Source organism: Halorientalis sp., from assembly GCF_028275115.1.
Taxonomy (GTDB): domain Archaea; phylum Halobacteriota; class Halobacteria; order Halobacteriales; family Haloarculaceae; genus Halorientalis.
In genome coordinates this window covers 1-97627 of record NZ_JAQCNH010000039.1, presented here as the reverse complement: position 1 = coordinate 97627, position 97627 = coordinate 1, and the positions used below count along the sequence as shown (strand labels likewise).

Genomic DNA, 97627 nt, shown 5'->3' with positions numbered 1-97627 from the left:
GCCTGATAAACCTGCCGCGGGTGTGCCTCGCCGATAGCTGTCGCTGACCGGTGTGAAGAAAGTCAAAAGTGCGTGGTCGGTTATGCGTCGGGGCCGGTCTGCTCGGAGAGGGTGGCGGAGGTGTCGCCTTCCTCAGGTTCCCAGACGAGGGAAATATCATAATCGCTTGATGCAGTGATTGATTCCGTATTGCCTCCCACAACTGCTGAGGTGTCTCCGATCGAGCCGGATGCGTTCTGAGCGGTCCAGGTCTCCCCAGCAGATTCAACGCCTCCTGTTCCATATCCGGACGGCGCCCCACCGAGGAATCCGCTTCCGCGGAACTTTAGCTCAGAAACTTTGATCGAATCGCCTCCGTCGTGAGAGACGGTTGCAATTCCTTCTGTGTCGTCGTCTCCGACATCCTCGTAATCCCACGAGAACGATGCCTGCGGTGTCTGCTGCTGGCTGCCGCCGAGCCCCAGTACGAACGAGGCGATGACGGCGGCCAGAATGACTGTAATCGCGACCATCAGGATGACCCCGATGACCGGACTGACGGCGTCGTCGTCTTCTAGCAGTTGGCGTACCTGCATATCAAAGCCGTTACTTGCTATGCGCATTATACGTTCGGGTCGGCTCAACGGCCGAGTGAGGCGTTCCAGCTACAGAATGATGAAAATAATCTCTGCGAGTAAACGAGTCGTTAATCGACCGGTGAACCGAAAAAATGGAGTAATGGGTCGTTACGCGTCGGGGCCGGTCTGCTCGGCGAGGGTGGCGGAGGTGTCGCCCTCTTCAGGTTCCCAGACGAGCGAGAACTCGTAATCGTTCGTCGCCCCGATTCTCACCCTGTCACCGCCGACGACGGCGGAGGTGTCGCCCAGCGATCCGCTGGCTGCGACTCCGGGCCAGTTCTCTCCGGCGTCACCGCTGCTGATGTTCCTGTCGGTGCCTGCAGCCTCTCGGAACCCGCTCCCTCGAAACACCAACTCGGTGTGTTTGATCGTGTCGCCGCCGTCGTGGGTTATCTCCGCGAGACCTTCCGGTTCCGGAGCAGTAGCAGAATCGTTGTACTGTGTGAACTCCCAGGAGAACGACGCCTGCGGTGTCTCTTGCTGACTGCCACCGAGTCCCAGCACGAACGAGGCGATGACCGCAGCCAGAATAACTGTAATCGCGACCATCAGGATGACCCCGATAACGGGGCTGACTGCGTCGTCGTCTTCCAGCAGTTGGCGTACCTGCATGCGACATCTGTTGTTATGACCGTTACTTATCTATTTTGACTCGACATACGCAGTAATTAACCGATGAACTCGGGAAGAGAAATAATAAAGACTGCAAGACAGCGAAGTATACTCGCTGATCGAACGGGAAACTGACGCGTCGGTTACGCGTCTGGGCCCTCGAACGTCGCGATGGTGGCCGAACTGTCGCCCTGCTGTTGCTCGAAGATGAGTCGCATCTGTCCGTCGGTCCCGATACCGATTTCGAGGAAGTCTCCACCGGTCACCGCGCTCGTACTGCCGATTGACGCGCTCGCGGTGCCGTCGGTAGTCGCACCGTATCCACTCGGATTACTGATCATCTCGGTCCACGTCACGTCGTATCCGAAGGTGCTCTGTGCATTAGACCCGTTCTGCCCGCGGAGGAACAGTTCGTTGGCCTTGATCGAGTCACCGCCGTCGTGGGTCATCGTCAGTCGTCCGTCGACGTTGTCCTGGGTCTCCTCGAACTCGAAGTTGAAACTCGCCTGCGGAGCGGTGGAACTCACCTGCTCACCGAGTCCGAGGACGAACGTTGCGATCACTGCGGCCAGAATAACCGTAATCGCGACCATCAGGATGACCCCGATGACCGGGCTCACGGCATCGTCGTCTGAGAGTAACTGTTTCAGTTGCATAGGTGGGTGGGTGGGGGCACGCGCGCCGTTCGGGCCGTCCCAGCCGGGGGAATCCCACCGGACGGACGTCGGTCCCGTAAAGAACGAGCGTGCTTACAGTATGACAAGGCCGTGACTTCACATAAATGCTCGTACTGTTTTAACGGCTGTTTACACCCGCCTCACGGCATCATAACTGCTGATTTGTATTCCTCTCGTCCCTGGGTTTTGCCCCTGACACCGTCAATCGATGCGTGCCGCCCCGTCACTCCCGATGAATGGTACAAATTATGATATATCGGCCGGTCGGAAGCCGGTTTTGGGGTCGATTCGGACCCGATTCACCGGCGAACCGCCCATACAAAAACACAATGGCTTTGATTCGGACGCAATATAGTTATCACGACAACAGTGACTGCTGTTCACAACTCAGCGGCCGAGTCAGGCCGGTCGGCGGTCCGGTTGCCCACGACTGCGGGGTGGCTACCGTGACGGGTGAGCGACTGCTCGTCCCCGTCAGCGAGTCACCCACTCTCCGGAATACGGTGGCGTACGCCGTCCGAAACGCAGTCGAGGCCGAGGACCGCTACGACGCGGTTCACTTCGTCTGTCCTGCCTCGCGCCGAATCGCGGGCGAGGGGTCCGTCGAGAGCGCCCGCGAACTGCTCGAACGGGTCGCGGTCTGGGCCGCTGAGGATCTGGGCGCGGACGACCCGGAAGTCGGCGTCGAAACCGCCCTGATCGGCGTCGACACCTACCTGTTCAGCCCCAGCGACTACGTCGAGTTGCTGGCCGACTACGCCACCGACAACGACATCGACTCGGTTCTTCTCGACCCCGAATTCAATCCCGGCGAAAACACGCCGCTGTTACCGCCTCTGGAGTCCGAACTCGAACGGACCGGCTTCAGCGTCGAGATGGCTCCCGTCGAGCGCGGGACGCGTCGGGGCCGCCTCGTCAGGCGGGCCGGTCTCGGCCAGTTCGTCCTGCTCGCCGGTCTCTCCTACGGCTTCTATCTACTCATCGGCGGTTCGCTGGCTGCCTTCGACTTGGTGACCGGCGCGATGAGTGCTGGTATCGTCGCTACGGTCCTGTTACGTGTCTCGACGACCGGGCCGGTCCAGCCGAGGAAACTCGTCGCCCGTATCGTTCGTATGCTGGTGTACACGCCGTATCTCCTCTACGAAATCGTCGTGGCGAACGTCGCTATCGCCTACGTCGTGCTCCATCCGTCGCTGCCGATCGACCCCGAGGTCGTCGAGTTCGACGCCGTCGTCTGGTCGGAGCTGTCGGTGATGACGCTGGCCAACAGCATCACGCTCACGCCAGGAACGCTGACGATCGACGTAAACAGCCGGCACTTCGTCGTCCACACACTCACCGAGGGCTCGCGCGAGGACCTGCTGGAGGGCGGCCTCGAACGGGCGGTCCGATTCGTCTTCTACGGCCGGGCGGCCGCTCGTGGCCCTGGCCCGCGCGAGCGCGGCGACGACGGAGGTGAGGAGACGTGACGCTGCTCACCGACGCACTGCTCGCAGCTGCGGGCGCGTTCATTATCCTGTCGGTCGTTATCGTCTACCGGATCGTCCGCGGCCCGACGATGCAGGACCGTGTCATCGCTGTCAACGTCGTCGGGACGAACACGGTCGTCATCATCGCGCTGTTCGCCGCGGCACTCGACTCCCCGGGCGTTCTCGACATCGCTCTGGTGTACGCTCTGCTCAACTTCCTGATGAGCATCGCTATCTCGAAGTTCACCGTCGAGCGTGGAGGTGTCATGTAGATGGTGACGCTGTACGAAGGCGCCGTACTGGCGCTTCTGGCCGGTGGTGTCTTCTTTGGCGTCGTCGCCGCGGTCGGTCTGCTTCGCATGCCGGACCTGTACACGCGGGCCCACGCAGCCTCGAAGGCCGACACGCTCGGTGCGGGCCTGTCGCTGGCGGCCGCGGCCGCGGTGCTCGCGTCCAGTCTCCCGACGATCAAGGCCGTCCTGTTGCTCGTCTTCCTGTTTCTCACCAACCCGACCGCGGCTCACGCTATCTCCCGCGCGGCCGCGGACCAGGGAATCGAGCCCTGGACGGCCGAGGACGGGGGCGGGGGTGACGGCAAGTGATCGACCCGGTCCCCGTCGCACTGCTCGCGCTCGTACTGGCCTGTGCGCTTGCGACGGCCGTCCTGCGTGACGTGCTGGCCGCAATCATCGCGTTCGCGGCCTACAGCCTCGGAATCGCGATGATCTGGGTCCTCCTGGAGGCCCCAGACGTGGGCCTGACCGAAGCGGCGGTCGGTGCTGGCGTCACGACAATCCTCTTTTTGGTCACTATCACGAAGACCGTCCGACCGCCGAGCGAAGCAATCTTCGAATCCCTCGACCCCAAAGGACTACTCGTCGCCGTCCTCATCGCAGGCGTTCTCGCGTCGACGCTGGGAGCACTCCCGCCGGTCGGTTCGGCGGAGACGCCCGTCGCCCAGTCGGAGGTGACCGACTACTACCTCGACAACGCCTACGAACAAACCGAAGTAAAAAACGCCGTGACGGCGGTGCTCGCGGCGTACCGCGGCTTCGACACGATGGGTGAGGCCGTCGTCGTCTTCGCCGCCGGCGTCGGCCTGCTCGTCGTCCTCGGTCGGGAGGTGTTTGCATGAGTACACCGGAGAGCGAGCCCGTGACCAGCGAAGACGGCGACACGGGCGATTCCGACCGCACGCTGTACGTCGAGAGCCCGATCATCATGGGGACGGTCCGAGTGGTCGCGCCGTTCGTGTTCACGTTCGGTCTGTTCATCATGTTCCACGGGGCCGACTCGGCGGGCGGCGGCTTCCAGGGCGGAGTCATCGTCAGTACCGTCATCTTGATGCTAGCAGTCGCGTTCGGCGTCGAGTCGACCCGCGACTGGGTCACGCCCGAACGCCTCGTCGCTATCGTCGGGGTCGGTGTCTCCGTCGTCCTGTTGCTGGGGATCGGTACCGTCGCTCTCGGCGGCAGTTTCCTCGAGTACGACGTCGTCCCCATCGACCATTTCAACAAGTACGGGATCGAACTGTTCGAAATCGGCATCGGCGTCATCGTCTCCGGAATCGTCGCCGGCCTCTTTTTCGGACTAGCGGCCGGGGCGAGCGGTGACCAGCGAAACGACCGTGACGCCGACGAGCGGGAGGGGTTGCTGTGATCGACGCCGCCCTCGCTGCCGGGCCGGTCGAACTGCTCGCGACCCGGTCGTACTACGTGGGGACCTTCCTCCTGCTGGGGATCGGTGCCTACGTGATGATCGCCAGTCCGAATCTTGTAAAGAAAGTGATCGGTATGAACATCTTCCAGACCGGCATCTTCCTGTTTTTCATCGCCGCGGCGTACGTCGACGGGGCACAGAGCCCCGTCCTCGAACAGGCGGGCCCCTACGTCAGCCCACTGCCGCACGTCCTGATCCTCACCGCCATCGTCGTCGGGGTGAGCCTCACAGCCGTCGCACTCGGGCTGATCGTCCGCATCTACAACGAGTACGGCACGCTCGAAGCAGACGTGCTGCAGGAGGTGCGTACCGATGACTGACCTGCCGCCGTTCCTTGTCGTCCTGCCGTTAGTGGCGTCGGTGGTCGTCCTGTTCGCCGGCCTCGTGCGCTCGAAAACCGGGTGGCCAATCGCGGCACTGGCTGGCCTCGGCCAGCTCGGCCTCGCTGCGGTCGCCGTCTACCGTGTGTTCACGGCCGGCCCGACCAGTTACGTCGTCGGCGGGTACGAGTCGTTCTACGGGATCGAACTCGTAATCGACGGACTGTCCGCGTCGGCCGTCCTCCTCGTCGCGGCCGTCTCCCTCGGGGTCCTCGCGTACGCTCGCACGGCCGGTCCGCGCGGGAACCCATTCTACGCGACGTATCTGTTGCTCATCGGCGGGCTGACCGGCGTCGCGGTCACCGGTGACGTGTTCAATATGTACGTGTTCATCGAAATTTCGGGGCTCACGGCGTACGCGCTGGTCGCCAGCGGCGACACGGGCCGGTCGGCGGTCGCCGCGCTCAAGTACCTCATCGTCGGCACCGTCGGCGCGTCGCTGTACCTGCTGGGCGTGGGCTACGCTTACATCGGGACGGGGACGCTGAACATGGCGGACCTGTCGGCCCAACTCGCACAGGTCGGGTACGGGTCCACGCTGGTCCAGACCGCCTTTGTTTTCATCGCTATCGGGCTGTTCATCAAGACCGCGGTCTTCCCGCTGCACACCTGGCAGCCCGAGGCGTACGCCGGATCGCCGGACAGCGTCAGCGGGCTCATCTCCGCACTGGTTTCGACGACGTTCGCGTACGCCCTGATCCGAGTCTCACTGTCGGTGTTCACGCCCGACTTCTTCGCCACGGCCGACCTGGCACAGACGCTGCTGCTCGTCGGTGCTGTCGTCAGCATCGTCGCTGGCAGTCTACTCGCCGTCTCACAGACCGAGATCAAGCGCATGCTCGCCTACTCGTCGGTCTCGCAGTTCGGCCTCGTGCTGGCAGGGCTCGCAGTCCTGAACCAGACCGCCATCGTCGGCACGAGCGTCCACCTGCTGAGCCACGCGATAATGAAGGGAGGCCTGTTCCTCGCGGCGGGGCTAATCGCCACCGCAACCGGTGCACGCGAGGTCCACGAGTACGAGGGGCTGAGTGAGCGGATGCCCTACGCCGCCGGCGCGTTCGCCGTGTTGGCGCTCTCGATGGTCGGCGTCCCGCCGACGGTCGGGTTCGTCGGGAAGTGGTACATCGCCTTCGGGGCTGTCCAGGCCCAACTGTGGCCACTGGCGGCGATTATCCTCGCTTCGACGCTGCTGACGCTGGCGTACTTCGCCCGGCTCGTCGAGCGGATGTACTTCCGCGAGCCGGCCACGATGGCCGACCGTGCCGAGAGTGAGGCTACGGCGGCCCAGCCCGACGCGGTGGTCGCCGACGGCGGACGTCCCTCTGTGGGGATGTACGCTGCCGTCTTCGTGGCCGCCGTGCTGGCGGTCACGCTCGGCGCGGCGGTCGTTCCGTTCGCTGAACAACTCGCTCCCACGCTCGAACTCCTCCTGTCATGACCGAGGTCTTCTCACTCCGGCCGCTCGCGGCGGTACTGGTGTCGGCAATCGCTATCGTCCCGATTCTGCTGTCGGCCCGACGGCCCGACCTCCGGGAGTCCTGGACCGTGCTGGCCGCGCTCTCCATGTTCGGCATCATCGCCAGCATGGTCCCCGGTGTCCTCTCCGGGACCGTCTACGCCACTCGACTGGGCGCCTTCCTGCCCGGCGTCGAGTTCGCGCTCAGGGCCGACCCGCTCGGGCTCCTGTTCGGCCTGCTCGCCAGTTTGCTGTGGATCGTTACGAGCTTCTACTCGATGGGCTACATGCGCGGTCTGGACGAACACGCCCAGACGCGGTACTTCGCGGCCTTCGCGGCCAGCGTCTCCTCTGCGGTGGGCGTCGCGTTCGCCTCGAACCTGTTCGTCCTGTTCGTGTTCTACGAACTGCTGACCGTCGCGACATACCCACTGGTCAGCCACGACGAGACCGACGAAGCTCGTGCTGCGGGCCGGAAGTACCTCGCGTACACCTTCGGCGGCGGTGTCGCGGTGTTCGCAGGTGCGGTCCTCGTCTACTGGCTGACCGGCACGGTCGCGTTCACCCCTGGAGGCATCGCGAGCCTCGCCAACGCCGACCCGATGATGGCCCGGGTGGCCTTCGCCCTGCTGGCAGGTGGCTTCGGCGTCAAGGCTGCGCTGATGCCGCTGCACTCCTGGCTCCCGGACGCGATGGTCGCGCCGACGCCCGTCTCCGGGCTGCTCCACGCCGTCGCGGTCGTCAAGTCCGGCGTGTTCGGCATCGCACGCCTCGTGCTGGACATCTACGGTCCGGGACTCGTCGGCGACCTCGGGATGGGGACCGCCCTCGCCGCCGTCGCCGCGTTCACACTGGTCGTCGCGAGTGTCATCGCACTCCGGCAGGACAACCTCAAACGCCGGCTCGCCTTTTCGACGGTGAGCCAGCTCTCCTACATCGTTCTCGGGTTAGCCGTCGGGGCCGCCGCCGTCGGCTCACCGGGCAGGGCCTCGGCGTTCGCTCTCGTCGGCGGGCTCTTGCACATCCCCGCACACGCGTTCATGAAGCTCACGCTCTTTTTCTGTGCGGGTGCGCTCCACGTCGAAACCCACACTGACGACATCTCCAACATGGCCGGCATCGGGCGGCGTATGCCGCTCACGATGGGGGCCTTCGCCGTCGCCGCGGCGGGGATGGCTGGTATCCCCATCGTCGCCGGCTTCGTCAGCAAGTATTTCCTGCTGATCGGCGCGGTCTCCGCTGGCGGGACCATCTACGCGGTCGCACTGCTGGTCTCGGGCGTTCTCAACATCGCGTACTTCTGGCCAATCGTCTACACCGCCTTCTTCGAGATGCCGACAGAGACCGACCACAAGCCGCTGGTCGAAGGGCCGTCTGGCGGCCGGTTCGCCGGGACTGACCCCGGGACCGTGACCGACGGCGGTCGGGGCGAACGCCACCCGGACGGCGGCGACTCCGACACGGACCACGGCTTCGCCGGTGACCACGAGGGACAGGGTGTACAGGACACGGTCGAAGCGGCTCACCAGCTCGACGAGGAACACGGGCCGGACGACCGGCTCGACTGGGAACACCGCCGCTGGACCGGCGCGGAGTCCACGTGGCTGATGCTCGGACCGATCTGCTTCGCGGCGGCTGGCTCGGTCGTTCTCGGAATCGTCCCCGACTTCGCCGTGTTCCTCGAAATCGTCCGTCTCGTGGTCGAGAACGTGACGGGGGTGGTGATCTGATGGTCGATCCGATCGTCCCACCGTTCGTGCCCGTCCTGGTGGCGACGCTGCTGCTCCCCCTGACCGACAGGTATCTCGGCCGGAGTGCGGCCCACGCGCTGGGAATCCTCGCGACCGTTGTCGTCGTCCCCTACGTCTGGCTGGTGCCCGAGGGTGTCTACTTCATGAACGTCGACCTGTTCGGGTTCGAGACCGTCATCTTCCGCATGGACGTGTTCTCGCGGCTGATGGGGCTGATCTTCGGGTTCATTGGCGCGGTCGCGGTGGCGTACTCCTTGGCTAGCGACGCCGAGGCCGTCCAGACCGCCTTCGCGCTGTCGTACGTCGGGACCAGCCTTGGCGCGGTCTTCGCCGGTGACTGGCTCACCCTGATCTTCTTCTGGGAGCTGATGGCCGTCACCTCGACCCTGCTGGTCTGGCACTACGGTGGCAAAGCCGTCCGCGCCGCCTACCGCTACGCACTGCTACACGGCCTCGGCGGGACGCTCCTGCTGGCCGCCGTCGTCTGGCAGTACGCGACCGTGGGCACGTTCCTGTTCGGGTCGCTCCCGGGTGTCGCACACGACCCGGGCGTGGCCGGTGCCGTCGCGCCCGTCCTCGCAGCCCTGGGCATCGGCGTCAACGTCGGCTTCGTCGGCCTCCACGCCTGGCTGCCCGACACCTACCCGCGGCCCCACATCGCCGCCAGCGTCTTCCTCTGTGTGTTCACGACCAAAACTGGCGTCTACGGCATGTACCGGGCATTCCCCGATGGTGAACTCGCTATCGCGTACATGGGCGGCGCGATGGCCGTCTTCGGGGCCTGCATGGCCCTGCTACAAAACGATATGCGCCGGCTGCTCTCCTATCACATCCAGTCGCAGGTCGGGTACATGGTCGCCGGGGTCGGCATCGCCAGCAGCCTTGCGACCGCCGGCGCCTTCGGCCACGTGTTCAACCACATCCTCTACAAGAGCCTGCTGTTCATGACCGTCGGCGTCGTCATCTACCGCACGGGCGAGGAGAGCTTGAAGAAGATCGGCGGCCTCGGCCGGAAGATGCCTCTCACCGCCGTTACCTTCTTTGTCGCCGCCCTGTCCATCGCCGGCTTCCCGCTGTTCAACGGCTTCGTCTCGAAGGGAATGGTTATTGTCGCGGCCCACAAGAACCACTACGACGTGTTGTGGTACCTGCTTCTCGCGGGTGGGGTTGGGACCTTCCTCTCGTTCATCAAACTCGGCTACTACGCCTTTCTCCACGGCGAGTACGACGGGTACGTCGAGGATGCGAGCATCGGGCAGGCCGTCCCGATGGTCGCGGTCGCGGCGCTGTGTGTCCTGTTCGGCGTCTACCCGCCTGGGCTGTACGCCATCCTGCCGGGTGGGTTCGACTACACTGCTTTCACCCCCGGCCACGTCGTGGAAGGAGTCGCGCTGGCGGCCGCCGGTGTGATCGGCTTCGTGATTCTGAAGACGCCGCTCTCCAGAGTCGCGAAGATTCCCGACATCGACCGGCTCTACAACCCCGGCACGCTGTACGGGACGCGCGGGCTCGTCGTCGGCACGACCGAACTGTACGCCTGGGTCGACCGTGCGGTCGTCGGACTGACTCGCTCGGCGACCCGACTCGTCCGTGACCCCCGGTCGCTAATCGACGACGCGACCGTCGAGCGACTCACCCGACAGGATACCATCGGCTTCGGTATCCTGCTCGTCGTCATCGCGCTTATTGCGGCCGTCGTGGCGTTGTGAGTCCCCTCACGACCGTACCGGTTCCGTCTCGGGCGGTTTACGCTACGGAACGCCCCGAACCGCCCCGTGCGACGAGCCCGCCAGACTGTTGTGGTCGCGGCTCTCTTGTAATGGCCGGCCGTGACGGACCGAGCGGACAAACCACGACCACTGCGCCCGACGCAGCTCCCGCGTCACCGACGATGGCCGACGCGACCGTCACCCCTTCCGGACGTGCCCTCTCACTCGACTGAACCTGGGTGACGGCTAACAACAGACACCACGACGAGTACGTGTGGACGGCTGCGACCCCGGTCGAGAGGCCGGACTGGACACCCGCGAACGCGACCGGAACCGAAACCGGGACCGGGATGCCCCGATGCCACTCGCGATGGTGAGCCACCGTCTCAGAGACAGGTCCCGTCGGCGCTGACCACCACGTAAGCCGCCGCGTGCCGTTCGAGCTCACGGTCACGTCGCTTCGGTCCCGTGTCGGTGACTACAAGAGACCGGTCACACGTTCCGGGACTCCAGGAGCTACAGCTCCGTCGCGAGTTCCTCGGCGACGCGCGCGCCGAGACCGGCCTTGCTCCCCGTGTACTCGTCGACGTGGTCGGGTCGGATTACCAGTGCCTCGGTGCTGGCCTCGCCCATCACGTCCGCACGGTTGCCGACGACGAACGACAACCCGGCCCGGTTCATCGTCTCGCGGGCACGCTCGGTCAGTGTCTCCGCGCCACCCTCCGTCTCGAGTTTGAATCCGACGATCTCCAGTTCGGGGTGGGCCTCCCGGACGGTGTCGATGAGCTTCGGTGTGGGTGTCAGTTCGAGCGTCAGCCGGTCGGCCCCCGATTTGATCTTTTCAGCGGCGGCATCGACAGTGTAGTCCGAGATGGCTGCCGCCGACACGAGCGCGTCGGCACTGTCGGCGTGAGACTGTACGGCGTCGAGCATCTCCGCTGCGCTCTCGACCTGTGCTACGTCCGCGTAGTGAACGTCGTCGCCGTGGTGAACGAGCGTCACGTCGGCACCGCTGACGTGGCAGGCTCGTGCGACGGCCCGACCGGTCTTGCCCGATGCGCGGTTCGAGAGCGTTCGCACGGGGTCGACGGACTCGGTGGTCGCGCCGCTCGTGACGATTACGTGTTCACCGGCCAGCGGATCGGGCGTCGTCGCGCGGGCGACTCCGGTGACGATGGCCTCCTCGCTGGCGATTTTGGCCTTTTGCTCTTCGATTCGCGGGTCAACGAACTCGACGCCCCAGGATTGGACCTGTGTGATTGTTTCGACGACGCCAGGGTGGTCGTACATCGGTTCGTGCATGGCGGGCGCGACGACCACGGGCACGTCGGCGCCCAGTGCCGTGGTGGCACAGGTCGTCACCGGCGTGTCGTCAACCGCCGCTGCCAGTTTCCCCACAGTGTTGGCCGTCGCCGGCGCGAGCAGCAGCACGTCGGCCCAGCCCTCACGGCCACACAGTTCGACGTGTTCGACCTGCCCGGTGATTTCGGTGACGACGGGTTCGTCGGTCGCGAAGTCGACGGCCCACGGGTGGACGATCCCCCTGGCACTGTCTGTCATCACGGCTCTGACCGACGCCCCCTGCCGACGTAGTTCGTGGGCCAACTCCACGGTCTTGACCGCCGCGATGGAGCCGCTGACCCCGAGCGCGACGTTCACTCCGGAAAGCATTAGCTACTCGTTGGCCCCGACGTGGTAAATCCGTAGCGGATGTGATGATGGGCCCCCGATTTGGGGGTGCTTAAAAAGAAGCCACACATTTCCCCGTGAAGTTTTACTAGGGTTGGGGTCTCACGTGGTGATGCTATGGCAGATGGACTCATGTTCCCGAGCTCGGAATGGTTCGACGACTACCAACAGAAGGTAAACAGCAACGAAGAGTACGCCGAGAAATCGGCCGGTTGGGGTGTCGATTTCAACGGCGACTTTATTTTCAAGATGACTGATATGCCTCTCGACGAGATCGACGTCGAGGCCATGCCCGAACACCTCCAGGAGGAACTCGACCAGTACGTCACAGAGACGTCCGAGGGTCACACGGGCCTCTCCATCGTCGGCCTCGAAGACGGCGAGTGTACGGAGGCCTCCCTCATCGAATCCGAGGATGAGGTCGACAACGGTTTCAAACTCACGGGTACCTACGAGAACTGGGTCGAACTGACGCGGGGCAACATCGGTGCCGTTGACGGCATGATGTCCGGCAAGTTCGAACTGGACGGTGACATGCAGAAGATTCTCCAGTACTCCGACGCGGCGACGCTGCTGACCGAGTGTGCGGGACAGGTCGATTCCGTGTTCGCACACGAGGAGTACTGAGGAGGTCACTCGAACGTCGACAGCACCCCTCTCTACCGAAGCCGACCCAAAGCCGGTCGGACCGTGCGTAACACCCGTGGGGGTGGGGCGCGAAAATCGTCTTTCTTATGGCGCGTACGTCCCTTCGAGCCGCGTGTTCGCCAGCAACTGCCCCATCATCTCGTCTTCCAGTTCGTTCTTGTCGGCCGCCGACGACAGGGGAAGTGTCGTATCCAGTGCGTACAGCCGGAACCGATAGGTGTGTTCTCGGTCCGGCGGGTTCGGCCCGCCGTAGCCGTGTTCCCCGTAGTCGTTCTGGCCCTCCATGGCATCCTCGGCCGCCCAGTTCTCGGGGATTTCGCTGGTTCCCGGAGCGATGTTCCACACGAGCCAGTGGTCCCAGATTTTCCCTGCGGGTTCCATCGCGTCCGGGTCGTCGACGATCAGTACCAGCGACTCCGCCCCGTCCGGCACGCTCTCGATTCGCAGTGGCGGGTTCACGTCGTCCTCGGTGTAGCCGTAGCGGTCCGGAATCCGCTCCCCGTCGTCGAAGGCCGGACTCTCCAGTCGTAGGTCGCTCATACTGCCTCTACCGGAGATACGACGCCACGGCAAAAGAAACTACGGCGTGAGTACCCCCGCGTGTGGCGTCCACGTTCGCGGTCGCTTGGTCACTGCCCCCACCTCCGACGCTCAGTTGGTTCGTGTCTCCGACTCGTCGTCCGCTGCGACGCTCGGATGTTGGGTCGGTTCGTCAGGATGGCGCTGTGTGAACGCCTCGGTCATCGCGTCCATCGACTCGCGTTCGCGTGTCTCGCGCTCGGCCTCGTCGATTTCCTCACAGCCCGGCGGCACCTCACGTCCCCGGTCTGAAAAGTAGCCATCCGGCGTGACCCAGTCGTGGTAGAACGGCCGGTCGTCTGCCTCCAGCAGCGCGACGGCCACTTCGGCCCCGTGGCCGGCACAGACCGCTGTCTGATGGGGCTTCTCGGCGAGCCGACCCGCGGCGTAGAGTCCGTTGATGCCGGTGCGACCGCGCTCGTCCGTGTCGACGTACATTTTCCCGCGGTCGACGAGCCCCACACCGTCGATTCCCCGAAGATAGTCGACCGTGTTCTTGGTCGCCGCGACGACGTAATCGGCCCAGAACCGCTCACCGGCGGCGGTCTCGACGGCGAACCCCTCGTCGTCCACGCTGACCCGAGTGACCTCCCCCTCCCGGAACGCACAGCCGGCCTCCTCGGCCTGCCGTTCGAGCATATCGAGGAACCGCCGCGCGTTCACTCCGGCGGGGAACCCGGGGACGTTCTCCAAGTGGGCGTTGCGGGCGAGCAGCGATTCGCCGGTACTCACGACGGTCGTCTCCAGCCCGTGCCGGGCGGTGAACACGCCTGCGCTGAGGCCGGCCACGCCGCCGCCGACGATGCATACGTCCGTGGTTTCGGTCATGACAACGACGGTTCGTGGCCCTACAAATAGAAGCGTTCGATTTTCTCGCGGGAGCCGACCCCTTGGCGGCGGTCTCGATGACATCGCTGCCCTGCTCCGCCCCGTGGCGGGGATGGCTCCCTCGGCCGGTGGGAGCGTCCGAGCCACTGACACGTTTCGACGCGAAACGCGTCGCATAGCTCTCTTACCCCAGTGGCTCTGGACTCCGGCGAGTCGTCTGCAAAATACTTACGGACCGCTCGGTCCCAGAGACGGTGTGGATAGAGTTGAGGTCAGTACCATCGTCTACCTGCCGCCCGAGGAAATCTACGAGTTTCTCGAGGACTTTCCCGGGTACGCGAACTACTCCAAATACCTCAGGGAGGTTCAGAGCGACGGCGACGGCACTTCGGGGACGCGCTACTTCCTCACCTTCGCCTGGTGGAAACTCACCTACACCGCCCACTCCAAGGTGACCGACACCGACCGGCCGAACCGGATCGACTGGGAGATTACGAAAGACATCGACGCCGAGGGCAACTGGACTGTCGAACCGATCCCGGAGGAGCGCGCCGACAGTCAGGAACACGCCTGTCGTGTCCGTCTGACCGTTACGTTCCGACCGGATTCCGCGGACTCGGGCGTGCTCGACCTCCCACGATTCGTCTCGATGGACTGGGTGGTCGAGAAGGTAAAACCGAAGATTCAGGCGGAGGCCGAACGGGTCGTCGAGCGAATCGTCGCCGACCTCGAAGGTCGTAATCGTGAAGTCGACCTCGAAATCCACACGGTCGACACGTCAGTTTGAGCGGTCCCGACGGTTAGTCCGGCGTCTCGTAGTCGCCGCCGTACTTCATGAAGATGTATGACAGGCCCAGTGACGCGCTCATGACGACCGCCGTCGCGACGCCGATGGTCTTGGCGCTTCCCGGCAGGGCGGGGCCGCCACCACCGCCACCGCTCGCTGGCTCTACGGTCGGGTAGTCCGTCCCGACGACGACCGAGCCGAGCATTCCCAGGCTCTGGTGGGGGCTACAGTAGTAGTTGTAGATGCCGTCTTCCTGAAAGGTCAGTTCGTACATGACACCCGAACCGCCAGCAGGCGAACCGGAGTCGATCGGTCCCTCGTCGGCGACGACGTTGTGTGAGCCGCCGTTACCGGTCCACTCCCACTCGACGGTCGCGCCGTTGTCGACGCGGACGCCCGCCGGCGTGAAGCCGTAGCCCTGGTCGCCGGTCCCGACCTGTACCGTCACAGTGTCTTGGCCGGTCTTGTCCGTGACCGAGCCGTCGTAGGTGTTTGCGTTGTCCAGATAGCCGCCGAGGTCTGGAATGCCACCGCCCTCGGTTCCTTTGGGGGCACTCGTCCCGTTGGCCCCCATTCCGTTTGCCGTTGCAGTCCCACCCGCCTCGGTGGTCTCTTGGGCAGTCGCCGTGCCCGTGACGCCAGCGGCCGCAGCGCCGCCCGCCGTCGCCATCAGGAAACCCCGTCGTGACACGTCCTCCGAACGGTCGCTCATGTCCGAGCGTTAGCATGGGGTGGTAGTGAATATGTTGATTCCAGACTCCTCACAGCGAGGTTTCGATGCGTCTTTTACCCGCCGGCCATACGACGCTGTATGGAAGAGCAACCCGGCCTGAGCGATCAGTACCGGAAAGCCAGCCCGTGGCCAATGTTCGTCGCGCTTGGGTTCGTACTCTCGGAGGTCGGCATCATCGTCGGTATCTTCTCGATTGCCGTCGGCGGCCTCCTGTTGTTCGGTGGGAGCGTCGCCGGAATCCTCAAAGAATCGGCGTACGCCGACACGCTCTGGGGTTCCCTGCTCGCCTTCGGCAGCGTCCTCGCTGCCATCGGCGTCAGCGTCGTCGGCTGGCGGGTCGGTGTCGCGCCCGGCGTCCTTGTCGACGTAATCGCCGCGCCCGGTGACTTCGGGCTCCTCGTTCCGCGCGCGCTCGCAGTCGCAGTGGCCGGAATCGTGCTACTGGCCGCCGGAGGTACCGTCCAGGCGCTCGAACGGAGCGCCGACCCCCGATAACGGGATTCGGCCGCGGACGTCACGCACTGGCGCGACGATTCCGACAATCTATTTATCGTCGTCGCTAAATCGTTGCACATGCTCCCGAGTACATTCGACCGTGATACCCTCCTCGACCTCACGGTCAACATGATTCCGCTTGGCATCCTGCTGTTTTTCATCGTCGCCTTCGGACTGGTCAACCCGTTCGGCTGGGACAACGTCATCTCGTTGCTCCAGTTCGGTATTCTGATCATCGCCTTCGTCCTGCTGACCGTTCTGACGTACTACTCAGGGAAAGCAATCTCCGAAGCCGAGGCCGAAACCGAGACCGAAGTACGAGACGAGGACCACTCAGACTGACCGGGCGTTCGGTCGCTCTGTTCTCGCAGGTGCTCACCGGCCGGAAGTTACGCTCTCCTGACACCCCTGTATCGCCGCGCCGTCTCCGGACGAACACGTTCCTAGAGGACACAAAGGGAATCTTTCTTTAGCCCCCAGTACTGAGGCCCAAGTATCAATGGCTGCAGAACAGCTCGCACTAACGGTGTTGATGGGCGTGTTCCTCATCGCCGTGGCGGCGTTGCTGACGCGAATCGAGGACTGGCGCTCGTACACGCCACTCGCCGGTGGGGGCGCTCTCGGCGAGGAAGCGGGGTACGGGCACGATGAAAAGCCCGGTGGAATCGTGCGGTGGCTCACGACCGTCGACCACAAGGACATCGGAATGCTGTACGGCACCTACGGTGTGCTGGCATTCGCGGTCGGTGGTCTCATGGCCTTTCTCATTCGGATGCAGCTCGTCGTCCCGAGTGGGGCGGTCATCGAGAACGGCTTCTACAATGCCATTCTGACCAGTCACGGCATTACGATGCTGTTCCTGTTCGGGACGCCGATTATCGCGGCGTTCTCGAACTACTTCATTCCGCTTCTGATTGGGGCCGACGACATGGCGTTCCCGCGGATCAACGCCATCGCGTTCTGGCTGCTCCCGCCCGGCGCACTGCTGGTCTGGGGCGGCTTCCTCATTCCCGGCATCGGAACCGCACAGACCTCCTGGGTGATGTACCCGCCGCTGTCGGTCGAACAGGTCCAGATGGGTGCCGACCTGATGATGCTCGGCCTGCACCTGACCGGTGTCTCGGCGACAATGGGGGCGATCAACTTCATCGCGACCATCTTCACCGAGCGCGGTGACGATGTCACCTGGGCGAACCTCGACATCTTCTCGTGGACCATCCTCACCCAGTCGGCGCTGATCCTCTTCGCGTTCCCCCTGCTGGGTTCGGCCCTGATCATGCTGCTGTTGGACCGGAACTTCGCCACGACCTTCTTCGCCGTCGAGGGTGGTGGGACGATGCTCTGGCAACACCTGTTCTGGTTCTTCGGCCACCCCGAAGTGTATATCCTCGTGCTCCCACCGATGGGGCTCGTGAGCTACATCCTGCCCCGGTTTGCGGGCCGGAAGCTGTTCGGGTTCAAATTCGTCGTCTACTCGACGCTAGCCATCGGAGTCCTCTCGTTCGGTGTGTGGGCACACCACATGTTCACGACCGGGATGGACCCACGCCTGCGAGCTAGCTTCATGGCAGTTTCGTTGGCAATCGCGATACCGAGCGCGGTGAAGACGTTCAACTGGATCACGACGATGTGGAACGGGAAGATCCGGCTGGCGGCACCGATGCTGTTCTGCATCGGGTTCGTCTCTAACTTCATTCTGGGCGGTGTCACCGGCGTGTTCCTCGCATCGATTCCGGTCGACATGGTGCTGCACGACACCTACTACGTCGTGGGTCACTTCCACTACATCGTCATGGGTGCTATCGGCTTCGCCGTCTTCGCGGCCATCTACTATTGGTTCCCGATCTTCACCGGTCGGATGTACCAGCGGACGCTGGCGAAGTGGCACTTTTGGCTGTCGATGATCGGCACTAACATCACGTTCTTCGCCATGCTGGCGCTTGGTTATCTCGGCATGCCACGCCGGTACGCGACCTACGAGTTCGACGCCACGGTCGCACCGCTGGCGACGACCACGACGTTCCACCAACTGGCCTCGCTGGGCGCGGTCATCCTGCTGATCGGCCAGTTGATCTTCGTCTGGAACATCGTCCAGTCGTGGCTCGAAGGCCCACACGTCGGCTCGGACCCCTGGAACCTCAAGGAGGAAGCGCCGGAACTGTTCGGTCGTGAGTACATCTGGCACGAGAACCGGCAGGAAACCCAGATCGCCACCGACGGCGGCGAAGGTGAGGATGTCGCTGCCGACGGCGGCGAACCCGTTGAGGCCGACGACGAGAACGGAACCTCCGCGGACGTCCGGTCCGACGGCGGCGAACCCGCCGACGGCGACGAGGCCGCCGAGCAGGCAGGCGACTGACGACGCGACCGCTGTCCTCGATTTTTTCGCTCTGTCGGACGCGCGACATGGAAAGCGATTTAGCCGACCTGTGGCTACGCGGGCACAATGAGTCTGTCCGATCAGGACCGCGACCTCGTCACTGCGGAACTCGGTCGCGAACCGACGCCGGCCGAGGCCGCGCTCTTCGAGAACCTCTGGAGCGAACACTGCGCGTACCGCTCCTCCCGACCGCTGCTTTCGGCGTTCGAGAGCGACGGTGAACGGGTCGTCGTCGGCCCCGGGGACGACGCGGCCGTCGTCTCCCTGCCCGACGGGGAGACCTACATTACGCTCGGTATCGAGAGTCACAACCACCCCTCCTACGTGGACCCGTTCGACGGCGCAGCGACCGGTGTCGGGGGTATCGTCCGGGACACCCTCTCGATGGGAGCCTATCCCATCGCACTGGCCGACTCTCTCTACTTCGGTGGCTTCGACCGTGAACACTCTCAGTACCTCTTTGAGGGCGTCGTCGAGGGCATCAGCCACTACGGCAACTGCATCGGGGTCCCCACGGTGACGGGAAGCGTCGCCTTCCACGACGGTTACGAGGGCAACCCGCTGGTGAACGTCTCCTGTATCGGCCTCGTCGAAGACCCCGACCGGCTGGTCACCGCCGAGGCACAGGAACCGGGCAACGAACTGGTCCTCGTCGGCAACGCCACCGGCCGGGACGGACTGGGTGGGGCCTCCTTCGCCAGTGAGGACCTCGCGGAGGACGCCGAAACCGAGGACCGGCCGGCGGTGCAGGTCGGTGACCCCTACACGGAGAAACTCCTGATCGAGGCCAACGAACTGCTGGTCGACGAGGGGCTCGTCGAGTCGGCCCGCGACCTCGGCGCCGCGGGTCTCGGTGGTGCGACCAGCGAACTCGTCGCCAAGGGCGGGCTCGGTGCCCATATCGAGTTGGGCCGGGTCCACCAACGCGAACCCGACATGAACGCTCTGGAAATTCTGCTCGCAGAGTCCCAGGAGCGGATGGCCTACGAGGTGACGCCGGAGAACGCGGACAGAGTGGCCGAGATCGCAGAACGCTACGACTTGGGCTGTTCGGTCATCGGCAACGTGACCGAGGGCAACTACGTCTGTGAGTTCGAGGGCGAGACGGTCGTGGACGCACCTGCGGCGTTCCTCGGCGACGGCGCGCCGTTCAACGACCTGGAGTCGGTCGAGCCGAGCCAGCCCGAACGGGACCTCCCCGAGACCGACCTCGTCGACGCATTCGAGGCCGTCGTCGGGAGTCCCAACACGGCCTCCAAGCGGTGGGTCTATCGGCAGTACGACCACGAGGTGCAGGTTCGGACCGCGACGCCGCCGGGCGACGACGCCGCGATTCTCGCTGTTCGCGAAGCTGAAACCGGCCTGGCATACTCGGCCGGAGCCGACCCCAACTGGACGGACGCCGCGCCCTACCACGGCGCACGGGCGGTCGCACTGGAGAACGCGACCAACGTCGCCGCCAAGGGGGCCATCCCGCTCGCGGCCGTGGACTGCCTCAACGGCGGCAACCCGGAGAAACCCGACGTGTACGGCGGGTTCGAGGAGATCGTCGACGGTCTGGCCGACATGTGCGCCGAACTCGACGTGCCGGTCGTCGGTGGCAACGTCTCGCTGTACAACGACTCCAACGCTGGCCCCATCCCGCCGACGCCGACGCTCGCGCTGGTCGGGACCAAAGACGGGTACGAGGCACCGCCGGCGGCGCTCTCCGGTGACGGCGAGATACTGGTCGTCAACGACCGGGCGCTGTCGGGCGAGGTCGAGCCTCGACTGGGCGGGTCGGAGTATCTCGCCCAGCACGGGGGCAGCGACCGGTTCCCGACCCTGCCCGACGACCCTGCCGCATTCGTCGAGACGCTCGCGGACGTAGCCGATTACGAGGCGACGCTCGCGGCCCACGACGCCAGCCACGGCGGCCTCGCCGTGACGCTCGCGGAGATGGTCACCGACGACGCGGGCGCGGACGTCTCCCTCGACGACGACGCGTCCGCCGCTGAATACCTCTTCCACGAACAGCCCGGGCGCGTCGTGATCGAGACCGACGACGCCGAGGCCGTCGAAGCGGCCTTCGAGGGCGTCGCACCCGTCGAGCGCGTCGGTTCGGCCGACGACACGGGTGCGCTGTCGCTCTCCGTCGGCGACCATGCGCTCGACTACGACGACAGTAGGGTCGGCGAACTGCGGTCTGCCATCGAGCGACAGCTGGAGTAATCAGTCTTCGCGTTCCGCCTCGGACCAGTACTCGACCCTGCCGTCCGTCGGGTAGTATCCCTCGAAGGTTCGCTCGTCGCGGCCGCCGGGTGGCGAACCGACGTAGACGCCGAACTTCTCCATCTCGGGGTAGATCGTCACGTCGGGCTCGTTCATCGTCGAGACCGCAAGATAGCGCAGCGTCTCCTCGCCGTCGTTGACGACGCGGTGGCCACCTGACTCGTCGGCCGGCAGGGTGACGAAATCGCCCGCCTGGAGCTCGTGTTCGCCATCTTCGGCCCGGAGCAGGCCGTCGCCGGCGAGCACATAGATCGCCTCCTCGTTTGCGGTGTGGTAGTGGTAGGGCCACGAGCGGTTGCCCGCCGGCAGTTCGTAGAGGCTACAACCCAGGTCGTCTGTGTCGACGGCCGTACCGAGTTCCTTCCGGTAGAACGTCGCCTCCTCCCGGTCGTACTCCTTCCAGTCCAGTTCGGACTCGTTGACTTTCCGCATACGGACGGGCGTACTCCCACCAGTCGAAAATAACTACGGACGGTCTGGGACCGTCTCTCAGAGCAAGAAGGGGATACCGAACGTGACCGTGAGGCCGATCACGAGGACGACGAATCCGAATCCGACCTGACTCCTCGCGTAGTCGCTCTGTGGGGCGGTGCTACGTAGTGGCGGTTCCCCGTCGGGAATATCGGGACTCTCTGGGTCGTAGTCCGGCCGATCTTCGTCGTGGTCGTCACTCATACTACTGAGTTCGCGGTCGGCACACTTCGGTGTGTTGGAACCGTGGCCCGCGCGACTCAGCGGCCGATACGCGGCGAGCGGTAAAGTGGAACACCGCCTACCCCGGTGTATGTTCGGAGCCGAGCTCGTCGCCGGACTGGCACTGGCTGTACTGCCCTGCATGATCGCACTCTTCTACGCGTTCATCCGCTTCGAGCCGACCGACGAACACCTGGCTGAGGCCGACGACGTCTCGCAGTAACCTCCGCGCCGGCGGCGAGTGTGGGAATCAGACGGCTTTTGTCGGGTGGTGTCGTAGCCTCGCACAACCGATGACCCTCACGAAGCGGATTATCCCGTGCATCGACGTGGACATAGACGACGAGGGCAACGCCGCCGTGTACACCGGCGTCAACTTCGAGGACCTGAAGTACACCGGCGACCCGGTCGAGATGGCGAAAAAGTACAACGAGGCTGGCGCCGACGAGTTCGTGTTCCTCGACATCACTGCCTCCGCGGAGGGGCGGGAGACGATGCTCCACGTCGTCGAGTCCATCGCCGACGAGGTGTTTATCCCGCTCACCGTCGGTGGTGGCATCCGCACCCGCGAGGACATAAAGGAGACCCTGCGAGCGGGCGCGGACAAGGTCTCGGTCAACACCGGCGCACTACAGCGCCCGGAACTCATCGAGGAGGGCGCGGCGGCCTTCGGCAGTCAGTGTATCGTCATCAGCGTCGACGCCCGCCGCCGGTTCGACGAGCAGGGCGATCACTACGTGGAGGTCGACGGTGAATCCTGCTGGTTCGAGTGCACCGTCAAGGGCGGCCGCGAGGGAACCGATATCGACGTGCTCTCGTGGGCAGAGGAGGCCGAGGAACGTGGCGCGGGTGAACTGTTCGTCAACTCCATCGACGCCGACGGGACCAAAGATGGCTACGACATCCCGCTGACGAGAGCGGTCTGTGACACCGTCTCGACGCCGGTGATCGCCTCCTCGGGCTGTGGTGGTCCCGAAGATATGCACGAGGTGTTCACCGAAGCGGGTGCCGACGCCGGACTCGCGGCCTCTATCTTCCACTTCGGTGAGTACTCAATCGCGGAGACGAAGGGCCATCTGGACGAGCGTGATGTGCCGGTGCGGCTGTAGGATCGAGTCGTCGCCCCGAGCGCGAGTGAGACGAGCGCTCGGTTTTTTCGCCCACGTTTTTGCCGGGAGCGGTGACCGCCGGTCACCCGAGCGGAAAAAAGGTGGATTCGGACGAGCGTGATGTGCCGGTGCGGCTGTAGGACCGAGTCGTCGCCCCGAGCGCTCTGCGCCGGGAACCACGGCACTCGGTGCCACGGGCGCTGACGACTGGGAAAGAGGAAAATGCAAAGGCCCAGTGCGCTAATCGGGGCGTATGAAAGCGACGGCGAAGGCACATCCGATAGAGGGGTTGGTGAAGTATCACGGGATGCGCGACGAACAGCTGCGCCAGCCGTACCACGACTCGGTCAGCGTCTGCACGGCACCCAGCCACACGAAGACGACAATCGAGTTCGAACCCGACAGCAACGACGACGTGTTCCTGATCGACGGTGAGGAAGTCGAGGGGCGGAGCCGCGAGCGGATCGAGAGCGTCGTCGACCACGTTCGTGACCTGGCGGATATCGACCACGCCGTACGGTTCGAGTCCGAGAACGACTTTCCGACGAACATCGGTTTCGGGTCGTCGTCGTCCGGATTCGCGGCCGCTGCGCGGGCGCTCGTGGGCGCGACCGATCTCGACATGACGCTGCCGGACATCTCGACGGTCGCGCGCCGTGGGTCTGCGTCCGCTGCGCGGGCGGTAACGGGTGCGTTCTCGCATCTCCGGACCGGAAAGAACGACGCCGACTGCCGGTCCGAGCGCATCGAGACCGAACTGGAAGAGGGCCTCCGGATCGTCGGCGCAGAGGTCCCCTCGTACAAGGAGACGGAGGAGGCCCACCGTGAGGCCGCCGACAGCCACATGTTCGAGGCGCGGATGGCGCACATTCACGGGCAGATCGACGAGATGCGCGACGCGTTGCTGGCGGGCGACTTCCACAGGACGTTCGAGTTGGCCGAACACGACTCGCTCTCGCTGGCGGCGGCGACGATGACCGGCCCCGCCGGGTGGGTGTACTGGCAGCCCCGGACTATCGAAGTGTTCAACACAGTTCGTGAACTCCGCGAGGCGGACATCCCGGCCTACTTCTCGGTCGACACTGGCGCGAGTGCCTACATCAACACGACCACCGACCACGTCGACCGCGTGGAGGGCGCCATCGCCGACTGCGGCGTGGACACGCGTGTCTGGGAGGTTGGCGGCCCCTCGCGGCTGCTCGACGAGGGCGACGCGCTGTTTTAGGGTCCGACTCGCTGGACCCGAGGTGGGGGAGAGCTTTAGCCTTCGGCGGCCCAACGAGGTGAGCATGAACGTCGCAGTTTTCGGGGCCGGGTACGCCGGACTGACGCTCGCTCGCCGGCTGGAACGAGGGCTGCCGCCCGCGGTGAACCTGATCGTCGTCGACGAGAGTGAGGACCATCTGGTCCAGCACGAACTCCACCGCGCGATCCGCTGCCCTACCATCGCCGAGGATATTATGGTTCCGCTTGCGGAGTGCCTCGAGCGCGCCGAGATTCGGCAGGCACGGGTCACCGACGTGGACGCCGACGCGGGCGTCGCCACGCTCGACGATAGGAACGAACTCGTATACGACGTGGGCGCGGTCTGTCTCGGCTCGGCGACGGCCTTCTACGACCTGCCCGGTGTCGAGGAACACGCGACGCCGCTGAAGCGGCTCACCGACGCCGAACGCATCCGAGCGGACGTACTCGACGGCGTAGACGCCGGTGGCGCGCGGGTCGTCGTCGGGGGTGCCGGACTGTCGGGAATCCAGGTCGCCGGCGAACTCGCCGCGCTGGCTCGCGAGGAAGGAGCGAGCGGGTCGGTCGATATCACGTTGCTCGAACAACAAGAGACCGTCGCGCCGAGCTTCCCCGAGCGGTTCCAGCGGGCCGTCGGTGAACAGCTCCGCGACCGCGGGATCACGGTCCGGACGAGCGCCCCTGTCGAGGGGGCCGACGCGGACACGATTACGCTGGACGACGGCACAGAACTCGACTACGACGAGTTCGTCTGGACTGGCGGTATCCGTGGTCCGGACGCGCTGGCTGGCGACCGACCGCTGGTCCGAAGCCGCCTCCAGCTGGCCGGCGACACGTTCGTCGTCGGCGACGCCGCACGCGTCGTCGACTCGGACGGCCAGGCCGTCCCTGCCAGCGCACAGGCAGCCATCCGCGAGGCCCGCGTCGCCGCGGCGAACATCGAGAAACTCGTCGACCATCGCCTCGAGGGTGACGCCGGTGGGTTCGAGCCGCGACTCGACGATTTCCAGTTCGACTCGCCAGGCTGGCTGGTCAGCGTCGGCGACGGCGCAGTCGCGCAGTTCGGTGCGACGGTCCTGACCGGCCCAGCCGCAGTCGCGCTCAAAACGACCGTCGGCGCCGGTTACCTGACGTCGGTCGGTGCGGTCAGAAAGGCGGTCGGGCTCATCGGCGAGGAACTGGACCTCGACATCGACCCGGACGATGCCGACGACGTGACCGGCGGCGAAGCGGTGGACGCAGGAGTGGGGACCGTGGACGTGGACGGGGAAAACGACGCCGAGAGTTAGGACGACGAGGAGTTCGACGCGAGGTCGGGGGTCGTCCAGACGATGAAGTCGTCCTCGTCCTCGCGGTTGATGACGCCGTTGATGTGTTCGTCGTTCTCGTCGGGTGACTCGTTGACATCCTCGTCTGTGACGGGCGTGACCTGGCGTACCTCGTCGACGACCCAACCAAGGTGACCCTGCTCGTCCATCTCCTCGGAGTCGAAAACGACGATGAGTTCGCCGCGACCGTCGTCGTCGACGGCGAGCGTGTCCTTGGGGTTGATAATGGCCGTCACCTGTCCACGCAGGTCGACCACTCCTTCGACGTGGGACGGCGAGTTGGGAACCCGCGTCATGTTCTCCAGTTCGACGATCTCCTCGATGTACTCGATGTCGAGGCAGAATCGCTCGTCACCCAGATCGAACTCGAGAACGCGCGTCTGGTCGGCTCCGTGAGCCGTGCGCCGGCCGGCCGCGGCCGCTCGTGCCGCAGCGACGGTCCCCTCCGCGTTCAGCATCGACTGCTCGTCGTCCTCCGAGACTGTCGTCGCCTGATCGGGGATGGCGAACGTTTCGGTCCCCGAAAGCGCGTCGACGGCCTCGGCCGCGCCCGCCGAAGACACCGACTCCGTGACACCCGACTGCGGTGACGACTGTCCGCCCGTCTCGGTCGCCGCGTTTGCCGATGCCGTCTCGCGGTCGTCGCCGCCCTCGCTCGCTCCGTTACGCTGGTCAGCGGAGTCGTCGGTGCCCGTGTCCTCGAACTCGAACCCGCTTGTTTCGACGGCGTGTTCGTCGTCGGTACTGGCGAACTGGCCGCGACCGTCAGCACCGGCAGTCGAGGCGTCGGTCGTCTCCTCGGACTCCGCGACGCCAGCGGACCCGTCCGCCGTGGATTCGAACGGCTCCGGGTCGTCGTCGGCCGCCGACGAGTCCCCGGGTGGGTCGACCGTCTCGTCGATGGTTGCCGTCGAACCGGCCGTCCGTCCGCTCCCGTCCGCCGTCCCGTCGGCTACGGTGTCGCCGTTGGCGGTTTCCGACTCGGCTGTGCTCCCGGCATCCGTGACCGCGTCGGACGCGTCGGCCCGCTCGGCTTCAGCCTCGCCGCCGTCCGTAGTCGCGTCGGACGTCTCAGCGTCGTCGCCGTCCGCGGGTGTGCGGCGTCGTCCTTCGCGCATCTCTCGAATGCGATTCGCCCGTTCCATCCGGTTGTTAGTGTCCTCGTCGGTCATTGTGGTATCTCCTCGGCGAAGCCGTACTGTCTGTCGAGGTCGGCGGCGATCTCCAGGAACCGGTCGGCCATGTCCACCGCGGGGTCGTGAGTGAACAGTGACTGGCCACTGGAGAAGGCTCGCTGGAGCGCGACCCGTTTGCGGATCGACCAGACGGGCACGTCCTCGAACACTGCCTCCAGCCAGTCCAGCATCTCTGCGTCCTCGTTCGTCGACTCGACCCGATTGGCGACGACGCCGACTTCACGCACACTCTCGCCGGTGCGGTCCTCGAGGGCCGCGATCTGGTCGAACAGGAGTTCGATGGCCCGCTCCGACGTTGCCTCGGTCAGCGCGGGAATCAACACGTTGCCCGTCGCGTAGATGGCGGTGTCGGTCAACTGGCCGTAGAACGGTGGCGAGTCGACGACGACGTAATCGTACCCCGAGAGTTCCGCCAGCACTTTCTCCAGCCCGTCTAGCGCCGTTTCCCCGCTGAACGTCTCCGGCCCGACGTTGATCGTCAACGGTTCCAGCACCGCAGGGTCAACACCAAGCGACGGGTCGGCATCAAGTGTGGCCATCACGTTCGCCAGCGTCAGTTCGTGCTCGGCCTGGAGCATGTCGATGTTACTGGGCAACACGTCCATCTCGTCGTGTGGGACGATCAGGTCGTGAACGGCCGACCGCTGCTCGGGGTCGGTCAGGACGTCGAACAGCGTGGGCGGTGCCGCGTCGTACGCCTCGACGAGGCCTAACCCCTCCGTGGCGTTACCCTGTGGGTCGAGGTCGACGAACAGCACGTCCCGTCCGCGCTCGTTCAACGCGCCCGCGACGTTGATCGCCACCGTTGTTTTCCCCGTCCCGCCCTTGGCGTTGGTCACACAGAGCGCCGCGGGACGGTCGTTTCGATACATCGGCACTACCGTAGCTGGGTTACGCCATCTTATAAAAATCCGCTCCCGATTCTCAATTGTTGTATCTTCAGTCGAACCGGGCGACTGGTCCGTCATCGGTATCCTCGACCGTCGCGCCCAGCGCTTCGAGTTCGTCCCGTAACTCGTCGGCCCGTTCGTAGTTGCCCGCCTCGCGCTCCCGTTCGCGCACGGTGAGTATCAGGTCTGCGAGTTCCGTTGCGACGCGCACGTCACCGCCGCCCTCGCCGCCGAAGTCGAGGCCGAGGACGCTCTCACCGAGGTGTTCGAAGGTTTCGATGGCCCGGCGCAGTCCCACGTAGTCGTACTCGTCGTGGTCGTCGACGTGACGGTTGACCGCGCCGGTCAGGTCGAGCAGGGCCGTCGTCGCCTCGCGGGTGTTGAAATCGTCGTTCATCGCCGCGGTGAACGCCTCACGGACCGTCGCGACCGTCTCCCGGAGCGTACCGTCCTCGACGGTCGTGTGTGCGTCGACGCTGTCGGCGGCCTCGACGGCCCGCCGATGGCCGGTCTTCAGTCGCTCCCAGCGTTCTCGGGCCTCGGCGACCGTCTCCGTGCTGTATGTCGCCCTGCTGTGGTACGCCGTCGAGAGCAGGAAGGTGCGCGCGACGTTCGGACCGTGTTCCCCGACGAACTCCGCGACGGTCGAGAAGTTCCCCAGCGAGGAGGACATCTTCTCCTCGCTTGTTTCGAGCAGGCCGACGTGGAGCCAGTAGCGGGCGAACTGCTGGCCGGTCGCGGCCTCGCTCTGGGCGATCTCGTTCTCGTGGTGGGGAAAGACCAAGTCCTGCCCGCCGACGTGGATGTCGATGGTGTCGTCGAGGTGGGTCGTGCTCATGGCCGAACACTCGATGTGCCAGCCGGGTCGTCCCTCGCCCCACGGTGAATCCCACGTCTGGGCGGTCTCGCAGGCCGCCGCCGGCGGGTCGGCGCCCTCGTGTTGGTGGTCGGCGATGGCGTCGGGGTCGACGCCGTTTGCCTTCCAGAGCGCGAAGTCTGTGGGGTTGCGTTTCTCCGAGCGTTCGTCGGGGTCGCCCTGTGCGTCGAGTTCCTCGGGGTCCTGGTTCGAGAGTTTCCCGTACTCGTCGAAGGCAGTCACGTCGAAGTAGACCGAGCCGCTCACCTCGTAGGCGTATCCGCGCTCGATCAGTCTCTCGATAAGCTCGACGATTTGGGGAACGTGTTCCGAGACGCGGGGGTAGACGTCCGCTCGCAGGAGATTCAGCGAGCGCATATCTCGAATCACCTGCTGGACGTAGGTTCGAGCCACGTCGGCCTCGCTCTCGCCGTCCTCACCCACGCGTGCGACGATCTTCTCGTTCACGTCGGTGAAATTCTCGACGTGGCGCACGTCGTAACCGAGGTGTTCGAGCCAGCGGTGCATCACGTCGACGTGCACCCAGCCCCTGGCGTGGCCCAGGTGGGCCGGGTCCGATGTGGTGAGGCCGCAGTAGTAGAGCAGCACCGAATCGGAGTCCTGCGGCTCGAAGGCCTCGCGCTCGCCGGTGAGGGTGTTCGTCACGCGAAGAGTCATTACCGGAATGGAGCGCGGGCGACGATTTCAATGCGTCGGAAACCCACTACCGGGACTCAGTCGTCCCTCGCCGGCGCAGTCGAAAGCGCCGTCTCGACCGCCCGGACCGCGTCGGCACCGGCCCGACGCTCGACAACGACGAGCAGCGCGTCATCGCCGACGCCGGCGGCCGTCACCGCCACCTCCTCGGCCCGGAGGCGGTTCAGGACGTGCGCGAGGGCCGCGGCATCTACGTCTCCGCTGGCCAGGATGCCGGTGAGTTCGCCCCCGGCGGGGACCAGCGACGCGTCGCCGACTGTCAGTAGCGCGTCGGCAGTTTCGCCACTCTCGACCACTCCGAGTCCGCTCTCCATGCTGACCCGGGCGTCGGTCCCCTCGGGGTCGTAGCCGGGCAGGTCCTCGGCGTAGCGGCGGAGTGCGGCCACGACGGCCTCCTCGGGAGCGGTAGCGGCCGAGGGCTCGTCGGACTCCAGTCCGACGGTGTCTCCATCCTCCCCGCCGAGGTCGAGAAAGCGGGCGGCGGCGGTGTAGTTGACGACCCCCGCCCGCAGCCCGTCGTAGAGGAACGGATGAGCGCGGACGGCCTCGCGTGTCCGAGCAGCGAGCGACATACCGCATCCCCGTCCGGCAGGCCTAAAAACGCCCTGCCTCGACGGGCTAGTAAAACGCTCGGCCGTTCGTAGCAGTCAACCCATTCTCACGGGGAGAACCCACACCGACGTGTCGGGGGGAGTGCCCGACCGAACATGCCACGTCGGAGACCACGACTCCAAACTGCACGGGGCACTGTCTGTACAAACGATCTATCAGCGGTGCCTGCACCCACGACCTCGAACGGTCACTACTCGGGCGCTTCCCGAGAATCTTGGGCAGGCGTGCTCGTTCGGCACCGACTGAGCCGGTCTGCTCGCCGTTCGGCTTCCGCTGGCCGGACAGTTCTGCGGCGATATCCGAACCCCTAAGACTCGGCTGGCCGTACTAACGACTATGCAAGCGCTGGTCATCGCGGCCCACGGGTCGCACCTCAACTCGGAGTCGAGTACACCGACGTTCGACCACGCGGACACGGTCCGGCGGTCGGGCGGGTTCGACGAGGTCCGTGAGAGCTTCTGGAAAGAGGAACCGCACTTCCGTGAGGCACTCCGGACGGTCGAATCCGACGAAGTCTATCTCGTCCCGCTGTTCGTCAGCGAGGGCTACTTTACCGAGCAGGTCATCCCCCGAGAGTTCCGACTGGAAGACTGGGACGTCGACCAGTGGGAGTCCAACGGCACCGGCGCCACGCAGACCACGCTGACGGCGACCGACACGGGCCAGACTGTCCACTACTGCGGTCCCGTCGGGACACACGACGCGATGAGCGACGTAATCGCCCAGCGCGCGGAGTCGGTCACGGGCGATCCCGAGGTGGGCGAGGGGTTCGGCCTCGCCGTCGTTGGCCACGGCACCGAGCGCAACGAGAACTCGGCGAAGGCTATCGAGTACCACGCCGACAACATCCGCCAGCGGGACCGTTTCGACGAGGTGAAGCCCCTCTACATGGACGAGGACCCCGAAGTCGACGACGTGACCGACTTCTTCGACAGCGAGGACATCGTGGTGGTCCCCTTGTTCATCGCCGACGGCTACCACACCCAGGAGGACATTCCCGAGGATATGGGACTGACCGACGACTACCGGACGGGTTGGGAGACGCCCGCCGAGGTCGACGGCCACCGGGTCTGGTACTCCGGGGCAGTCGGTACCGAACCGCTGCTGGCAGACGTGGTACTTGAACGGGCGGCCGACGCCGGTGCCGACGTACACGACGCCATCGAGCGGGTCCGTGAGGAGACTGGGACCGGTACCGGTGAGGAGCAGGCGACCGCGGACGACTGACGGGCGACAGAGCGGCCGCCACCGCCCGTTGTGCCCGTTTTCTGACCTGGAAAGTGACTGAGGGCTTTTAATCCCCACTGGTTCTATGCTGGACTCGTGAGTGAGGATTGGGAGTTGGCCGAGGTCCTCGACCTGCTCAGCGACGAGTACGCCCGCTCAATCCTCGCGGCAACGAGTGTCGAACCCATGTCCGCTAAACAGCTCTCCGAACAGTGCAACGCGTCCCTCCCGACCGTCTACCGACGGATCGAGTGGCTCCAGGAGTACGAGCTAATCGAGGAACGCACGAAAGTCGAACTGAGCGGCAACCACCACAAAGTGTACTCGGCGACCCTCGACGAGTTCGCCATGGACCTCGAAGACGGTGGGTACGAGGCTACCGTCGAACGAACCTCTCGGGCCGAATTCCCCGGCGAAGACGCCGACGACACTGCCGACCGATTCACCAAAATGTGGGAGAACCTCTAAGATGTCGGCAGTCGACCAACTCGCGTACTGGACGATAATCGCCCTCTCGGCCGGCTCGGTCATCGTTGGGAGCTACGTCGGTTATCAGGCATACCGCGGCTTCCGTCGTCACGACAGCCGACCGATGCAGTACCTCTCCATCGGCCTGTTCCTGCTCACGGCTGTAGCTTTCGGGCTCTCCTTCGTCGGCTCGGTTCTCCTCCGGATGCAGGTCCTCCCGCCACGCACGTTCCAGCAACCGCTGACGCTGTTGACGCGGTTGCTCCAGTTCGTCGGCGTTTTTTTCATCGCGTACTCGTTGCACAAACGGTAATCCGGACGGGCCGACACTCGACGGCGGACAGTGACGCCGGACGCCCGGCGTTGACACTCACTCACAGCCGACCGATCTGGCGATTTCGACCAGTAACTCCGGTGCGACGGCACGGCCGGACACCTGGTGATTGTAGCCGTCACACGACCACGAAACGTAGTTGGTGTAGCCCACGCTCACGTTCGCCCGCTGGCCCGCGACCTTGACCGACCGGTCGGGCGTCGGCGGATAAAAGAGCCCGTCGACCTTCGAGACGGAAATCTCCATACTGTCGTTGACGTACTGCTGGCCGACGCTCGCGACGCGCGGGCTCTCGGTCCTCGACGCGAACTGGAGTCGGAACGACGACGGGAGGTCCGGCGCCGGCACCGAGACGTTTGTCACCCGCCGCAGGGCCGCCGTCGACGCGTAGAAGTCCTGCTGTGGCGTGTCCTCCCGCTCGACGGAGACGTTCGTGGACGGATCGAACCGGAAGACCGACTCGTCGAACCCCGTATCGAACGTCACGTTCTCGTAGACGACCGTCTTCGCGTGCTCGACACCGTCCGACTGCCACTCCGAATGACGCTTGAGCGGGAAGAACCACTCCGCGTCGACCCAGAGTGTTTGCCGGAATCCACCTACCATCGACCCGTTGCGGGGCGTGATACTCAGGACGTAAACCGTCCGACCGTCGACCGTCTCGGTGCCGTTGTAACTGACGGCGAAGGCCGCGTTTCCAACGGTATCCCGTCGGTCACCGGCCTGTGGCCCGGACACACCACCGGACTGTGGGACGGCCGGCAACGGGTTGATGCCTGGTGTCGGTGTCGCGGCGGTCCGGTCCGTGCCTCTCGTCACGTTCAGCCGGGCGAACAACCGCTCGATGCGCTCTCCCTCTGTTCGTTGCGCCGACAGATTGGGATTGCTTAGCGTGAGGCGCTGCACCCCGCCGCTGGTCCGATTGCGCCACCACATTACAGAGCCGTTTGTCACGGTCAGATTGTGCCGGTGGTGGGGTCCGGCCAGTAACTCCTCACGAAACTTGTCGGTCCCGGGACGCATAGCGACGCGGTGGACAGACCGACTGACGCTGTCACCGTTTCTGTTGATCGTGGTTCGTGTGGCATTGACACCGCTGATTGCGGCGTACTGCTCCGAGGCGTTCGACCCGATCTGCTGTGGGGCGGTCCCATCAGGGCTGCCCGTCGACAGAAATCCGACTGCGAGAACGCCCCCCACGAGCGACAGCAGACACGCCCCCACGACGATCCGTTTCGGTGTGACGGTTCCGCGAGACATCTGCTCGTTCGACTAGAGGTTCAGACGCGTTGATAGTCGTTTCGAGACGCGCAGTTCCGGGACACGCCATCGACCTGGCCATCTCGACCAGCGGTGGTTTCGAGGCGAACCGGCCGCTGACGCCGTACCGGAGCGTCTCACGGGCCACGAGACAGTCCGTGTCAGTCCGGCCCCTCTGTACCGTCCCGTTCGGTCCCCGATCCGAATCCGTTCGCCCCGCCGCGTGTCGTTTCCGGGGCGTGCCGACTCGTCTGTCACGAGTGCCCTGACGACCAACTGCGACGTTTCGCTCCGGTCGGTTAGCCCTACCGACTCGACGTACTTCGAGTCCGTCGTCCGTTTAAAAAAAGCGTGAAACCCGGCGGCACCGCCGGCGTGGTGACCTCGGCCGGTGCGTTTTCGACCATCTCCTCGGAACCGTCGTAGCTCCGTGGGCCACCGAGGTCGCTCCGCGTGACGCTCGCGTCCACCGGCGGTTCGAGGGTCAAGGCCCCTCGGGGGAATCCGTCGGTGACTGTCAGGCTTTGGCACGCGACCGACGAGGTGAACAGGTTCACACCGGCGCCGAACGCGGCCGTTGTTTCACCGGAAAGAACGTCCCCGCGTCGACCCGCAGCGTTCGTGAGACGCTTCTCGTCGCGTCTTCGCGGGGTCACACGTCGAGGACGACGGCAGCCGTCGTCGTGGAGCGCTCGTCGAACGGCACGACGCGAGAGACAGATAGCTCTCTTATACCAGCAGTGCCGGCAGGCGTTCGGGTAGTCATTCGTGGAAACGTGGTGGGCTGGGTGGCGGTTGCAGGCGAGAGAGGGCCGAAGCGTGGAGGGCCGAAGCATGGTCGCGGGCGACCGGTCGGTGACAGGGCGGCAACCGACGACAGTCAACGTGAGACCATGCATGTCTTGCTACATTCCCCTGTATAAAAAAGGGGGAATCGGCGTTTCCAGGCCGGAAGTTCGGCCCAAAATATAAGTACGAGAACGGGACTGCCGATGAAGCGGGACGGAACGACGGAGTTTATTCCACTGGCACCATATCGTTCGGACATGACCGAGACGGCGGTTCGCCGGCTGCGGGAAGCCGCGAGCGAGGATGGCGTCGATTGTGACGGCCTCGAAGCGGAGGCGACGGACGCGGGTTATCGCTTCCGAACGCCCGAAACAGACCGTGAGGGGCTCTCCGAGGCCGAGTTCGAAGATGCCGCGACTGACAACTTGGCGTACGTCACGAACTGGGACTTCTGGACTCGCGTCGCGCCCGACGCGCCCGCCGACCGGGCGTACCTGCGCTGGCTCGAAGGTGTCGAGGATCGGTCGGTTCCGGACCGCTACGACCGACTGGCAGAGGGCCTGACCCGCGAGTGGGGGCAACTTCGCCTCGGCGTCGAGCGCGACGACGGCCGACGACAGTACGAAGTCCGGCACGTCGACGACGCCGACACACCGGTCGACGACCTGGTTCGACACGACGACCCGCTCGACGCGCGCCAGATCGCCAAACACGACGAGCGCGACCGGTACCGGCCGCTAAAGACCGCACCGACGCTCCAGTCGGGCTGGGTGTTTCCCGCCCTCGACCCGGAAGAACTGGTGCAGACAGTCGATTTCTTCTACCCGGCGACGGTCGTCAACTGGCACCGCGAGCGGGAAGGCGACCTCGACGTGGACGACTGGCGCGAGACGATGGAACGGCAGTCGGGCATCTACGGCGTCATCCAGACCTGGGACCGCGGGGAGGGCTACGAACACGTCAACTGGGTGGCCGAGGCCTGTTGTGACGACTCCCAGTGTCTCAAGCGACGCGAGTGGGAGTACGACGAGGAGACCGACCTCGACGTGGACGGCGGCGACGGTCAGTTCCCCTGTCGCGAACCGTGTTCGCTCGTCGTCTCCGCCGCACGCCAGTGGACGAAACTCGAGGGCGAACAGTCACAGACCTACGAATTCGACCTGACGCCCAGTGAGAAAGACCAGATCGAGGCCCTCATCGACGCAGTCGCGGACAGCCGGACCGACGAGATTCGCGAAGCGGACGTGTACGACGGTGCCAACCGCTACCGCGCACGATACCTCCGGGCGAAGTTGTTCGACGACGACGGGGAACTCCCTGCCGTCGAGACCGAGGATTAGCGGACGAGCAGATAGCCGGCCAGCAAGACGGCGACGAACACGACGACCGCACCGGCGGCAACCAGTCCGCTCTCGAAGACCGTCGCCGCCCCGACTGCGACGGCGATGGCCAGCACACCGAGTGCTAGCACGGGCAGCGCCGCCTCATCCGCAAGCGTCGGTCCCGTGGGCGACGGCTCCCTCTCGCCACCGATGTCGTCGCGTTCACCGCCGCCGGGTTCCGCGAGACTCTCGTCGACTTCGACCGTCCCGGTGTCGTCGGGTTCGGTCAGGTCTACGTCGACCCACCGCGTCGTCGCCCCGTAGCCCGCTGAGAGCTTGAGCTTCCCGTGGACGACGCCGCGCTCGTGAACACTCACTGGAATGTCCCGCCTGCTGTTTGCCTCGACGTAGTAGTTGGTCTCCTTGAGGGAGGCGACCGCCGAGAGGTTCTCGTCGAGGTGAACGTGGACGCGGCTGGCGTTCCCGTGGTTCCGGACCCTGACGACGAACGAATCGTCGGTTTCGATGGACGCCGGGACGTTCAGGGAATTGCGCTCCCGGCGGTTCACGTCGACGGGTAACTCCTCGGGCACACCGCCATCTGCGCGTGGCGAGGCAAAAAAGGTTCAGTCTACGCCGCCGACTCCTCCCGCATGTCCGGCGGCAGGAGGTTCGGAATCCCGTCCTCGATGGGGTACTCCTCCCCGCACTCCGTACAGGCAAGTCGTCCCTCCATGATCTCGTCGTCGTCCCGGCGGATGACCTCCAGGTCGAGTTCGTTTTTGTCGAGTGGACAGCAGATGATGTCCATCAGGTCCTCACGCATACTGAACTCTCCGGCCGGCCGGGACAAAAACGTGCCGAACCGACCCCCATCCCGACCGCTCACCACCGACAACTTCGAACCCAGTCACGGTACCCGCGTCCGCCCCCGGCCGTCCACGCCGCACAGTTCACCGGTCCGCCGCCCTCCTCGAACCTGGGAGCAGCGCTCATCCGGAACCGACTATATGGTGCCGACGGCATCGAAACCGCAGTCCACGAGTTCTACGACTGGACGCTCACAGACCACCCGCCGCAGCCCTCTTTACGGGACCTGCACACGGAGTACCAGCGGCGAGACAGAACGCCTTCGTCAGCAATCTTGACGGCGGTCCCGCCGAGTACAGCACCGAGACTGTCCGTACGACCCACCGAAGCCAGAACTCGTGCTGGCGGCTCCGGAAGACCCGTCTCACACCGTCGCACGGGTCTGGACGTCTGTGGCGCCGACGCCGACGACGCGGTCACGGTGGCGCGGGGCTCGAAGACGACGTTCTCTGCCGCTAGAAGGGACGTTCACGAACGATGGTCTGTGAGCGGCCCGGACCGACACCGACCGCGTAAATCGGCGTGTCGAGTTCGTCGCTGAGGTAACCGAGATACGTCCGGGCGTTCTCGTGGAGCGCGTCGTACCCTTCGCCGGCGACCTCGGTCCAGTCCTGATCGGGCCAGCCGTCGAACGACCGGAGGGTCACTTCGCAGTCGGCCCACTGTTCGGTGGTGGCTGGCATCGTCTCGAGCGTCTGGCCGTCCAGTTCGTAGGTGTGGCCGACCTGCAACTCGTCGAGTCCGGCGAGGGTGTCGACGTGGTTGACGGCGAGGCCGGTGAAGCCGCTCGCACGGGTCGCGTGACGGAGCATCGGCATGTCGAGCCAGCCGACGCGGCGCGGTCGGCCGGTAACGGTCCCGTACTCGTCACCCTCCTCGCGGATGTATGTGGCCAGTTCCTCGTCGTCGCCCTCACCCTGTTCCTCGTAACCGGGTGTGTCACCTTCGACGCCGCCGAGTTCGGTCGGCATCGGGCCGCTCCCGACGCGGCTCAGGTAGGCTTTGACGATGCCGACCACCTCGCCGTCACCGACGACGCCCGGGGAGAGGCCAGTGCCTGTACAGGCCCCGCCGGCTGTCGGGTTCGAGGACGTGACGAACGGGTAGTTGCCGTGGTCGATGTCGATGATCGTCCCCTGTGCGCCCTCCAGGATGACGTTCTGTCCCTCGGCGATTGCGCTGGTGAGAAACTCGCCCGCGTTGACAGTCATACCTTCGCTCTCCAGTCGACGTCCGAACTCGCGGAACTCCTCGTAGAGAGACTCCACGTCCAGCGCCTCGGGATATTCGAGGTCCGACACGCTGAGGCCGTACACGTCCTCGACGATGGCCCGCTTCTGCGGGACGGCGTACTCCAGTCGGTCCCGGAGTACGTCGGCGTCGAGCAGGTCACCGACTCGGACGCCGCGGCGGCCGGCCTTGTCCTCGTAGGTGGGGCCGATGCCACGGCCGGTCGTTCCGACTTCGTCGTCAGTCTCACTTTTAACGTCCTCCTCGATTCCGTCCAGAACCCTGTGATAGGGGAGAATAACGTGTGCGCGTCGGGCAACCCGTACGTCCGGGTCCAGCCCACGGTCCCGGAGCGCGTCGAGTTCCTCGAACAGCGTCCGCGGGTTGACGACACAGCCGTTGCCGAGGACACCGACTTTGCCGCGAACGGCCCCGCTCGGGACGAGCGACAACTTGTACTCCTCGTCCCCGTCGACGACGGTGTGACCGGCGTTGTCGCCACCCTGGTACCGGACGACGACGTCGGCGGCGTCGCCGTAGAGGTCAACGATGCCGCCCTTGCCCTCGTCGCCCAGCTGGGACCCAACGATAGTTACGGTCATCACCGAAATTTCTGTCCATCCCGATAAACAGGTTACGGTCCCTTCGGAGCGGTCCACTCCCCGCGTCCACAGTCGCCTGGTCGGTCGCTCCGTGCCGTGTGGTACCACACAAAAGTTTAAATCCGTGCCCGACGAACGGCCTGCTTGAGGCTACTTGTTAAGTACGTCGGACAGCAATCTTTAAAACCTACGAACACAAGTTAACAATTGCCATGATAGACAGACTTGAGAAAGAAGTAGATATGCTTGAGCGCCATCTGCAGGTTCTCCGGATGGTAATCGAGAACGAGCCGATCGGTATCGTCAAAATGTCGAACGAAACCGGCTACCCACACCACAAGGTCCGCTACTCACTGCGCGTTCTTGAGGAAGAGAATCTCATCGAGCCGTCCAGCCAGGGTGCAATCACGACCGAACAGACCTCCGAGTTCGTCGACGATCTGGACGAGAAGATTGACCACATTATCGGGAAACTCGACGATATGAAGATCGAAGACGTCGCGGAAATCGAGAACTAAATCAGATCTCCGGGACGGAGAGGTTGAAATTCTCCTCGCGCGCTTCTACCAGACAGAGGTGGAACCCGTCTTTCCGCGAGAGTTTCACGAAGCTCTCGCGCTTGTCCCGGCTGAGTAGCCCGCTGCCCGTCGCGCCCGAGGCGGCTTCCATTGCCTCTGGTTCGAAGAAACTCGACGTGACGAGGAAGGCGCCGGCCAGTGACTTCTTGGACTCGCCGACCCGCTGTGACGCCGCAATCAACCCCTCCATCATGCTCCGACTTGCGGGCTGGCGGGACTCGTTCATGTTCGCGACGATCAGGGGATTCCCCATCCGGTCGCGCAGTACCACGTCGAAGCCCTCCTGACTCCGGTGTTCCTCACCGTCTTCCTGGTACTGGACACCGACCGCTCCGTTCAGCTCTGCCCGGTCGATCCGCGGGAGGGCATCGTACAGCGGCCCGAGCGCCTCCTGGTGGCCGGTGTCCCTGATCTCGTAAGGGAGCACTCGCACGATCCACTCGACGAAACTGTACTGGATGGTCTCCGTGAGGTAGGTCCCGAACGGCCCCCCGTTGACCGCCGCGTCTTCGGCCTCGAACTGGGTGTGGTACTGGATCTGCATGTTGTCGTTGACCGCACCCGCCTCGGCGGTCCCGGCGTGACCCTCTTCGAGCGTCGCGTCACCCTTCGACGCGTACCGGACGAAGAGGTTCGTGCCCTCTATCGCCTCTGCTGGACTGAGTCGCTCGCGACCCGCGACCGACTCCCCGCCCTCGTCGGTCCGGAGGTCGTCGATCCGCTGTTCCAGCTGTTCGACTCGCTCCCGGAGTTCGTCGCGCTCGGCCGCCAGCTCGTCGCGTTCTGCTGCGATACTGTCGCGCTCACTCTCGACCGTCTCCAGTCTCGCCTCGAGGTCCGCGACCGCTGCCTCCCGCGATTCGAGCTCCGCCTCCAGTTCGTCGATTTCGCCTGTGCCAGGGCGCTCTTGTGGCTCGCGCTCCGGCTCGGGGCCGGCAGGCTCCTGGCGTGGCTCGCCTTGTTCTCCCGCTGTGGATGGCCGCTCCGGCTGTGACCGTTCGGGTTCCTGCCGGGACGTGTCCTGCCGCGGCGCAGGGTCGTCTCCCTGCCCGGTCGGTCCCCGTCCGTGGCGCGACTCGCCCTCAGACCCCTCCGCCGGCCCGGCTTCCCGGTCCGAACGCGTGCCAGACCCGCTTGTCGTCGGGTCGCCGTCGGCCGTCGGCCCCGCCTGTCCGCTCTGGTCGTCGGACTCGCTCGTCCGGTCGGGGTCGAGCGACGGAATCGACCTGGTTTCCAGTTCGCCGGCGTCGTCGGCACCGCTTTGCTCCGTCTGCCGGCCGTGGGTGGACCCGGCTGCCCCCGACTGCGGTTCGTTCGTGCCTGCAGTGCCGCCCGTACCGTCAGCACTCCGCGACCCAGTCTCGCGCTGTGTCCCCGCCTCCCTCGCCGCCGGTTCCTGCGCGCTAGACCGCTGTCGATCGGACCGCGTCTCACTGCGTCGTGACGCCGTTTCCCGGTCAACCTGGTCCTGCTGTCGCTCCGTGCCCGCGGACCCGCCGCGCTCGCTATCGGACTGCGAGGCGCCCACTTCCCGACGCTCCGACTCGCTACGCGTCTGCTCTGTGCTACCGGCGTCCTCGTCGCGAGTCCCCGCCTCCGTCTCCGTCGTGTCGCCACCGACCGCGCCGTTACCGCTTTGTTCCTGCGTTTCGGCCGACTCCGGCACTGGCTCGGACCCAGACGCAGCACCGCCCGCCGCGTTCGTCTCCGCGCCTGTTTCCGGTTCCACAGGAGTGGGGTCCGACCCGTCGACTGTCTGCCCGCCCGTCTCTGCCTCCCTGGAGTCGCTGGCCGACTCCGTGTCGGCCCCGCTTCTCTCGTCGTCGACCGTCGCCGGTTCGGTGTCGTCGGCCGTCGAGAGGTCGAACACCTCCGTGTCGGTCGTCGCCGTGGTCGCCGCGCCGGCTCCTGGCGTTGTTTCGTCGGCCGCTGACTCGGCGGGTGCGGGAATATCGACGACTTCGATGTCGACGGGTCGCACCTCGTAGATGCCGACCTCGTCGTCGGCTCGGTCGAACGCCTCGTCGTCGGTCAGGCGGTTCTCGCTCGCGCCGACCCAGGCGACGCTCATCGAGCGGCCCTGGTGGTAGACCAGATAGTAGTCGCCGCTGAGAACATTTTCCGACAGCACGACGTAGCCAGTGAAGTTCCCCTGGGTGAGCGTCCGGTCGACCTCGTCGATACTCGTTTCTTCGGTGTAATACTGGGCACGAACCTCGTCGCTTCGCTCCTGCATGACCGAGAGCAGTGGGAGCGCCGCTGTTGGCGCCTCGTATGCGGTGCCAGACGCGCCCTCGAAGTCCTCGATGGTACCGTCGAGGATTCCGATCACACGCCCCGACGTCATGCAGAGCCGCGTCGGTCCCGCCGCGACGATACCGGAGAAGTCGTCGTCAGCTAGGTCGTGCAGGCCGCGGTACCCGCCCGAGTACGGGTGAGCGTTCCAGTTCTCGACCTGCTCGACCGCGCGTATCGTCATTATCTCACACAAGTCCCATGCGCTCCTAATACTTTGTGCCCCTTCCGCTTCGACCACGTGCTGGAACCCGACGTGTTTTCGAGAGCCCGACGATCTCTTCAGTATTTTTGAGGACCCTCGGCCGGCCTGGCGGCCAGCCTCGGGTGTTATATCGGGATATCTCCCGTTCTCCGGTCGCCCCGAACGTTTCGACCCCGCAGACCATCAGGGATGGACTCGCAGGGAGTTTTCCTCCTGGACGCGCTCGCCACGCTCCCGGCCGGGCAACCGGTCTGAACCCAGACAGCCGGCATGCGAAGCGCGCCGCCCGGTGACGCACAAATTCAGTTCGTAACACTCATTCCTCCGATGCGGGTATACCAAGGTATGGAACTGCGGGTTATCGAAAAAACCGACACCGAACTGTCTATCGAGATCGCGGGCGAGGACCACACCTTCATGAACGTCCTGAAGGGCGCGCTACTCGAATCTGTGGGCGTCGAGGCCGCGACCTACGACGTGAACCCCGAACAGTCCGGCGGGCAGACCGAGCCGATTCTGACGGTCAAGACCGAGGAAGACGTGGACGCGCTGGACGCGCTCGAAGCCGGGGCCGAGCGCGTCATGGAGAAGGCCGACGACTTCCGCTCCGCGTACGAGTCGGCCACCTAACAGACGATCTGGGTTACGTAGAGAACCCCATCTGGCCCTGCGTGGAGGTCGATACCGACCAACCCTTCCGACCCGTTCTCGAACGAACTGGTCCGTGCGTAACTCGTCGTCAGTCGCTGCGCCAGTTCGCGCTCGGCACTGGATGCCTCGTCCGCTCGGTCCGGATCGTACGAGTACGTCGCGGGTGCGTACCCGTCCGCGCAGTCGTCTCCCAGCCTGTTGCTGACTTCTGATTGGTCGACTCTCGGGCGCTCCTCGTCGCCGTACTGTGCCCGGACGACCTGCTGATTGATGTACGTCGCCGCCGAGGCGAGGTTCTCGTCGGCAGTCAGATTCCCGAACCCATCCTCGGACCGTCGGGTGTTCAACGCGCCGACGTAGGCCGACTCCACGTCAGTGAACAGCAGTCCGTCCGCGGTGGTGGCGTTCCCGGGCACCGGTGGCGTCGGTGAAATCCCCGGAATCTGAACGACGCCGAAGAAACCAAGCGCCAGGTACGCCACCACCGCCGCCACCCCCAGAAAGAGCAAGACGAGTTTCGCGTCGATGACCTCCAGGTAACCGACGTCCGCGGTCGGCGCCTGACTCGAACTCCCCTCGAGCATCTCCTCGACGATCTCGTCCTCGTCGTAGCTGAGCTCCTGACGTTCCAGTTTGGCGTTCCCACACCGGTCACAGGGCGGCGTGTGCTTGGGATGGTCGTTGCCACACTCGGTACAGATCCACGCGTACGTCCTGCTAGCGTCCTCGTCCTCGGCTTCCGGTGCCATCGGCACGACTGCCTTCTCGAACTCGCTGTGTCCACAGTTGCCACACGGCGGATTGTTTCGCTCGTGTGGCTTCCCACAGTACTCACACCGCCACTTCATCGGTCAAATGGAAGAACCGACAGGCGGAAAGGCTGTCGGTCGGGAGCCGTGACCGGAGCGACGAGCGAAAACCGAACCGCGGTCTCAGAACAGTGCGGCCGCGGCGTCGAAGGCCGTGCCGGAGACGACGCCGAAAGCCGGCAACAGCAGGAAGGTCACGATAGCAGCGCCGACGACGGCCGCATAGAGGCCGGTCGGGTACGACGTGACCTCGAAGTCGCCCGTCGGGTCTTCGAGCCACATGGCTTTCACCACCCGAGAGTAGTAGAACAGCGACAGCGCGCTGTTGACGATGAGAGCCGCGGCCAGCAGCCATGCACCCAGCGTGGCGGCACTGGCCGTCGCCGACAGCAGCGTCCACTTCGAGAGCGCCCCGCCCCCGATGGGCAGGCCCGCGAGGCTGAACAGGAAGACCGTCATCGCGACACAGGCTACGGGGGCCTGTTTTGCCAGTCCGTTGTAGTCCTCGAAGGTCCGGCCGACGCCCCAGTACTCGACCAGGGCGACGAACAGGAACGCGCCGGTGTTCATGAACCCGTAGACGAACAGGTGGAGCATGCTGGCACCCAGGGCGTAGCCCTGATCGGCCGTGCCCGTCAGTACCGCGATTCCGATCAGCGCGTAGCCGGCGTGCCCGATCGAGGAGTACGCCAGCATGCGCTTGACCTTGTCCTGGGTCGCGGCAGCGAAGTTTCCGACCGTCATCGTCACCAACGCCAGCACGGTGAACGCGAGTGCCCAGTCGATAGTACCCGCGACGACGTCGAGCGGGAACGCGGTGACGAAGATGCGGAACGCCAAGACGAATCCGGCGGCCTTCGAGGCCGAGGACAGGAACGCGGAGACGGGTGCGGGCGCGCCCTCGTAGGCCTCCGGCGCCCAGAAGTGGAACGGCACGGAGGCGGTCTTGAACGCGAAGCCGCCCGCGACCATCAGGATGCCTACGCCGAGGACACCGGTGTTGTCGATGCCAGCGGCCAGAACGCCCGCGATGGCGGGCAACTGCAACACACCCGAGGACGCGTAGATAAGGCTAATCCCGTAGGCGAGGACAGCCGAGGATACCGCACCGATCAGGAAGTACTTTAGCCCGGCTTCGACGCTTCCGCGGTCGTTCTTGAGATACGCGACCAGCCCGTACGACGGCAGGCTCGACAGTTCGAGCGCGACGAACGCCGTCGCGAGACTGTTGGCCGAGGCCATCACCGACATCCCGGTAGCCGCGAGCAGCACCAGCGCGTAGTACTCGGCCTGGTTCTGCCGACCCGACAGATAATCGTAGCTGGCGACGGTGATGAGTGCGGACACGCTGGTAAAGATGAACGTGAAAAACAGGCTCATTCCGTCGACGACCAGCTGTCCGCTGAACAGTTCGATTGCGCCGCCGGTCCGGGGCATCCCGGTCCCCGCGACCAGATACCAGCCCGTGACGACCATCGCCAGGACCGGGCCCAGCGTCGCGACGCCTGCGAGCAGGCCCGGCGACTCGTCGCTCGGGTCGATACTGTCGATTAGGAACAGGGCCAGCGCGGTCACCGCGAGTAGGACTGCCGGGGCCAGCGCCGCCCAGTCTGGTAACGTGTCTGCGGTCTGGAGCGGAATCATCAGGCACCACCTCCCAGGCCCAGCGCCGTCACTTCGAACACTGCGTCTTGGATCATCGTGTAGAACAGATCAGGCGCGACGCCCAGCGCGATGACGAGCGCCAGCAGAACGAACAGCGGCGCGACGTCTTGGAACGGGGCGCGCCCGATGTCGTAGTCGGTCTCGAGCCGGAACGGCCCGAACAGCGTCTTTTGCATCGCACGCAGCAGGTAGCCCGCGACGATCACGATTCCGAACATCGCAATGCCGGTGAACAGCGGGGCCGCCGAGATGGTCGTGGACCGGAACGCGCCCATGAACACGAGTACCTCGGCCGCGAAGCCACTCATCAGCGGCAGGCCCATGTAGCCAAAGGCGGCCGCCACGAACACCCCTGCGGTGACGGGCATCCGGTCGGCCATCCCGGACATGTCGCCGATCATCCGGGTGTGTGTCTCGTTGTACATGACGCCGACGGCCATGAACATCAGCCCGGAGATCAGCCCGTGGCTGACCATCTGGAAGGTCGCTCCGCCGACACCGTGGGGCGTGAACGCGATCAGCCCCAAGATGACGTACCCCATCGACGAGATAGAGGAGTAGGCGACGATCCGCTTGAGGTCCTTCTGGGCCAGTGCCAGCAGGGCCCCGTAGATTACCGAGACGACCGCGAAGATGGCGATCAACTCGGCGTTGGCCCGCGCCACGTCCGCGAGCATCGTGAAGTTGAACCGCAACAGAGCGTAGGTCCCCATCTTCAGCAGGACGCCCGCCAGAAGCACCGACACCGGCGTCGGTGCCTCGACGTGAGCGTCCGGTAGCCACGTGTGGAAGGGGACGACCGGCACCTTGACCGCGAAGCCGAAAAACAAGGCGGCGAACGCCGCCAGTTTCACCGTGCTGGGGCTGACGCCGCCGATACTGCCGAGCTGGCCGGCGTTCAGCGCCTGCGCGATGGCCGGGAGCCCGAGCGTACTGATCGAGTCACCGAGTCCGAACACCAGCGTAAAAAAGCCCACGAACAGCACGAGACTCGCCACGTTGGTGTAGACGAAGAACTTGATTGCGGCGTACTTCCGACGCGGCCCGCCCCAGACGCCGATGAGGAAGTACATCGGGACGAGGACGGCCTCCCAGAACACGAACCACAGCAGGAAATCGAGCGCCGCGAAGACGCCGATCAGCGCGGCCTGCATGAACAGCACCAGTCCGTAGAACTGTGACTCCCGCTCGTCGATGGGTGTCCAGGCGCTGACGATTGCGAGCGTCGTGAGGAGTGTGGTCAACACGACCAGCGGCATACTCACACCGTCGAGGCCGACGTGCCAACTGATCGCGTACGGGCCGAGCGTGACCCAGCTCGTGATCGTCTCGAAGGCGGGCTGGCTCCCCTCCAGTAGGGCGTTGCCCGTCCCGTCGAAGATGCTGTACATCCAGAGGCTTACGCCGACAGGCACGAGACTGAGGACGGCCGCGGACTGGCCCGCGTACTCGTCGGGGACGAGGAAGACGATCCCCGCCGCCACCAGCGCGAAGAGGATGAGCAGTTCGACCAGCATTCAGAACCACCCCCCCAGAATGCCGAAGGCGACCAGCAGGAGCGCGAGCCCGACGGTCAGCAGGGCTGCGTAGTTGGACACGATACCAGTCTGAACGTGCCGGACGCGGTCGCCCGAGAACAGACTCACACTGGAGACGCCGTTGACGACGCCGTCGACGATTCCCTGGTCGAACGTATCGGCCAGGCGGGCCAGCGGGAGCGTCACGTCCTCCGCCAGCCACACCTGATACTCGTCCTGGTAGTAGTTGTGCATGAGCAGCGTCCGTAGACCGCCGAGTTTCTCCGTGTGTTCGACCGGTTCCTCGACCGCGTACAACCGATAGGCCAGCCCGACGCCGGCCAGCGCCAGTCCGAGCGACAGTGCCGCCGAGAGCAGCAGCGTCGGAATCTCACCGCCCGCGATGAAACTCGACTCGATGCCGGCGACGTTCTTCAGAATCGGCTCGTAGTGTTCGAGCCCGGTCAGGAACTCCGCGTTGAGCGCCTCGGAGCCCACCAGCCACTTGTGGAGGAGGTCGATCTTCAGCCCGGTCAGCTTCTTGATCGGTACCATGTTGATGAACCCGATGGTCGCCGCCAGCACGCCGAGAACCCCGAGCGGGAGCTTCACGTTCCAGCGCACCGACTCTGGGTCTTCGGCCGTGTCCGACCGGGGCTCACCGTGGAAGGTCAGGAAGACCATCCGGAAGGTGTAGAAGCCGGTCAGGAAGACGGCCAGCAGGCCCATCGCCCACGCGACCAGCAGCACCGGGCTGCCGAGGCCGTGAATCAGTGCCTCGTACAGCACTTCGTCCTTCGACCAGAAGCCCGCGAAGGGGACGATACCCGCCAGCGCGAGCGACCCGGAGAGGAACGTCCAGTAGGTCACGGGCATCTTCTCTTTGAGTCCGCCCATGTCCCACATGTTCTCGTTGTGGTGCATGGCGATGATGACTGACCCCGCACCGAGGAACAGGAGCGCCTTGAACACGGCGTGGGTGGTCAGGTGGAAGACCGCGGCGACGTACCCGCCCGAACCCAGCGCGAGCATCATATACCCGTACTGAGAGATGGTGGAGTACGCGAGCACCTGCTTGAGTTCCTGCTTGACGACGCCCATCGTCGCCGCGAACAACGCCGTGAAGCCCCCGATCAGCGCGATAATGGCTAGGGTCGTCGGCGTCAGGAGGTAGAACCCGTACATGCGCGCGATGAGATAGACACCGGCCGCGACCATCGTCGCCGCGTGGATCAGCGCGGAGACGGGCGTCGGACCCTCCATCGCATCGGGCAACCAGGTGTGCAGCGGGAACTGCGCCGACTTGCCCACCACACCGCCAAGCACGAGCAGGCCCAGGACGGTGAACCACTGCTGGGCGCCCATGCCGACGGCGCCGAGGAATCCACCAACCGGTTCGGGCATCTCGCCGGCGACCGCCTGTTCGGCCATATGCGGGAACCCTGCCTCGGTGGCGAACAGCCCCGTGCCGAAGGTGGCGAAGATGCCGACGACGCCGATCAGGAAAAAGAAGTCACCGAAGCGGGTGACTAAAAAGGCCTTTTTTGCGGCGCTGGGCGGCGCGTCCTCGCGGAACCAGAAACCGATGAGCAGGAACGAACACAGGCCCACCAGCTCGAAGAACATGAACGCCATCAGGATGTTGTCCGCGAAGACAAAGGCGAGCATGCTGAAGCTGAACAGTGAGAGCGAGGCGTAGTATCGGGGCAGCCCCGTCTCGTCCTCGTCGTTCATATAGCCGAGCGAGAAGATGAACACGAGGACGGAGATCAGCGAGACAATCAACAGCATCAGGGCGGACAGCGGATCGACGAAGACCCCGAGATGCAGGTCGAACGTCCCGGTCCCCGTCGCGAACCGCCATATCGTCTCTCGATAGGCCGTCTCCGACCCGAGGAAGCCCGCGACCGTCAGCGCTGTCCAGATCGAAATGAGCAGGGAGCCGACCGTCGCGAAGATTCCGGCCAGCGCCCCCTTCTTTGGCATCCACTTCCCGAAGGCCAGCGCGACAACGAACGATACGAGTGGCAACACCGCAATCGCCGGAACGAACTCGAATGCACTCACCATCTTACCACCTCATAGTCGTCGGCTTCGTTACGTCGATGTCCGCGAAGTTCCGGTACAGCACCAGGATGATACCGATCCCGATGGCGACCTCGGCGGCGGCCAGCGCCATCAGGAACAGGGAGAACACCTGGCCGGTGAGGTTCCCCCACTGGAGGGAGAACGCCACCAGATTTATCGCGGCCGCGTTGAGCATCAACTCGACGGACATCAGGAACAACAGGGCATTGCGACGGGTCAGGATTCCGAACAGACCGATACAGAACATCCCCGCCGACAGCAACAGGTAGTACTCGGCGGGAACCATCAGCGCTCACCTTGTCCCGGTGACTGGCCGCCGTCGGCGAGCGTGCCAGCCGTCTCGTCGTCGCGCTTCGCCAGCATGACAGCCACGTCCAACGCGGCGTCCAGTGCGACCGCGATGACGATGAACGACACCAAGAACTCCTCGGTCTCCAGCATCGTCTGACCTGCGAGGTCAAACATCGCGTAGCCGATTCCTGCGGTGATCGACGCGTCTGGGAACCCGGCCGCCGATCCGAACGAGGAACCGAGGAACACGGCCACCAGTACGGCGAGGAGCCCGAGCGATGCGATACCCGCCGCCCAGTTGATATCGTCCGCAATCCGCGGTCGGGTCGTCATGTGGTCACCTCGGGCGACTCCGCTGGCGTTTCCCTGCGGGTGAGCATCACGGCGAACGTAATCAGGATCAGAACGCCGCCCACGTACACGAGTATCTGCATCGTGGCGACGAACTCGGCCTGTAGCATCACGTAATGGATTGCGACGCTGAGCAACGCAACGCCCAGCATCAGCGCCGAGTGCCACACGTCCCGTAACAGGACGACGCCGAGGCTGCTCGCGATGGTAACGAACGCGAACAACCCGAACCCTATGATTTCGTACAGTCCCATCTTACTTCACTCTCTTATCGGTGGGCCTTTGAAGATTTCTTTATCAGATTCGCGCGCGCAGCCGAAACCGGCTTGGGCCCCGGAGAACGCCACATCATCGGGATCCCTGTGATGACAGTGACATAGCTCCGCGCCGGTCGAGCGACCGCGGCGACCGCTGTCGAGGAGTGGGTCACTCAGTTCACGAACCAAACGCCGGAGGTACTGGCGCGAAAGCCGGCGTCTCGCTTCGCTCTCCCCGGTACAGCGCGATTTTACTGGTAATCGAGTTCGCCTTCGCCTTCGCCGATCCAGGCCCCACGGTCCGGTTCACGGGACTCGAGTGGGTCGATGTCCTTGTACCAGGGGACGTTTTTTAGCTGTTCTTTGTTGTAGGCGAGTTCGTCTTTCGTGTCGGCGGTGAACTCGAAGTTCTGGGTCAGCAGGATGGCGTCGACGGGGCAGACCTCTTCACAGAGCCGGCAGTAGATACACTGCCCGATGTGGAGGTTGTATTCTTCGCCGTTGCGTTGTTCGTCGGTCACGATCTGAATCGTGTCGTTCGGGCAGACGTTTTCACACTGCCGACACCAGATACAACGCTCTTGACTGAACTTGTGGACCCCGCGGAAGCGGGGGCTCACTTCGGGTGCTTCTTCAGGATACTTGACGGTGAACGTGTCTCCGTCAAGCGCGTGTTTCATCGTCGTCGCCATGGATTTGAGCAGTCCGATCATTGGTTACCTCCGAACGTCGCGTCGGTCATCAGACGACCACCCCGACGATGATCGCCGTCAGAATCAGATTGGCGAAAGAGAGCACGAGCATTCCCTTCCAACCGATCTCGATGAGCTGGTCGATACGAACCCGGGGCAGCGCCGACCGCGCCCACTGGGTTAGCAGGAACACCGCCCAGATCTTGACGAGGAACCAGACGATTCCGGGCAGAACCGGACCGGCTGGTCCACCGAGGAAGATCGTCGCGATGATCGCACCGCCGAGGAAGATGTGGATAAACTCCCCGAGATACATCAGCACGAAGTAGACCGAGGAGTACTCTGTCTGGTACCCGGCGACGATCTCGGTCGGTGCCTCCGGTGTGTCGAACGGGTTCCGGCCGACCTCGGCCAGATTAGCCACCAGAAAGAGCATGAAGGCGAACGGGTTGACGAACGCGTACCACGACGGAATCTCGATGCCGCCGACGGTCGCCAGCGTCGCCTGCTGTGCACCGACGATCGTGTTCGCGGCGTTGACGTTCCCCAACTGGAGCGTGCCCGCAAAGAGGACCACCGACACGCCGGTCAGGACCAGCGGAATCTCGTAGGCCAGGTTCTGGGCCACAGCGCGCAGGCCGCCCAGCATCGAGTACTTGTTGTTCGACGCGTACCCCGCCATCACGAGTCCGACCGAAGCCAGCGACGCCACCGCGAACACGTACGCCAAGCCGACCTCGGGGTCGGCGACCTGGATGCCGCTCCCCATCGGAATGACCGCGAAGCCAAAGAGCGCCGAGCCCGCGATGACCAGCGGCGCGAGGTCCCACGCCGGCCGGTCGACCTTTTCTGGGACGATCAGTTCCTTCGAGAGCAGCCGGACTGCGTCTGCCACGATGATCATCAGACCGAACGGCCCGATGCGGTTGACCGCGATGCGGTCTGTGAACGTAGCAGTGATCTTCCGCTTGGCCCAGGGACCGGCAATCGCGACGTTCACGAGCATGAACGTGCCGACGATAGTCGACGCGATGATCGCCGCGATGCCAAACTGCAGGGGGTCGTTCGCGTTCAGGCCCAGGAGACCGGCGATGGTGTCCGACAGTGTCATTACCGGTCCACCTCACCCATGATGGTGTCCAGACTGCCGAGCGACGCGATCAGGTCCGCGATGTACTCGCCCTCGGCCATCTCCGGCAGCGTCTGCAGGTTTGAGAACGAACCACCCCGAATCTTGAATCGGGCCGGCGTGTCCGTCCCGTCCGAGCGGATGTAGATTCCGAGCTCACCCTTCGCAGCCTCGACGGACTTGTAGACCTCGGTGTCGGGTTCGGGCTTGATAGTCCGGGGGACGTTGGCCTGAATCGTCCGGTCTTCCTCGGGCCAGCCCTCGAGCAGGTCGACACACTGGTTGATGATTTTGGCCGACTCCTCCACCTCCTGGAGCCGAACCAGTAGACGGGCGTAGTTGTCGCACCCGTCCTCGGTGACCACGTTCCAGTCGAGTTTGTCGTAGTAGCCGTAGGGGTCGTCCCGACGGATGTCGTAGTCGATGCCCGACCCGCGGGCGACCGGTCCCGTCGCGCCGTAGCTCTTTGCAATCTCGGGCTCGAGCCGACCAGTGTCGACGGTCCGGATCTGCAGAATCTCGTTGCTGGTCAGCAGATTGTGGTACTCCTCCAGCTTTTCGGGCAGGTCGTCGATGAACGCCCGGATCTGCTCGAAGAACTCCCCGCGGGGCTCGGGCAGGTCCCAGGCGACCCCGCCCAGCCGGAAGTAGTTGAACATCAGCCGCTGGCCGGTCAGGTCTTCGAGGATGTTCTGAACCACCTCCCGGTCCTGCATCCCGTACATGAACGTCGCGGTGAAGTCACCGACGACGTCCAGCGCATACGCGGCCACAGCGAGCATGTGCGAGAGAATCCGCGACAGCTCGCCGGACATCGTCCGGATGACCTGCGCGTACTCGGGCACGTCGATGTCGGCCAGCGTCTCGGCCGTCCGGGCGTACGCCCACTCGTTCAGCAGCCCCGCACCGCCCCAGTCCCAGCGGTCGGGGTAAGGCATGATCTGGTGGCGGTAGGTGCCCTGCTGGCACATCTGTTCCTCACAGCGGTGGATGTAGCCGATGTCGGGCTCCACGTCGGCGACCTGCTCGCCGTCCAGCGTCGCCTCCACGTGGAGGACGCCGTGCGTGGCCGGGTGGTGAGGCCCGATGTTGAGCAACATCGTGTCGCTGTCGTCGTTGAGCCGCTGGTCCTCCTCGAGCGGGTTCTTGTTCTCACGCAGGGTGACGACTTGTGGCTTGGTCTGGTCGTAATCCATCGAGAGGGGGTGACCCTGCCAGGTTTCCGGGAGGAGAATCCGGCGCGGGTCGGGGTGACCCTCGTACTCGATGCCTACCAAGTCGTACGCCTCACGCTCGTGCCAGTCGGCCGTCCGGAAAACCGGCTCGGCAGACTCCGAGACGGGATTGTCCTTGCTCGTCGGCACGACGACGCCGACTTCCTGGGTTCGGTCGTCGTACTTCGTGAGGTGATAGATCGTCTCGTAGCGGTCCTGATACTCCTGTGCGGTAACGCAGTTGCAGTTGTCGAAGCCGGCGTCCGTTTTCAGCGTCGAGAGGACGTCCTGCACGGCGTCGGGCCGGATGACGAAGGCCTCGGCGTTGAGGTGTTCCTCGCGGCCCAGCACGTCGTCGCCCAGCAGCGATTCGAGTTCGTCGTAGTTGACGTCACCTGTTTTCGTGAGGCCAACGTCACGTGGCCCCGGGTCTTCCAGACTCATGGCGAATCAACCCAGTTGTACCGCATGACCAGGTCGTCGTGGTCGATCTGGCCGGCGAGTTTTTCGACGAGTTCGTCCCGGTCGAGGTCGCCGAACTGTTCCAGTTCGTACGGCTTGACCGTCACGGGCGCGGACTCGCCGTTCGCGACCCGCTCCTGAAGCTTGGCAATCCCGTAGATTAGGGCCTCCGGACGAGGCGGGCAGCCCGGGACGTGAATGTCGACCGGAATGACCTCTTCGGCGCCCTTGATAACGTTGTACCCCTCTTGGAACGGGCCGCCGGAGATGGTACACGAGCCCATACCGACGACGAACTTCGGCTCGGGCATCTGGTCGTACACCCGCTTCATCCGTGGGGCGAACTTCGAGACGATAGTCCCAGGAATAATAATCACGTCGGCCTGTCGCGGCGAGGCCCGCGGGACGCCGGCTCCGAACCGGTCGAGATCGTGTTTGACCGAGTACGTATGCATCATCTCGATGCTGCAGCAGGCGATTCCGAACTGCAGCATGAACATCGACGAGCCCCGAACCCAGTTCATGAACTTGTCGAACTTCGTGAGAATGAACGGGGACGAGCCCAGCGCCTTCCGGAGCGGGGAGTTGAACCGGTTGTCGGCTCCCTCGCCCATCCGGGCGTCCTGTGTCGACTGCGAGTCGGCACCGACCGTATCCGTCAGTTTGTCTTGACTACTCATGTGTTACCTGGCATCTTTCTGCGTTTCGGCCCGCGGTGAGCGGACCCATTTGACCGCGCCGTTGCGCCACGCCCACCCGAGACCGACGACGAGAACGCCGATGAACACCAGCATTGGACCCAGCGTCCTCGTCAACGAGACGCCGTTCTCCAGCGCGCTGCGGTAGATGACCGTCCACGGGAAGATCAGGACGGTTTCGATGTCGAAGATCACGAACAGCAGCGCGACCATGTAGTACTGGATGTTGAACCGAATCCGGGTGTCACCGGTCGGGATCTCACCGCTCTCGTATGTGGAGCGTTTTCCCTGCTCGGGCACACTGGGCCGGAGAAGCTTCGATATCCCCATCATCCCGACTGGGATGAGAAGGCCGACCAACGCTAGTGCCCCGATGGCTATCCATGGATTACCCATCCGTATACACCTATCATCCTGTGGTTGGGAACGACGCCATATAAGGGTTCATAGATTCCACGAGCCCAAAAATCACGGTTTTGACCGCTGACAGAAACCGGGCCACCTGCCCCCGCTAGCTCAGGGGCGCTCGAACTCCGCCAGTCGGTAGTCCTGGGTGGTCGTGTCGACTGCCAGCGCGAACGGCCAGTCGTACTTCACACAACTGACCGGCCCCGTCTCGTTGCCCGGGAAGCGAAGCTCCATCGTGTAACACGGCTCTCCCGCGACGGTCGCAGTCCCGGTAATCTCCGCAGTCGCCTCGTCCCAACTGACCTCGAACCCGTCGCCGACGCTCACCTCACTGCCCTGAATCGTCCACGAGTTACCGACGCTCAGGTCGTGACCCGCCGCCAGTACCACCGGCGTCCGCACGTACAGGAACGGTTCGCCTACGGACCCGTCGCTGATTATCTCGGCGAAGATGTCCGCCTGTGACGCGGTGGCGTTCGTCCTGAATCGGTCGACGGTGACGCTCGCAGTCACGCCCTCGTACAGCCCCGGGTTCTCGCTGGCCGTCGACGTGACGACCCACGCCATCTGTGTCGTCCTGTTCGGCAACTGTGCCTCGTACCCGTAGGCCTCGCTCTCGTTGAATACGTAGAATCGGTCCCAGTCGCTGCCGAACCGTTCGCTGGCTTCGGTGTCACTGTCACCGGTGACGCCGCCGTCGGTGCCAACGGTGGCTGTCCCCGCGTCGGTCGACGTGGCGGCTGGTGTGTTCGTCGGCGTGGTAGTTGCGCCCGGCGTGCTGTCGGCACCGCCGCCGCTACAACCCGTCAAAACGAGCAACAGCGCCAGTAGTACTGTACCCCCGACCGTCCGCGCCCGCAACGTCCCCATAGCCACTCGTATTACAGTTTGGCGTTTAGTCTTATTGGACAGTCACAGATCAAAGAGCGGAGACCGGGACCGTCCTCAGGGCCGGTCGAAGTCGACCAGCGTGTACGTCGTGGTCTGGCTCTGGAGCGTGAACGTCATCTCCAAGGCGAACGGCCAGTCTTCCCTGACACAGGCACTGAACGTCTCGTTCGCCGTCGACACCTCCACGTCGTAACACTGTGTCCCCTGAATCTGTGAGGTGCCGGTCACGCTCACGTTGACCTCTTGGGACTGCTCCTGGGACTGCTCTTGCGGTTCCGCTCCGCTGACCTGGAACTCGTCACTGGACACCGTCCAGGAGTTCCCTGGTTCGAGCGTCTCACCCTGGATGAGAGCCTGTGGAATCTGCAGCAGCACGAACGTGAACGACTGCGGTGGGTTCTGGTCCGTTCCGTTGAAGACGTCGCCCTGTGGCCCCGTGATGTTCACCGTCTGAGACTGACTGCCGAAACTGCTCGTGAGTTCGGCCGTCACCGCTCCATCGTTCACGTCGGTGACCACCCACGTGTACCGACTACTGCTCCCTTGTGAGGCGTCACTCTCGTAAGTGTACGATTCCCCCTCGGCCCACTGGTAGCTGTCCGCCGATACTCCGGCTTCGGCGTCGGCGTCGGTCGAACTGTCCGTTCCACCGTCCGTCGGTGTCGGGCCCCCGCCACCCGAACAGCCCGCCAGGACCATCGTCGCAGCCAGCAGGACCGCGATAATCACCTGTCGGTCGCCAATGCTGAACATATCCGGCCGGACGCAGGAACGAGTAAAAAAGATGCTGGGTTCGACAACGTCTCGCCGCCGGACGCCGCCGCTGTGTCACTCGTTTCGTCGCCTGAATCCGGGCGTCCCGAGTTCGTGCAGGTCGCGTGAGACCTCGGCCACGCCGTCCTGTAGCCCCTCGTGGTACTCGACCAGTCGGTCACGGAGTTCGTCGTGCTGACGCGCGAGGTACTGGACCGCCGACAGCGCGGCGTTGAACGACTTCCCCGTGTCGACGGCCGTCAGCGGTGCGCCCTGTGGCATCCCGATCACCGAGTCGACCGACTTCTCCTGGACCGGGACGCCGATCACCGGCAGGGGGTAGGCGATGGAGGCGGTCATGTTCGGCAGGTCCGCCGACTTCCCGCCGGCGCCGGCGATGATCACGTCCAACCCGCGGTCCTCGGCCGTCTCTGCGTACGCGTACATCAACCCCGGCGTCCGGTGTGCTGAGACGACGACCGTCTCGAACGTGAACCGCGAGTCGGGCGGGTCGTCGTAACTGGTCTGTTCCGCGAAGTCCAGTTGCTCGGTCAGGGCGTCGTATGCTCCAGGACGGCCAGACTCGGAGCCGGCCATCACGTCCAAGTCCGAGTCCGAGCCCATGACGACCCCGATTTCGGGTGTGTCCTCGGTCGGTCTGTCGCGCTGTGCCTCCCCGCGTAGCGCCTGTCTCAGGCTGTCGATGTCGTCGCTCATTCGAAGGTGAGTTGTTCACGCAGTTGTCGTGCCGATGCCAGCAGTTCGTCGGTCCCCTCGTCGTCGCCGGTCAGCGTGACGTGGCCCGTCTTCCGAAGCGGGTACACCTCGTGTTTTCCGTACCAGTGGAGGTGTGCCCGGTCGCGTTCGAAGACGGTCGCCTCACCCGTGAGCCGTGCTTCCCGGCGCTCGTCGCCGTCACCGAGGATATTGAACGACACCGTCGGGTCCCGGCGTTCGGTCGAGCCCAGCGGCCGCCCCGTGACGGCCCGAACGTGTTGCTCGAACTGTGAGGTGTGACAGCCCTCGATGGTCCAGTGCCCGGAGTTGTGCGGGCGCGGTGCGACCTCGTTGAGCAGGACCTCCTCGCCCGTGTCGAACAACTCGATACCGTAGACGCCCCGTCCGTCCATCTCCGCCAGCACGTCACGGGCGACCTCGCGGGCGGCGTCGATTCGCTCGTCGGGCGCTCGCGCCGGCGAAACCGTCGACCGGAGAATCTCTGCTTCGTGGACCGTCTCGGTAACGGGAAAGATGTCGGTCTCCTCGTCACCTTCACACCCCATCACCGCGAGTTCGCGCTCGAAGGGGACGAACGCCTCGACCATCGCCGGACCGGCGACCTCGTCCATCGCCGACTCGGCGTCCTCGCGAGCCTCCACGAGGACGTTCCCACGCCCGTCGTAGCCGCCCTGGCGCGCTTTGAGCATCGCTGGCGTCCCGAGGTCGTCCAGTGCCGCCCGGAGGTCCTCGACAGCATCGACCTGCCGGAACGCCGGTACCGGCACCCCCGCCGCCCGCAGTCGCTCCTTCTGAACGAGTTTGTCCTGTATCAGCCGGAGTGTTTCCGGTGCGGGGTGGACCGGGACGCCTGTCTCCTCGCCGACTGCTTCGAGCAGGTCGGGGTCGGCCAGTTCGATCTCGAAGGTGAGGTAGTCGGCTCGCTCGGCCAGTGCCCGCAGAGTCTCGGGGTCGTCGAAGCCGCCGACGATCTGGTCCCGGACGACCGGTGCGGCCGGCGCGTCAGGCGTCGGGTCCGACACCACGAGTTCAACCCCGAGCGGTGCCGCGGCTTCGCCGAGCATCCGGCCGAGTTGGCCGCCCCCGACGACGCCGAGGGTCGGTCCTGGCGACGTGAGTGTCATCGATCGCCGATTCCCAGGGCACGCGGTTAAGTATTGTCAACCCGGGAGCCGGTGGAAACGGTCTTCGCGGCGCTCACCCCGGCTGTGTCGCCGACGCGTTCACTTCGCCCACGTAGTCCGGGTGGACGAGGAAGACGGTCTCCGTCCCGTAGGTCCGGAGCTCGTATGTCGCACTCCAGTACGTCGGGAACTGTTCGCGAGCCTGTCGTTCCTCGTTGACCTGGTCCTCCCCGTCGTCATCGTCGTGGGCCCGCACGACGACGATCGGTGGCTCGGACTCCGCTGCGTCGCCGAGTTCGGGGGTGCTGTCGGCACAGCTCACGTCGGCCCCGGACCGGTTGAGATACCACGGGAGCGGGAGGGCGTTGAACCAGTCAGCACATGCGGGCGAGAGAACGAGCCGTCGGTCCCCTTCCGGGAGCAGGCTCGAGTCGGCCGGGTAGCCGGCCCTGACGAAGTCGGTCGTGGCGTTCGTTTGGTCGTTGACGAAGAAGTCACCGTAGAACAACACGTCGGTGCCCTCGTTGGCGGCGGCGGCCATCTCCATGCTGTTTAGCGCTGGCCGCACGTCGTCGCCGGGTTGTGCGTACTGGACGAGCGCGTTTTCATTCTCCTCGGCTTGTGGCGTCATGTAGACGAACGACGCCCCAGCGCCGACGACGAAACTGACCGCGACGACAACCACCACTGCGGCCGCGGCCATCGCGACCGGGTCGTCAGCGGCGAGACTGTCACGACCCCACCTGAGAACCAGCCCCAACCCGACCGCCGCAGGGACCGCCAGCGGCACGACCGCGTGGATGGCCGCCCACGGGGCCTGGATGTCCGTGACGATAGGGTAGCCCAGTACGGAGACGAACCCACAGTAAAACGAGAAGGAAACGAAATCACGTGGGCGCTCGCCCGAGTACCGGTCGACCACGAATCCGAGTACCGCGAACACACAGAGCACGAGCGCACCGTACCCCAGGGTCTCTGCGATGTCGCCGAGGTACGGCAGGTAGGCGTGGTCGCTCATCCCGCCGTCGACCCACAGCCCGTAGAACTCCGTCCAGGAACCGACGAGTGCCCGGTCGACGACGGTAACGAACATCCCGAGGTCGCCCTGGCCGATGGCGTTGTACAGGCCCACGTCACCCGGGTCGCCGTCGCGGGGCGCGTAAAAAAAGACGACGATGAGGAAAAACTGGACCACCGCAAGCAGGAGCCAGTGCAGCCAGTCCCAACCGGCGGAGACCGTCCCGACGACTCGCTCCTTCAGAATCGCCGTCCAGGCGCGCTCGCCGTCGCGCGCCACGAAGAGCCGGTGGTCGAGCAGCAGCACCAGCGCGCCGAGCCAGGTCACCGGATAGATGATCGCGTTCTCTTTGGCGGTCAGCGCGAGGGCGACGCCCGTGACGCCAAAGAACAGGTAGCGCGCCTGCCTGAAGTCGACGAGACGGACGAAGGCGACGACCGCGCCGAACATAAAGAAGGCGACGATGGGATCGCCTCGCATGAACCGCGAGTAGTACAGAAGCAGGGGATTGGCGGCCAGAAAGAGCGCGAGGAGCGCGACCTCGACGTCACGCAGGCGGTGCCGGAGTCCGAGTGCGGCCAGTGGCGTCAGCCCACCGAGCAGTGCCACGACCGCCCGCATCCAGAAATCGCTGGTGCCGAACACACTGAACAGGAGGCCGTTGACGTGGTGGTAGAATGGACCGTGGATGATCGCTCGATACGCGTAGTCGCCGGTGTGCACGTACTGGAGGATCCACCAGCCGACGCGGCCTTCGTCCCAGTGGGCGATTCGCTCGCCGAGGAACAGGAAGCGAGCGAACAACGCGAGCGCTGTGATGGCTGCGACGCTCAGCACGAGGCGGTCGACGCCGAGGTGCGTGGGGAGGGCAGACTCGGACCGCTGGGCGGCGGACTCCGTCGCGGAATCGTCGTCCTCGACCGTTGCCATTGTCGGTGCAATCTGTCCGAGGATTTAGAACCCTTCTGGTTGCAAACGAGCGGCCATCGGTTTCGGTCGCACCCGACGACCGCCGAACGGTATTTCTTTAGGTCGCGGTTGCTATCCGGGACACATGGTACGGCTCGGACTGGTGGTCGCGGAGTTCAACCGCGACGTCACCGAGGAGATGGAGGCGGCGGCCAAGACGCGGGCCGACGAGCTCGACGCGGAGGTCGTCGAGACCGTCCACGTCCCCGGCGCGTACGACTCGCCGCTGGCCGCCGACCGGCTGGCACGTCGGGACGACGTGGACGCCGTGACGGTCGTCGGTGCGATCAAGTCCGGCGACACCGACCACGACCAGGTGATCGGCAACGCCATGGCACAGGGGCTGACCGACGTGAGCCTCGACCGTGACACCCCGGTGACGCTCGGCGTGACCGGCCCCGGTATGAGCATGGACGAAGCCCGCGCCCGCACCGATTACGGTGTCGCCGCACTGGACGGAGCCGTCGACCTCGTGGAGGAACTATAATATGGACCTGGACTTCGCATCCCGCGTACAGCGAGTGGAACCGAGCGCAACCCTTGCGATTAGCAACCTCGCCGCAGAACTCGAAGCCGACGGCGTTGACGTCGTCGACCTCTCGGTCGGCGAACCCGACTTCGACACCCCCCAGAACGTCAAAGACGCCGCCGAGGATGCACTGGAGGCCGGAAAGACGGGCTACACCCCCTCGAACGGGATTCCAGAACTGAAAGAGGCCATCGCCGCGAAACTCGCCGACGACGGCCTCGATCACGACACGGACGAGATCATCGTCACCCCGGGTGGCAAGCAGGCGCTGTTCGAGATCGTCATGGCTCTCGTCGACGACGGTGACGAGGTCTGCCTGCTTGACCCCGCGTGGGTTTCCTACGAGGCGATGGTGAAGATCGCCGGCGGCAGCCTTAGCCGCGTCGACCTGTCGCCCCACGAGTTCCAGCTCGAACCCGCACTGGACGAACTCGCGGAGGCCGTCTCGGACGACACCGAGTTGCTCGTCGTCAACTCCCCGTCGAACCCGACCGGCGCAGTGTACACCGACGCCGCCCTCGACGGCGTTCGGGACATCGCGGTCGAGCACGATATCACTGTGATCTCCGACGAGATTTACAAGGAAGTCACCTACGGCGTCGAACAGACGAGCCTCGGCGCGCTCGACGGGATGGGCGACCGCACGATCACCCTCAACGGCTTCTCGAAAGCATACGCGATGACCGGCTGGCGACTCGGCTACTTTTCGGGGCCCGAACAACTGGTCTCACAGGCGAGCAAGCTCCACAGCCACTCGGTCTCCTGTGCCGTGAACTTCGTCCAGCACGCCGGCGTCGAGGCACTCGAAAACACCGACGAGGCCGTCGTGGAGATGTGCGACGCCTTCGAGGAACGGCGCGACATGCTCGCCGACCTCTTCGCCGACCACGGTGTCGACGTGCCCGTCGGCGACGGCGCGTTCTACATGATGTTGCCCGTCGACGACGACGACCAGACCTGGTGTGAAGGTGCCATCGAGGACGCCCACGTTGCCACCGTCCCGGGGAGCGCCTTCGGCACGCCCGGCTACGCCCGTCTCTCCTACGCCGCGAGCAAAGAGCGCCTGCGCGAGGGCGTCGAGCGACTGGCCGAGCACGGCTACCTGTAACCAGCCGACTCGTCTTTTCGTCCCGCGGAGACGGCAGTACCAGTGATAGCTTCGGGACACCGTCGCGGCGACCGTCGACCTCGGCACGTCGATGTGCCAGCCCGTAGAACCGTCAGGACCACCGTGAAGAAGGAACTCGAGAGCAATCGGCTTCCGAGGCTACCGCCTTCGCCGAGCCAGCAGCGCCGCAGCCAGCATCGCGACCACAGCGAGACCGACGCCGAAGCCCGGCCCCGATTCCGCCGTCGTCTCGGCCGCGGTCGTCCCGGCCTGTTCGGTCCCGGTCGGTGCCGTGGTTGCTGCCATCGTTTCCGTCTCCTGTTCGGTCATCTCTTCCATCGTCGTCCGACTGTCGCTGTCGGTCGCCGTGCCGTCGTCGTCGCCGGTGGCAGTTCTGTCGGTCGAGTCGGTGTCGGTCACCGTCCCCGTCGTGGTAGTGGTGGTGGTCGCAGTCGAACTCGATCCGCCGCCGCCGCCACCGCCGCCGCCACCGCCACCGCCGCCACCACCACCGCCGCCGGTGCTGGCGACAGACAGCGATTCGCTCTCGTCGACTGACTGTCCGTTACCCCCGCTCAAGCTGGCGGTGAGGGAATAGTCGCCGCTACTGTCGCCAGTGACGGTGTACTCGACAGTCTCGGTCGCACCGCCGGCGACGGTTCCGCTGGTGGACCCGCTGGAGACGCTGCTCGAGTAGCCGCTCTCGGCGGACAGCGACAGACTGTAACTCGTCGAGGCGTCCCCGGAGTTGTGGACGACGGTCGTGAGCGTGGTCGACGCTCCCTCGTCGATACTGCTCGAATCCAGCGAGGTCGACAGCGTCAGGCTCGCGGGGCTGATCACTTCGAGACCGGCCTGTGTCGACTGGGACGGGTCGGGATCGTCGCCGGAACTGACCCCCGACGCGCTGACGGTGATCTCGCCGCTGTAATCTCCCTCCACGTCCGCGTCACAGTCGAAGGTGGCCTGCGCGGTTCCGCTCGAGAGCGTCACCGTCTGCGTCCCGGTCGGCGTACACGAGATCCCGTCGGGCAGGGTCAGCGACACGTCGACCTCGTCGTTTTGAATCTCCTCGCCGGAGACCGAGACCGTGAGGTCGAACGAGTCGCCCTGCGAGACGCTATCGGGCAGGGAGACGTCGGTGATCGATAGGGACGTGTCGGCGGCCACGACGCCGGTGGCCCCGACGACGACGGTCAGTGCGACCAGTATCGCCAGGAACGGGCGTCGTGACATCAGTCGCTCACCTCGACGAGCGTGTCGTCGACGCCGGTCGCGTCGCCGGAGTCGAGCCTGACGAGGTAGACACCCGAAGGCCGGTCGGTCGACAGCGTCCCGTAGTAGGTGTCACCGCTCTGCTGGTCCAACTCGACCTCGTACGTTTCGTCTTCGCCGATGACAGTGGCGGTCATCCCTTTCTGGTTGCTCTTCAGGTAGACGTCTTCACTCGTCGTGAACTCGGTGGCGTTCGCGCTGACGCCGGTCCCGGTCCAGACGCTCACGTTCCCACTCGACGGCTGGACCTCGACGACCTCCGTAATCGTCCCGACCGAGGGCACCGAGAGCTTCACGATGTGGTCCCCGGGTGAGTCGATGGTCATCGACGTGGTCGTGTCGCTGGAACTGGACACGCCGACGCTCCCATTGAACGCGACGGTGCCGGCGTTGGGCGAGAAGGCCGTCAGCGTGGCCGTCCGGTCCACCGTTCCGTCGACGGTCACCGTCGTCGACTGGCCGGCGGTTAGCGGCTCTGCGATCGAGAGGTTCGCGCTCTCGCTCTCGTCGCGCACGTCGACCAGCGTCGAGTCGGTGTCGCTGGTCCGGTCTTTCTCGAGCGTCGCGCTGATGGTTCGCGTGCCGGTGACGTCCGCGTCGTCCGGGACGGTCACCGACACGTCGTACGGGGCCGACCCCGACAGCGAGAGTTCCTTCTCGGCGTTGCTGCCGGGCAGGACCAGGGTCAGCGAGCCACCCGTCGCCGACACCGCGTTGCCGCTGTCGTCGGTCGCCGACACGGTCAGCGAGACGCTATCGCCGGGCGCGAACGGACCGTCCTCGGCCTCGACGCTCACGTCGAAGCTCCGGACCCGATAGCCGCTGTAGCTCCGTATCGACGGCGCGTCGGTCAACGCCGTCTTCAGGACGTACGCTCCGTCGCTGGCGTCCGACGGGATGTCGTAGTCGTGGGTCGCCACGCCGTCGCCGTTCGTGCTGGCGGTCGCGACCAGCGTCTCCGAGCTCCCGTCGGACTGGAGGACGAAGTCGACGTTCTGGTTGGCGATGGGCGATCCGTTGCCGTTGGTGACGGTCGCCGAGAGTCGTGCGGTGTCGCCGGGGCCGAAGCCGCTCTCGTTGGTTGCGGCCGTGATCTGTTTCGCGTTCGCCCCGGTGACGTTCATGACGCCGGCCGCGGTTCCGGTCCCGTCGGTCGTCGTCACCCTGACCGCGAGTCCGTACTCGCGGGCCGGGACCGACCCGGGCACGTCCACGTCGATGCTCGCTTCACCGTTCGTCGTCGTCGCGCTCCCGAGTTCGATGCGGTCGTCGAACGCGTCGATGTAGGCCGTCACGCCCGATCCGTCCGGGACGTCGCTGCCGTCCGATTTCGAGGCGTCGATGTACAGCGTCTTCGTCGTCCCTGGTTCGGCCTCGTACCCGTCGACGTCGTTCCCACTACTGTCTTCGAGGCGCACGGACACGTCGCTGACGAACAGCCCGAGGTAGCGCTTCTGCTCGCCGACCGACACCTCGAGGAAGTGTCCACCGCCCGAACTCGGTGACAGCGAGACCGACGCCTCACCGCTGGAACCGGTCGTGGCGCTCGCACTGTCGACCTCCCTGACCGGACCGGTCGAGTTCAGCGAGACGTCGACCCGCTGGTTCGAGACGGCCGTCCCGTCGGGCTTGCGGACGCCGACGGTGAGATCGACGGTCTCGGTGGTCGTGAACGTCCGCTTGTTCAACGAAGCCGCGATCTCGTAGCTCTTGACGACGACCTGGGCCGCGGCCGTCTCGGTCGCGCCGCTCTGGGTCGTGACCGTCGCGGTCGCGATGTGTTCACCGACGGCCAACTGCCCGAGGTCGACCCGGTAGAGGCCGGGTGCGGGGTTACTGACCGAGCCACCGCCGATGCTGACGCGCTCGCCGTCGAGTCTCGTGACCGTCACGGAACTGATCGTCTTGTCGGTGGGAACGAACACGTCCATCTCGGCCGACTCGCTCGGCGTGAACGACCGGCTGGTCGGTGCCGCCCGCGCGTCGAACGACCGGACGTCGAAGCCCGTGCCGCTGGTCTTGCGGACCACGCCAATGTCCGTCTCCTGGGTCAGCGTCACCCTGACAGGGTGTCCCCGATCCCAGGATCCACTGGCGAACTTGTTCGGATCGAGTGAGACCGTCGCTTCACCGTTGGCGTCGGTCGACGTAACCTCCCGCGTCCCGTTGACCCGTAATTCGACCGTCGCGTCGGTGATGGCACTGCCGTCGGTGGCGTCCGTCGCCTCGACGGCCACGTCGACGCTGTCGGTGGGGCTGTAGGTGTCTTTGTCCGTCTCGACCGAGAGTTCGAGCTCGCTGACGCGGACGACTCGCTGGGCGATGCCCTGTTTGCTCCCGGTGTCGACTTTCGCGGTGATCCGGTACCGTCCCGGGTCGTCGGGCATCGTCACACTGAACGACCCCTCGCCGCTCGTGAGTCCGTTGCTGGGATTGGCCGTCTTGACCTGCTTGCCGTTGCTGTCGTAGACCGAGATGTCGACGTCGTTCGCGTTGGTGTCGACACCGGTGCCGCCGTCGTAGGCTTTGACGAGACCGAGCAGGTTCGAGCCCGGTGCGACGCTCCGGGAACTGAAGTCGATGTAGGTCTGGATTCCGGTCACCTGCGTCGGTGCACTGATGGTGTTGTTGTACGTGCGCGTCCCCGACTCGTGGGACGCGGTGACGGCGATGTCGTAGGTTCCGGCGTCGACGCCGAGCGATTTCGGGTCGAAGGTCTTCGTATCGAAGCTACTGTCGGTCGCGTTGTAAGTCAACTCGACCGGGTCCGTCGCGACCGTCCCGTCCGGGTTGCGGAGTTGTGCCGTCACGGTGAGTTCGCTGTCGCTGAGCAGGTTCTCAGTGATGGGATCCGCGACCTGCACGGCGAGCGTGTTCGATCCGCTTCGTTTCAGCGACCGGACGAACCGGCTCGTCAGTGGTCGGATCTCGAACGGTCGACCGCGGTCGAGGGTGACGTCCGTCTCCGACCCCGACGTCACGTCCACTGCCGCGGTGTCGTTGACCGTGGTCCACCGGCCGAACTCCTCGGACGGTCGCAGTTCGACGGTGTACTTGCCGGCGGGAACCGGGATTCGCACGTCGGTCGTCACCCCGTCCTTGCCGGCGAAGAACTGCTGGGCACCGTCCGGACCGAGGTACGCTATCACCTCGCCGCTGCTGTCGTCACGGACGACCAGTTCGTTCTCGAAGAAGAACCCAACGTCCTCGGTGTTTGCGGGCCTGGACTGGCCCTGCTGGACGATGCTACCGTACTGGTCGACGCTGAGGTTGATGTAGCCGCCGTCCGCGAGGCTACAGGTCGAGTCGGTGTCCTTGCCCTGGGTGACGTCGACGTTTTTGACACAGAGATACTTCCCGGGTGCCTGGCCGAGCCCCCAGACGTTGTACGCGACCTGCGTGTCACTGCCGGTCGTCGGTGCCAGCAGTTCGACGGACGCAGTTTTTGCCTTCTGTCCGCCGAAGGCCAGCGTCGTGAAGGTGTTGACGTTCGCGGTGCGGGCCAGCGCCGGGTACGCCGAGGAAACCTGCGAGAGCGAAGAGAAGGCGTCGGCGACCGGGAGATTCCCGCTCGGCGTCGTCACGTCGATATCGACCCGACCGCCCTTCTGGAGTACCATCGGCGGGAGGACCGTCTTGCTCGACTGGATGGTGTACCCCTCACCGTCGTTGGCGTCCGTGGTTGGGTAGTAGACCGGCGTCCCGCCGCTGGTGTCAGTTCCGACGACCCGGAACCCGAGTCCCTGCTCGGGGAACTGGCTTGTCTCGGGCACCGCCATCGAGAACAGCCCGTTCGAGTCGGTCGTCGTCGAGTTGTAGACCGGGACCTGGTTTCCGTCCGTACGCTCGGGCTGTGCGACGACGACCGCGTCGGAGACGCCGTTCCCGCTCTCGCCGACGATCTGCCCGGCGACCGTCGAGGTAGCGACGCTCCCCGTTTCGATCTGGAACGCGGCCCTCGTCGTGCCTTTCGTCGGGATCACGAGCGACCGGTCGACCGTTCCGAAGGTCCCGCCGTTCTCCAGACTGAAGTTGTATCGGGTGTTCGGCCGGAGGAAGACGGGAGTCTCCGTCTCGAAGCTCACGCCGCTGTCCTCGTAGACGGTCTTGCCGTTCTCGGTGTTCGTCACGGTGATGTTCTCGACGTTCGGCCGTTCGTTCCCCTGGAGAACGCTCTCCCAGCCGACGAACACCGGGGCCGTCGGCGTGTCAGCCGTCAGCGTGACGCTGCCCCGGCTCCCGGGGTCGACCTTCTTCGAGGCGTTCGACTGTGAGAGCGCGAACGTCTGGAACGCGACCGGTGCCTTGCTGGTCTGCACCCTGCCGAAATCGTTCATCACCACGGAACTGGCCGAGTCCGTGTCCGGGTTCGTACACGTCCCACCGTCGTCGATACCCCGGCAGTGGACGGCTTTCGTCCCGGACTGAAGGAACCCGAATCCGCCCGACTCGTTGGTAGCCGGGTCGAACATCATGATCGGGACGCCGGAGAGCGTGCTCCCGGTGTGGTCCGTCCCGCTGACCTGGTAGTGGTTCGCCGTGATGACCGACCGGTTGCCTGTGTCCGCGCCCGCGTACGCGGTGTCATTGCTGGTGACGTTGACGCGGAAGGCACTGTTGACGAAGCTGAAACCGGTCGCCGCCGAATCGATGGTGTAGGTTATCGTCCCGTTGTTGGCCGAGGTATTCGAAAACGTCAGTGGACTCCCGGGCACATACTCCGCTTCAGTGCCGGCGTTCGCGCCGACGAACGCATTCGCGTTGCTGAACTCGATTGGCCCCTTCGTGCTGCCGCCCGGCAGGTCCCGATAGGTGAAGTCCAGGTCTGTCACCGACTCACTGCTGGTCGCCTCTACCGTCACAGCGAGGTTCCCGCTTTTCGTCTGCTGGACGTTCACGACCTCGAGTTGCGACGGCGTCGTGTTGCCCGCGGCCGCGGCCGTCCCCGACAGGGCGACCACACCCGCCAGTACCGAAACCACCATGACGACCGTCACCGAAACCGCGAGTACCTTCTCGCGCGGGCCGCGCTCGCTCATCGTGCCGTGCCTCCGTGACTCGCCCGGCCGCGGTCACTGCACCGACGGGGGACCCGTCGGCGAAACTCCGTGACGGTTCGCCCGCCCGAACTGTTATCAAAATTAATTTCGAAGTCTGTCGGTACCCGGTGTCGCATAGCACGAACGTCTCATGCTCCCAGATATAGCTATGGAACCAGCTATCACCGATAATATTGGATTTACACTGGCAGGAAAGATGGGTGAAAAGTTAACGGACTGTCACCTGGGGGCCGTCGTGACTGACCGGTGTTCGTGGGGTCGACCGGCTAGTCGGTCGGAAGCGACTGTGACTGCCTCTGGCCGTGGTCATGTCGACACGCCGACGCGAGCCCAGGTTCAGGTGGCCGGGGGCCGAACGCCCGGTATGACCCCGATTCCGTCACCAGCCCGGGACCGACTCACGACCGAACCCCTGGTCGCCCACCTCGCGACCTGCCACGACGGCCGGCCCCACGCCGCACCGGTCTGGTTCCACGTTCGTGACGACGCCATCGAGATTGCGACGACCGGGCGGAAACTCACCAACATCCGCGAGGACCCTCGGGTCGCGCTCTCGATCGAGCGGACCGAAGACAGCGAGCCACAGTGGGGGATGACGGTGCGTGGAACGGCGACGGTCGTCGAATCCGAGAGCGAGGCGATCAGTCGCCGACTCAACGCGAAGTACGGCGCAGACGAGGGTACCTGGACGTACGATTGAGTCTGCAGGAACGCGGTCGGCTCACTGGACGCCAGCGCGGTTTCGCCGCGCGAGCGCACGGAGAGGACCGTTTCGTGCTGTATTTCGGCGAGCCAGCGAAGCGAGCGCCGGTGGGAACTTCAGCAGCGTTCGTCGCAGATACGGTCGATTATCTTCCCGGTCGAGAGGAGTTCGTCGTCGTGGACGTTCTCACGGCCCGACGCACGCTTGACCCGGCAGTCGAGCCCGGCCTCTTCGAGTGCGCCTGCGAGTTTTTCCTCGTCGTGGTGTTGGTCGTAGCCCAACGCGATCACGTCGGGGTCGATTTCGCGAATCGGGACGAAGAAGTCCTCGGGGTGACCGACGCGGGCTTCAGTCACCGCGTCCAGTGCGGCCACCATGTTCCGTCGCTGGCGATTCGAGAGGACCGGCGGGTCTTTGTGGGTGACGTTCTCTCGACGGGCAACGATGACGTGGAGTTCGTCGCCCATCCCGGCGGCCTCTTGGAGGTAGTGGACGTGGCCGGGATGCAGGATATCGAAGGTGCCCTGAGCGACGATGGTCGTCATCGGACGCCCCCATCGAACTCCTCGTCACGCAACTCCTCGTCGATGTCGGCCTGCGTGAAGTCGAAGAACTCCTCTTCGGGGAGGTCGATGCTGAGGACCTCCAGTTCCCGCGGGCTCCCCTCTGTGTCGAAGGCCTGCCAGTCGGTCTTCCCGTAGGGCGCGCCGACGATGATGTGGGCATTTCCCTTGTGGAACGTCTGGAGGTCGGCATCACTCGGGCGGAGGACGCCGTTGGGGTGTGAGTGTACCGACCCGGCCGCGCGCATGTCGTTCGGTATCATATTCGTTTTGACCGTGGCGCTGACGGGATTCGACTGGGTACCGGGGATGACGAGCACGTCGGTGATGACTGTGCCATCGCGGTCCAGACCGACTTTGCGGGCACTTTCGCCCCGGAGCAGCCCCATGTACTCGTTAGGGTGTGCATCCTCCGAGGCTTCGAGCGCGAACTCCAGAGCGTCCTCGGCGATTCCGAGGATTTCGCCCGACCGGAACAGCCGCATAGTCATCTCTCGGGGCGGTTGCCTTCTAAGCGTTCCGGATGCGTAGGGGCCGACTCGTCAGCGTTTCCAAAGGTTAAAACACAAGTGCGCCGAACCTCAGTCAAATGTCTCCATCCACTCCCGATGACGGGGCGGAAGTCTCCGCCGACGGGGCTCCTACGGTTTACGACCTCGCTGACGGTTGCTCGCTCGACGACGTCGAACGCGACCAGTACTATCACGCGACGGTCAACGGCGTCGTGGCTTACGGCGTGTTCGTGGACCTCACCGACGGCCTCTCCGGACTCGTTCACGAGTCGAACCTACTGGGTGACTACGACGTGAGCGACGAGTTGCTCGTCGAACTCTCGGAGGTTCGCGACGACGGCGACGTGAGCTTCGAGGAGGTCGAACTCGCCGACTACGAGACCGAGCGGGTCGACGCCGGTGAGTCCGTCGCCGTCGCCAACCTCGAAGACGCCGTCGGATCGACGGTCACCCTCGACGGTGCGGTCGTCCAGATCAAGCAGACCGGCGGCCCGACAATCTTCCACGTCCGCGACGAGTCCGGTATCGTCCCCTGTGCCGCTTTCGAGGAGGCCGGTGTCAGGGCCTACCCCGAGGTCGAACTCGACGACGTGATTCGGCTCACCGGCCGCGTCGAGATGCGCGAGGCAGCCGTCCAGATCGAAGTCGACAGTCTGGAGCGATACGAGGGCGCCGAGGCCGACGCGGCACGTGAACGCCTCGTCGACGCGCTCGGGGAGTACGCCAAACCCAACGCGGTCGACCCGCTGGTCGAGTGGGCGGCCTTCGAGAAACTCCGTCCCGACCTGGAGCGGGTCGCTCGGCGGCTTCGCGAGGCCGTGCTGGAGGGCCGCCCGATTCGGATGCGCCACCACGCCGACGGCGACGGACTCTGCGCATCGGTCCCGCTCCAGTTGGCACTGGAACGGTTCATCAGCGAGCACCACCACGATCCGGACGCGCCGCGACACCTGCTCAAGCGACTCCCGAGTAAGGCGCCGTTCTACGAGATGGAGGACGTGACTCGTGACCTCAACTTCGCGTTGGAAAACCGCCAGCGACACGGGCAGAAACTCCCCCTCCTGTTGATGCTGGACAACGGTTCGACCGAGGAGGACACGCCGGCCTACCAGAACCTCGCCCACTACGACGTGCCTATCGTCGTCGTCGACCACCACCACCCAGACCCGGACGCCGTCTCCCCGCTGGTCGCCGAACACGTCAACCCGTACCTCCACGACGAGGACTACCGGATCACGACGGGCATGATGTCCGTCGAACTTGCACGGATGATCGACCCCTCGCTCACCGACGAACTCGGACACGTCCCCGCGGTCGCTGGCCTCGCAGACCGGTCGCAGGCCGACGTGATGGACGACTTCATCGAACTCGCCGCCGAGAACGGCTACTCCGAGGCCGACCTTCGCAACGTGGCCGAGGCACTGGATTACGCCACCCACTGGCTGAAATACAAGGACGGGCGCGAACTCATCAACGACACCCTGAACGTCGCCTGTGACGACCGGGCGCGCCACGAGGAACTGGTCGATTTCCTGGCGTCGCGGGCCGAACGTGACGTCGACAAGCAACTCGATGCCGCTATGAACCACGTCGAACACGAGCGACTGGACAACAACGCCCATCTCTACCGAATCGACGTGGAAAACTACGCACACCGGTTCACCTACCCCGCGCCGGGGAAGACAACTGGCGAGATTCACGACCGGAAAGTCAAGGAGACGGGCGATCCCGTCATCACAATCGGCTTTGGCCCGGACTTCGCCGTTCTGCGGTCCGACGGTGTCCGGCTAGACATCCCGAGGATGGTCGAAGAACTCGTCGCAGAGATCGACGGTGGCGGCGTCTCCGGCGGCGGGCACCTCGTCGTCGGTTCGATCAAGTTCGTCGAGGGGATGCGTGAGGAGGTCATCTCCGCGCTCGTCGAAAAGATGGCCGACGCGGAACTCGACGAAGACCTCACCGCGACGCTGCCCGACGAGTAATCGACGCTGCCGACCACCACCCTACGACCGAGGAGAGCCGCTCGGCTTTTCTGGAGCTATCCGACACCCAGTCGCTACAACCGGTCCGGAGCAGTCCGTTCCGGGTGCCACCGCTCCGGCCTGGCGGGCAGGCACGTGTCCGGGACCACGGTCGAACTGCGGTCGCTCCCGTGGGGTCCACGAACCCGTCCAATCGCAATCTCAAAGCGCACCCTCCGCGACTTCCGGGGCTCGCCCGGGCAACTGATGACTGTCTCACTGGGTCCGTGATTTCCTATCGCGGCTGTCGGTTTATCACCCGATGGAGTTTCCTGTGCGGTGTGCCTGTCCCGCCTCTTCCGTCGGAATCCGGGGACGCCTGTCTGGTGGTAGCCGCTGCAGTCCGCGCTCGCTCGTGGAAATCGGCCGTGGCTTCATTTGCGCCCTTCTCGTAGGGCCGGTATGTTGCCCGCACTCGATTCCGGCATTTTTTTCATCGCTCTCGGGTACGCGCTGGGTGCGCTGACGATGGTGTTCCTGACCGTGTACACGATTCGTCAGCGTGAGTCCAGCGCGACGCTGCTCTCTTTCGCCGCGCTGACGGCCTCCATCGCACTCTGGTCCGGGGCTGGTGTTGGCCGATTGTTGTTCGATTCACTGGGACCGAAACTGACGTCACATTACATCGGATACGTCGGTATCGTCTTCGCGCCCGTCGCGTGGATTCACTTCGCGGCTCTGTACACCGGGAAAGGCCGCTACGTGTCCCGGCGAACGGTCACAGGGCTGTCGATACTGTCGCTTGGCATCCTCACGCTCGCCGTCACGAACGTCCGAAATCTGTTCTACCGCTCGATCGACGTGGTTTCGATCGGCGATGCCTCGCTGCTGGCACTGGACGCCGGTCCCGCGTTCTGGCCGGTGGTCACGTACAACTACCTGCTCGTGCTCGTCGGCATCGTCTCGCTGGTTCTGTTTGCAGTCACGTCGGATACACTGTACCGACTCCAGTCGGCACTGATCGTCGCTGCTGCCGTCTTTCCCTTTCTGTTGAACGGACTGTACCTGTCCGGATTCAGCTTCGGACTCGGCGTCGACCTGACACCGATCGCGTTCTCGCTGAGCGGTCTCATGATCGCTGTTGCCGTGTTCTACGGTGATTTCGTCTCTCAGCTGCCAGTCGCCAGGGACGCAATCATCGAGCAACTCGACGACGCAATCATCGTCGTCGACCACACCGACGCGATTGCACACGCGAATCCAGCCGCCCGGTCGTTGCTGACCGGGGACGATGGCACGCTCGTCGGCGAGGACGTCGCAGCCGTACTGCCGTGGGACCTGGAACGGGCCGACTCCAGTGAGGAGGTCAGTATCGAGGCGGACGGTGGTCGGCGGTGGTACTGGTACCGACAGATAGAGCTCGATACACAACAGGTGGCTGCCGGCGACATCTACATGATCACGGACATCACCGAGCGCAAGCAGTTGGAGCAGCGGCTTCGTGCCTTGCAGAAGACACACCAGCGGCTCATGACGGCCGAAACTATCGACGAGGCCGGAGAGATCGTGGTCGACGCGGCCCGCGAGGTACTCGACCTGCCGATCACCGGACTCTGGCGGTTCGACGCGGATTCGTCGACACTGGTCCCTGTGACGAGTACCGCCGAGGCGACGGCCCTCGTCGGAGCCGTGCCGACCTACGCTCCCGGCAACTCGCTGGGATGGGAGACGTTCCAGCGGGGTGACCTCCGTGTGATCAGCGACGTCACCGACCGAGAGAAAGCGTACGACCGGGACAGCCCGATCACTGCCGAAATACAGATTCCGGTCGGCGAGCACGGGCTCATCGTGACGGGATCGCCGGAAGACCGAGAGTTCGACGAGGTAACTCTCGAACTGGTTCGTATCCTCGCCGCCGCCACCGAACGGGCGTTCATCAAGACCGAACGTGAACGCGAACTCCGGGACCAGGAGCGACAGCTGACCCGAGAGAACGAGCGACTCGAGGAGTTCACCAGCGTCGTTGCCCACGACCTCCGGAGCCCACTGAACAGCACCGACATCCTGCTCGACAGACTCACCGACGAGTACGACGACAGGCGGCTCCGGAAGGTCGCGTCCGTTCACCACCGGACGAAAGAACTCGTCAACGACCTGCTCGCGCTCGCCCGCCAGGGCAAAGCCGTCGAGGACCCACAGCCGACCGACGCGGGTGCCATCGCCGAGCGTGCCTGGGAGTCGATCGTGACCGAGGAAGCGACGCTCGACGTGAGACTGAACCACAGCACCGTGCTGGCCGACGAATCGCGGCTGCGACAGGCGTTCGAGAACCTGTTTCGCAACGCGGTCGAACACGGCGGCGAAGCGGTCGCCGTCCGCGTCGACTCGCTCGACGGTGACGAGGGGTTCTACGTGGCAGACGATGGCCCCGGCATTCCCGACGCGGAACGGTCACAGGTGTTCGACCACGGGTACACCCGGTCCGATGACGGCGCGGGATTCGGGCTCGCAATCGTCCGACGGATCGCGGCGGCTCACGGCTGGACCGTACGGGCGGCGCAGTCGTCTACTGGCGGATTCAGGGTCGAAATTGCGCTGACGACATCCGACGGCTCGGACGGCTGATACCCGGCCTACGCGATGCTCAGTAGAGCGCGCCCTGGATGCGGTCTGCGAGCACCTCGTACTGTTTGCTACCGATTCCTTTCTCGACGTAGTCGGTGACGTCGGACAGCAGCGCCTGCTTCGCGACCGCCTCGCTTCCCTGCCCGGTAAACAGAATGAACGGCAGGTCCGGGTGGCTGGCCCGAACCTGCTTGAGGAACTCGATGCCGTCGACGCCGGGCATATCGTAGTCGCTGACCACACAGTGGAACACGCCGTCGTCTGCGAGCGCCTCGCGACCACCGGCCGCACTCGTCGCTGTCTCGATGGACAGCTCCGGCTCCTGCTCACTGAGCAGCATCTCGGCCATCTCGAGGTCGTGTGGGTCGTCGTCGACGAGCAACACGTTGACCGAGCCGTGCGTCGACTCGCCTGCGGTCACCGTCGCGTACGACTGCATATACCGCCCGAGAAGATTGAGCAGACGGAACGAGGACAGCACGATGGCCGTCTTGGCATCGCGCTGCTTGCCCGCCCAGTAGACGAACACGACCGGTTGTTCGCTGTCTCCGAACTGTTTTCGCCCGGTCTCGAAGCCAGCCACGTCGTCGTGACGGATGGCGAGGGTTTCGCCGTCCCGTCGGAGCCGTACAGCCGAGCGTGTGACCGCGAGCGTGCCATCGGAGAGCCTCTCGCCGGCTTCCTCGTCCGACCTGATTCGGACATCGGTGCCGTCGAACAGGAGTTTGTACAGGACCAATTGGAAGTTCTCTAGGGTTCCACCCTGGCAGCGAATCGTCACCGTCTCCCGTATCTCCCCGTCGCGAAAGGCAATCGTAAGTGACTGCCGGCTGTTCGCGTCCGCGCCCTGCCCGACACCCTGTGAGAGGTCGAAGATATCGGAGACCGGGACCGTCCGCTGTGTGTCCCCTGTCGCGAAGACGACCTGTGACTCGCTGATCAGAACGCGCGTCGACTCGAAGCCGTCGGTATCGCTCCGGCTCGAATCCGTTTCGGCATTGAAATCGGCGACAGCCTCGGACATTATCTACAGTTGTCCGTGGTCGATTACATACCCTCGGACGGGTTCGGCCGACCGAAAGACCGGCGCCGACACGGTCGGGGCGTGTCCCACCCTCGCTGGAGCCTCACTGCCGGTCCGGTGACCGACGCGTCGCCGCGACCCAGACGAGGAGACAGAGCCCGGGTCGGACAGTCATCCGGCCGGGCAGCCGAGCGAGCGCGGCGAAAACACGCCGTTCCCTACCGCTCGAACTCGATACGTCGAGCAGTCAGGACGGCCACGAACCAGGACAGGGCTACCGCGAGTACTACCCCGGCCGGAACCGGCCAGTCACCCCCCTGCCAGTCCGCCCGGAACACCGCCGTGAAGTAGCTGGCTACGCCCTCGCCTTCCATCAGGACTGCGACCTCGCGGTTCTCGCGCGCGGAGTTGTTGTTCCAGTTGAGCGATCCGACCAGGACCTGGTCGTCGTCGACGATCACACCCTTGGCGTGGATCTTCTCGAACCGACCGTTCGGGTCGGCGACTCGGGCCGACAGCGGAATCGCTTCCCGGTCGGCCCGCTTGTTCAGCCGTCGCACCAACCGCCGGTTGGCCTCCTCGACGTACCAGGCGCCGCTGAGCAGTATCTGCACCTCGACGCCCCGCCGAGCGGCCGCGAGAGTCGCTCGCAGAAACGGCTGGCGTCGGCTTCCGATTGCGACCTGTTCGATACGAATCGCCTCGTCCGCGTTCCGGAGCAGTTCGAGCAGTCGTCTCTCGGCGTTGTCCGGAGCGCGAAGTAACTCGACGGCGTCGGGACTGAACTGCTGTGGATGAACGGCCTCGGGAAACGTGCCGTTGGCCGGTTGCCCGTCCGCCGGTTCGAAGCGTTTTCCAGCCCGATACCGACTCCACGCTCTGGCATCCAGCCCGCTCGTATCGGCTTGGAACGTCCTCGCGAGCCCGTGGACGACCCGGTCCGCACTGACGACGACACCCCAGCCACGACTGGCGTGGCCGCCGGTGCCGGCCGGTTTCCAGTTCTCGGTGGTGACGAGCGCCCGGTCGTCGACGACGGCATATTTTGCGTGATGAAATTCGTACCGGGCAGGTTCGGCCGAGAGAACTGTGACTTCCACGCCGCGTTCGGTGAGGGTATCGAGCCGCCGTGCCGACCGTCGGGAGAGCCCGCCGACCGGACTCCCGTCCACGAGGACACGGACCTCGACCCCGCGGCGACCGGCGGCGACGAGTTCCCGTGCGACCCGCTCCGAGGTGAGGGTGTAGCCGGCCAGCAGAATCCGCGTCTCGGCGTCGGCGAGGGTCTCGACCGGCACCGAGGCACCGGACGGGAGGACGAACGCCCGGGCCGACTCGCCTGCGGCGGCCACGACGGGGAAATCCGTCGCTCCGACCGGTCGCCAGGCGAGTCCGTCCTCGTCCCTGTCGCTCTCTCGCGTCGCGATCTCCCCCTCCGTGGCGTCCGTATAGTTGGCCCTGGCGACCGGCTCTCCATTGTGTGCGAGCGTGACGTGGTCGCCGTCGTTGGCGAGCGCTATCCCCTGGCTCAGTGCGACGACTGTGGCCTCCGTTCGGTTTCGTGTCAGATTCGGTGTGACGGTGAGCGCGACGCGGCCCTCGACGGTGCGGTTCGGGAGTTCGACCCGGTCTTCGCCGTCCGAAAGCGTGTATCCGCCCAGCCGTGTCGGCGCGGCGACGTCGAGAATCACGAACTCGCCGACGTCCTCGTCGACAACGGGGTCGGGATACACACCCACCACGTCGAGCGGTGTCGTGTCGTTTGCTGGCGGCGTCGAGGCAACTCCGTTCGCCCGTCTCTGTGTATCCGCTGACGCGACCCCTGACGCCGCGATGGCCGGAACTCCGACGACGAGGACCGCAAATGCCACGAACCCGACTCTGGAGAGAGACACGAACACGGGTGGTCCTGGCTCCAGTTATAAACCCTCGCCCGCGATACCGACTGGCTCCGATACCGATGAGGCAGTGGCCGTGCCTGTCGGCAGACCGTGGTCAAGTCGCGGGCCGACCCGCGCCCTGCTATCATATATTAAAACTGGAAGAACGATTCATCTGTCTGCGGCTCCAAGACCAATTAACATGGCTATGCGCCGAAACCGGTCTGAAGAACCTATGCGCGTTCTTTACGCGAACGACGACGATGCTTTTGCAGACCTCGTCCGGACGAAACTAACTCTTCTCTCTTCCAGTGTGGATATAATGCTTGAAAATGGAGTCGATTCGGCTCTCGACAGGCTGGCGACGGAACCGGTCGACTGTGTGGTAACCGCCTATTCACTTGGAGACAGCAGTGGGATCGACCTGATCAAGCGAGTGCGGAACCGTGACGGGGATGTCCCGACGGTCCTGTTTACCGGCCGGGGAAGTGAGCGAATTGCGAGTCTGGCGACCCAGGCTGGCGTTTCGGACTACATTCCCATCCAGTCCGGACAGGACGACTTCGAGATTCTCGCCAGGCGGATCGAGACGCTGGTGGATGCGACTCGACAACGCCGACGGGCCGACGCCGTCACCGACCGGTTTCGCCGGACGCTCGAACGGACGACCGACGCGATCTATGCGGTCGACTCGGACTGGCAGATCGAGTACATGAACGACCGGATGGCCGCCCGCGCCGACTGTGACCCCGACGAGGTCGTCGGGAGCGTTCTGTGGGAGCGGTTTCCCACCATCCTCGGGACTGAGTTCGAGACCCGTTATCGGGAGGCGATGAACTCCGACGAACCGGTGTCGTTCGAGCAGTATCTCGACGAACCGTTCGACTACTGGGTCCGAGTGCGTGCGTTTCCCGACGACGACGGGCTGACTGTCTTCTCCAGCGAGATAACGGCGGAACGGGAGCGCCAGGTGGAACTGCAACGACGGGAGACGGTCCTACAGAACGTGTACGACGTGGTTTTCGCCGTGGATACCGAATTCGACGTTCACTTCGCGAACCCCGCGGCCGCTCGTCTGCTGCGACAGGATAGTCCCGGAGCCGTCGAGGGGACGGCGTTGAGCACGCTCGTCGAGGGGATGGCAAGCGCAGAAGCGACCGCGGAGTTTCAGAACGCGGTGGCACAGACCTTCTCCCGGATGGAGTCCGACGGCGGCCTCACTGGACTGTACGACTTCGACCTCCGGTTCGGCCTCGACACCGAGGCAGGCGAGCGGACTTTCGACGTGCGACTCACGCCGTTCGAGGAAGCCGGCACCCGACAGGTCCTGGTGGTGGCACGCGACGTGACCGACGAGAGCGAGGCCCGGGCGCACCTCGAACGGGAGCGCGACGCGCTGAGCGAGATCCAGCAGGTGATGGCCGACAGCGACCTGACGACGGACGCCCGTCTCCAACGAGTGCTCGACAGCGTGCGTGAGACTCTCGACCTCGACGCCGGACTCGTCGCGTCGGTCGACGATGACGACTACGAAATCACGACCGTCTCGGCACCGGATATGCCCCTCAGCGCCGGTGATCAGTTCTCGCTTGAGGAGACGTTCTGTGATCTGGTCGTCGACCGTGACGAACCGGTGAGTTTCAGAAGCGCCGACCACGGCGACGCGGAGACCCACCCGGCGTACGAGACACGGGACATCGAGTCGTATCTCGGTGCGCCCATCGAAGTTGACGGGGCGCTCTACGGGACGCTGAACTTCTCTGGCTCGAACGTCCGCGACCGACCGTTCAGCGCGTTCGAGACGACGCTGGTCCGCCTGCTCGCACAGTGGATTGGCACGGAGCTGAGTCGTCGCCGCAACCGGGAGCGAGCCGCCGAGAGCCGCGACCGACTGCGCCAGATCATCGACACCCTCCCACAGCTCGTGTTCGTCAAGAACGCAGACGGGGAGTACCTCCTCGCCAACGAGTCGCTCGCCGAGACATACGGGGCGTCTGCCGACGATATCGAGGGTGCCACCGACGCGGTGTTTGCGCCTTCCAGAGACCAGGTCGAACGGTTCCGGGCCGACGACCACCAGGTCATCGAGTCGGGCGAGCCGAAACACATCCCCGAGGAACGGATCACGACCGTCGACGGTGAACACCGGACCGTGGAGACGACGAAGATTCCGTACGACGCCACCGATTCCGATACCGATGCCGTCCTTGGCGTCGCGACCGACATCACCGAACGCAAACGTCGTGAGCGGGAACTCGCGCGCTACGAGGCCCTCGTCGAGAACATGGACACGGGGGCGGCAATTGTCGACAGCGAGCAACGAATCGAATACGTCAACGAGCAGCTCGTCGCCATGTCTGACACCACTCGGGAAACGCTGCTCGGCCGCGCCGTCATGCCGTTCGCACGCGAGGTTGTCAGCGACGCGACGGACCTCGACCGACTGGAGACGGCCCTCGATGCCGCGCTCGTGGGAGAAGGGGTCCCACACGACCGCGTAGAACTCGACGTCGACACGTCGGCAGGGACCATGACTACCGAGTGTCAGTTCTCGGCGTTCCGCCACGAGAACGAGGTGAAAACGGCGGTCCTCGTCCGTGATATCACGGCGCGGACGGAACGCGAACGGGAACTCGATGTTATCAAAGAGCGACTCGACTTGGCGGTCACCGGCGCCAACCTCGGCGTCTGGGACTGGAACCTCGAGACGGACGAAGTGGCGTTCAACGACCAGTGGGCTGAGATGCTCGAGTACTCACCCGACGAGCTCGACCCGCACATATCCGAGTGGGAGAAACGAGTCCATCCGGACGACCTGCCGGAAACGAAGGCGACACTCCAGGCCCATCTCGACGGCGAGACCGAGTCCTACGACTCCGAGCTCCGGATGCGTACCCGCAGCGGTAACTGGAACTGGATTCGAACGGTCGGCAGGGTCGTCGAGCGAGGTGACGACGGGACTCCGAAGCGAGCCGTCGGTATCCACATCGACATCAACGAGCGGAAAGCCTCCGAGCACTCCCTCGAGACGGAACGTGACATGTTCGCCGAGGGGCCGGCGGTCGTCTTCAAATGGAGGAACGAGGACGGCTGGCCCGTCGAGTACGTCTCGGACAACGTCACGGAAACGTTCGGGTACACGCCCGAACAACTCCAGTCCGGGGCCGTTCCGTACGACGACCTGGTCCACGACGACGACCTGAGCCGAGTCATCAGCGAAGTCGAGGCCAACAGCGACGACACGACCGAACGGTTCAGCCACGACCCCTACCGGATGGTGACGGCCGACGGCGAGGTGAAGTGGGTCACCGACAACACGAAAATCGTTCGCGAGGACGGCGAGCCCGTCCACTATCTCGGGTACCTGATCGACATCACCGAACGAAAACGACTCGAGCAACGGCTCCGCGCGCTCCAGCGAGTCGCCAGCGAACTGGCGACGGCCCGGTCCGTCGAGGAAATCGGCGAGACAGCCGTGGACGCAGCGACGGACGTGCTCGGCCTCGACCTCACCGGCATCTGGAGCTACGACGAGCGGGCCGACGCGCTCGAACCGATCACCGAGACCGAACTGTCACGGACAGTGATCGGCGACTCGCCCCGGTTCGAACCGGGTGACAGCCTCGCCTGGGAGGCCTTCGACGTGGGCGAACTCCGCACGTACGACGACGTGTCCGGTATCGAAGGCCGATACAACGCCGAGACGCAGATTCAGAGCCAGATCCTCCTCCCGCTGGGTGAGCACGGGCTGATGTCGACCGGTTTGACGGAGCCACGCGAGTTCACCGAGATGGACGCCGACCTGTTCATGGTCCTCGGTGCGGCGGTCGAGGCGGCGATGGTGCGTGCCGAGCGCGAGCGCGAACTACGGCGGCAGAACGAACGTCTCGACCGGTTCGCGAGCGTCGTGGCCCACGACCTCCGCAATCCCCTGTCGGTCGCGAAGGGATTCCGGGAGGTCGCTGAGGAGACCGACGACCTGAGCCACCTGGACCGGGTCGAGTCGGCTCACGACCGGATCGAGCACCTGATCGACGACCTCCTGACCCTCGCCAAGGGCGAATCGACGGTCGAAGACCGCGAGCCGATCGGTCTCGATACCATCGTCACGGAGGCCTGGGGGTACGTCGATACGGACCAGGCGTCCCTGACAGTCCGGGAACAGGCACCCACGGTCCACGGCGACCCGGGGCGCGTGACTCAGTTGTTCGAGAATCTGTTTCGTAACGCCGTGGAACACGGCTCCACGAGCCCCTCTCCCCAGGGCGGTGCACACGTCGACGGAGCAGCCGCCGTCGAGCACTCGGCTGCTGGCGCTCCCGAGAACGCCGCGGAAGACGGCGGGACTGACGTGACGATCACCGTCGGCCAACTGCCCGACCGGGACGGGTTCTATGTCGAAGACGACGGCGTGGGTATCCCGCCGGGCCAGCGCGAGGCGGTGTTCGAACACGGCGTCAGCTACGGCGAGAATGGCACCGGATACGGGCTCTCGATCGTCTCGGACATCGCGAGCGCTCACCAGTGGACCGTCTCGATCACCGACGGCTCGACGGGCGGCGCGCGGTTCGAGTTCGAGACGGCCGTGTAGTCGACGGCCGGTTCACGGCGGCAGTGCGTCGGCGACCGATTCGACCGGGTGTGGGGGTTCCGCGTCGGCGTCGGGTCGGTCACCCAGTTGCGTCCGGCAGGACGCCCCGGGCGCGACGACTCGCTCGCCGTCGCTGTCGTCGACCTGTCCGAACAGGATCTCACCGATAGCGCGGCTCATCGAGTAGTGTTCGGCCTCGTAGCCGAACGAGCCGGCCATCCCACAACAGCCCGAATCGAGCGGGTCGACGCGGTACCCGGCCCGCCGGAGGACACCCACCGCGTGGTGGTCTTTGGCCGTCGCCTTCTGGTGGCAGTGGCCGTGGTACGTCAGGTGGTCGTCGGGGGCCACGAAGTCGATTCCCTCGTCAAGCCTGTGGGTATCGAGATATTCGAGGACGCCGTAGGCGTTCTCGGCGACCGTCTCGGCGGCCGCCGCGTCGTCGGTGTCGCCCAGCAGGTCGAGATAGTCCGACTGGTACATCACCGCGTCGGACGGCTCGACGACGACCACGTCCCAGCCTGCCTCGACCCGGGGCGCGAGTTCGGCGACGTTCTCCCGGGCCGTCTCGCGTGCTTTGTCGAGAAAGCCCTTCGAGAACGCCGCGCGACCGCTGTCGGTCAGCCCGGCCGGGACGTCCACGTGGACGCCAGCCGCTTCGAGTACTTCGACGGCCGCCCTGCCCGCCTCCGGGCGGCTGTAGTTGGTGTAGGTATCGGGCAGGAGGAGGACGCGCCGACTGGCCGCGTCGGCCGTGACGCCGGCCTCACGACCGCGGAACCATTTCTCGAACGTCCCTCGCCGGAAGGTCGGGAGCGTCCGCTCGCGGGCGATGCCGACGGTCTTTTCGGCGACGGCCCGCGAGCCCGGGATCTTCTGAGCGAGGTTCGAGAGCGGGGCCAGTGCGCTCCCGACCGCCGACAGCGTGTCGATGTTGGCGAACAGTCGGTCGCGCAGGCTCGCCCCCTCGCGCTGGTGGTGTTCGTGTGTGAGTTCGGCTTTCAGTTTCGCCATGTCGACCTCGCTGGGGCAGTCGTGGGCACAGCCCTTACAGCCGATACAGAGGTCCAGTACCTCGGTGACGAACTCCTCAGAGAACTGCTCGTCCGCGGGGAGTTCGCCCGACATCGTCCGCCGGAGGGCGTTCGCGCGGCCTCGCGTCGACAGCGACTCCTCCTCGGCGGCCCGGTAAGTCGGGCACATCACGCCGCCGGTCGTATCCTGTGCCCCTCGACAGCCGCCACAGCCGTGACAGAGTTCGGCCATTCCCTGCATGCCGTTCTCGTTCTCCCAGGCCAACTCCGGGTCGAACCCGGCGTCGAACTCGTACTCGGGGTCGAACCGGAGGTTCTCGGTCATCTCGGTCGAGTCGCCGGGCCGGGCGACGACCTGTCCGGGGTTGAGCAGCCAGTCGGGGTCGAATGCGGTCTTCAATTCTCGGAAAGCCTCTCGGACCGCCTCCCCGTACAGTTTCTCGTTCCACTGGGTGCGCGCGCGGCCGTCACCGTGTTCACCGGAGACGCTGCCACCGTACTCGACGACGAGGTCCGTCACGTCGTCGGCAATGGCCTCCATCTGTGCGACGCCGGCCTCTGTCTTGGTGTTCACCAGCGGCCGAATGTGGAGGACACCGGGGCCCGCGTGGGCGTAGAAACTCGCGTACGTGTCGTGGTCGTCCAGCACGTCCCGGAAGTCGGCGACGAACCCAGGCAGGTTCGCCGGCGGGACGGCGGTGTCCTCGACGAACGCGACGTGTTTCGCGTCGCTGGTCCGCCCCAGCAAAATTGGTAACCCGGACTTTCGGAGCTTCCAGAACTGTTCGCGCTCGGCCGCCTCGTGTGCCTCGTCTGCCGAAGCAGCCCGCACGGGTGCGTCCGTCTCGACGCCCTCGCCGGTCGGCGCGGTCAGCGTCTCGGTCCCGGGTGCGCGGTCGGCCAGCAGGTCGGCAACTCGCTCCCGCCCCGCCCCGTCACTCTCGGCGTAGAACTCCACGAGTAGGACCGCGCCGGTTCCCGCGGGCACCATCTCGGCCACGAGATCGCCGAACTCCGCGGTGTCGCGGGCCAGGTCCAGCAGTACGTCATCCAGCACTTCGACCGCGGCGGGGTCGTGTTCGAGAATCGGTGCCACGTCCTCCATCGCCGCGAGCAGGTCGTCGTACCGAAGCAGCGCGAGCGCTTTCGTCTCGGGCACCGGTTCCAGGCTGACCTCGGCCTCGGTCACGACTGCGAAGGTACCCTCGCTCCCCGCGAGCAGGCCTGGCATATCGACCACGTCGTCCTCGCGTGCACGCTCGATTAGCCAGTCGAGGTTGTACCCCGAGACGTTGCGCTTGAGTTCGGGGTAGGCGTCGGCGATGTCGCCGTCGTTCAGGACGTCTCGGACCGCGGCGTAAATCCGTGCTTCGAGGCCGCCTTCGGGGTCGGCCAGCGCGTCCAGTTCCTCGACGGGAACCTGTTCGAACGTGGTCACGGTGCCGTCGGCCAGCACCACCTCGCAGGCCTCGACGTAAGCGTCTGTCTTTCCGTACTGCAGGGAGTGTGCACCGGTGGAGTTGTTGCCGATGGCGCCGCCCAGTACCGACTTGTCGCCCCAGGCGGGGTCGGGCGCGAATTTCAGCCCCGCGCCGGCCAGCGCGTTGTTCAGGCGGCCGAGCGTAATTCCCGGTTGTGCGCGGGCACGCCCGGCGTCCACGTCGACGTTTTGGAGGGCGTCCATCTCTTTCGAGAAGTCGAGGACGACCGCGCGGTTCACCGTCTGGCCGGCGAGACTCGTCCCCGCACCGCGGGGGAGGACCGGAATCCCGCGGTCGGCACAGTACCCGACGACGGCAGCGACGTCGGCTGTCGAGGTCGGGAACACGACGCCGACGGGCGTCACCGCGTAGATGCTCGCGTCGGTCGCGTACTGCTCCCGGGAGTACTCGTCGAAACGGACGTCGCCGTCGATTAGCGACCGGAGGTCGGCGACGAGCCCCGGTCGCGCCACGTCGCCGCCCTGATAATCGTAGTTCGCCCGACCGTCTGCGTCTGGGTCGCCCGGCGACGGATCGCTCGTTCCCGACTCGGAACTCATGGATACGGATAGCGATAGCGGCCGGAGAACTGAAACAGTTGGCGTTGTGGCACGCGACGACCCGCGCCGACAGGTTACGCCGACGTGGACTCGGCGGCTTTCTCGGCCTCGACCTGCACGATGTAGGCGCGGTCGTCGGCGTAGTCGGCGGCGGCATCGCGGGCGCGCTCGGTGCCGATCCGGTTCAGTGCCCACGCGGCGCTGGCACGCACCTCGTCGGCCTCGTCCTCGGCCAGCACGTCGGCCAGCGGGTCGATGGCGCGGGTATCACCGAGCAGGCCCAGTGCGCGGGCGGCCGTGCTCCGGACCTCCGCGTTCTCGTCGGCCAACTGGTTGGCCACGACCTGGGTCGAACGTGTCTGTCCGATGGCGCCGATGGCCCGCAACGTCACCTTCCGGAGGGCCATGTCGCCGCCCTCGACATACTCCTCGATGGTATCTAACGCGTCCTCGGCACCGATCCGGCCGAGAATACGGATGGCCTGTTTGTTGCGTTTCTCGGCCATCGCCAGCAGGTCCTCGGTGGCCTCCGGCGGTGCGATCCGTTCCAGTGAGTCCAGAACGTTCTCCTGCATGAAGTCGGACCCGAACTTCTCCAGTCCGAACAGGACCATCTCGATAGCTTCCTCGTCCCCCTCCTTGTAGGCTTTCTCGTGGAGTTTGACGGCGTTCCACTCTGCCGGGAAGTCCTTCCGGTTCTCGGGGTCGAGCGGCTCGTAAAACCCCACGGCGTCGAGCTGTTCCCGGACGAGCAGGTCGTCCCACTCCTCCGCCTCGTCGATGGTCGTTTCGAGGCGCTCGACGTCCGATATGAGCGTCTCGATGGTCGCTGCGTCGTCGTCGGGGTCGAGATCGGTTTCCTCGACGATCTCGCTCACCGTTTCGAGTTCGGCCGCGAGGTCGGCCATCTCGTCGCTGTCGGGCTCGAACGTCTCGACGAGCTGGCTGCCGGCGCCGTCGAGGAACTCCTCGACGGCCGGAATGAGCTCGAGTTCGCCGTCCTCGGTCCACTCGGTGGTCTCGACGACCGCCGCGGCGTCGTCGATTTTTTCGGTCACGTCCTCGGCGTAGGGACCACGCTGGCTCTCGACGTCGTCACGGAGCGAGCCGAGGCGGTCCTGCAACTCCGCCGCCTCGTCGTCGTCCTCGTCGTCGGGAGTCAGGGCCTCGACGGCCTCTTCGACCGCGTCGAGGTCCGTGTCGATCTCGTCGAGGTCGGTTTCTGTCTCGGCGTCTTCGAGTGCCTCCTCAACCGAGTCGAGCCGGTCCCCGACGGCGTCTGCGTCGGCCGCGGGCACGTCGGCCCCACCGGCCTCGTTCGCGCCGTCCCCGTCGTCGCCGTTGCTCATACTCGGACACTCGCCTGCCCCTCATAAAAGGCGTTTCTATTCGGTCTCCGCCCCCGGACTGGGGTCTGGCCCCTCGTCGGGACCGTCCTCCGGTGCGTCGACGAGGTACCGCCGGTAGAACCACGGGCCGATCAGGTAGAGGACGGCCCCCACGAGCAGGGTCCGAGGAAAGACGCGGCCGAAGGCCGTCGGTGCGACGATAGCGCCGGCCTGGACCGCGCCCATCGCGAGCGCGTGGGCGGGCCGCAGTTCCGGGTAGGTCACCGTCGTGACCATCAGGTATGTGAACACGACCGTCATCGCGAGCAACGCCGTCGCGCCGCGGGCCCCGGGGATGCCCGCCAGATAGACGACGGCGATAATGGTCGCTGCCAGCGTCGTCTGGACGCCCTCGGTCTCCTCACTCCCGATGTCGTAGGCGGTGTACATTCCCAGGCGGACGACGCCCGAGCCGACGAACAGCGCGGGGACGACGACGGCCGTCGCGAGCAACGCCGGCGGGTCGGTGCCAGAGAGAGTCAGCCCCCACTCGGCGCTGGCGACGCTGTAGACGAAAATCGCAGGTGCGACACAGAACGAGGCCACGTCGGCCAGCGAGTCGATGAACTCCCCGACCGATGTGCTGCCGACGTTTCGAGCCAGGACCCCGTCGAGTCCGTCGGCGACGGCGGCCAGCAGGATCAGGCGCGCCCCCAGCGCCGGTTCGGCGGTGGCGGCGACTGCGGCCGCAAAGCCCAGACCTGCGTTTGCTACCGTCACCAGGTCGGCGAGTCCCAGCCGGCCGACGAACCGCGGCTGCATACCACGGGCTCCGAAGACCCCAGCCTTAATCCGTTCGGTACCGGCCGCTACTCGATGGCGTGCATGAGGCCAGTCACGAGCAACCCGAAGGCCGCGACCGTGGCGAACACCACGACGACGCCACCGAGCCGATTGTCCCCATCGGGGTCGAACCCGTAGCCGACGACGCTCGCCAGACCCACGAGCGCCACGAGTGTGCCCGCGCCCACGCCGACGCCGGTCAGTCGTGGCAGCTCCGTGCCGAACTCCACCGCGGCGGCCGCGACCGACGCGAGCCCCACGGCGAGCAGGCCCGCGCCGAACTGCGTTCGCTTCATACTATCGGCTGTGGTCGCGGGGTAGAAAAGTCCGCGCACTCGGGTCGCCGTGGTCGGTCTTCGACCCGAACCGCGCGACATATGTCCCTCCGGTCCCGAAACTCGAGTATGCGAAGACGGGCTTTCCTCGCGAGCGTCGGTGGCACGGCCATCACACTCTCGGCCGCCGGTTGCCTCGGTTTGGGCGGCTCCGGAACTGCCGACGACGAGTACGACATCAGTATGTCCACCTCCGCGTACCGTCCGCGGGAGTTCGCGGTCGCTCCGGGGACGACTGTCGTCTGGAAGAACACGAGCAAGAGCACTCACACCGTCACCGCCTACGAGAGCGGTATCCCGGACGAAGCGGAGTTCTTCGCCTCCGGCGGCTTCGAGAGCGTCGAGGCCGCTCGCGACGGGTGGCTCCAGGACAGCAGCGGTGGGTTCGCCACCAACGAGACCTACAAACACACTTTCACCGTCCCGGGCACCTACGAGTACTTCTGCATTCCCCACGAGAAGACGGGAATGGTCGGTACCATCGAGGTCACCGAGAACGCGACCCGCACACCCGAGACTCCCGTGACAGCCACGGACGGGACCGCGACCGAAACCGGCACCGAATAACCGACGCCGGCCGCTCCGACCGGCGTCGTCACTCTCGGTAAGAAATCGAAAAATCGAACACCGAACATCGAACGGCGTCAGTCGTCGTCCGCGTCGGCCTCGCTCGTGTCGGCGATGTCGGTGTCGTCGTCGCCCACGTTGACCCTGGTCTCCTCTTCGGCGGCGACCTCTTCGGGACGGGCTTCCATCGTCGTCTTCTGAATCTCGACGCGGCGCACCGGGTAGATGAGCTTCGCATCGTTGTAGATAGCGGAGGAGAGACGACCCTCGACGACGCTGTCGACGAGGTCGCTGAACGTGCGGTCGCTCGCGCTCTCCTCGACGAGGTCGATCATCGTTCGCCGGATGGCCTTCTCCTGGCTGTGGTCCGCGGATTTCGTCGTGTAGGCGACGGGCTGGACCTGGAGGCGGTAGTCGTCGGTCGTCAGGACCGTGACGAAGGCCTCGATCTTCGAGGAGCCGCGACGCACCAGGCTCCGCTTGTAGTCGCGTGTCAGCTCGAAGGTGTCGAACTGGGTGTAAGCCGAATCGCCGGCCACCTCGTCGACCTGGAAGGTGAGCTTCTTGTTGTTCTCGCTGGCATCGTTTTTCAGATCGCCCAGCGTGGTTTCGATGGTCCGTCCGAGGACCTGTTCCGATTCCGCTGCGGGCGTCTCACCGAGTTCCTCGCGCTCGAACTGCTCGGGCGAGAACACGGTGTACCACTGCTTGCCCTGCTTCTGTCGTGAGACTGATCGTTCGCTCATGATTGTGTCTGTGTGAGTTCGTCTGCGACTGTACAGTTGACCACGTAATCGTCGACCGTCGCGTGCAACCCGCCAGTCGACTCCCGTTCGATAACCGTCCTGACCGTCTCGCCGTCGACCGTCGTTGCCATCTCGTCGGTGTTGTCGGGGGCGACCGCGGCCGCGACCATCGCGGCCCGCTCCCGGTCGCCGTGTGTCGTTTCGATTACAGCCCTCATAGCGCCTCCCTGAAAGCCATAATGAACTCCGCGGTGTCGGTCTCGAAGGTGGCCTGCGCGCGCCGACCCGTCCCGGCCGCGTGCCCCCCCACGGTCTCGACTGCAACGTCCATCGTCGCCCCGAGTTGACAGTCCGCGACCGCAGCGGCGGCGGCCCGTCCGTCCGTGACGAACAGGGCCACCGGTTCCGGCGACCGAAAGTCCCGGAGCAGGCGGGCGACCGTCGCGACCGGAATCGCCTCTGCGTCCGGTAATCCCTGATCCGCCGCCGTGCCTCGTGCGACGAACAACCCGTCGTACCGACCGGTCGTCGCGGCCCCGAGCGCACGGTGTGCGCGCTCGCCGTGGGTCCGCCACGCGTCGAGAGACGTCTCGCGCGTATCGTGCCCCAGCGCCAGCGCGACGCCGGTGCCGGGCCGGACACGGGCGACGGCGTCGAGCACGTCGCCGTACCCCTCGACGGTCCCGAATGGACCGCCCTCGTAGGGGCGAAGCGCGGCCCCGACACGGTCCGCGGCACGCTGGCTCGCGTCGTCCGCGCCCACTGTGCGGAGCGCGGTCATCGACGCGAGCCGCCGCTGGTCGTCTTCGGCCATCCCGTCGGCGTCCTCGGCCGCGAGCACGAGGTTGCAGTCGGCCAGCGCCGAGCGTACGGACTCGGGGTCGCCCGAGAAGGGCGCGTGGAGCCGTGTTCCGTATGCCAGCCCGTCCGTAAGATCCGACGTGGGCGTCGCGATGCCGGGTCTGCGCTCGACGTCGGCGGCCTCGCGCAATCGGCCGCTCGGCGTGGTGTCGACCACGGTCGCGCCGGCCAGCGCGAGGACGGCATCGGCGCTCCCGAGTTCGTTGGCGGCCCGGAACGCCACCTCGCTGGCCGGCCGGGCGCCCGGCGGAATCGTCGCGTCCGCCGTGGTGTCGGCACGGCCGAGCGTGATCGTCGCGTCGACCTCTGTCGCGCGTTCAGCGGTCGCGGCCGGGGCAACGACGCTGGCCTGGAAGGGCCGGTCGGTCGCCGCGAGCGCCCGGCCGAGGACGCCGGTCGCCGCGAGCGCGTCGCCGTCCGCGGTGGCGACGAGCCGAACGAACTCGGCGTCGCGGCAGATCTCGGCGATGTCGCTCGCGGCGGACGCGGACTCCGTGGGACGGTCGGCGGTGGACATCTACTCGAGGAGTTCCGCTGCTTCGTCGTAGGAGTACGTGAACTCGGCGTCGAGTTCGTCGCCGCGGTAGTAGTCGACCAGGCGGCGAATCTTCGACTCCGTGTTCTGGAGCGCGCGCTTGTTCTGATGATCGTTGGGGTTGTCTTCCATGTGACCGCGCAGGCGAACGGCCCGCTCCATCAGGTTGCGCAGGTCCTCGGGCAGGTCGGGCTCGGCGTCGTGTTCCTCGAGAATTTCGGTGACCTTCTTGTCCGTGGCGAGGGTCACGTCGGGAACCGGCGTCCCCTGGACGCCCTCGTCACGGAGCTTCAGCCCGATCTCGCTTGGACTCAGCCCCTGCTCTGCCAGTTCGACGACGCGCTCCTCGACGGCGTCGGCGTCGACGTCGCTCCACTCCGGCGGTTCGTCTGCCACGGGCTTGTCCGAGTCGGACGAGCCGCGGCGGCGTGTGTGCATTCGTGCCATTGTTGAATGATTGGAACCGCATCGACCGCTGTCCGGCATGCCAGCAGGCGATGCTGGCCTCGATGGCACACACCGCGGGCCGGCGGACTGCCGAAACACTACCGCAATCCCAAGCCGCGAAAGTGATCGTAGCGGCGCGTCGGATTTGCGGTCGTGCTGTTCCCACTCTCACTTCCCCACTCGCACACTTTACGGTTTCTACTCGCGCCCAATTATCAGATTTCGATACGGCGGCCGGAGCGCTTTTGATACTCGGCACGCGACTTGTGGCAACATGACAGGTGGGACGCGACGGCCGGGCGCACGCGCACAGTCCGGTCCCATCGGCTACGTCCTCGTGTTCGCTATCGTGATGGCGGGGATGGCGATTATCGTTCTCATCGGCGCTGGTGGGCTGTCGAGCACGCAGTCACAGTCCGAAGTTCAGCGCGCGGAACACTCGATGACGCTTTTCGACTCGCGGGCGGCGATGGTCGCGCTGGGTGACTCCGGCGGACAGACCATCTCGTTCGGTCAGGGCGGTGGGACGTTCGAGGTCGACGGAGCGTCCGGCTGGCTGCGGATCGTCCACACCAACTACACCGACGACAACGACGCCGAGCGCGAGGTCATCTACAACGAATCGATGGGTGCGCTGCTCTACGAGAACGGTGACCGGTCGCTCGCGTACCAGGGTGGCGGCGTCTGGCAACGTGGCGCCGATGGCGATGCCGGAATGATCTCTCCGCCGGAGTTCCACTACCGTGGCGCGACCCTGACGCTCCCGATCATCCGCACGCGCGGCGGCGGCAGCGCCAAGGGGAGCGTCGACGTCTCGATTCAGCCCCGGAAGCAGGCCGGTCCCGTCTTCCCGGATAAGTCTGCCCCGACCGCCGGCGACGAGATTGGCGTGCCGTACAACGAGTCCGAGCGCAACTTCACGAATCCGATCCGCAACGGGACCGTCAACGTCACCGTCCGGAGCAGCTACTACGAAGCCTGGGCGACGTACTTCCGTGAGCGAACGACCGGTGAGGTCACTGTGTGGAACGGCAACCAGACCGTCCGTCTCGAACTGAAATCCATCGGTGGCCCTCCCGGTTCGTTCATCATCCCCGAAGAGGGCGAGAGCGTCTCCGCCGACGGGATCGCTGCCGGGCACCCCCTCACGGAGTTCGAGTTCGACATCGTCTACACCAACGGGAACAACGACCACTTCTCGCTGTACGACGAGAAAAACAACAAAGAGTACGAGTTACACGTCGTCCCGACGGGGAACAACTATCACAACAACTGTCCGACGGCGCCGACCTCGGACGTGTACGTCGGGATGTACTACTACCCTGGCGACGGGTCCGGTGAGTACGAGTACTGGGAGACGTCGATCGACCCGAGCGCTCACACAGACAGCAACGTCGAGTGGACATGCACCAGCGACGGGCCACAGCTCTCGATCGACCTGCTGTCGGACTTCGGTGGGATGGACTACGACCAGAACGCGCCCGGCATCAGTTGCGGAAACGGCGGCAACAAGTGGCGCTACGGCGAGAACATCAAGTGCGACTACACGCACGGGGACGCCACGCTCGACCAGCACGACGGGGCCGTCAGCTGGGAGTCCGACGGGCCGTACTCACCGGGCACCACCGGTACGTCTCGCACGCTCGAGAACATGGTCAACCACTACACCTCGCTGATGGGGCCCAACATGGACATGACCTCACAGATGGGCCCGGGTAACAGCCGCGCTATCGTCCAGGACGCCTCGTCAGGCAGGCTCAACTACGACACCGCGAGCGGCGCGGAGTACATCACGTATCTGCACGTCACGGAAAACGAAATCGCGGTCGACGTCGATTAGACTTCGAACTCGAAGTTTATCAGCGTCCGGGTGACCGACAGCCGTTCGGGGTCGTCGATTCGACACTGGACGGTCTCGGGACGAGTCACCGTACACGTGGCCTCGGCGTCGTCTTCGAGGTAACGCTGCCAGAGCCGGTGCCGTGGCGACGTGATGTTGACGATCAGGGCGTCGTAGTCGGACGCTCGCTGGACGAACTCGGGTAACGGTTCCCGGACCGCCCGTTCGGCTCGGACCCGGACCGTCCCGCCGGCGACGCTTGTGGTGTTGCCCATCTGCTGCGTCTGGATGATCGGAATGATGACTCCGCCGTCGGCAAAGCGGAACGGTGGCTTCTCGGTGACGATGCCACCCCGCGGCGAGTCGCGGAAGACGGCACCACCCTCGTAGACGATGGCCGTGTCACCGCGGCCCTCGTACATGATCGGGGTCGTCGAGTAGGAGACGTTGGGGTTCGTTCCGCTCGGGTCGACGCCGGTGACGTTGATAACGACCGACGATCGCACCTCCAGTCGCGCGTCGTCGAGTTTGATCTCCGTCGAACGACTCGGTGCGCCCGCGCGGTGGATATCGGCCATGTTGTCCGCGAGGACGTCGAAGGCCCGCTCTGCGTTGTTCACCTGCTCGGCGTCGCGTGCGTCCTGGAGGATGCCGATGCCGGTGACCGAGACGATACCGACGGTCGCCGCGACCAGCGAGAACACGACCACGAACCCGACCACGTCGCTCACGGCACGGTCCCGGCTCATATCTGTTCGTCCTCCAGAGCGAGTCGGTCACTGGCGGTGTAGTTGACCGCGACCGTCCCACCGGACACCGACGACGACTCGATGGGTGTGGACGACCGTACCGGGACCGTGACGGTGATCTCGGGGTCGGTCGTCTGCACCACGACCTGTGGGTCTGACCCCCCCTCGATACTGACTTCGTAGCTGCTCCCGGCGACACGCGGCGGCAGGCTGCGGCCCACCCGAACGGATTCGTTGTCGCTCGTCGTCTCGGCCAACCGGTCGGCCATCGCCACGTCCGAACTCACCTGTTCTGCGAGTACCGCTAACTCCGTCTCGATGCTCTGATCGCGCTGGGTCTCGACGAACGTGCCGCCCGCAACCAGCAGACCAGTGATCAGGATGAGTGCGATGGCGAGCCCGAGGACGTAGTTCAGCGTCGTCGACACGCCGCGGTCGTCAGTCATCGCTTTCACCGGGGCGGACCCGTGCGTCGGTCGCGTAGGTCAGTGACGTGGACCGGTACTCGACGTGAACCGTCGCCGCATAGACCCCCGTCAGCGTGAACGGCACGTCGGGTGCCGTCCCGTAGTTGTCGGACTCGATGTCGCCGCTATCGATCTCCTCGTCGACCACCAGCGAGTACGTGCCCTGATACTGGCGACCGTTCTCGACGGCGATGGTGTACGGCGTCGAGACGTCCTCGCCGTACTCTAGCCCTGGACAGTCCGTCCCGTTGAACGTGCCCGCCGTCAGCCCGACCGTCGGGTTCTTGCCGGCCGAGCAGATCCGCGACGGCCCCGAGGGGGGATCGACCTCCACCGCCGTCGTGGTGCCAGCGCTGTTGTTCTTGAACAGCCTGAACACCCAGGGCGTCCCGTCGGTGACCTGCAACTCGAGCGGACCGTTGGACTGCAGCGCCAGCTCCGCGGAGTCGGTCACGTTGAGCTGCACCGAGCGCGTCCCATCGACGCCCGTTGCGACCGTCCAGTCGCTCGCCACGTCGGCGCTGCTCGGCGCGGTCGAGTTCGTGAAGTTCCCCGTCGTCCGATTCTGGCCGATACGGGTCCCCCAGTTGATCGATGCCAGTGTCGCGTTGGCACTGATGCCACCTAACACTTGGAACCGCGCGGCCCGGCGACTCGTCGAGACCACCGCCCGCGAGAGCTGGTCCTGTATCTCCGACTGCGACGAAGCGTTCCGGTTGACCGACTCGACCATCGGCTCTACGCCCTCCGTAATGTCGTCGCGGTAGGTGATGGCTTCCCCGCCGGCTGCGTCGGCCCCGCGAGTGGCCAGATTTTCGGTGTAGATAACCGAATTCAACACCAGCGTCAGCGCGACGAACGACGCCGCGAGGACGAACCCCGCGACCAACAGCACCTGCGCCCGGTCGTCCTCCCTCAGATCCGCCACACGACCACCTCCACACGGACCACGTCGAACACGGGACCCTCGCCGTTGTTGTCGGCGTAGAAGTTCGAGCTGTTCACCGGCGGTCCACGGGTCAGGTTCCCGTTCAGCAGCCGCGTGTCGTTCGCGATGACGACAGTCCTGCCCGCCGACACCGCGTTGTCGGTCGGCTCACCACGGTAGAGGATGGGTTTGCGCTGTGGCTGACCCGATTTGTAGTAGCTCACGTAGACGTTGTAGGCGATCCCGCGGTCCCCGAACGTCCGCTGGAGCGACCGTCCCAACGCTGTCGGAAGCTGTCGTGTGTAGAACCCGGTCGGATTAGCCTCGTGGAACCGGTTTTCCGTGCTGTTCCAGTACAACACCGTCTCCCGCAGCGAGTCGTTCCGGGACGCTATCGCCAGCACGCCCGCCGCGCTGGCCGCCTGCTGGTTCTCGATGTGCTGACTCGAAGTGCTCGCCGACAGCGGCGTCACCGCCGTCATCTGGAGGGCCAAGACGATACTCGATGTCAACAACAGCCCCGCGACGATAGCCTCGAGCGTGTGGACCTGGCCACGCTCGCTCACCATAGTTTCACCACCAGCGACACGCTGGTCCCGTCGAGAGACACCGTGCGCCGTGCCGTCACCGACGACTGAGCACCCGACTCGGCGTCGTCACCGACGGTCAACGGTTCCACGTCGGCGACCGTACAGTCCGTCCCACTCTGTTCGACCAAGTCTCCGGTCGTCCCGTCCCAGCAGAGCAACTCGTCGGGCGACCCGGACCCGCTCACGTTCCCGCGAACCGTCACGTTGAGGAACGCACTCCCGGTCACGCCGACCTGCTCTTCGAGTGGCTGGACACTGAACCGACAGCTCGACGGCGGGGAACTCGTCCGATTGAAAAACGCCCTCGTACAGGCCGTCGTCAGGGTATACGGCGTGTTCGGGTCACCGAGCGTATCTCCGGATAGCCCATCGGCGACCCTGTTGACCGTCACGACGTCCTCTTGATCACCCGCTGTAAACGGCTCCACTGTTCCCGCCACGAACGCGAAGATTGCGACTAGGACGAACACGAACAACACGACACCGACGGTGAAGTCGATGGTCGTCTGTCCACGGGTCTGACTCACCAGCGCCTCGAAGGCCGAGTGTCGGTCCGAGTCCGACCCGTGGCTGTCGGCCGCCTTCACCCGCTCGGATGCACTTCGCTTCTTCATGCGAATTTCTCGTCTGAAATCGACTGCGTGGTCGTCGCTCCATTCTAGCGATTTAGGGCCCGCCGCCGACTGGCACTCTCGACTACCCTTAGTCGCCGAACTAGGGATATATTAGTTTTGGCCGCTAACAATAGTATATATATCTTTTGGCAGACGAAACGAGTTGTCCGTTTCTTTCACTGTGGAGGAACTCCTTCGATGGGTTTAAGAAAACTCACCGGGTAGCGACGGATGCGCGGGCTCGTAGATCAGCGGTAGATCATCCCCCTGGCACGGGGAAGGCCCGGGGTTCAAATCCCCGCGAGTCCACTAGTTCTGTCGATCGCAACTCGCGAGCGACGAATTCGTGTCTGTTCGAGCAGGGATTTGAATCACGCGAGACGAGCGTGGCGAGTCTCGCCATCGGGTTCAAATCCCCGCGAGTCCACTCACTCCTTCCGTCGCTTCGCTCCGTCAGTCGTTCGTTCCCCCGCGTGGTCCCACTCGCTCCGTCGCCGGCGCTGTGCGCCGCCTGCAAGAGGGACCTGTGGTCCCTCCCTGCTCGCGGGACCCCCGCGAGTCCATCCCGTCTCCGTAGGCCTGTGCAGATCTCGTCGAACAGTTCCCTGTAGGCGCGGCTGGTCACATCGCCACCAGCAGTCGACCGGAATACACAATACGCCGTCGTCCGTTGGCACGTGGCATGGGTGTGCTGAAAGACGTGGGACCAGCGGGACTGGTACCAGCGGCCTGGATCTTCGCCGCCGCGGCGGTTCTCGGGGTGGTCACGGCCCGGACCGTCCTGATCGCTATGACAGTGATGAGCGTGCTACTCGTGATTTTCTTCGTGGCGACGCTGTCAGAGATGACCGGTCCGGTCCTGAGTGCGTGGCAGCGTGTTCTGGGGGTCGGCGCGGTCGTCAACGTCCTCGGAACGGTGGACCTCCTCGTGACTCCGGGGGCCGACCCGTTCGCCGCGCTGACACTGTACGCCTGGATACTCCTCCCGGCGGCCGCATACGTCAGGACCTGGGCGGCGATGTCTGGGCCAGCCTACCGACACGTCTACCTGGTCGGTGCGCTGCTCTCGCTGTCCGGGTCGATACTGTTCGCCATCGGTGGAGCTGCACTCCTCGACGCGGCAACGGTCGCGGTCGGAGGGATGGCCCTGGTCGGGATCGGGCAGACGGCTGGCATCGTGACGGCAGCGCTCCAGAACGGGGGGCGGCTGGGGACATAACTTTGCGGTACTTTCGCGCTATGGCGACACGATGCTTCAAACTCTGAGACTGCGGGGCCGACCCGTTTATCAGATATCAAAATCCCGTAATCTGCCTGTTTCACGATCATAGGAGACACAGCGCGCATAACTGTCGATGGGTTTTTACTCAATTACCGGGAAGCAAATACGAAATGACAGCCCCAGGGGAAGGGATGCTAACGGGTGACAGAGCCGTATCGCCGGTCGTCGGGCTGGCGTTGCTGGTCGGTATCGTCGCGCTTGGCGCCCTCGTCGTCGTGGTCCTCGGCGGGAGTGTCGTACAGGACCTGAACAATCAAAATCAGGTGGAGGTTGCCGAGCAATCGATGCGTGAGGTGTCTTCTCGCATCGACAATCTCGAGAACAACAATCAAATGACCTTCGAGTTCCCGTCGAATCTCGGTGGGAACGTCCGGACGGTCGAACAGACCACGATCAATCTCTCCGTTGACGAGAACGTGGACGTCGCGAACGGGGGAGATATCTGTTACACTGGGCCGATCGCGGTCGGCACGCTGCTGGCCGAGACGGAGGAAGGCGATATCGTCGGATACGAGGCAGGCGGAGTCTGGCGCAAATCTTCGCGAGGCGGGAGTTCTATCGTCTCGCCGCCTGCGCTCAATTACCGTGAAGGACAGCTGGGGGTTAAACTCACGGACTTCGACGGCCAGATGAGCGAGTCCGACCGCCTCGTCGCGGCCGTCAACGAGTCGGGCTCACAGATCAAAGACGAGTACTTGCAGAAGGCACTGCTGACCGATAAGAACTTTGAGGAGGTCGAGGCGAACCCGGACGTGACGCCGTCGGACATTACGTGTGACCCGCGCGTGCTGTCGAACATGACGGTCTCGATCCAGAACAGTCCGTTCGCGACCGCCTGGCACACCTACGCCGAACGGAACTTCTCGCCGGATCGGACGATTATCGAAACAACCGACTCGACCGTCGACGCCGGCGACGACGTCAACATCACCTTTGCGATCGGCGAACGGGTCGACCCCACTTATATCGTCGAGGAGCCGCCGGGGCTGGTGGCATACCAGACTACGACGGAATCGACGGACTTCGAGGTCAACGCGACCATCAACAACACCGGTCGCCTGGGCGGCGCACAGAACGTCACGCTCGACTGGTACCGCGACGACGGCGGCTCGTGGACGCAACTCGAATCGAACGTCACCGGCTACGGCAACTTCTCCCTGTCGAACAACCAGAACGCCACGCTTCAGTTCGTGGTCGAACACGACAATTTCACCAGCGGGAATACGTACAAGTACAGCCTCGACACCGGCGACGAGGTCCGGAACGGGACGGTCGTCGTGGTCGCGTCGGCGTCCGACCTGGCGACGTTCGACACGACGATTACGGACGCACCCGGGAGTATGTTGGCCTCAGACAGTGAGACCATCGAGGCGGAAATCACGAACACGGGCGCGGTGGAGGCGATCAAGACGGTCGAATTCACCTTCCCCGACGCCTCCGGGTCGGATCGGACGGTCATCGGATCCAGGGAAATAATGCTCCCGGCCGGTGCCTCTCGGACGCTCACGTACACCGTGCCGACCTACCTGCAGGGGAACCTGAACGCGACGTTCGCTGTGGTCAACCGTCGTGGGCCGGCCGAAATCGCGTCCACCGACATCCTGATTGGTGACAACATGTACTTCAGCGTCGAGAGTACGTCACCACCCAGCGGCAGGACGGTGATCGTCGGTGACGACTTCGACATCGGTGCGACGCTGAAAAACGAGGGCAACTCGGGCGGGCAACAGGACGTCAAACTCTACGTCCGCAACGAAAGCGGAAACGTCGTTACGACAAAGATGAAAACCACGACGGTTCCGAGCAGCAACACGCAGACGGTCACCTTCGACAACCTCCAGGTCGGTGAGGGCGGCGTGTACCAGTACGAGGTCACTACCGCCAACGAGTCGGCGACCGGGAGCTTCACCGCCGGGGACAGCGAACAGGCGTACTTCCTCATTCAGGAAGCCGGTGCCGTGCCGAACCCGCTCAAACCGGGCGACACGCTGAACGTCTCGGCGCGGATCGTCAATACGGGTGTCGCGAGCGGCGACGTGTCGTACGCCATGAGCTTCGACGGGTCGGCCATCGACTCGGGAAGCCAGCGGCTCAACGTCAGTAACGCGACCGTGGTGGAGGACTCGTACACGATCCCGTCCAGCACCGCTCCCGGGACGTATCCAGTCACGATCTCTACGCAGAACATGACCTGGACCGATACGATCAATCTGACTCAGGACCCGCCGGAGGGCCCGG

General features: G+C 65.0%; 89 protein-coding genes and 1 tRNA gene. 36 read left to right on the top strand and 54 right to left on the bottom strand.

Annotation, left to right across the window (positions count from 1 at the left end):
- Positions 1–80: 80 nt before the first annotated feature.
- The 3 genes from Q0964_RS06465 to Q0964_RS06455 form a co-directional block, all read right to left on the bottom strand.
- Entirely contained in the window at positions 81–575 is a 495-nt protein-coding gene (locus Q0964_RS06465; protein ID WP_299264929.1) for a type IV pilin domain-containing protein, read from the bottom strand.
- A 150-nt stretch (positions 576–725) separates the two neighbouring features.
- Entirely contained in the window at positions 726–1229 is a 504-nt protein-coding gene (locus Q0964_RS06460; protein ID WP_299264926.1) for a type IV pilin domain-containing protein, read from the bottom strand.
- Between the two features lie 143 nt (positions 1230–1372).
- Positions 1373–1849 carry a type IV pilin N-terminal domain-containing protein gene (locus Q0964_RS06455; protein WP_349254440.1) on the bottom strand — a complete coding sequence of 159 codons (477 nt, stop codon included), beginning with the start codon at positions 1847–1849 and terminating at the stop codon, positions 1373–1375.
- A 503-nt stretch (positions 1850–2352) separates the two neighbouring features.
- On the opposite strand from Q0964_RS06455, the gene Q0964_RS06450 reads away from it, so the two are divergent.
- From Q0964_RS06450 to Q0964_RS06410, 9 genes are read left to right on the top strand one after another with little or no spacing between them, the layout of a single operon-like run.
- On the top strand, positions 2353–3375 hold the full coding sequence (locus Q0964_RS06450; RefSeq protein WP_299264921.1) for a monovalent cation/H+ antiporter subunit E: 1023 nt from the start codon (positions 2353–2355) through the stop codon (positions 3373–3375).
- Positions 3372–3647: a monovalent cation/H+ antiporter complex subunit F gene (locus Q0964_RS06445; protein WP_299264919.1), complete on the top strand. Its 276-nt coding sequence runs from the start codon at positions 3372–3374 to the stop codon at positions 3645–3647. Before Q0964_RS06450 ends, Q0964_RS06445 begins: the two co-directional genes overlap by 4 nt.
- Positions 3648–3977, top strand: a complete 330-nt coding sequence (gene mnhG / locus Q0964_RS06440) for a monovalent cation/H(+) antiporter subunit G (protein ID WP_299264916.1) — start codon at positions 3648–3650, stop codon at positions 3975–3977.
- Positions 3974–4510 carry a DUF4040 domain-containing protein gene (locus Q0964_RS06435; RefSeq protein WP_299264913.1) on the top strand — a complete coding sequence of 179 codons (537 nt, stop codon included), beginning with the start codon at positions 3974–3976 and terminating at the stop codon, positions 4508–4510. Before mnhG ends, Q0964_RS06435 begins: the two co-directional genes overlap by 4 nt.
- Positions 4507–5034 carry an MnhB domain-containing protein gene (locus Q0964_RS06430; RefSeq protein WP_299264910.1) on the top strand — a complete coding sequence of 176 codons (528 nt, stop codon included), beginning with the start codon at positions 4507–4509 and terminating at the stop codon, positions 5032–5034. Before Q0964_RS06435 ends, Q0964_RS06430 begins: the two co-directional genes overlap by 4 nt.
- Positions 5031–5414: a cation:proton antiporter subunit C gene (locus tag Q0964_RS06425; protein WP_349254439.1), complete on the top strand. Its 384-nt coding sequence runs from the start codon at positions 5031–5033 to the stop codon at positions 5412–5414. The genes Q0964_RS06430 and Q0964_RS06425 overlap by 4 nt, the downstream gene beginning before the upstream one ends.
- Positions 5407–6912 (top strand): monovalent cation/H+ antiporter subunit D family protein, encoded by a 1506-nt coding sequence (locus tag Q0964_RS06420; protein ID WP_299264908.1) that lies wholly within the window; start codon positions 5407–5409, stop codon positions 6910–6912. The genes Q0964_RS06425 and Q0964_RS06420 overlap by 8 nt, the downstream gene beginning before the upstream one ends.
- Positions 6909–8660, top strand: a complete 1752-nt coding sequence (locus Q0964_RS06415; RefSeq protein WP_299264905.1) for a proton-conducting transporter transmembrane domain-containing protein — start codon at positions 6909–6911, stop codon at positions 8658–8660. Before Q0964_RS06420 ends, Q0964_RS06415 begins: the two co-directional genes overlap by 4 nt.
- Complete coding sequence (locus Q0964_RS06410; protein WP_299264904.1) at positions 8660–10390, top strand: Na(+)/H(+) antiporter subunit D; 1731 nt, start codon at positions 8660–8662, stop codon at positions 10388–10390. Before Q0964_RS06415 ends, Q0964_RS06410 begins: the two co-directional genes overlap by 1 nt.
- 516 nt (positions 10391–10906) lie before the next feature.
- Here the strand turns inward: Q0964_RS06410 and coaBC are convergent.
- Positions 10907–12061, bottom strand: a complete 1155-nt coding sequence (coaBC, locus tag Q0964_RS06405) for a bifunctional phosphopantothenoylcysteine decarboxylase/phosphopantothenate--cysteine ligase CoaBC (RefSeq protein WP_299264902.1) — start codon at positions 12059–12061, stop codon at positions 10907–10909.
- Between the two features lie 135 nt (positions 12062–12196).
- On the opposite strand from coaBC, the gene Q0964_RS06400 reads away from it, so the two are divergent.
- Positions 12197–12706 (top strand): SCP2 sterol-binding domain-containing protein, encoded by a 510-nt coding sequence (locus tag Q0964_RS06400; RefSeq protein ID WP_299264901.1) that lies wholly within the window; start codon positions 12197–12199, stop codon positions 12704–12706.
- Positions 12707–12811: 105 nt separating this feature from the next.
- Here Q0964_RS06400 and Q0964_RS06395 read toward each other — a convergent pair whose 3' ends face one another.
- Both Q0964_RS06395 and Q0964_RS06390 read right to left on the bottom strand, forming a co-directional pair.
- On the bottom strand, positions 12812–13267 hold the full coding sequence (locus tag Q0964_RS06395; RefSeq protein ID WP_299264899.1) for a YbhB/YbcL family Raf kinase inhibitor-like protein: 456 nt from the start codon (positions 13265–13267) through the stop codon (positions 12812–12814).
- Positions 13268–13378: 111 nt separating this feature from the next.
- A complete protein-coding gene (locus tag Q0964_RS06390) occupies positions 13379–14134 on the bottom strand; it encodes an NAD(P)/FAD-dependent oxidoreductase (protein ID WP_299264897.1) in 756 nt (251 codons plus the stop codon).
- Positions 14135–14390: 256 nt separating this feature from the next.
- On the opposite strand from Q0964_RS06390, the gene Q0964_RS06385 reads away from it, so the two are divergent.
- A complete protein-coding gene (locus Q0964_RS06385) occupies positions 14391–14921 on the top strand; it encodes an SRPBCC family protein (RefSeq protein WP_299264894.1) in 531 nt (176 codons plus the stop codon).
- A gap of 13 nt (positions 14922–14934) precedes the next feature.
- On the opposite strand, the gene Q0964_RS06380 is transcribed toward Q0964_RS06385, so the two are convergent.
- Positions 14935–15633 carry a halocyanin domain-containing protein gene (locus tag Q0964_RS06380; protein WP_299264891.1) on the bottom strand — a complete coding sequence of 233 codons (699 nt, stop codon included), beginning with the start codon at positions 15631–15633 and terminating at the stop codon, positions 14935–14937.
- 99 nt (positions 15634–15732) lie between these two features.
- Between Q0964_RS06380 and Q0964_RS06375 the strand changes: the two genes are divergently transcribed.
- The 4 genes from Q0964_RS06375 (at position 15733) to purL (ending at position 20740) form a co-directional block, all read left to right on the top strand.
- A complete protein-coding gene (locus tag Q0964_RS06375; RefSeq protein WP_299264888.1) occupies positions 15733–16149 on the top strand; it encodes a DUF7541 family protein in 417 nt (138 codons plus the stop codon).
- Between the two features lie 78 nt (positions 16150–16227).
- The gene (locus Q0964_RS06370) at positions 16228–16491 is read left to right on the top strand and encodes a DUF6684 family protein (RefSeq protein WP_299264886.1); all 264 of its coding nucleotides are present in this window, start codon (positions 16228–16230) and stop codon (positions 16489–16491) included.
- Between the two features lie 157 nt (positions 16492–16648).
- The gene (locus Q0964_RS06365) at positions 16649–18508 is read left to right on the top strand and encodes a cytochrome c oxidase subunit I (protein ID WP_299264884.1); all 1860 of its coding nucleotides are present in this window, start codon (positions 16649–16651) and stop codon (positions 18506–18508) included.
- Positions 18509–18595: 87 nt separating this feature from the next.
- Positions 18596–20740 carry a phosphoribosylformylglycinamidine synthase subunit PurL gene (purL, locus tag Q0964_RS06360; RefSeq protein ID WP_299264881.1) on the top strand — a complete coding sequence of 715 codons (2145 nt, stop codon included), beginning with the start codon at positions 18596–18598 and terminating at the stop codon, positions 20738–20740.
- On the opposite strand, the gene Q0964_RS06355 is transcribed toward purL, so the two are convergent.
- Positions 20741–21232, bottom strand: a complete 492-nt coding sequence (locus tag Q0964_RS06355) for a cupin domain-containing protein (protein WP_299264879.1) — start codon at positions 21230–21232, stop codon at positions 20741–20743. It lies immediately after the preceding gene.
- A gap of 57 nt (positions 21233–21289) precedes the next feature.
- Positions 21290–21475 carry a DUF7550 family protein gene (locus tag Q0964_RS06350; protein ID WP_299264876.1) on the bottom strand — a complete coding sequence of 62 codons (186 nt, stop codon included), beginning with the start codon at positions 21473–21475 and terminating at the stop codon, positions 21290–21292.
- Positions 21476–21584: 109 nt separating this feature from the next.
- On the opposite strand from Q0964_RS06350, the gene Q0964_RS06345 reads away from it, so the two are divergent.
- The 4 genes from Q0964_RS06345 (at position 21585) to Q0964_RS06330 (ending at position 25136) form a co-directional block, all read left to right on the top strand.
- The gene (locus Q0964_RS06345; RefSeq protein ID WP_299264873.1) at positions 21585–21716 is read left to right on the top strand and encodes a hypothetical protein; all 132 of its coding nucleotides are present in this window, start codon (positions 21585–21587) and stop codon (positions 21714–21716) included.
- A gap of 70 nt (positions 21717–21786) precedes the next feature.
- On the top strand, positions 21787–22602 hold the full coding sequence (gene hisF / locus Q0964_RS06340; RefSeq protein WP_299264871.1) for an imidazole glycerol phosphate synthase subunit HisF: 816 nt from the start codon (positions 21787–21789) through the stop codon (positions 22600–22602).
- A 253-nt stretch (positions 22603–22855) separates the two neighbouring features.
- Positions 22856–23827, top strand: a complete 972-nt coding sequence (gene mvaD / locus Q0964_RS06335; RefSeq protein ID WP_299264868.1) for a phosphomevalonate decarboxylase MvaD — start codon at positions 22856–22858, stop codon at positions 23825–23827.
- A 64-nt stretch (positions 23828–23891) separates the two neighbouring features.
- On the top strand, positions 23892–25136 hold the full coding sequence (locus Q0964_RS06330; protein ID WP_299264865.1) for an NAD(P)/FAD-dependent oxidoreductase: 1245 nt from the start codon (positions 23892–23894) through the stop codon (positions 25134–25136).
- Here Q0964_RS06330 and Q0964_RS06325 read toward each other — a convergent pair.
- The 4 genes from Q0964_RS06325 to Q0964_RS06310 form a co-directional block, all read right to left on the bottom strand.
- Positions 25133–26347, bottom strand: a complete 1215-nt coding sequence (locus tag Q0964_RS06325; RefSeq protein ID WP_299264862.1) for a chemotaxis protein CheW — start codon at positions 26345–26347, stop codon at positions 25133–25135. The two genes, Q0964_RS06330 and Q0964_RS06325, sit on opposite strands and share 4 nt — an antisense overlap.
- Positions 26344–27243, bottom strand: a complete 900-nt coding sequence (locus Q0964_RS06320) for a ParA family protein (protein ID WP_299264941.1) — start codon at positions 27241–27243, stop codon at positions 26344–26346. Before Q0964_RS06320 ends, Q0964_RS06325 begins: the two co-directional genes overlap by 4 nt.
- Before the next feature lie 67 nt (positions 27244–27310).
- The gene (gene cysS, locus Q0964_RS06315; protein WP_299264860.1) at positions 27311–28795 is read right to left on the bottom strand and encodes a cysteine--tRNA ligase; all 1485 of its coding nucleotides are present in this window, start codon (positions 28793–28795) and stop codon (positions 27311–27313) included.
- A gap of 56 nt (positions 28796–28851) precedes the next feature.
- Positions 28852–29406, bottom strand: a complete 555-nt coding sequence (locus Q0964_RS06310; RefSeq protein ID WP_299264857.1) for a DUF7523 family protein — start codon at positions 29404–29406, stop codon at positions 28852–28854.
- A 376-nt stretch (positions 29407–29782) separates the two neighbouring features.
- Between Q0964_RS06310 and Q0964_RS06305 the strand changes: the two genes are divergently transcribed.
- The 3 genes from Q0964_RS06305 (at position 29783) to Q0964_RS06295 (ending at position 31454) form a co-directional block, all read left to right on the top strand.
- The gene (locus Q0964_RS06305) at positions 29783–30673 is read left to right on the top strand and encodes a CbiX/SirB N-terminal domain-containing protein (protein WP_299264854.1); all 891 of its coding nucleotides are present in this window, start codon (positions 29783–29785) and stop codon (positions 30671–30673) included.
- Between the two features lie 96 nt (positions 30674–30769).
- The gene (locus Q0964_RS06300; protein WP_299264851.1) at positions 30770–31141 is read left to right on the top strand and encodes an ArsR/SmtB family transcription factor; all 372 of its coding nucleotides are present in this window, start codon (positions 30770–30772) and stop codon (positions 31139–31141) included.
- Between the two features lies 1 nt (position 31142).
- Positions 31143–31454 carry a DUF7521 family protein gene (locus Q0964_RS06295; RefSeq protein WP_299264849.1) on the top strand — a complete coding sequence of 104 codons (312 nt, stop codon included), beginning with the start codon at positions 31143–31145 and terminating at the stop codon, positions 31452–31454.
- Positions 31455–31511: 57 nt separating this feature from the next.
- On the opposite strand, the gene Q0964_RS06290 is transcribed toward Q0964_RS06295, so the two are convergent.
- Positions 31512–32735: a LolA family protein gene (locus Q0964_RS06290; protein ID WP_299264847.1), complete on the bottom strand. Its 1224-nt coding sequence runs from the start codon at positions 32733–32735 to the stop codon at positions 31512–31514.
- A gap of 1046 nt (positions 32736–33781) precedes the next feature.
- Between Q0964_RS06290 and Q0964_RS06285 the strand changes: the two genes are divergently transcribed.
- Positions 33782–34864: a DR2241 family protein gene (locus tag Q0964_RS06285; protein ID WP_299264846.1), complete on the top strand. Its 1083-nt coding sequence runs from the start codon at positions 33782–33784 to the stop codon at positions 34862–34864.
- On the opposite strand, the gene Q0964_RS06280 is transcribed toward Q0964_RS06285, so the two are convergent.
- The 3 genes from Q0964_RS06280 to Q0964_RS06270 form a co-directional block, all read right to left on the bottom strand.
- Positions 34861–35439 carry a DUF7524 family protein gene (locus Q0964_RS06280; RefSeq protein WP_299264845.1) on the bottom strand — a complete coding sequence of 193 codons (579 nt, stop codon included), beginning with the start codon at positions 35437–35439 and terminating at the stop codon, positions 34861–34863. The two genes, Q0964_RS06285 and Q0964_RS06280, sit on opposite strands and share 4 nt — an antisense overlap.
- 38 nt (positions 35440–35477) lie before the next feature.
- The gene (locus tag Q0964_RS06275; protein ID WP_299264844.1) at positions 35478–35672 is read right to left on the bottom strand and encodes a methytransferase partner Trm112; all 195 of its coding nucleotides are present in this window, start codon (positions 35670–35672) and stop codon (positions 35478–35480) included.
- 499 nt (positions 35673–36171) lie between these two features.
- On the bottom strand, positions 36172–37548 hold the full coding sequence (locus tag Q0964_RS06270) for an adenylosuccinate synthase (RefSeq protein ID WP_299264843.1): 1377 nt from the start codon (positions 37546–37548) through the stop codon (positions 36172–36174).
- Between the two features lie 212 nt (positions 37549–37760).
- Here Q0964_RS06270 and Q0964_RS06265 point away from each other — a divergent pair, with 212 nt between their 5' ends.
- On the top strand, positions 37761–38066 hold the full coding sequence (locus Q0964_RS06265) for a hypothetical protein (protein WP_299264842.1): 306 nt from the start codon (positions 37761–37763) through the stop codon (positions 38064–38066).
- Position 38067: 1 nt separating this feature from the next.
- Here the strand turns inward: Q0964_RS06265 and Q0964_RS06260 are convergent, their stop codons facing one another.
- Complete coding sequence (locus Q0964_RS06260) at positions 38068–40605, bottom strand: DUF7527 domain-containing protein (RefSeq protein ID WP_299264840.1); 2538 nt, start codon at positions 40603–40605, stop codon at positions 38068–38070.
- Between the two features lie 366 nt (positions 40606–40971).
- Between Q0964_RS06260 and Q0964_RS06255 the strand changes: the two genes are divergently transcribed.
- Entirely contained in the window at positions 40972–41256 is a 285-nt protein-coding gene (locus Q0964_RS06255) for a DNA-directed RNA polymerase subunit L (RefSeq protein ID WP_299264838.1), read from the top strand.
- Here the strand turns inward: Q0964_RS06255 and Q0964_RS06250 are convergent.
- The 17 genes from Q0964_RS06250 to Q0964_RS06170 all read right to left on the bottom strand — a co-directional run bounded on the left by Q0964_RS06250 (position 41253) and on the right by Q0964_RS06170 (position 58312).
- Positions 41253–42125, bottom strand: a complete 873-nt coding sequence (locus Q0964_RS06250; protein ID WP_299264836.1) for a hypothetical protein — start codon at positions 42123–42125, stop codon at positions 41253–41255. The genes Q0964_RS06255 and Q0964_RS06250 overlap by 4 nt on opposite strands.
- Before the next feature lie 84 nt (positions 42126–42209).
- Entirely contained in the window at positions 42210–43730 is a 1521-nt protein-coding gene (locus Q0964_RS06245; RefSeq protein ID WP_299264834.1) for an NADH-quinone oxidoreductase subunit N, read from the bottom strand.
- Complete coding sequence (locus Q0964_RS06240) at positions 43730–45268, bottom strand: complex I subunit 4 family protein (protein WP_299264833.1); 1539 nt, start codon at positions 45266–45268, stop codon at positions 43730–43732. Before Q0964_RS06240 ends, Q0964_RS06245 begins: the two co-directional genes overlap by 1 nt.
- Positions 45269–47338, bottom strand: coding sequence for an NADH-quinone oxidoreductase subunit L (nuoL, locus tag Q0964_RS06235; protein WP_414652136.1), 2070 nt, complete (start codon positions 47336–47338; stop codon positions 45269–45271). It lies immediately after the preceding gene.
- A 1-nt stretch (position 47339) separates the two neighbouring features.
- The gene (gene nuoK, locus Q0964_RS06230; RefSeq protein WP_299264831.1) at positions 47340–47642 is read right to left on the bottom strand and encodes an NADH-quinone oxidoreductase subunit NuoK; all 303 of its coding nucleotides are present in this window, start codon (positions 47640–47642) and stop codon (positions 47340–47342) included.
- The gene (locus Q0964_RS06225) at positions 47642–47980 is read right to left on the bottom strand and encodes a hypothetical protein (protein ID WP_299264830.1); all 339 of its coding nucleotides are present in this window, start codon (positions 47978–47980) and stop codon (positions 47642–47644) included. Before Q0964_RS06225 ends, nuoK begins: the two co-directional genes overlap by 1 nt.
- A complete protein-coding gene (locus Q0964_RS06220) occupies positions 47977–48252 on the bottom strand; it encodes an NADH-quinone oxidoreductase subunit J (protein ID WP_299264828.1) in 276 nt (91 codons plus the stop codon). Before Q0964_RS06220 ends, Q0964_RS06225 begins: the two co-directional genes overlap by 4 nt.
- A gap of 254 nt (positions 48253–48506) precedes the next feature.
- On the bottom strand, positions 48507–48968 hold the full coding sequence (locus Q0964_RS06215) for a NuoI/complex I 23 kDa subunit family protein (protein WP_299264826.1): 462 nt from the start codon (positions 48966–48968) through the stop codon (positions 48507–48509).
- 28 nt (positions 48969–48996) lie between these two features.
- Positions 48997–50058, bottom strand: coding sequence for a complex I subunit 1/NuoH family protein (locus tag Q0964_RS06210; protein WP_299264824.1), 1062 nt, complete (start codon positions 50056–50058; stop codon positions 48997–48999).
- The gene (locus tag Q0964_RS06205) at positions 50058–51734 is read right to left on the bottom strand and encodes an NADH-quinone oxidoreductase subunit D (protein ID WP_299264822.1); all 1677 of its coding nucleotides are present in this window, start codon (positions 51732–51734) and stop codon (positions 50058–50060) included. Before Q0964_RS06205 ends, Q0964_RS06210 begins: the two co-directional genes overlap by 1 nt.
- A complete protein-coding gene (locus Q0964_RS06200; protein ID WP_299264820.1) occupies positions 51731–52432 on the bottom strand; it encodes an NADH-quinone oxidoreductase subunit B in 702 nt (233 codons plus the stop codon). Before Q0964_RS06200 ends, Q0964_RS06205 begins: the two co-directional genes overlap by 4 nt.
- Positions 52433–52435: 3 nt before the next feature.
- Positions 52436–52846, bottom strand: coding sequence for an NADH-quinone oxidoreductase subunit A (locus Q0964_RS06195; protein ID WP_299264819.1), 411 nt, complete (start codon positions 52844–52846; stop codon positions 52436–52438).
- A 120-nt stretch (positions 52847–52966) separates the two neighbouring features.
- Positions 52967–53728: a hypothetical protein gene (locus Q0964_RS06190; RefSeq protein WP_299264817.1), complete on the bottom strand. Its 762-nt coding sequence runs from the start codon at positions 53726–53728 to the stop codon at positions 52967–52969.
- Between the two features lie 75 nt (positions 53729–53803).
- On the bottom strand, positions 53804–54502 hold the full coding sequence (locus tag Q0964_RS06185) for a hypothetical protein (RefSeq protein ID WP_299264815.1): 699 nt from the start codon (positions 54500–54502) through the stop codon (positions 53804–53806).
- Positions 54503–54577: 75 nt separating this feature from the next.
- Positions 54578–55219 carry an AIR carboxylase family protein gene (locus Q0964_RS06180; protein ID WP_299264814.1) on the bottom strand — a complete coding sequence of 214 codons (642 nt, stop codon included), beginning with the start codon at positions 55217–55219 and terminating at the stop codon, positions 54578–54580.
- Entirely contained in the window at positions 55216–56364 is a 1149-nt protein-coding gene (locus tag Q0964_RS06175; RefSeq protein ID WP_299264812.1) for a 5-(carboxyamino)imidazole ribonucleotide synthase, read from the bottom strand. The genes Q0964_RS06180 and Q0964_RS06175 overlap by 4 nt, the downstream gene beginning before the upstream one ends.
- Positions 56365–56437: 73 nt before the next feature.
- Positions 56438–58312 (bottom strand): flippase activity-associated protein Agl23, encoded by a 1875-nt coding sequence (locus Q0964_RS06170; RefSeq protein ID WP_299264810.1) that lies wholly within the window; start codon positions 58310–58312, stop codon positions 56438–56440.
- 124 nt (positions 58313–58436) lie between these two features.
- On the opposite strand from Q0964_RS06170, the gene ribH reads away from it, so the two are divergent.
- Both ribH and Q0964_RS06160 read left to right on the top strand, forming a co-directional pair.
- The gene (gene ribH / locus Q0964_RS06165) at positions 58437–58838 is read left to right on the top strand and encodes a 6,7-dimethyl-8-ribityllumazine synthase (RefSeq protein WP_299264808.1); all 402 of its coding nucleotides are present in this window, start codon (positions 58437–58439) and stop codon (positions 58836–58838) included.
- A gap of 1 nt (position 58839) precedes the next feature.
- Positions 58840–59988 carry a pyridoxal phosphate-dependent aminotransferase gene (locus Q0964_RS06160; RefSeq protein ID WP_349254438.1) on the top strand — a complete coding sequence of 383 codons (1149 nt, stop codon included), beginning with the start codon at positions 58840–58842 and terminating at the stop codon, positions 59986–59988.
- A 159-nt stretch (positions 59989–60147) separates the two neighbouring features.
- On the opposite strand, the gene Q0964_RS06155 is transcribed toward Q0964_RS06160, so the two are convergent.
- Together Q0964_RS06155 and Q0964_RS06150 are read right to left on the bottom strand one after the other, a co-directional pair.
- Positions 60148–61224: a PGF-CTERM sorting domain-containing protein gene (locus Q0964_RS06155; protein WP_299264806.1), complete on the bottom strand. Its 1077-nt coding sequence runs from the start codon at positions 61222–61224 to the stop codon at positions 60148–60150.
- The gene (locus tag Q0964_RS06150) at positions 61224–66302 is read right to left on the bottom strand and encodes a hypothetical protein (RefSeq protein ID WP_299264803.1); all 5079 of its coding nucleotides are present in this window, start codon (positions 66300–66302) and stop codon (positions 61224–61226) included. Before Q0964_RS06150 ends, Q0964_RS06155 begins: the two co-directional genes overlap by 1 nt.
- A 385-nt stretch (positions 66303–66687) precedes the next feature.
- On the opposite strand from Q0964_RS06150, the gene Q0964_RS06145 reads away from it, so the two are divergent.
- Positions 66688–67023: a pyridoxamine 5'-phosphate oxidase family protein gene (locus tag Q0964_RS06145; RefSeq protein ID WP_299264801.1), complete on the top strand. Its 336-nt coding sequence runs from the start codon at positions 66688–66690 to the stop codon at positions 67021–67023.
- A 119-nt stretch (positions 67024–67142) separates the two neighbouring features.
- Here the strand turns inward: Q0964_RS06145 and Q0964_RS06140 are convergent, their stop codons facing one another.
- Both Q0964_RS06140 and Q0964_RS06135 read right to left on the bottom strand, forming a co-directional pair.
- Entirely contained in the window at positions 67143–67571 is a 429-nt protein-coding gene (locus Q0964_RS06140) for an FAD synthase family protein (RefSeq protein WP_299264798.1), read from the bottom strand.
- A complete protein-coding gene (locus Q0964_RS06135; protein ID WP_299264796.1) occupies positions 67568–68074 on the bottom strand; it encodes a Mov34/MPN/PAD-1 family protein in 507 nt (168 codons plus the stop codon). The genes Q0964_RS06140 and Q0964_RS06135 overlap by 4 nt, the downstream gene beginning before the upstream one ends.
- Positions 68075–68178: 104 nt before the next feature.
- On the opposite strand from Q0964_RS06135, the gene han reads away from it, so the two are divergent.
- Together han and Q0964_RS06125 are read left to right on the top strand one after the other, a co-directional pair.
- Positions 68179–70083: a Hef-associated nuclease gene (gene han / locus Q0964_RS06130; RefSeq protein ID WP_299264793.1), complete on the top strand. Its 1905-nt coding sequence runs from the start codon at positions 68179–68181 to the stop codon at positions 70081–70083.
- Between the two features lie 441 nt (positions 70084–70524).
- The gene (locus tag Q0964_RS06125) at positions 70525–72687 is read left to right on the top strand and encodes a histidine kinase N-terminal 7TM domain-containing protein (RefSeq protein ID WP_299264790.1); all 2163 of its coding nucleotides are present in this window, start codon (positions 70525–70527) and stop codon (positions 72685–72687) included.
- 19 nt (positions 72688–72706) lie between these two features.
- On the opposite strand, the gene Q0964_RS06120 is transcribed toward Q0964_RS06125, so the two are convergent.
- Both Q0964_RS06120 and Q0964_RS06115 read right to left on the bottom strand, forming a co-directional pair.
- Entirely contained in the window at positions 72707–73711 is a 1005-nt protein-coding gene (locus tag Q0964_RS06120) for a CheF family chemotaxis protein (RefSeq protein ID WP_299264788.1), read from the bottom strand.
- Between the two features lie 218 nt (positions 73712–73929).
- Complete coding sequence (locus tag Q0964_RS06115) at positions 73930–75606, bottom strand: phospholipase D-like domain-containing protein (protein WP_299264785.1); 1677 nt, start codon at positions 75604–75606, stop codon at positions 73930–73932.
- Here Q0964_RS06115 and Q0964_RS06110 point away from each other — a divergent pair.
- Complete coding sequence (locus Q0964_RS06110) at positions 75545–80182, top strand: PAS domain S-box protein (protein ID WP_349254437.1); 4638 nt, start codon at positions 75545–75547, stop codon at positions 80180–80182. The genes Q0964_RS06115 and Q0964_RS06110 overlap by 62 nt on opposite strands.
- Before the next feature lie 12 nt (positions 80183–80194).
- On the opposite strand, the gene Q0964_RS06105 is transcribed toward Q0964_RS06110, so the two are convergent.
- From Q0964_RS06105 to Q0964_RS06090, 4 genes are all read right to left on the bottom strand, one after another.
- On the bottom strand, positions 80195–83257 hold the full coding sequence (locus Q0964_RS06105; protein ID WP_299264781.1) for an FAD-binding and (Fe-S)-binding domain-containing protein: 3063 nt from the start codon (positions 83255–83257) through the stop codon (positions 80195–80197).
- Positions 83258–83331: 74 nt separating this feature from the next.
- On the bottom strand, positions 83332–84606 hold the full coding sequence (locus Q0964_RS06100; RefSeq protein ID WP_299264776.1) for a HEAT repeat domain-containing protein: 1275 nt from the start codon (positions 84604–84606) through the stop codon (positions 83332–83334).
- Positions 84607–84642: 36 nt separating this feature from the next.
- A complete protein-coding gene (locus Q0964_RS06095; protein ID WP_299264773.1) occupies positions 84643–85407 on the bottom strand; it encodes a protein sorting system archaetidylserine synthase in 765 nt (254 codons plus the stop codon).
- Positions 85408–85454: 47 nt separating this feature from the next.
- On the bottom strand, positions 85455–85724 hold the full coding sequence (locus tag Q0964_RS06090) for a hypothetical protein (protein ID WP_299264770.1): 270 nt from the start codon (positions 85722–85724) through the stop codon (positions 85455–85457).
- A gap of 108 nt (positions 85725–85832) precedes the next feature.
- Between Q0964_RS06090 and Q0964_RS06085 the strand changes: the two genes are divergently transcribed.
- Positions 85833–86330: a cupredoxin domain-containing protein gene (locus Q0964_RS06085; RefSeq protein WP_299264768.1), complete on the top strand. Its 498-nt coding sequence runs from the start codon at positions 85833–85835 to the stop codon at positions 86328–86330.
- Positions 86331–86407: 77 nt separating this feature from the next.
- On the opposite strand, the gene Q0964_RS06080 is transcribed toward Q0964_RS06085, so the two are convergent.
- From Q0964_RS06080 to Q0964_RS06065, 4 genes are read right to left on the bottom strand one after another with little or no spacing between them, the layout of a single operon-like run.
- Positions 86408–87076 (bottom strand): 30S ribosomal protein S3ae, encoded by a 669-nt coding sequence (locus tag Q0964_RS06080; RefSeq protein WP_299264766.1) that lies wholly within the window; start codon positions 87074–87076, stop codon positions 86408–86410.
- The gene (locus Q0964_RS06075) at positions 87073–87294 is read right to left on the bottom strand and encodes a KEOPS complex subunit Pcc1 (RefSeq protein ID WP_299264765.1); all 222 of its coding nucleotides are present in this window, start codon (positions 87292–87294) and stop codon (positions 87073–87075) included. The genes Q0964_RS06080 and Q0964_RS06075 overlap by 4 nt, the downstream gene beginning before the upstream one ends.
- Entirely contained in the window at positions 87291–88454 is a 1164-nt protein-coding gene (locus Q0964_RS06070; RefSeq protein WP_299264763.1) for a hypothetical protein, read from the bottom strand. The genes Q0964_RS06075 and Q0964_RS06070 overlap by 4 nt, the downstream gene beginning before the upstream one ends.
- Positions 88455–88919, bottom strand: a complete 465-nt coding sequence (locus Q0964_RS06065; protein WP_299264761.1) for a 30S ribosomal protein S15 — start codon at positions 88917–88919, stop codon at positions 88455–88457.
- Between the two features lie 274 nt (positions 88920–89193).
- On the opposite strand from Q0964_RS06065, the gene Q0964_RS06060 reads away from it, so the two are divergent.
- Complete coding sequence (locus Q0964_RS06060) at positions 89194–90759, top strand: DUF7289 family protein (RefSeq protein WP_299264760.1); 1566 nt, start codon at positions 89194–89196, stop codon at positions 90757–90759.
- On the opposite strand, the gene Q0964_RS06055 is transcribed toward Q0964_RS06060, so the two are convergent.
- Genes Q0964_RS06055 through Q0964_RS06035 form a run of 5 tightly spaced genes read right to left on the bottom strand, consistent with a single transcriptional unit; the run spans position 90756 to position 94107 of the window.
- Positions 90756–91508: a DUF7289 family protein gene (locus tag Q0964_RS06055; protein ID WP_299264757.1), complete on the bottom strand. Its 753-nt coding sequence runs from the start codon at positions 91506–91508 to the stop codon at positions 90756–90758. The two genes, Q0964_RS06060 and Q0964_RS06055, sit on opposite strands and share 4 nt — an antisense overlap.
- Complete coding sequence (locus tag Q0964_RS06050; protein WP_299264756.1) at positions 91505–91954, bottom strand: DUF7266 family protein; 450 nt, start codon at positions 91952–91954, stop codon at positions 91505–91507. The genes Q0964_RS06055 and Q0964_RS06050 overlap by 4 nt, the downstream gene beginning before the upstream one ends.
- Positions 91947–92903 (bottom strand): DUF7261 family protein, encoded by a 957-nt coding sequence (locus Q0964_RS06045; RefSeq protein ID WP_299264754.1) that lies wholly within the window; start codon positions 92901–92903, stop codon positions 91947–91949. The genes Q0964_RS06050 and Q0964_RS06045 overlap by 8 nt, the downstream gene beginning before the upstream one ends.
- Complete coding sequence (locus tag Q0964_RS06040; protein ID WP_299264751.1) at positions 92891–93472, bottom strand: DUF7288 family protein; 582 nt, start codon at positions 93470–93472, stop codon at positions 92891–92893. Before Q0964_RS06040 ends, Q0964_RS06045 begins: the two co-directional genes overlap by 13 nt.
- On the bottom strand, positions 93466–94107 hold the full coding sequence (locus Q0964_RS06035; protein WP_299264749.1) for a DUF7287 family protein: 642 nt from the start codon (positions 94105–94107) through the stop codon (positions 93466–93468). Before Q0964_RS06035 ends, Q0964_RS06040 begins: the two co-directional genes overlap by 7 nt.
- Before the next feature lie 237 nt (positions 94108–94344).
- On the opposite strand from Q0964_RS06035, the gene Q0964_RS06030 reads away from it, so the two are divergent.
- The 3 genes from Q0964_RS06030 to Q0964_RS06020 form a co-directional block, all read left to right on the top strand.
- Positions 94345–94416, top strand: a tRNA-Ala gene (locus Q0964_RS06030).
- A gap of 373 nt (positions 94417–94789) precedes the next feature.
- Positions 94790–95326: a hypothetical protein gene (locus Q0964_RS06025; RefSeq protein ID WP_299264747.1), complete on the top strand. Its 537-nt coding sequence runs from the start codon at positions 94790–94792 to the stop codon at positions 95324–95326.
- A 173-nt stretch (positions 95327–95499) separates the two neighbouring features.
- On the top strand, positions 95500–97627 hold a 2128-nt coding region (locus tag Q0964_RS06020), incomplete at its 3' end, for a DUF7289 family protein (RefSeq protein ID WP_299264745.1).

Bases quoted from the DNA above. Each gene is read 5' to 3' on its own strand.
- nuoL (WP_414652136.1), bottom strand. From the start codon at position 47,338: ATGGTGAGTGCATTCGAGTTCGTTCCGGCGATTGCGGTGTTGCCACTC.
- Q0964_RS06205 (WP_299264822.1), bottom strand. From the start codon at position 51,734: ATGAGTCTGGAAGACCCGGGGCCACGTGACGTTGGCCTCACGAAAACA.
- Q0964_RS06465 (WP_299264929.1), bottom strand. From the start codon at position 575: ATGCAGGTACGCCAACTGCTAGAAGACGACGACGCCGTCAGTCCGGTC.
- Q0964_RS06395 (WP_299264899.1), bottom strand. From the start codon at position 13,267: ATGAGCGACCTACGACTGGAGAGTCCGGCCTTCGACGACGGGGAGCGG.
- Q0964_RS06290 (WP_299264847.1), bottom strand. From the start codon at position 32,735: ATGTCTCGCGGAACCGTCACACCGAAACGGATCGTCGTGGGGGCGTGT.
- Q0964_RS06400 (WP_299264901.1), top strand. From the start codon at position 12,197: ATGGCAGATGGACTCATGTTCCCGAGCTCGGAATGGTTCGACGACTAC.
- Q0964_RS06345 (WP_299264873.1), top strand. From the start codon at position 21,585: ATGTTCGGAGCCGAGCTCGTCGCCGGACTGGCACTGGCTGTACTGCCC.
- Q0964_RS06060 (WP_299264760.1), top strand. From the start codon at position 89,194: ATGACAGGTGGGACGCGACGGCCGGGCGCACGCGCACAGTCCGGTCCC.
- coaBC (WP_299264902.1), bottom strand. From the start codon at position 12,061: ATGCTTTCCGGAGTGAACGTCGCGCTCGGGGTCAGCGGCTCCATCGCG.
- Q0964_RS06390 (WP_299264897.1), bottom strand. From the start codon at position 14,134: ATGACCGAAACCACGGACGTATGCATCGTCGGCGGCGGCGTGGCCGGC.
- ribH (WP_299264808.1), top strand. From the start codon at position 58,437: ATGGTACGGCTCGGACTGGTGGTCGCGGAGTTCAACCGCGACGTCACC.
- Q0964_RS06375 (WP_299264888.1), top strand. From the start codon at position 15,733: ATGGAAGAGCAACCCGGCCTGAGCGATCAGTACCGGAAAGCCAGCCCG.
- Q0964_RS06050 (WP_299264756.1), bottom strand. From the start codon at position 91,954: ATGACTGACGACCGCGGCGTGTCGACGACGCTGAACTACGTCCTCGGG.
- Q0964_RS06355 (WP_299264879.1), bottom strand. From the start codon at position 21,232: ATGCGGAAAGTCAACGAGTCCGAACTGGACTGGAAGGAGTACGACCGG.
- Q0964_RS06265 (WP_299264842.1), top strand. From the start codon at position 37,761: ATGATAGACAGACTTGAGAAAGAAGTAGATATGCTTGAGCGCCATCTG.
- Q0964_RS06035 (WP_299264749.1), bottom strand. From the start codon at position 94,107: ATGAAGAAGCGAAGTGCATCCGAGCGGGTGAAGGCGGCCGACAGCCAC.
- Q0964_RS06105 (WP_299264781.1), bottom strand. From the start codon at position 83,257: ATGAGTTCCGAGTCGGGAACGAGCGATCCGTCGCCGGGCGACCCAGAC.
- Q0964_RS06415 (WP_299264905.1), top strand. From the start codon at position 6,909: ATGACCGAGGTCTTCTCACTCCGGCCGCTCGCGGCGGTACTGGTGTCG.
- Q0964_RS06430 (WP_299264910.1), top strand. From the start codon at position 4,507: ATGAGTACACCGGAGAGCGAGCCCGTGACCAGCGAAGACGGCGACACG.
- han (WP_299264793.1), top strand. From the start codon at position 68,179: ATGTCTCCATCCACTCCCGATGACGGGGCGGAAGTCTCCGCCGACGGG.
- Q0964_RS06110 (WP_349254437.1), top strand. From the start codon at position 75,545: ATGGCCGGAACTCCGACGACGAGGACCGCAAATGCCACGAACCCGACT.
- Q0964_RS06255 (WP_299264838.1), top strand. From the start codon at position 40,972: ATGGAACTGCGGGTTATCGAAAAAACCGACACCGAACTGTCTATCGAG.
- Q0964_RS06200 (WP_299264820.1), bottom strand. From the start codon at position 52,432: ATGAGTAGTCAAGACAAACTGACGGATACGGTCGGTGCCGACTCGCAG.
- Q0964_RS06245 (WP_299264834.1), bottom strand. From the start codon at position 43,730: ATGATTCCGCTCCAGACCGCAGACACGTTACCAGACTGGGCGGCGCTG.
- mnhG (WP_299264916.1), top strand. From the start codon at position 3,648: ATGGTGACGCTGTACGAAGGCGCCGTACTGGCGCTTCTGGCCGGTGGT.
- Q0964_RS06065 (WP_299264761.1), bottom strand. From the start codon at position 88,919: ATGGCACGAATGCACACACGCCGCCGCGGCTCGTCCGACTCGGACAAG.
- Q0964_RS06295 (WP_299264849.1), top strand. From the start codon at position 31,143: ATGTCGGCAGTCGACCAACTCGCGTACTGGACGATAATCGCCCTCTCG.
- Q0964_RS06365 (WP_299264884.1), top strand. From the start codon at position 16,649: ATGGCTGCAGAACAGCTCGCACTAACGGTGTTGATGGGCGTGTTCCTC.
- hisF (WP_299264871.1), top strand. From the start codon at position 21,787: ATGACCCTCACGAAGCGGATTATCCCGTGCATCGACGTGGACATAGAC.
- Q0964_RS06135 (WP_299264796.1), bottom strand. From the start codon at position 68,074: ATGCGGCTGTTCCGGTCGGGCGAAATCCTCGGAATCGCCGAGGACGCT.
- Q0964_RS06420 (WP_299264908.1), top strand. From the start codon at position 5,407: ATGACTGACCTGCCGCCGTTCCTTGTCGTCCTGCCGTTAGTGGCGTCG.
- Q0964_RS06220 (WP_299264828.1), bottom strand. From the start codon at position 48,252: ATGGGACTGTACGAAATCATAGGGTTCGGGTTGTTCGCGTTCGTTACC.
- Q0964_RS06055 (WP_299264757.1), bottom strand. From the start codon at position 91,508: ATGAGCCGGGACCGTGCCGTGAGCGACGTGGTCGGGTTCGTGGTCGTG.
- Q0964_RS06250 (WP_299264836.1), bottom strand. From the start codon at position 42,125: ATGAAGTGGCGGTGTGAGTACTGTGGGAAGCCACACGAGCGAAACAAT.
- Q0964_RS06305 (WP_299264854.1), top strand. From the start codon at position 29,783: ATGCAAGCGCTGGTCATCGCGGCCCACGGGTCGCACCTCAACTCGGAG.
- Q0964_RS06320 (WP_299264941.1), bottom strand. From the start codon at position 27,243: ATGTATCGAAACGACCGTCCCGCGGCGCTCTGTGTGACCAACGCCAAG.
- Q0964_RS06145 (WP_299264801.1), top strand. From the start codon at position 66,688: ATGACCCCGATTCCGTCACCAGCCCGGGACCGACTCACGACCGAACCC.
- Q0964_RS06170 (WP_299264810.1), bottom strand. From the start codon at position 58,312: ATGGCAACGGTCGAGGACGACGATTCCGCGACGGAGTCCGCCGCCCAG.
- Q0964_RS06175 (WP_299264812.1), bottom strand. From the start codon at position 56,364: ATGACACTCACGTCGCCAGGACCGACCCTCGGCGTCGTCGGGGGCGGC.
- Q0964_RS06180 (WP_299264814.1), bottom strand. From the start codon at position 55,219: ATGAGCGACGACATCGACAGCCTGAGACAGGCGCTACGCGGGGAGGCA.
- Q0964_RS06090 (WP_299264770.1), bottom strand. From the start codon at position 85,724: ATGAAGCGAACGCAGTTCGGCGCGGGCCTGCTCGCCGTGGGGCTCGCG.
- Q0964_RS06140 (WP_299264798.1), bottom strand. From the start codon at position 67,571: ATGACGACCATCGTCGCTCAGGGCACCTTCGATATCCTGCATCCCGGC.
- Q0964_RS06120 (WP_299264788.1), bottom strand. From the start codon at position 73,711: ATGTCCGAGGCTGTCGCCGATTTCAATGCCGAAACGGATTCGAGCCGG.
- Q0964_RS06125 (WP_299264790.1), top strand. From the start codon at position 70,525: ATGTTGCCCGCACTCGATTCCGGCATTTTTTTCATCGCTCTCGGGTAC.
- Q0964_RS06410 (WP_299264904.1), top strand. From the start codon at position 8,660: ATGGTCGATCCGATCGTCCCACCGTTCGTGCCCGTCCTGGTGGCGACG.
- cysS (WP_299264860.1), bottom strand. From the start codon at position 28,795: ATGACTCTTCGCGTGACGAACACCCTCACCGGCGAGCGCGAGGCCTTC.
- Q0964_RS06370 (WP_299264886.1), top strand. From the start codon at position 16,228: ATGCTCCCGAGTACATTCGACCGTGATACCCTCCTCGACCTCACGGTC.
- Q0964_RS06285 (WP_299264846.1), top strand. From the start codon at position 33,782: ATGACCGAGACGGCGGTTCGCCGGCTGCGGGAAGCCGCGAGCGAGGAT.
- Q0964_RS06155 (WP_299264806.1), bottom strand. From the start codon at position 61,224: ATGTCACGACGCCCGTTCCTGGCGATACTGGTCGCACTGACCGTCGTC.
- Q0964_RS06040 (WP_299264751.1), bottom strand. From the start codon at position 93,472: ATGGTGAGCGAGCGTGGCCAGGTCCACACGCTCGAGGCTATCGTCGCG.
- Q0964_RS06330 (WP_299264865.1), top strand. From the start codon at position 23,892: ATGAACGTCGCAGTTTTCGGGGCCGGGTACGCCGGACTGACGCTCGCT.
- Q0964_RS06460 (WP_299264926.1), bottom strand. From the start codon at position 1,229: ATGCAGGTACGCCAACTGCTGGAAGACGACGACGCAGTCAGCCCCGTT.
- Q0964_RS06225 (WP_299264830.1), bottom strand. From the start codon at position 47,980: ATGACGACCCGACCGCGGATTGCGGACGATATCAACTGGGCGGCGGGT.
- Q0964_RS06160 (WP_349254438.1), top strand. From the start codon at position 58,840: ATGGACCTGGACTTCGCATCCCGCGTACAGCGAGTGGAACCGAGCGCA.
- Q0964_RS06210 (WP_299264824.1), bottom strand. From the start codon at position 50,058: ATGACACTGTCGGACACCATCGCCGGTCTCCTGGGCCTGAACGCGAAC.
- Q0964_RS06070 (WP_299264763.1), bottom strand. From the start codon at position 88,454: ATGTCCACCGCCGACCGTCCCACGGAGTCCGCGTCCGCCGCGAGCGAC.
- Q0964_RS06325 (WP_299264862.1), bottom strand. From the start codon at position 26,347: ATGACCGACGAGGACACTAACAACCGGATGGAACGGGCGAATCGCATT.
- Q0964_RS06215 (WP_299264826.1), bottom strand. From the start codon at position 48,968: ATGATCGGACTGCTCAAATCCATGGCGACGACGATGAAACACGCGCTT.
- Q0964_RS06095 (WP_299264773.1), bottom strand. From the start codon at position 85,407: ATGCAGCCGCGGTTCGTCGGCCGGCTGGGACTCGCCGACCTGGTGACG.
- Q0964_RS06380 (WP_299264891.1), bottom strand. From the start codon at position 15,633: ATGAGCGACCGTTCGGAGGACGTGTCACGACGGGGTTTCCTGATGGCG.
- Q0964_RS06080 (WP_299264766.1), bottom strand. From the start codon at position 87,076: ATGAGCGAACGATCAGTCTCACGACAGAAGCAGGGCAAGCAGTGGTAC.
- Q0964_RS06275 (WP_299264844.1), bottom strand. From the start codon at position 35,672: ATGCGTGAGGACCTGATGGACATCATCTGCTGTCCACTCGACAAAAAC.
- Q0964_RS06100 (WP_299264776.1), bottom strand. From the start codon at position 84,606: ATGAGCAACGGCGACGACGGGGACGGCGCGAACGAGGCCGGTGGGGCC.
- Q0964_RS06270 (WP_299264843.1), bottom strand. From the start codon at position 37,548: ATGACCGTAACTATCGTTGGGTCCCAGCTGGGCGACGAGGGCAAGGGC.
- Q0964_RS06195 (WP_299264819.1), bottom strand. From the start codon at position 52,846: ATGGGTAATCCATGGATAGCCATCGGGGCACTAGCGTTGGTCGGCCTT.
- nuoK (WP_299264831.1), bottom strand. From the start codon at position 47,642: ATGGTTCCCGCCGAGTACTACCTGTTGCTGTCGGCGGGGATGTTCTGT.
- Q0964_RS06075 (WP_299264765.1), bottom strand. From the start codon at position 87,294: ATGAGGGCTGTAATCGAAACGACACACGGCGACCGGGAGCGGGCCGCG.
- Q0964_RS06190 (WP_299264817.1), bottom strand. From the start codon at position 53,728: ATGGGGACGTTGCGGGCGCGGACGGTCGGGGGTACAGTACTACTGGCG.
- purL (WP_299264881.1), top strand. From the start codon at position 18,596: ATGAGTCTGTCCGATCAGGACCGCGACCTCGTCACTGCGGAACTCGGT.
- mvaD (WP_299264868.1), top strand. From the start codon at position 22,856: ATGAAAGCGACGGCGAAGGCACATCCGATAGAGGGGTTGGTGAAGTAT.
- Q0964_RS06185 (WP_299264815.1), bottom strand. From the start codon at position 54,502: ATGTTCAGCATTGGCGACCGACAGGTGATTATCGCGGTCCTGCTGGCT.
- Q0964_RS06350 (WP_299264876.1), bottom strand. From the start codon at position 21,475: ATGAGTGACGACCACGACGAAGATCGGCCGGACTACGACCCAGAGAGT.
- Q0964_RS06025 (WP_299264747.1), top strand. From the start codon at position 94,790: ATGGGTGTGCTGAAAGACGTGGGACCAGCGGGACTGGTACCAGCGGCC.
- Q0964_RS06150 (WP_299264803.1), bottom strand. From the start codon at position 66,302: ATGAGCGAGCGCGGCCCGCGCGAGAAGGTACTCGCGGTTTCGGTGACG.
- Q0964_RS06085 (WP_299264768.1), top strand. From the start codon at position 85,833: ATGCGAAGACGGGCTTTCCTCGCGAGCGTCGGTGGCACGGCCATCACA.
- Q0964_RS06240 (WP_299264833.1), bottom strand. From the start codon at position 45,268: ATGCTGGTCGAACTGCTCATCCTCTTCGCGCTGGTGGCGGCGGGGATC.
- Q0964_RS06310 (WP_299264857.1), bottom strand. From the start codon at position 29,406: ATGTCGCTCGCTGCTCGGACACGCGAGGCCGTCCGCGCTCATCCGTTC.
- Q0964_RS06260 (WP_299264840.1), bottom strand. From the start codon at position 40,605: ATGACGATACGCGCGGTCGAGCAGGTCGAGAACTGGAACGCTCACCCG.